This window comes from Tritonibacter mobilis F1926 (assembly GCF_000376545.2).
GTDB lineage: Bacteria > Pseudomonadota > Alphaproteobacteria > Rhodobacterales > Rhodobacteraceae > Epibacterium > Epibacterium mobile.
This window is the reverse complement of the sequence record NZ_CP015230.1, coordinates 57,672-160,000: the sequence shown is the minus strand read 5'-3', so window position 1 is coordinate 160,000 and position 102,329 is coordinate 57,672. Positions and strand designations below refer to the sequence as shown.

General features: G+C 59.6%; 96 protein-coding genes and 1 tRNA gene (2 of these 97 cut by a window edge). 44 read left to right on the top strand and 53 right to left on the bottom strand.

What is annotated here, in order from left to right; all coding sequences use genetic code 11:
* From msrQ to clpB, 4 genes are all read right to left on the bottom strand, one after another.
* Positions 1 to 56 carry the 5' portion of a protein-methionine-sulfoxide reductase heme-binding subunit MsrQ gene (gene msrQ / locus K529_RS00740; protein ID WP_005648651.1) on the bottom strand. It extends 544 nt beyond the left edge of the window, so 56 of the gene's 600 nt are visible here — the first part of the coding sequence; its start codon is at positions 54 to 56; its stop codon lies beyond the left edge, outside the window.
* Positions 56 to 964, bottom strand: a complete 909-nt coding sequence (msrP, locus tag K529_RS00735) for a protein-methionine-sulfoxide reductase catalytic subunit MsrP (protein WP_005648650.1) — start codon at positions 962 to 964, stop codon at positions 56 to 58. The genes msrQ and msrP overlap by 1 nt, the downstream gene beginning before the upstream one ends.
* A 71-nt stretch (positions 965 to 1,035) precedes the next feature.
* The gene (locus tag K529_RS00730) at positions 1,036 to 2,526 is read right to left on the bottom strand and encodes an FMN-binding glutamate synthase family protein (RefSeq protein ID WP_005648648.1); all 1,491 of its coding nucleotides are present in this window, start codon (positions 2,524 to 2,526) and stop codon (positions 1,036 to 1,038) included.
* Between the two features lie 176 nt (positions 2,527 to 2,702).
* A complete protein-coding gene (clpB, locus tag K529_RS00725; protein ID WP_005648645.1) occupies positions 2,703 to 5,321 on the bottom strand; it encodes an ATP-dependent chaperone ClpB in 2,619 nt (872 codons plus the stop codon).
* 244 nt (positions 5,322 to 5,565) lie between these two features.
* Here clpB and pyrF point away from each other — a divergent pair, with 244 nt between their 5' ends.
* Complete coding sequence (pyrF, locus tag K529_RS00720) at positions 5,566 to 6,297, top strand: orotidine-5'-phosphate decarboxylase (RefSeq protein ID WP_005648643.1); 732 nt, start codon at positions 5,566 to 5,568, stop codon at positions 6,295 to 6,297.
* 397 nt (positions 6,298 to 6,694) lie between these two features.
* On the opposite strand, the gene K529_RS00715 is transcribed toward pyrF, so the two are convergent.
* Complete coding sequence (locus tag K529_RS00715) at positions 6,695 to 7,114, bottom strand: NUDIX domain-containing protein (protein WP_005648641.1); 420 nt, start codon at positions 7,112 to 7,114, stop codon at positions 6,695 to 6,697.
* Between the two features lie 102 nt (positions 7,115 to 7,216).
* On the opposite strand from K529_RS00715, the gene K529_RS00710 reads away from it, so the two are divergent.
* The gene (locus K529_RS00710; RefSeq protein WP_005648639.1) at positions 7,217 to 8,488 is read left to right on the top strand and encodes a DNA polymerase IV; all 1,272 of its coding nucleotides are present in this window, start codon (positions 7,217 to 7,219) and stop codon (positions 8,486 to 8,488) included.
* Positions 8,489 to 8,497: 9 nt separating this feature from the next.
* On the opposite strand, the gene K529_RS00705 is transcribed toward K529_RS00710, so the two are convergent.
* The gene (locus K529_RS00705; RefSeq protein ID WP_005648637.1) at positions 8,498 to 9,358 is read right to left on the bottom strand and encodes an N-formylglutamate amidohydrolase; all 861 of its coding nucleotides are present in this window, start codon (positions 9,356 to 9,358) and stop codon (positions 8,498 to 8,500) included.
* Between the two features lie 157 nt (positions 9,359 to 9,515).
* Between K529_RS00705 and K529_RS00700 the strand changes: the two genes are divergently transcribed.
* From K529_RS00700 to K529_RS00685, 4 genes are all read left to right on the top strand, one after another.
* Positions 9,516 to 9,590: transfer RNA gene (locus K529_RS00700), tRNA-Val, on the top strand.
* 81 nt (positions 9,591 to 9,671) lie between these two features.
* Positions 9,672 to 9,797 (top strand): type B 50S ribosomal protein L36, encoded by a 126-nt coding sequence (gene ykgO, locus K529_RS00695; protein ID WP_005648635.1) that lies wholly within the window; start codon positions 9,672 to 9,674, stop codon positions 9,795 to 9,797.
* A gap of 294 nt (positions 9,798 to 10,091) precedes the next feature.
* Positions 10,092 to 11,102 (top strand): Fe(3+) ABC transporter substrate-binding protein, encoded by a 1,011-nt coding sequence (locus K529_RS00690; RefSeq protein WP_005648632.1) that lies wholly within the window; start codon positions 10,092 to 10,094, stop codon positions 11,100 to 11,102.
* A gap of 385 nt (positions 11,103 to 11,487) precedes the next feature.
* Complete coding sequence (locus K529_RS00685) at positions 11,488 to 12,351, top strand: CobW family GTP-binding protein (protein ID WP_005648630.1); 864 nt, start codon at positions 11,488 to 11,490, stop codon at positions 12,349 to 12,351.
* 8 nt (positions 12,352 to 12,359) lie between these two features.
* Here the strand turns inward: K529_RS00685 and K529_RS00680 are convergent, their stop codons facing one another.
* The 6 genes from K529_RS00680 to K529_RS00655 all read right to left on the bottom strand — a co-directional run bounded on the left by K529_RS00680 (position 12,360) and on the right by K529_RS00655 (position 19,106).
* On the bottom strand, positions 12,360 to 14,039 hold the full coding sequence (locus K529_RS00680; RefSeq protein ID WP_110590740.1) for an ABC transporter permease: 1,680 nt from the start codon (positions 14,037 to 14,039) through the stop codon (positions 12,360 to 12,362).
* Positions 14,040 to 14,164: 125 nt separating this feature from the next.
* The gene (locus tag K529_RS00675; RefSeq protein ID WP_005625517.1) at positions 14,165 to 15,382 is read right to left on the bottom strand and encodes a phenylacetate--CoA ligase family protein; all 1,218 of its coding nucleotides are present in this window, start codon (positions 15,380 to 15,382) and stop codon (positions 14,165 to 14,167) included.
* A 16-nt stretch (positions 15,383 to 15,398) separates the two neighbouring features.
* Positions 15,399 to 16,235: an ABC transporter ATP-binding protein gene (locus K529_RS00670; RefSeq protein WP_005625520.1), complete on the bottom strand. Its 837-nt coding sequence runs from the start codon at positions 16,233 to 16,235 to the stop codon at positions 15,399 to 15,401.
* A 117-nt stretch (positions 16,236 to 16,352) separates the two neighbouring features.
* The gene (locus K529_RS00665; protein ID WP_005625522.1) at positions 16,353 to 17,636 is read right to left on the bottom strand and encodes an ABC transporter substrate-binding protein; all 1,284 of its coding nucleotides are present in this window, start codon (positions 17,634 to 17,636) and stop codon (positions 16,353 to 16,355) included.
* Positions 17,637 to 17,730: 94 nt separating this feature from the next.
* Positions 17,731 to 18,807, bottom strand: coding sequence for a branched-chain amino acid ABC transporter permease (locus K529_RS00660; protein WP_005625524.1), 1,077 nt, complete (start codon positions 18,805 to 18,807; stop codon positions 17,731 to 17,733).
* A 38-nt stretch (positions 18,808 to 18,845) separates the two neighbouring features.
* Positions 18,846 to 19,106 carry a hypothetical protein gene (locus tag K529_RS00655; RefSeq protein WP_005625525.1) on the bottom strand — a complete coding sequence of 87 codons (261 nt, stop codon included), beginning with the start codon at positions 19,104 to 19,106 and terminating at the stop codon, positions 18,846 to 18,848.
* Positions 19,107 to 19,208: 102 nt separating this feature from the next.
* On the opposite strand from K529_RS00655, the gene K529_RS00650 reads away from it, so the two are divergent.
* Positions 19,209 to 19,631: an SHOCT domain-containing protein gene (locus K529_RS00650; RefSeq protein WP_046002202.1), complete on the top strand. Its 423-nt coding sequence runs from the start codon at positions 19,209 to 19,211 to the stop codon at positions 19,629 to 19,631.
* A 36-nt stretch (positions 19,632 to 19,667) separates the two neighbouring features.
* On the opposite strand, the gene K529_RS00645 is transcribed toward K529_RS00650, so the two are convergent.
* The 3 genes from K529_RS00645 to K529_RS00635 all read right to left on the bottom strand — a co-directional run bounded on the left by K529_RS00645 (position 19,668) and on the right by K529_RS00635 (position 23,536).
* A complete protein-coding gene (locus K529_RS00645) occupies positions 19,668 to 20,654 on the bottom strand; it encodes a branched-chain amino acid ABC transporter permease (RefSeq protein ID WP_009178274.1) in 987 nt (328 codons plus the stop codon).
* A 38-nt stretch (positions 20,655 to 20,692) separates the two neighbouring features.
* Positions 20,693 to 21,511 (bottom strand): ABC transporter ATP-binding protein, encoded by an 819-nt coding sequence (locus K529_RS00640; protein ID WP_005659446.1) that lies wholly within the window; start codon positions 21,509 to 21,511, stop codon positions 20,693 to 20,695.
* An 84-nt stretch (positions 21,512 to 21,595) separates the two neighbouring features.
* Positions 21,596 to 23,536 (bottom strand): AMP-binding protein, encoded by a 1,941-nt coding sequence (locus tag K529_RS00635; protein WP_046002201.1) that lies wholly within the window; start codon positions 23,534 to 23,536, stop codon positions 21,596 to 21,598.
* A 294-nt stretch (positions 23,537 to 23,830) separates the two neighbouring features.
* On the opposite strand from K529_RS00635, the gene K529_RS00630 reads away from it, so the two are divergent.
* From K529_RS00630 to K529_RS00600, 7 genes are all read left to right on the top strand, one after another.
* Positions 23,831 to 25,735 carry a hybrid sensor histidine kinase/response regulator gene (locus K529_RS00630; protein ID WP_005645555.1) on the top strand — a complete coding sequence of 635 codons (1,905 nt, stop codon included), beginning with the start codon at positions 23,831 to 23,833 and terminating at the stop codon, positions 25,733 to 25,735.
* Positions 25,728 to 26,447 (top strand): response regulator transcription factor, encoded by a 720-nt coding sequence (locus tag K529_RS00625; RefSeq protein ID WP_046002200.1) that lies wholly within the window; start codon positions 25,728 to 25,730, stop codon positions 26,445 to 26,447. The genes K529_RS00630 and K529_RS00625 overlap by 8 nt, the downstream gene beginning before the upstream one ends.
* Positions 26,448 to 26,690: 243 nt before the next feature.
* On the top strand, positions 26,691 to 26,918 hold the full coding sequence (locus tag K529_RS00620; RefSeq protein ID WP_005636740.1) for a WGR domain-containing protein: 228 nt from the start codon (positions 26,691 to 26,693) through the stop codon (positions 26,916 to 26,918).
* Between the two features lie 127 nt (positions 26,919 to 27,045).
* Positions 27,046 to 27,702, top strand: coding sequence for a histidine phosphatase family protein (locus tag K529_RS00615; RefSeq protein WP_005636743.1), 657 nt, complete (start codon positions 27,046 to 27,048; stop codon positions 27,700 to 27,702).
* Positions 27,703 to 27,724: 22 nt separating this feature from the next.
* On the top strand, positions 27,725 to 28,339 hold the full coding sequence (locus K529_RS00610; protein WP_005636745.1) for a glutathione S-transferase family protein: 615 nt from the start codon (positions 27,725 to 27,727) through the stop codon (positions 28,337 to 28,339).
* Between the two features lie 11 nt (positions 28,340 to 28,350).
* On the top strand, positions 28,351 to 29,403 hold the full coding sequence (locus tag K529_RS00605; protein WP_005636747.1) for a saccharopine dehydrogenase: 1,053 nt from the start codon (positions 28,351 to 28,353) through the stop codon (positions 29,401 to 29,403).
* A gap of 29 nt (positions 29,404 to 29,432) precedes the next feature.
* The gene (locus K529_RS00600; RefSeq protein WP_005636749.1) at positions 29,433 to 30,575 is read left to right on the top strand and encodes a saccharopine dehydrogenase family protein; all 1,143 of its coding nucleotides are present in this window, start codon (positions 29,433 to 29,435) and stop codon (positions 30,573 to 30,575) included.
* Positions 30,576 to 30,633: 58 nt separating this feature from the next.
* Here the strand turns inward: K529_RS00600 and K529_RS00595 are convergent, their stop codons facing one another.
* The 8 genes from K529_RS00595 to K529_RS00560 form a co-directional block, all read right to left on the bottom strand.
* Positions 30,634 to 30,957 carry a DUF3775 domain-containing protein gene (locus tag K529_RS00595; RefSeq protein ID WP_005636750.1) on the bottom strand — a complete coding sequence of 108 codons (324 nt, stop codon included), beginning with the start codon at positions 30,955 to 30,957 and terminating at the stop codon, positions 30,634 to 30,636.
* 80 nt (positions 30,958 to 31,037) lie between these two features.
* On the bottom strand, positions 31,038 to 32,354 hold the full coding sequence (locus K529_RS00590; protein WP_005636751.1) for an adenylate/guanylate cyclase domain-containing protein: 1,317 nt from the start codon (positions 32,352 to 32,354) through the stop codon (positions 31,038 to 31,040).
* Positions 32,351 to 33,586, bottom strand: a complete 1,236-nt coding sequence (locus K529_RS00585; protein ID WP_005636752.1) for a DNA recombination protein RmuC — start codon at positions 33,584 to 33,586, stop codon at positions 32,351 to 32,353. Before K529_RS00585 ends, K529_RS00590 begins: the two co-directional genes overlap by 4 nt.
* Before the next feature lie 11 nt (positions 33,587 to 33,597).
* Entirely contained in the window at positions 33,598 to 35,529 is a 1,932-nt protein-coding gene (mutL, locus tag K529_RS00580; protein ID WP_046002199.1) for a DNA mismatch repair endonuclease MutL, read from the bottom strand.
* Between the two features lie 90 nt (positions 35,530 to 35,619).
* Positions 35,620 to 36,546, bottom strand: a complete 927-nt coding sequence (locus tag K529_RS00575) for a metal ABC transporter permease (protein WP_005649057.1) — start codon at positions 36,544 to 36,546, stop codon at positions 35,620 to 35,622.
* Positions 36,547 to 37,749, bottom strand: a complete 1,203-nt coding sequence (locus tag K529_RS00570; protein WP_005649054.1) for a metal ABC transporter permease — start codon at positions 37,747 to 37,749, stop codon at positions 36,547 to 36,549.
* A gap of 37 nt (positions 37,750 to 37,786) precedes the next feature.
* On the bottom strand, positions 37,787 to 38,590 hold the full coding sequence (locus tag K529_RS00565; RefSeq protein ID WP_005649051.1) for a metal ABC transporter ATP-binding protein: 804 nt from the start codon (positions 38,588 to 38,590) through the stop codon (positions 37,787 to 37,789).
* A 1-nt stretch (position 38,591) separates the two neighbouring features.
* Positions 38,592 to 39,554: a metal ABC transporter solute-binding protein, Zn/Mn family gene (locus K529_RS00560; protein ID WP_005649048.1), complete on the bottom strand. Its 963-nt coding sequence runs from the start codon at positions 39,552 to 39,554 to the stop codon at positions 38,592 to 38,594.
* 212 nt (positions 39,555 to 39,766) lie between these two features.
* Here K529_RS00560 and deoC point away from each other — a divergent pair, with 212 nt between their 5' ends.
* Entirely contained in the window at positions 39,767 to 40,831 is a 1,065-nt protein-coding gene (gene deoC, locus K529_RS00555; RefSeq protein WP_227512281.1) for a deoxyribose-phosphate aldolase, read from the top strand.
* A 10-nt stretch (positions 40,832 to 40,841) separates the two neighbouring features.
* A complete protein-coding gene (locus tag K529_RS00550) occupies positions 40,842 to 43,184 on the top strand; it encodes an aldehyde dehydrogenase family protein (protein ID WP_005657453.1) in 2,343 nt (780 codons plus the stop codon).
* Between the two features lie 83 nt (positions 43,185 to 43,267).
* Here K529_RS00550 and K529_RS00545 read toward each other — a convergent pair whose 3' ends face one another.
* The 7 genes from K529_RS00545 to K529_RS00515 form a co-directional block, all read right to left on the bottom strand.
* Positions 43,268 to 44,641: a M16 family metallopeptidase gene (locus tag K529_RS00545; RefSeq protein WP_005657456.1), complete on the bottom strand. Its 1,374-nt coding sequence runs from the start codon at positions 44,639 to 44,641 to the stop codon at positions 43,268 to 43,270.
* Complete coding sequence (locus K529_RS00540; RefSeq protein WP_005657459.1) at positions 44,638 to 46,071, bottom strand: M16 family metallopeptidase; 1,434 nt, start codon at positions 46,069 to 46,071, stop codon at positions 44,638 to 44,640. Before K529_RS00540 ends, K529_RS00545 begins: the two co-directional genes overlap by 4 nt.
* 134 nt (positions 46,072 to 46,205) lie before the next feature.
* On the bottom strand, positions 46,206 to 46,712 hold the full coding sequence (locus K529_RS00535) for a DUF3035 domain-containing protein (protein WP_046002198.1): 507 nt from the start codon (positions 46,710 to 46,712) through the stop codon (positions 46,206 to 46,208).
* Positions 46,713 to 46,859: 147 nt separating this feature from the next.
* The gene (gene lspA, locus K529_RS00530; RefSeq protein ID WP_005646029.1) at positions 46,860 to 47,342 is read right to left on the bottom strand and encodes a signal peptidase II; all 483 of its coding nucleotides are present in this window, start codon (positions 47,340 to 47,342) and stop codon (positions 46,860 to 46,862) included.
* A gap of 17 nt (positions 47,343 to 47,359) precedes the next feature.
* Entirely contained in the window at positions 47,360 to 48,949 is a 1,590-nt protein-coding gene (gene purH, locus K529_RS00525) for a bifunctional phosphoribosylaminoimidazolecarboxamide formyltransferase/IMP cyclohydrolase (protein ID WP_005646027.1), read from the bottom strand.
* Positions 48,950 to 48,973: 24 nt separating this feature from the next.
* Entirely contained in the window at positions 48,974 to 50,719 is a 1,746-nt protein-coding gene (locus K529_RS00520) for a heparinase II/III family protein (protein WP_046002197.1), read from the bottom strand.
* Between the two features lie 195 nt (positions 50,720 to 50,914).
* A complete protein-coding gene (locus tag K529_RS00515) occupies positions 50,915 to 52,189 on the bottom strand; it encodes an RsmB/NOP family class I SAM-dependent RNA methyltransferase (RefSeq protein WP_005636738.1) in 1,275 nt (424 codons plus the stop codon).
* Between the two features lie 98 nt (positions 52,190 to 52,287).
* Between K529_RS00515 and K529_RS00510 the strand changes: the two genes are divergently transcribed.
* Positions 52,288 to 52,482 carry a DUF1674 domain-containing protein gene (locus tag K529_RS00510; protein ID WP_005636735.1) on the top strand — a complete coding sequence of 65 codons (195 nt, stop codon included), beginning with the start codon at positions 52,288 to 52,290 and terminating at the stop codon, positions 52,480 to 52,482.
* Between the two features lie 142 nt (positions 52,483 to 52,624).
* Here K529_RS00510 and dapB read toward each other — a convergent pair whose 3' ends face one another.
* Positions 52,625 to 53,434: a 4-hydroxy-tetrahydrodipicolinate reductase gene (dapB, locus tag K529_RS00505; protein ID WP_005636732.1), complete on the bottom strand. Its 810-nt coding sequence runs from the start codon at positions 53,432 to 53,434 to the stop codon at positions 52,625 to 52,627.
* Positions 53,435 to 53,527: 93 nt separating this feature from the next.
* On the opposite strand from dapB, the gene rbfA reads away from it, so the two are divergent.
* From rbfA to K529_RS00480, 5 genes are all read left to right on the top strand, one after another.
* Positions 53,528 to 53,923: a 30S ribosome-binding factor RbfA gene (gene rbfA / locus K529_RS00500; protein WP_005636729.1), complete on the top strand. Its 396-nt coding sequence runs from the start codon at positions 53,528 to 53,530 to the stop codon at positions 53,921 to 53,923.
* A 4-nt stretch (positions 53,924 to 53,927) separates the two neighbouring features.
* On the top strand, positions 53,928 to 54,701 hold the full coding sequence (locus K529_RS00495; RefSeq protein ID WP_005636726.1) for a phosphodiester glycosidase family protein: 774 nt from the start codon (positions 53,928 to 53,930) through the stop codon (positions 54,699 to 54,701).
* A gap of 56 nt (positions 54,702 to 54,757) precedes the next feature.
* Positions 54,758 to 55,666: a tRNA pseudouridine(55) synthase TruB gene (truB, locus tag K529_RS00490; protein WP_005636723.1), complete on the top strand. Its 909-nt coding sequence runs from the start codon at positions 54,758 to 54,760 to the stop codon at positions 55,664 to 55,666.
* A 202-nt stretch (positions 55,667 to 55,868) separates the two neighbouring features.
* Positions 55,869 to 56,390: a DUF1643 domain-containing protein gene (locus K529_RS00485; RefSeq protein WP_046002204.1), complete on the top strand. Its 522-nt coding sequence runs from the start codon at positions 55,869 to 55,871 to the stop codon at positions 56,388 to 56,390.
* A 103-nt stretch (positions 56,391 to 56,493) separates the two neighbouring features.
* Entirely contained in the window at positions 56,494 to 57,570 is a 1,077-nt protein-coding gene (locus K529_RS00480) for a calcium-binding protein (RefSeq protein ID WP_005636717.1), read from the top strand.
* A gap of 278 nt (positions 57,571 to 57,848) precedes the next feature.
* On the opposite strand, the gene K529_RS00475 is transcribed toward K529_RS00480, so the two are convergent.
* Positions 57,849 to 58,703: an alpha/beta fold hydrolase gene (locus K529_RS00475; RefSeq protein ID WP_005607198.1), complete on the bottom strand. Its 855-nt coding sequence runs from the start codon at positions 58,701 to 58,703 to the stop codon at positions 57,849 to 57,851.
* A gap of 357 nt (positions 58,704 to 59,060) precedes the next feature.
* On the opposite strand from K529_RS00475, the gene rpsO reads away from it, so the two are divergent.
* The 6 genes from rpsO (at position 59,061) to K529_RS00445 (ending at position 66,435) form a co-directional block, all read left to right on the top strand.
* Positions 59,061 to 59,330, top strand: a complete 270-nt coding sequence (gene rpsO / locus K529_RS00470; RefSeq protein ID WP_005607207.1) for a 30S ribosomal protein S15 — start codon at positions 59,061 to 59,063, stop codon at positions 59,328 to 59,330.
* Positions 59,331 to 59,571: 241 nt separating this feature from the next.
* Positions 59,572 to 61,530 carry a TonB-dependent receptor gene (locus K529_RS00465; RefSeq protein WP_005607208.1) on the top strand — a complete coding sequence of 653 codons (1,959 nt, stop codon included), beginning with the start codon at positions 59,572 to 59,574 and terminating at the stop codon, positions 61,528 to 61,530.
* A 129-nt stretch (positions 61,531 to 61,659) separates the two neighbouring features.
* Positions 61,660 to 62,874: a zinc metallochaperone GTPase ZigA gene (zigA, locus tag K529_RS00460; RefSeq protein ID WP_005607211.1), complete on the top strand. Its 1,215-nt coding sequence runs from the start codon at positions 61,660 to 61,662 to the stop codon at positions 62,872 to 62,874.
* Positions 62,875 to 62,876: 2 nt separating this feature from the next.
* Positions 62,877 to 63,137: a DUF6525 family protein gene (locus tag K529_RS00455; protein WP_219174932.1), complete on the top strand. Its 261-nt coding sequence runs from the start codon at positions 62,877 to 62,879 to the stop codon at positions 63,135 to 63,137.
* Positions 63,138 to 63,330: 193 nt separating this feature from the next.
* A complete protein-coding gene (pnp, locus tag K529_RS00450) occupies positions 63,331 to 65,469 on the top strand; it encodes a polyribonucleotide nucleotidyltransferase (RefSeq protein WP_005616858.1) in 2,139 nt (712 codons plus the stop codon).
* Between the two features lie 99 nt (positions 65,470 to 65,568).
* A complete protein-coding gene (locus tag K529_RS00445; protein WP_005616856.1) occupies positions 65,569 to 66,435 on the top strand; it encodes a glycosyltransferase family 2 protein in 867 nt (288 codons plus the stop codon).
* 89 nt (positions 66,436 to 66,524) lie between these two features.
* Here K529_RS00445 and K529_RS00440 read toward each other — a convergent pair whose 3' ends face one another.
* Positions 66,525 to 67,175, bottom strand: a complete 651-nt coding sequence (locus K529_RS00440; protein WP_005616853.1) for a peroxiredoxin — start codon at positions 67,173 to 67,175, stop codon at positions 66,525 to 66,527.
* Positions 67,176 to 67,421: 246 nt separating this feature from the next.
* Between K529_RS00440 and K529_RS00435 the strand changes: the two genes are divergently transcribed.
* The gene (locus K529_RS00435) at positions 67,422 to 68,864 is read left to right on the top strand and encodes an aldehyde dehydrogenase family protein (RefSeq protein ID WP_005616852.1); all 1,443 of its coding nucleotides are present in this window, start codon (positions 67,422 to 67,424) and stop codon (positions 68,862 to 68,864) included.
* Between the two features lie 186 nt (positions 68,865 to 69,050).
* Positions 69,051 to 69,764: a helix-turn-helix transcriptional regulator gene (locus K529_RS00430; protein WP_005616849.1), complete on the top strand. Its 714-nt coding sequence runs from the start codon at positions 69,051 to 69,053 to the stop codon at positions 69,762 to 69,764.
* On the opposite strand, the gene K529_RS00425 is transcribed toward K529_RS00430, so the two are convergent.
* Entirely contained in the window at positions 69,748 to 70,401 is a 654-nt protein-coding gene (locus K529_RS00425; protein ID WP_005616847.1) for an RluA family pseudouridine synthase, read from the bottom strand. The two genes, K529_RS00430 and K529_RS00425, sit on opposite strands and share 17 nt — an antisense overlap.
* 189 nt (positions 70,402 to 70,590) lie before the next feature.
* On the opposite strand from K529_RS00425, the gene K529_RS00420 reads away from it, so the two are divergent.
* Positions 70,591 to 70,947 (top strand): MliC family protein, encoded by a 357-nt coding sequence (locus K529_RS00420; RefSeq protein ID WP_005616844.1) that lies wholly within the window; start codon positions 70,591 to 70,593, stop codon positions 70,945 to 70,947.
* A gap of 9 nt (positions 70,948 to 70,956) precedes the next feature.
* Here K529_RS00420 and rarD read toward each other — a convergent pair whose 3' ends face one another.
* The 6 genes from rarD to K529_RS00390 form a co-directional block, all read right to left on the bottom strand.
* A complete protein-coding gene (gene rarD, locus K529_RS00415; protein WP_005616841.1) occupies positions 70,957 to 71,892 on the bottom strand; it encodes an EamA family transporter RarD in 936 nt (311 codons plus the stop codon).
* A gap of 163 nt (positions 71,893 to 72,055) precedes the next feature.
* Complete coding sequence (locus K529_RS00410; RefSeq protein ID WP_040641937.1) at positions 72,056 to 72,427, bottom strand: GFA family protein; 372 nt, start codon at positions 72,425 to 72,427, stop codon at positions 72,056 to 72,058.
* 104 nt (positions 72,428 to 72,531) lie between these two features.
* Positions 72,532 to 73,161 carry a LysE family translocator gene (locus tag K529_RS00405; RefSeq protein ID WP_005616836.1) on the bottom strand — a complete coding sequence of 210 codons (630 nt, stop codon included), beginning with the start codon at positions 73,159 to 73,161 and terminating at the stop codon, positions 72,532 to 72,534.
* Entirely contained in the window at positions 73,158 to 73,364 is a 207-nt protein-coding gene (locus tag K529_RS23780) for a hypothetical protein (protein WP_005616834.1), read from the bottom strand. The genes K529_RS00405 and K529_RS23780 overlap by 4 nt, the downstream gene beginning before the upstream one ends.
* 342 nt (positions 73,365 to 73,706) lie before the next feature.
* The gene (locus K529_RS00395; protein ID WP_005616832.1) at positions 73,707 to 74,171 is read right to left on the bottom strand and encodes a GAF domain-containing protein; all 465 of its coding nucleotides are present in this window, start codon (positions 74,169 to 74,171) and stop codon (positions 73,707 to 73,709) included.
* A 97-nt stretch (positions 74,172 to 74,268) separates the two neighbouring features.
* Complete coding sequence (locus tag K529_RS00390) at positions 74,269 to 75,441, bottom strand: thiolase family protein (RefSeq protein WP_005616830.1); 1,173 nt, start codon at positions 75,439 to 75,441, stop codon at positions 74,269 to 74,271.
* 97 nt (positions 75,442 to 75,538) lie between these two features.
* Here K529_RS00390 and K529_RS00385 point away from each other — a divergent pair, with 97 nt between their 5' ends.
* From K529_RS00385 to K529_RS00375, 3 genes are all read left to right on the top strand, one after another.
* Positions 75,539 to 75,883 carry an STAS domain-containing protein gene (locus tag K529_RS00385; protein WP_005616829.1) on the top strand — a complete coding sequence of 115 codons (345 nt, stop codon included), beginning with the start codon at positions 75,539 to 75,541 and terminating at the stop codon, positions 75,881 to 75,883.
* Between the two features lie 33 nt (positions 75,884 to 75,916).
* Positions 75,917 to 76,357: an ATP-binding protein gene (locus tag K529_RS00380; protein ID WP_005616828.1), complete on the top strand. Its 441-nt coding sequence runs from the start codon at positions 75,917 to 75,919 to the stop codon at positions 76,355 to 76,357.
* Between the two features lie 304 nt (positions 76,358 to 76,661).
* Complete coding sequence (locus tag K529_RS00375; RefSeq protein ID WP_005616825.1) at positions 76,662 to 78,239, top strand: gamma-glutamyltransferase family protein; 1,578 nt, start codon at positions 76,662 to 76,664, stop codon at positions 78,237 to 78,239.
* 36 nt (positions 78,240 to 78,275) lie between these two features.
* On the opposite strand, the gene hspQ is transcribed toward K529_RS00375, so the two are convergent.
* Entirely contained in the window at positions 78,276 to 78,602 is a 327-nt protein-coding gene (hspQ, locus tag K529_RS00370; protein ID WP_005616823.1) for a heat shock protein HspQ, read from the bottom strand.
* A gap of 230 nt (positions 78,603 to 78,832) precedes the next feature.
* Here hspQ and K529_RS00365 point away from each other — a divergent pair, with 230 nt between their 5' ends.
* Positions 78,833 to 79,420, top strand: coding sequence for a transglycosylase SLT domain-containing protein (locus K529_RS00365; protein WP_005616820.1), 588 nt, complete (start codon positions 78,833 to 78,835; stop codon positions 79,418 to 79,420).
* 59 nt (positions 79,421 to 79,479) lie between these two features.
* On the opposite strand, the gene K529_RS00360 is transcribed toward K529_RS00365, so the two are convergent.
* The 4 genes from K529_RS00360 to K529_RS00345 form a co-directional block, all read right to left on the bottom strand.
* Positions 79,480 to 80,076 (bottom strand): LolA family protein, encoded by a 597-nt coding sequence (locus tag K529_RS00360; RefSeq protein ID WP_005616817.1) that lies wholly within the window; start codon positions 80,074 to 80,076, stop codon positions 79,480 to 79,482.
* Positions 80,077 to 80,143: 67 nt separating this feature from the next.
* Complete coding sequence (locus tag K529_RS00355) at positions 80,144 to 83,173, bottom strand: DNA translocase FtsK (protein WP_046002196.1); 3,030 nt, start codon at positions 83,171 to 83,173, stop codon at positions 80,144 to 80,146.
* A gap of 119 nt (positions 83,174 to 83,292) precedes the next feature.
* Positions 83,293 to 84,471 (bottom strand): aminotransferase class I/II-fold pyridoxal phosphate-dependent enzyme, encoded by a 1,179-nt coding sequence (locus tag K529_RS00350; protein WP_005650658.1) that lies wholly within the window; start codon positions 84,469 to 84,471, stop codon positions 83,293 to 83,295.
* 107 nt (positions 84,472 to 84,578) lie between these two features.
* Positions 84,579 to 85,910 (bottom strand): amidase, encoded by a 1,332-nt coding sequence (locus K529_RS00345; RefSeq protein WP_005650661.1) that lies wholly within the window; start codon positions 85,908 to 85,910, stop codon positions 84,579 to 84,581.
* A gap of 178 nt (positions 85,911 to 86,088) precedes the next feature.
* Here K529_RS00345 and K529_RS00340 point away from each other — a divergent pair, with 178 nt between their 5' ends.
* Positions 86,089 to 87,315, top strand: coding sequence for a UbiH/UbiF/VisC/COQ6 family ubiquinone biosynthesis hydroxylase (locus K529_RS00340; protein ID WP_046002195.1), 1,227 nt, complete (start codon positions 86,089 to 86,091; stop codon positions 87,313 to 87,315).
* 19 nt (positions 87,316 to 87,334) lie between these two features.
* On the opposite strand, the gene K529_RS00335 is transcribed toward K529_RS00340, so the two are convergent.
* The 4 genes from K529_RS00335 to K529_RS00320 all read right to left on the bottom strand — a co-directional run bounded on the left by K529_RS00335 (position 87,335) and on the right by K529_RS00320 (position 90,111).
* A complete protein-coding gene (locus K529_RS00335) occupies positions 87,335 to 87,520 on the bottom strand; it encodes a Trm112 family protein (protein WP_005617162.1) in 186 nt (61 codons plus the stop codon).
* Positions 87,517 to 88,161, bottom strand: a complete 645-nt coding sequence (locus tag K529_RS00330; RefSeq protein WP_005617161.1) for an LON peptidase substrate-binding domain-containing protein — start codon at positions 88,159 to 88,161, stop codon at positions 87,517 to 87,519. Before K529_RS00330 ends, K529_RS00335 begins: the two co-directional genes overlap by 4 nt.
* 27 nt (positions 88,162 to 88,188) lie before the next feature.
* Entirely contained in the window at positions 88,189 to 89,124 is a 936-nt protein-coding gene (locus K529_RS00325) for a thioredoxin family protein (protein ID WP_005617160.1), read from the bottom strand.
* A gap of 198 nt (positions 89,125 to 89,322) precedes the next feature.
* The gene (locus tag K529_RS00320) at positions 89,323 to 90,111 is read right to left on the bottom strand and encodes an exodeoxyribonuclease III (RefSeq protein WP_005617148.1); all 789 of its coding nucleotides are present in this window, start codon (positions 90,109 to 90,111) and stop codon (positions 89,323 to 89,325) included.
* 314 nt (positions 90,112 to 90,425) lie between these two features.
* Between K529_RS00320 and K529_RS00315 the strand changes: the two genes are divergently transcribed.
* Positions 90,426 to 91,544 (top strand): TauD/TfdA family dioxygenase, encoded by a 1,119-nt coding sequence (locus K529_RS00315; RefSeq protein WP_005617146.1) that lies wholly within the window; start codon positions 90,426 to 90,428, stop codon positions 91,542 to 91,544.
* A gap of 159 nt (positions 91,545 to 91,703) precedes the next feature.
* Here the strand turns inward: K529_RS00315 and K529_RS00310 are convergent, their stop codons facing one another.
* Positions 91,704 to 92,390, bottom strand: a complete 687-nt coding sequence (locus tag K529_RS00310; RefSeq protein WP_005617145.1) for a response regulator transcription factor — start codon at positions 92,388 to 92,390, stop codon at positions 91,704 to 91,706.
* A gap of 170 nt (positions 92,391 to 92,560) precedes the next feature.
* Here K529_RS00310 and ribA point away from each other — a divergent pair, with 170 nt between their 5' ends.
* Together ribA and K529_RS00300 are read left to right on the top strand one after the other, a co-directional pair.
* Positions 92,561 to 93,649 carry a GTP cyclohydrolase II gene (ribA, locus tag K529_RS00305; protein ID WP_005617143.1) on the top strand — a complete coding sequence of 363 codons (1,089 nt, stop codon included), beginning with the start codon at positions 92,561 to 92,563 and terminating at the stop codon, positions 93,647 to 93,649.
* Positions 93,646 to 94,146: a L,D-transpeptidase family protein gene (locus K529_RS00300; protein WP_005617141.1), complete on the top strand. Its 501-nt coding sequence runs from the start codon at positions 93,646 to 93,648 to the stop codon at positions 94,144 to 94,146. Before ribA ends, K529_RS00300 begins: the two co-directional genes overlap by 4 nt.
* Here the strand turns inward: K529_RS00300 and K529_RS00295 are convergent.
* Both K529_RS00295 and K529_RS00290 read right to left on the bottom strand, forming a co-directional pair.
* The gene (locus tag K529_RS00295; RefSeq protein ID WP_005617138.1) at positions 94,138 to 94,794 is read right to left on the bottom strand and encodes a YggS family pyridoxal phosphate-dependent enzyme; all 657 of its coding nucleotides are present in this window, start codon (positions 94,792 to 94,794) and stop codon (positions 94,138 to 94,140) included. The genes K529_RS00300 and K529_RS00295 overlap by 9 nt on opposite strands.
* A 116-nt stretch (positions 94,795 to 94,910) precedes the next feature.
* Positions 94,911 to 95,882: a porin gene (locus K529_RS00290; protein WP_005617120.1), complete on the bottom strand. Its 972-nt coding sequence runs from the start codon at positions 95,880 to 95,882 to the stop codon at positions 94,911 to 94,913.
* A gap of 282 nt (positions 95,883 to 96,164) precedes the next feature.
* On the opposite strand from K529_RS00290, the gene K529_RS00285 reads away from it, so the two are divergent.
* The 5 genes from K529_RS00285 to K529_RS00265 all read left to right on the top strand — a co-directional run bounded on the left by K529_RS00285 (position 96,165) and on the right by K529_RS00265 (position 101,538).
* On the top strand, positions 96,165 to 96,653 hold the full coding sequence (locus K529_RS00285; RefSeq protein ID WP_005617119.1) for a DUF3576 domain-containing protein: 489 nt from the start codon (positions 96,165 to 96,167) through the stop codon (positions 96,651 to 96,653).
* Between the two features lie 88 nt (positions 96,654 to 96,741).
* Positions 96,742 to 99,315 (top strand): leucine--tRNA ligase, encoded by a 2,574-nt coding sequence (leuS, locus tag K529_RS00280; RefSeq protein WP_005617117.1) that lies wholly within the window; start codon positions 96,742 to 96,744, stop codon positions 99,313 to 99,315.
* Complete coding sequence (gene lptE, locus K529_RS00275; RefSeq protein WP_005617116.1) at positions 99,302 to 99,835, top strand: LPS assembly lipoprotein LptE; 534 nt, start codon at positions 99,302 to 99,304, stop codon at positions 99,833 to 99,835. Before leuS ends, lptE begins: the two co-directional genes overlap by 14 nt.
* Positions 99,832 to 100,860, top strand: a complete 1,029-nt coding sequence (gene holA, locus K529_RS00270; protein WP_005617114.1) for a DNA polymerase III subunit delta — start codon at positions 99,832 to 99,834, stop codon at positions 100,858 to 100,860. The genes lptE and holA overlap by 4 nt, the downstream gene beginning before the upstream one ends.
* An 87-nt stretch (positions 100,861 to 100,947) precedes the next feature.
* The gene (locus K529_RS00265) at positions 100,948 to 101,538 is read left to right on the top strand and encodes a glutathione S-transferase family protein (protein ID WP_005617109.1); all 591 of its coding nucleotides are present in this window, start codon (positions 100,948 to 100,950) and stop codon (positions 101,536 to 101,538) included.
* Here K529_RS00265 and K529_RS00260 read toward each other — a convergent pair.
* Positions 101,511 to 102,329, bottom strand: partial view of a TIGR03862 family flavoprotein gene (locus tag K529_RS00260; RefSeq protein ID WP_046002194.1) — the 3' portion only. 378 nt of this gene lie beyond the right edge of the window; only the last 819 of its 1,197 coding nucleotides appear in the window; its start codon lies beyond the right edge, outside the window; the stop codon is at positions 101,511 to 101,513. The two genes, K529_RS00265 and K529_RS00260, sit on opposite strands and share 28 nt — an antisense overlap.

Genomic DNA, 102,329 nt, shown 5'->3' with positions numbered 1-102,329 from the left:
TATATGAGCCACGACGGCACCCGGCGCAGAGCGGAATTCAGTGTCGTAAGATCCATCAGAAGTTCTTTGTCAGATCCAGACCTTCATAGAGGGAGGCAACCTCCTTGTCGTAGCCGTTGAACATCAGGGTCGGCTGACGGCGCGAGAACAACCCGCCACCGATGCGACGCTCTGTGGCCTGGCTCCAACGCGGATGATCCACCTCCGGATTCACATTGCTGTAAAAGCCGTATTCGCGTGCATTGGCCATATTCCAACTGGTGGGCGGCTCTTGATCCGTGAGGGTGATCTTCACCACCGATTTGATCGACTTGAAGCCATACTTCCACGGCACCACCAGACGAAGCGGGGCGCCGTTCTGGTTCGGCAGTGGCTTTCCGAAGATCCCCGTCGCCATCAGGGTCAGCGGATGCATCGCCTCGTCCAGCCGCAGGCCCTCGCGATAAGGCCAATCCAGAACCGGGTAACGGGTGCCCGGCATTTCATCTGGACGCAGGAGCGTTTCAAAGGCGACGTATTTCGCGCCCTCCTGCACACCGGCCACATTCAAGAGGTCGGCCAGCTCAAACCCCTGCCATGGGATCACCATCGACCATGCCTCAACACAGCGGAACCGGTAGATCCGTTCCTCGAGCGTCATTTCCGACAGGATCTGCTCAAACCCATAGGTGCCGGGGTTATCGACCATACCGTCGATCTCGACCTCCCAAGGGGACGTCGTCATCTGGCCTGCATATGTAGCGGGATCGGTCTTGCCGGTGCCGAACTCATAGAAGTTGCAGTAAGACGTGACCTCTTCCCATGTGTTGGGATCAAGGCCCTCCGTCTCGGCCTGTGCAAGCCCTGCCCCAATACTACCAAGTCCAACGCCGCCAAGCCCGGCGAGGATCTTGCGCCGGTTCCAGAACAGGGGTTCGGGCGTGATGTCGCTATGGGTCAGGTCGTTCTGCCAGCGGTGGGCCATATGTGCGCTCCTTCAAGTCGGGTTGCCCCATGAGGTAACGCTCCAAGGCCTCAGAGCAAAAACATATCCTCTCACATCTCCGCGACAGCACTGTAACTTGGCAGGATCTCATTCATCGGCCGCGAGGAGCCATCCTCCTGCACGATGCGCATGTGACGGCGGCGCATCTTGCGCGGCTCATCCACACCGACCGAATGGGCGATGGTCTCAACCTCGTGAATCACCTCGCGGGCATAGCGGGCGATTTTCAGGTATTTATCCTCAACCACAAGCCCCTGCTGAAAGCGCGGGTCGTGGGTGGTGATGCCGGTCGGGCAGGTGTTGCGATTGCATTTGAGCGCCTGAATGCAGCCCAAAGAGAACATGAAGCCCCGCGCGGAGGTCACAAAATCCGCGCCCGCCGCCAGCGCCCAGGCCACATCGCCCGGATTGACCAGCTTGCCGCTGGAGATGAGGCGAATGCGGTCCTTAAAGCCATACTCGTCGCGCAGATTGCACACCATCGGCAGCGCCTCACGCACGGACATGCCCACAAGATCAATCAGCGGCATGGGCGCCGCCCCGGTGCCACCTTCGCCACCGTCGATGGTGATGAAATCCGGCACATCATCGGGACGTGCGGCGAAGTTCAGGAACATCTCGCGCAGGGCGACTTCGGAGCCTGCGACAGTTTTAATGCCAACGGGTTTGCCCGTGATCTCACGGACCCGCGCAACCATATCCAAGAGTTCGTCATAATTTGCGATATCAAGGTGACGATTGGGGGAAATGCTCGCTTCACCCTCAGTAATGCCACGAATTTCGGCGATTTCGGCATTGACCTTGGCCGCAGGCAGGATGCCCCCCTTGCCGGGCTTTGCGCCCTGCGCGAGCTTCAGTTCGAACATCCTCACCTGCGGGATCTCGGAGATTTCCTTCAGGCGCGCATCGCTGAGATTGCCCGCCGCATCGCGAACCCCGTATTTGGCAGTGCCGATCTGAAAAACGATGTCGCAGCCCCCATCAAGGTGAAACGGGCTGAGCCCCCCCTCGCCCGTATTGAGCCAGACACCTGCCTCGCGCGCGCCACGACTGAGGGCCGTCACAGCGGGGCGCGACAAGGCCCCGTAGCTCATGCCCGAGATATTGAAGAACGATGGTGCATTATAAGGGACGCGCGCGGTGGGGCCGATCAACATCGGCTCGGTCGAGGCGGATTGATCGTCCAGCGGCGGAAACGGCGCGTTCACAAAGATCGGCGTGCCCGGCACGGATGTGTTGCGGGTGGAACCGAAGGCAACCGTATTTGTCACCCCGGCACAGGCGCGCGCAATCCATTCCCGCTGCGCCCGGTTGAAGGGCAACTCCTCACGGTCCATCGCAAAGAAGTACTGACGGAAGAATTCTCCCAAAGTGCTGAACAGATGGCGAAAGCGCCCAAGGACCGGATAGTTGCGCCGAATGGCATCCTGCGTCTGCGTTCGATCAGAAATGAACATCACAAACCCGACGAGGCCAAACACGCCGATCAAGCAGATAAACACCACCGCGAGGATCGACACCGCATTCATCGCAAAACCCATCACACTTCCTTTCCGTACTCAAAATTGCGCGGCCCGTTTGGACCTGGCTGCACTCAGCTATAACATGTTGATCCATGACAGACGGATGACGTTTACCGCACCGCCGATCACGAGAACTCATATTTGCAAAAAAGGGCCGCCCCGCAGGGCGACCCATGTTCATTCTATCAGGGCGATCAATGCACCACGGCATCATCCGGTCTCGGCCGGTCAGAGCTGCCGACACGATCCCCGATCACCAGACCCTCAGCGCCCGCGGAAACAGGAACGGTCTCACCATCCTTGATGTCTCCGGCCAACAAGGCCTCGGCCAGCGGGTTCTGCAAGGCACGCTGAATCACGCGTTTGAGCGGACGCGCACCGAACACAGGGTCATAGCCCTCATCCGCGAGCCATGTCTTGGCACCGTCATCGAGCTCAAGCGTAATCTTGCGCTGCGCCAGACGTTTGGCCAGTCGCCGCAACTGGATTTCGACGATACCGTCCATGTCCTGCCGCGCGAGGCGATCAAAGATAACAGTCTCATCGAGACGGTTCAGGAATTCGGGCCGGAAATGCGCCCGTACCGCGTCCATCACGTCGCGCTTGGCATCCGCCGCATCCGCACCATCCGGCAACTGGCTCAACGCCTGTGCACCGAGGTTCGACGTCAGGATAATCAGCGTCTGCTTGAAATCCACGGTCCGACCCTGACCATCCGTCAGCATCCCATCGTCAAGCACCTGCAAGAGCACGTTGAACACATCTGGATGCGCTTTTTCGACCTCGTCGAACAGCACCACCTGATAGGGTCTGCGCCGCACGGCCTCCGTCAGCACGCCGCCTTCGTCGTAACCGACATAGCCCGGAGGGGCGCCGATCAGACGCGCGACCGCGTGTTTCTCCATGAACTCCGACATATCGATGCGCACCATGGCGCTGTCATCATCAAAGAGGAACTCGGCCACAGCCTTGGTGAGCTCGGTTTTCCCCACGCCGGTCGGCCCGAGGAACAGGAACGACCCCAGCGGACGGTTCTCATCATTGAGCCCCGCGCGCGCCCGGCGCACCGCGTTTGCCACAGCCGTCACGGCAGCATTCTGGCCGATGACGCGCTTGTGCAGACCATCTTCCATCCGCAAGAGCTTCTCACGTTCGCCCTCCAACATCTTGGAGGTCGGAATACCGGTCCAGCGCTCAACCACGGCTGCGATCTGTTCTGGCCGCACCGCTTCCTCGACCATCAGGCCCTGCTCTTCTTTCTGTTCCGCTTCCGAGAGCTGCTTTTCCAATCCCGGAATGACGCCATAAGAGAGCTCACCCGCCTTGGCGAGGTTGCCTTCGCGTTTCGCGATGTCCAGTTCCGCACGAGCGCGATCCAACTGCTCTTTCAGATCACGCGCCGAGGCGAGCTTGTCGCGTTCGGCCTGCCATTGCGCCGTCATCTCGCTGGAGCGCTCCTGAAGATCCGCCAGTTCCTTCTGGAGATGGTCCAGACGGTCCTTCGACGCCGCATCATCCTCCAGCTTCAGCGCCTCTTCCTCGATCTGCATTTGCAGGATCTGACGGTCGAGCGCGTCCAGTTCTTCGGGCTTGGAGTCCACCTCCATGCGCAGACGCGATGCTGCCTCATCCATAAGATCGATCGCCTTATCAGGCAGGAATCGGTCAGTGATGTAGCGGTTTGACAGTGTCGCCGCAGATACCAGTGCCGCATCAGCGATGCGCACACCGTGGTGCAGCTCATATTTTTCCTTGATGCCACGCAGGATAGAGATCGTGTCCTCCACCGTCGGTTCGGTCACCATTACGGGTTGGAAGCGGCGCGCAAGGGCTGCGTCCTTTTCCACGTACTTGCGGTATTCATCGAGCGTGGTCGCACCGATACAGTGCAATTCTCCCCGCGCCAGCGCCGGCTTGATGAGGTTTGCCGCATCCATTGCGCCATCGGATTTACCCGCGCCCACAAGCGTGTGCATCTCGTCGATGAACAGGATGATTTCACCCGCCGCATCGGTGACTTCGTTGAGAATCCCCTTGAGGCGCTCCTCAAACTCGCCGCGATACTTCGCACCCGCAATGAGCGCGCCCATATCGAGCGCCAGCAGGCGTTTGTCCTTGAGGCTCTCGGGCACGTCGCCGTTTACGATGCGCAGGGCCATGCCTTCGGCAATCGCGGTTTTACCCACGCCCGGCTCACCGATCATGACGGGGTTGTTCTTGGTCCGACGCGACAGCACCTGCATGGCGCGGCGGATTTCGTCGTCGCGGCCAATAATCGGGTCGATCTTGCCTTCGCGTGCGCGCTCCGTCAGGTCGAGCGTGTATTTCTTCAGCGCCTCATAGGTATCTTCGGCCGTCGCAGTGTCTGCGGTACGGCCTTTACGCACGTCGTTGATCGCCTCATTCAGCTTTTGCGCAGACACACCACCTGCATCCAATGCCTCTTTGGCCTTGGATTTCACCAGTGCCAGTGCTGTCAGCAGACGTTCGACCGGGATAAAACTGTCGCCCGCTTTTTCGGCGACCTTGCCAGCTTCATCCAGAACCCTGGCGGTCTGCCCATCCAGATAAATCTGGCTTGCATCACCAGAGACCTTTGGCAACTTGCCAATGGCCGTTTCCACGGCCTCGCTGACGCGCGCCATATTGCCACCTGCATGGGTAATCAGGTTGGCGGCCATGCCTTGGTCGTCGTCCAGCAGTGCCTTGAGAATATGTTCCGGCGTCAGCCGTTGGTGACCTTCACGCAATGCAATGGTCTGGGCAGCCTGCACAAAACCACGCGCCCGTTCAGTGAACTTGTTCAAGTCCATCTTCTTCTCCTCTTCATAAGCGCCCCTCGCATGACCCCGCCCGCTTAGCAGCACAGGATCGGTGTGGGCCTCGGATAAAGATGTGGGCATTTGCGCCCCATCTTCAAGTCCCTCAGTACCATATCAGAAGTTGACGAACCTTGACCCTAATCAAGCCTCGCAAAAAGCCGCCATGCACCCTTTTCGAGACAGGCCGGAGGCAGTAGGAAGGCGCGACCCAGCGCAGCAAACCGGAGTATCCAAAATGACCAGCCCCCTCGCCGATGACCGCCTGATCGTTGCCATGGATGTTCCAAATGCCATTGCTGGCTTAAAGCTGGCTGAGCAACTCGGCGATGCTGTCTCATTCTATAAGATCGGGTTGGGCATGTTGACCGGTGGCGGCCTCGCGCTGGCCAATGAGTTAAAACAGGAACTCGGCAAGAAGATCTTCCTCGACATGAAGCTCTTTGACATTGGTGCCACCGTGGAAAACGCCGTGCGGGGCATTGCCCAGTTCGAGCTCGACTTCCTCACGGTGCATGGGGATCCTTACGTGGTCAGCGCCGCCAAAGAGGGTGCCGCGGCCAAAGACCTGAAGATCCTCGCCGTGACCATCCTCACCTCGCTGGATCGCGAGGACCTTGACGGGGCGTTGATCAAATCCGGCGCGATCAAGGATCTGGTGCAGGAACGCGCAGGCAATGCCTTGGCCGCCGGTGCGGATGGCGTGATCGCGAGCCCGCAAGAGGCCGCCTTGATCCGTGCTTTGCCCGAAGCCGAGGGCAAACTGATCGTGACACCGGGTGTGCGCCCGGTTGGGGCCGATCTGGGCGATCAAAAACGTGTCACGACACCTGCGCAAGCGCTGGCATCCGGCGTCGACCACATCGTGGTTGGCCGACCGATCTGGCAGGCCGAAGCACCGCGCCTTGCAGCCGAAGCCATCATCAAAGAAATGAACAGCCCGCAAGCACAGACCCCAAATCAGGGCTGACGGGCATTGGCCACCCTCAATCCGTGGGCGTGCCTAAAAAACAAGCGCAAATGAAACGCACGGGTGTGTCTCGGTCTCTAGCGTAAACCGAACGTGTTATCTTGCTGCAACCCGTAGCGATCAAAGAACAAATCGAGCCCATATGTGGCTCGATTTGAAATATTGAATGCATGCTCCGTGACATTGAAAGCACAGGGCACACCGTTAAATCCCCCCGCACATGCCCTCAACCTTTGCGAAACTGGCCCAAATGGTCGATTCTGGGGTTGAGACACTCCCCTGACGTTTACCTCTTCCTGAGAAACGTCACCTTCCCCCGCCAATTGTGCGGGGGCTTTCTTTTGAAAACGCTGAATTTAGCAGCCAATCCTCTTTGAGGAAGCTGCCTTTCCTCCCATCAATCTCTGGGGCCACCACGGCAACTTTGCAGGTAATCTTGCAACCGTACCTTGAATCGCGGAATGCCCAGAGGGTGCGCCGCGTATTCATCCGGGCTCATCAAATCCCAGCGCTGGCCCTCATCGCCAAAGCGGATGTCATCGACGCTGCGCGCTGAGATCTCGGCGGCAAAGAACCATGTAGCGCCATCAGGTCGCGGGTAACGGCGGCTGTAGTGAATGGCGGCTTCGGGCACGATCAGCCCCACTTCTTCGCGGGTTTCGCGCAACGCACAGGCCTGCGCTGTCTCGTCGCCTTCGCGCCCGCCGCCGGGGAAATCCCAGTAGCCGGGAAAGGGGATATCCGCCTTCTGGTCTCGCAGAATCACCAACAGCCGTGGCCCGAGAAACAGCAGCAGTTTCGCTCCCTTAAAGCTCATGATACAATCCAACTCTGCGCCGATGCGCCTGTTTGCAATGCCTGCACGCTAACGGGAATGACATCGGTGCACACCCCCGTTTTTGCCTTGCCCGAGCACATCATGCCTGCCCTTTGTCGCGACTGCCTGTATTGTTTCAATCCCGGCACGCAGCCACGCGGTCCGCAACGCTGCCCATCGTGTCGCAGCCCTCGCATCAAGCAGCATGACGAACTTTTCACACTCTCTATCGCGCATATGGATTGTGATGCGTTTTATGCAAGTGTTGAAAAACGCGACAACCCTGAGTTGGCCGACAAACCAGTGATCATTGGCGGTGGCCATCGCGGCGTTGTGTCTACCGCGTGCTACGTGGCGCGTATTCGTGGCGTGCGTTCGGCGATGCCGATGTTTCAGGCGCTCAAACTCTGTCCCGATGCGGTGGTGATTAAACCGCGTATGGAGGCGTATGCAGAAACCAGCCGCGCCATTCGCGCAATGATGGATGAACTCACCCCCGAAGTGGAGCCACTCTCGCTAGATGAGGCATTTATGGATCTCTCCGGCACCCAGCGCCTGCATGGTGCTCCGCCCGCAGTAATGCTGGCACGCCTTGTAAAGCGCATGAAAGACGAACTGGGCGTCACAGGCTCTATTGGCCTCAGCCACAACAAATTCCTCGCCAAAGTCGCGTCTGACTTAGATAAGCCGCGCGGTTTCTCAGTGATAGGCGAAGCTGAAACAGCCGAATTTCTGCATGACAAACCTGTGCGCCTGATCTGGGGCATTGGCCCTGCCGCACAGGCCTCCCTTGAAAAAGCGGGCATTCGCGCGTTCTCCGACCTCTTGCGCTGGGATCGGCGCGACTTGCACGACAGATTCGGCAGCATGGGTGATCGCCTGTGGCATTTGGCGCGCGGAGAGGACCGCCGCAAGGTGTCTGCCCGCAATCCTGTCAAATCGATCTCGAAAGAGACGACCTTCTTTTCGGACACCATGCATATTGATGTCTTGGACGGGCATCTGTGGCGATTGGCCGAGCAAGTCTCAGACCGGGCTAAGGCAAAAGGGCTGGCAGGACGGGTGGTGACGCTCAAGCTGAAGCGCGCGAACCATTCCACCCTCACACGGCGGCAATCGCTTCACAGCCCGACACAATTTGCCGACCAGATCTACCGCACCGCGCGGCATTTGCTGGACCAGACCGTGAGTCAGGGGCCGTTTCGTCTGCTGGGGTGTGGCATCAGTGAACTGGTCCCCGAGACCGAAGCCGATACCACAGGCGATCTCTTGGACCCCAATGCCGCCAAACGGGCCAGCGCAGAACGCGCCGCCGATGAGATTCGCAAACGCTTTGGCAAAGAGGCGATTCTGAAAGGGCGCGCCCTTCGCTAAGGCCTGAGCCTACTCGGCCGCCATCGGCTTTTGATCCTTGCGCAAACCAGATATCCGCTGCAACGCCTGCGTGAGACGCGCACGGATCGCCTCAAACTCGGCGTTAGGCGCGATATTGGCCTCATCCATATAAAGAGAGCGGTCGATCTCGACCTGAATCGCATGCTGTTGCCGAAATGGGCGACCATAGGTTTGGGTGATATAGGCCCCCGCAAAGGGGCTGTTGCGCGCGACGCGAAACCCAGCCTCGGCAAACGCAGCTTCAATCTCATCGACGATGGAACCATCCGCCGCTGCGCCAAAGCGATCTCCCAGCACAATCTCGGGTCGCTTTTCACGCTGGGGCGAACAATTTACGATCGCCTCATGGGGCATTGAGTGACAATCGATCAAAATCGCCTCGCCAAATCGGGTATGGGCTGCATCCAACAACCGCTGCAAGGCCGTATGGTACGGGAACCAATAGTCATCGATTCGCATACGCGCCTCCTGCATGGTGATTTTGCCGCTATAAATCGCACGTCCGTTCGACACTACGCGAGGAATCACACCCAATCCGGAGGCCACACGGGGATTCTGTCCGCGCCTGCGTGCACCTTCAATCAGGGCAGGATCGAGCTCTTCTGAGGAGCGGTTGAGGTCCACATAGGCCCGCGGCATTTTTGCAGCCAGCAATGGCATGCCCAAACGGGGCGCTGCCGCGAACAGTAGATCGACAAAGGCATCCTCACTGCTGCGCAGCCGTTTTGCATCCAGAATCGACTGAGAAACAAAGGTTTTTGGGTAATTTGATCCGCTATGAGGAGACGCAATCACCACTGGTGACTGCCACCCTTGCGGCATCTCAATAGAATATGCCTGACCTGACATGCCAGCTCCGCCTTCCCGCCTGAGATTCCCAGCATAGAGTTTATATTTCTGTGGCAAAAGCTCTTGCGCCCACAATCGACTCCTTTTATAGACCCCTTCACCGACGCGAAGCGATGCGCCACTCGGCGCAGCTAAATTCGTTTTGAGTTGGTATCATGGGCGGTTAGCTCAGCGGTAGAGCACTTCGTTGACATCGAAGGGGTCACAAGTTCGATCCTTGTACCGCCCACCATGATTTCGCTGTTTTGAACTTCGGTTCAGGACGCCCCGCTAACCCAGGCGCTGGTTCGCGCCGCAGAAAAGGAGAGAGACCATGAAGGTCAAGAACTCGCTCCGCTCGCTGAAGAACCGGCACCGTGACTGCCGGGTTGTGCGTCGCAAGGGCCGCGTTTACGTCATCAATAAGACGCAGCGCAAGTTCAAAGCACGCCAAGGCTGAGCACTTAGCATCAGACGCCTCTTTGAGGCTCCGAAAAACCGCATCTCTGGATGCGGTTTTTTGTTTTTTGAGCCTAGCGCATTCAAAGCGCATTCAACATGTGCCACTGCCCCTCGAAACCACCGATGTCATCGGCTGTGTCGGCATGTCGCGGGTGTCGAATAACTTTTCTGACAGAATTAATCGGTTACCCCTTACATTTGGTCTTCAATATAGTAATTGACTAAACAACTTGGGAATAGGCCGACGAGGCATGACCCAGGGACTAGCGACATTCACGAGGATGGAAATCACATGAAAACCAAAGTCTTCACTACTGTAATCGCCGCGAGCCTTGCCACCACTGCCGTTGCTGACGGTGTGGTCAACCTATACTCGTCCCGCCACTACGACACTGATGAGCGCCTCTACTCTGATTTTGAGGAAGCCACAGGTATCACCATCAATCGCATCGAAGGTAAAGCGGACGAACTGATCGCCCGTATCCAGGCCGAAGGCGCAAACTCCCCTGCAGACGTGCTGATCACCGTCGACACCTCCCGCCTTGAGCGTGCGAAGGATGCAGGTGTTCTGCAGTCCATCGACAGCAATGTTCTCGAAGAGCGCATCCCCGCCAACCTGCAAGACAGCGACAACCAGTGGTTCGGCTTCTCGCAGCGCGCGCGCATCGTGTTTTATGACAAAGCAGACGTGACCAACCCGCCCGCAACCTACATGGATCTGGCGAAGCCCGAATACAAAGGTATGGTCTGCCACCGTTCGTCCTCCAACGTCTATTCGCAGACGCTGCTGTCCGCGATCATCGAGAACCACGGTGAAGAAGAAGCCCGTAAATGGGCAGAAGGCATCGTCGCGAACTTTGCCCGTGACCCACAGGGTGGTGACACCGACCAGCTGCGCGGCCTGATCTCCGGCGAATGCGATGTGTCGATCGCCAACACCTACTATTTCGCCCGTGCCCTGCGCAAAGATGTCAAAGGTCTCTCCGCTGACATCGAAAAAATCGGCGTGGTCTTCCCGGCACAGGACGCGGAAGGCGCGCATATGAACCTTTCGGGCGCGGGTGTCGCAGCAAACGCCCCGAACCGTGAAAATGCAATCAAGTTCCTCGAGTATCTCGCGTCCGATCAGGCACAGCAGTACTTCTCCGGCGGTAATGATGAATTCCCGGCCGTTCCGGGCGTCAGCAAGTCTGAAAGCGTGGCAAAGCTCGGCGAGTTCAAAGCGGATGAAGTCGACCTGTCCAAAGTGGCCAAAAACGTCCCAACCGCACAGAAGATCTTTAACGAGGTTGGCTGGGAGTAATTCTCTCCGGCACTCGACCAGAGGGGCGCAGTCTTGGCTGCGCCCTTTTTCTTTGCGCTCAATCCCTTGGCAGGGGGCTGACCAACCTTCGAATCCACCGGAGATTCGCCACGGTTTCACGGATTTTCCAAACTGGAGCCGCCAAAACATGCGCAAAACAGCATAACAAAAAATTGAACCGTCGCACAATTTTCGTGCAAAATCAGAGGCCAAGCCTCGCATGGGTATACCTGACAGGTATCCCGCCCAAGGTTTGTCTGGACCGGTCACTTCCCACGACCTATAGAGTTGCGCCAAGCAAGACGAAGAGTTTGCAATCTCACACAATGGGGAGCTCGGCTGACATGCCGTTTGCGTTGCATTTTATGCGCGAGGGCACGGCCTGATGCGCATTCCGGTTACAATCATCAGCGGATATCTCGGCGCGGGAAAAACCACGCTGATCAACTCCCTTCTTGGCGAGGACCACGGGCTGCGCCTGTCGGTCCTGATCAACGACTTCGGCAGTATCAACATCGACGCCGCGCTGATCGCGGATGAAAGCGTCGATAGCGTCGCTCTCACCAATGGATGCGTCTGCTGTTCGCTCGGGGATGATCTAGCCGTGAGCGTCAATGACGTGCTGTCCCGCACACCGCAGCCAGATCACATCCTGATAGAGGCAAGCGGCATCGCTGAACCCGTGACCATTGCCAATGCGCTGTTGAGTGACAGCCGCCTGAGCTATGCTGGCATCGTGACGGTTGTGGACGGGTCAAACTTCGCCGCACTGATGGATGACCCGCTGCTCAAGCCGCAAGTGTCGCAACAAATCCGGGCGGCTGATCTGGTCTTGATCAGCAAGCAGGATGAGGCCCCAAACGATGCTTTGGTTGCTGAACTGAGCGCGCTGGGTGCCCGCACACCAACCCGCACCGCTGACATTGAACTGTCACGCCTGCTGTTTGACATCACCCCGCTGCCGCGCGGCAAAAGCCTTGTTTCGCATCCGGGATATGTAAGCTGGCAGCACCGCAGCACCGAAATCATCGACCGTCGCGCATTGGGCGACAAACTCGCCGAACGGCCTGAGGGGCTCTATCGGATGAAGGGGTTTGTGCTGACCTCTGGCGGCGCCTATGAGCTTCATATCGTGGGCCGCCATGTCGAAGCCCGCCGCTGCGATGCGGAGGAGACGGTGCTCGTTGCGCTTGGACCAGCGCAACGGGTCAGCCACGCCCAAATCGAGGCTTGGTGGGCCGGTAGCTGAGGCTCCGCTCAGCTGCGGCGCCGAACCTGACGGCAAACCAAGACCACCGGCAACAGACCGACAGCCATAATCACGAGGGACGGCACTGCGGCCCCCTCCAGCCGTTCATCCGCGGCCAGTCGATGCGCCTGCACCGCAAGGGTGTCGAAATTGAACGGGCGCATAATCAAGGTTGCTGGCAGTTCTTTCATCACATCGACAAAAACAATCAACAACGCCGTCAGCAGGCTTGGTGTCAGGATCGGCAGGTGAACGCGGCGCAGCATGCCCAGCGGGCTTTGCCCGAGCGAGCGCGCGGCGGCGTCCATATTGGCATGTACCGTGGCCTGCCCGCCCTCATACGCACCAAGCGCCGCCGCCATAAACCGCACCATATACGCGACCACCAAGAGCCAGATTGACCCTGTCACCAGCAACCCGGTGCGCAGACCAAAATTGGCTTGCATCCATGCATCCAGAGCATTGTCGAATGCGGCGAAGGGCACCATCAGACCAACCGCAATCACGCCACCCGGCACGGCATAGCCAAGGCGAGAGATATTGGCCGCTGTGCTCGACACCCGCCCCGGCTGCAAACGCTGATAGAACCCAAGGCTCACAGCCGCGAGCAACGTCACAAGCGCGGCCGTGCTGGCAAGCGTCAGAGAGTTGGTGATAAACGCAATATAGCGACGGCTCAGAAGGTTCTGCTCAGAGTTCAGCCCCATCAATGTGAGGCTCACCAGCGGTACAAGAAACCCAAACACAACCGGCAATGCACAGAGGATTATCGCCCCGGTGGCCTTCGTGCCCGATAGTGTCGCAGGTGGCAGCGCAGCCTGCTGCTTGCCCGCGTGATGATAGCGCGCACGCCCCCGGCTAAGTCGCTCTGCCACCGCAAGCAACAATGCAAAACCGAGAAGGCACAGCGCCAGTTGCGCAGCCCCCGCACGATCCGCGAGAGAAAACCAGCTTGTGTAGATACCGGTGGCAAAGGTCTGCACCCCGAAATAGGCGACCGTGCCGTAATCTGCGATGGTTTCCATCACCGTGAGCAAAACGCCCGATGCCACAGCAGGCCGCGCCATCGGCAGGCTGACACGCCAAAACGCGCGCCACGAACTGTCCCCCAATGCGCGCGCTGCCAAGAACGCAGAAGAGCTTTGTTGCAGGAATGCGGCGCGCGCCAGCAAATAGACGTAAGGGTAAAGGACCAGAACCAACATCAGCGCAGCCCCGCCAAGCGACCGGATTTCCGGGAACCAATAGTCACGCGGTCCCCAGCCTGTCACCTCGCGCAATGTTGTCTGCACAACGCCGGGATGATCCAGCAAAAAGGTATAGCCATAAGCCAGAACATAAGCTGGAAACGCCAGCGGCAGCACCAAGGCCACCTCAAAGAACCGCCCCCCCGGAAAGCGGGTCATCGTCACCAGCCATGCGGCCCCTACCCCGATGGAGAATGTGCCCAGCGACACCAGCAACACCAGATAGATCGTCGTGCGCGCATATCGCGGTAGCACAGTTTGCCCGAGATGAGTGATGGTATCCACGCCACCTGTCATCGCAGCGATCGCAACGGCGGCCATCGGCAGCAAACAGGCAAGAGCGACACACCACGCCACCACCTGAAACCTGCGCGCGCCTTTGACGCGGGCAGAGGGTCTGCGACGGGTCACTGGCACTTGGGTTTGGCTTGCTTGCGTCATTCATCCTGCCTTCAAACAGAGTCGGCCCTGTTTCAAGCATTTTTGTCGGAAATTCCAGCGCGAAACCGCCGCTGCGACGGCATGTCGGCAACGGCGGCTCCTATCGCTGTACCGGAGAAACCTCGTCAGTCGTAGCTGCGCTGGTCCTCGATCACCAAGCCATCTTTGGGCAGCGTACCCGGTGCCACAATGTCCACGCTGCCCTTCAGCTTCAGCACATCCACAACGGATCGGGCAAAGGTGATCTCATCGCCACCATTGGCCTCGATGCGAACGGTCATTACATCCATCTCGCCACTGCGCGATGCGACCACGCGGGCTTTGACGATCTCGTCGTGTTTGTCGACCAGTGCGGCCACCTGCTCGGGGCGCACAAACATGCCCTTGATCTTGGTGGTCTGGTCCGCGCGACCCATCCAGCCCTTGATGCGCATATTGGTGCGGCCACAGGGACTCTGACCTGGCATGACCGCGCTCATATCGCCGGTGGCAAAACGGATCAGTGGATAGTCCCGGTTCAGCGTCGTGACCACAACTTCGCCCACCTCGCCCGGTGCAACCGGGGTGCCGGTGCCGGGGGTGACGATTTCGACGATGACCTGCTCATCTACAATCATGCCCTCCATGGCGGCGCTCTCATAGGCGATATTGCCCAGATCCGCCGTAGCATAGCATTGCAGGCAGGAAATGCCGCGATCCGCATAGTCCTGACGCAGGCTTGGGAACAATGCGCCCCCCCCAACCGCCGCCTTCTTGAAGCCCAGCTCGACGCCCATGGCCTCTGCCTTATCCAGGATCACCTTGAGATAATCCGGCGTTCCGGCATAGGTCGTCGCCCCAACATCGCGCGCCGCCGTGACCTGCAATTCCGTCTGACCCGTACCAGCAGGCAGAACAGAAGCCCCCACCGTGCGGGCACCATTTTCAAAGATCATCCCAGCCGGGGTCAGGTGATAGCCAAAGCAGTTTTGCACCACATCGCCCGGCCCCACGCCCGCCGCATGCAAAAAACGCCCCATGCGCCACCAGTCATGATCGACGCCACCGGGTTCGTAAATCGGCCCCGGAGATTGGAAGATATGGGCAAAACCATGTGCGGGTTTTACGGTAAACCCACCAAAGGGCGGCTGTGCGGCCTGCGCCGCGCTCAAATCCGCTTTGCGCAGAACAGGCAATGATGCCAGCGCCTCCACTGAGGTGATCTTTGCCGGGTCTACATCCGCGAGCAGGGCGGCAAAACCACGAGCGGATTTGGCCCGTGCGATCTGTTCCGGCAAAAGCGTCGCCAGATCTGCGGCGCGTTCTTCGGCACTGCGGGTTTCCAGTTTATCAAAAAAGGTCATCTCGTCCCTCCCCGCCTTAGCTCAACCACCTTTTGCGACGGCGATAGGAACGCACATCGCGGAAACTTTTGCGGCCTTCTTCGGACATACCAAGGTAAAATTCTTTTACATCAGGGTTTTCACGCAAATCTGCTGCAGGGCCGTCCATCACCACGCGCCCGGATTCCAGAATGTAACCATAGTGAGCATAGCGTAATGCCACGTTGGTATTCTGCTCAGCCAGCAGGAAGGTCACGCCTTCGTTTTCATTGATGGATTTCACAATCTCAAAGATCTGTTCCACCAACTGTGGTGCCAGACCCATGGAGGGCTCATCCAGCAGGATCGTTTCCGGACGGCTCATCAGGGCGCGCCCCATGGCCACCATCTGCTGCTCCCCACCGGAGGTGTAGCCAGCCTGACTTTTGCGACGTTCCTTCAGGCGCGGAAAGTAGGTGTAGACCATCTCAAGATCTTCTTGGATCTTGGCGTTGCTATCGCCGCGTGTATAGGCACCCGTCAGGAGGTTCTCCTCGACTGTCAGATGCTCAAAGCAATGGCGGCCTTCCATCACCTGAATAACGCCGGTCTTTACCAGCTCTGCAGGATCCTGCTCGTGGACATCCTTACCACGATAGCGCACGGAGCCTTTGGTCACCTCGCCGCGTTCGGAATGAAGCAGGTTGGAAATCGCCTTTAGTGTCGTGGTCTTGCCCGCCCCATTGCCACCGAGCAACGCGGTGATGCCGCCTTTGGGCACATTCAGGCTGACACCTTTCAGCACAAGAATCACGTGATTGTAGATCACCTCGATATTGTTGACCTCAAGCAGTGTTTCCGCCTGCACGTCTGTGGAGTTGGCCGTATCCAGCATCTCGACAGCTATCCTTTCGCCAGCGTCCGCTCGGGACGGATCAGATGTGGTCGATTCCGCCACATCGGGTAAATCTCTTGATCCGCGCCGGAGCCGAAGCCCCGGCGCGAGGGGCGCTTAGTTGCAGCGCTCTTCGATGTTGTTCTCAGCCGCGTAGGATGCAGAATCCTCTGCCACCAACGTTCCGATCACCTCGCGGTCCGTCGGGTTAAAGCCCGAGATCAGAGACCACGTCTGCGTGTCGGCGTCCCACTGGGTCACACCCACCAGACCGGGGCCACCGTGGTTTTCACAGCTGACGTTGAAGGCCGGGCCAAAGTTCGCCATGCCAAGGGCGTCCATCTTCTCGGCTGTGATGGAGAGCGCTTCCATCCCGTCGCGCATCATGGACGCGTCGATCTCGGCGGTGCCGTGGATTTCCTGCGCGGTTTTGGCAGCTTCGACCGCCAGCATCGCTGCATACATACCGCGGTTATAGGCAACCTTGCCAACCTGATCGCCGGCACCTGCCGCGAGACCTTTGTCGACGACATATTTGCGCATGTCATCAAACACCGGGAAGTCATCGCCCACGTTGTGGAAGGTCACGGCCTTGTAGCCATCCGCCTTGGCCCCTGCGGGGATCACATCGTGATCCGAACCAGACCACCAGACGCCGATGAAGTTTTCCATCGGGAAGCGGATGTTGGCGGCTTCTTGAATAGCCACCTGGTTCATCACACCCCAACCCCACATCACGACGTAATCGGGGCGATCACGGCGGATCTGCAACCACTGCGATTTCTGCTCTTGGCCTGGATGGTCAACCGGCAGCAGGCTCAACTCAAAACCATGCTTTTTGCCCAGCTCTTCCAGCGTGCGGATCGGTTCCTTGCCATAAGCAGAGTTGTGATAGACCAGCGCAATTTTCTTGCCGTTGAGGTCGCCTGCGTTTTCTTCCAGCAGGTGATTGATCACACCGGACGCGCCGTCCCAATAGTTGGCCGGATAGTTGAAGACGTTGGAGAACACCTTGCCGTTGGCGGCTGAGGTGCGACCGTAGCCCATGGTGTGAAGCGGGATGCCATCTGCGGTCACTTTAGGGATCAACTGGTAAGTAATCCCTGTGGAGAGCGGCTGATAAATCAGTGCCCCTTCACCCTTGGTGGATTCATAGCATTCCACCCCCTTTTCGGTGTTGTAGCCAGTTTCACATTCGATCACGCGCGCCTTGACGCCCCCGATGCCACCGTCGCGCTCATTCACAAGGGTGAAATAGTCGTTATAGCCATCAGAGAACGGAATGCCGCCCGCTGCATAGGGGCCGGTGCGGTAGCTCAGGTCCGGGAATACCAGATCGGCCATTGCGGGGCTTGCTGCAATCAGCGCACTCAGCGCCACGCTCGTCAGTTTCAGTTTCATCGGGTGTCATCCTCCCTGAATTTTTCCGATGTTTTTGTAGTTCGGGGCCGACCTCCTCTTGCCGCCCCCGGCGAATGTCTTGTGGTCCTGCTCGCTAGTGCGGGAACGGCCAGAGACGCAGTTTTTCTTTGGCAACGCGCCACAGTTGCGCAAGGCCATGCGGCTCAAGGATCAGGAACGTGATGATCAGCGCGCCAACAATCACCAGCTGGAAATGCGCCACGATATCTGTGGGCCAGCCCAGCCAGTCGACGCCCACGACCTTGAGGATCACCGGCAGCAGCACCAGGAATGCAGCCCCCGCAAAAGAGCCAAAGATCGACCCCAATCCGCCGATGATGACCATGAACAGCACGAGGAACGATTTGTTGATGCCAAAGGCCTCACCGACCTCGACCGCCCCGAGATAGACCGAGAAGAACAGCGCCCCGGAGATGCCGACAAAGAAGCCCGAGACCGCAAAGGCTGTCATTTTTGCCTTCAGAGGGTTCACGCCGATGATTTCAGCCGCAATGTCCATGTCGCGAATTGCCATCCACGTGCGCCCTTGGGTGCCCCGTGTCAGATTGCGAGCCATAATGGCGCAGAACGTCAGGAAAATCAGACAGAACATATAGGTCGCCCAAGCCGGTGCATTGGGGCCGGTAATGATGATGCCAAACACGTCCCGTTCCGGTGCGTTGATCTGACCAGAGGCCGAGTAGTTGTAGAACCACGGCACCCGGTTGAAGAGCCAGACCAGAAAGAACTGAGCCGCCAAGGTTGCCACCGCAAGGTAAAAGCCCTTGATGCGCAAGCTGGGCAACCCAAACAGCACGCAGACCAATCCGGTGATTCCCCCCGCCAGCAACACGTGGATGAACATGGACACCTCGGGAAAGGCCGTCATCAGCTTATAGCAAGCGTAAGCGCCCACCGCCATGAAGCCCCCGGTGCCCAGCGAGACCTGCCCGCAGTAACCAACAAGGATGTTCAGCCCGATCGCCGCAATCGCGTAGATCAGGAAGGGCAACAGGATCGCATTGACCCAGTAGTCATTGACCAGAAACGGCACCACACCAAAGGCCACGGCCAGCACCGCATAATAGCGGTAGCGGTCGAATTTGATCGGAAAGGTCTGGCTGTCCTCGACATAGGAGAGTTTGAAATCCCCGGCTTCACGGTAGAACATGGCTCAGAGGCTCCCTTCTTTGAATTTATCGTTCTGCATCAGACCTCTCCCCAGTTGGACTGTGCCTCATCCCGCTGACCGCGGGTCATGCGGTTAGAGGGTTTCGCGTAGCCTTTGCGCTCTGAAATCCGCACAAGTTTCAGATAGGCGAAGAGCCCACCAAACAAACCCAGAGCCGCCAACAGAGTCGCGACGGTGATCTGCCCGGTGGAGTACCCCTCACCCGTCAGCGCGAGGTAGCCAAAGGCCCAGAACCCGGACCAAGCGATGACGTTCAGCACAGCGATCAGCTTGCTCATGACAGGGCCTCCGCGTTAACCATTTCGTCAGGTTTCCGCGTTTCGCCACATTTTGCCCCAATCTCACCAGCACGTTGCGCGTGGGAAAAGTGAGTGGGTAATATGACCGTAATGCTGGAGAGACTCCGGCAGCTGGATGCTGCACGGAAACGAGGTGACCTGACCGATGCGCAATATGCCGATGCCCGGTCAAAGCTATTGTCGATGGTCGAAGATGCCGAGGTAGAACCCGCCGGACCGCGTGCGCGCGGCCCTGCTGCCGTGAAAGCGGCGCGTCCAAGGCCACGCCCGGCCGCAACCTCCTCCGCGCGCCGCGCTGCACCGATGGTGGCTCCGCAGTCGGATCCTGCCGAGAGCCATGACATGTCGTTCTTCTGGGGGCTCATTCTCGTGGGGCTCTGCGCCGCAGGCTTGATGACCTTCCTCATCGGACGGCTGATTGGGGATATCACCATTGCATTGACGCTCGCGGTCACGGTTTTTGCCGCCGTGGTCATCGCCGCCTTCCAGCGGATGCAGAACTGAGTCTGCACACCGCCGGAGGAGGGGAGGATATGCGCCTCAAACCCGTTCAATGATCTTCTCGCCAAAGAGGCCCTGTGGGCGGAACACGAGGAAAATCAGCGCCAGCACATAGGCAAACCAGTTCTCGGTGGCACCGCCCACCATCGGGCCGATGAGGAACTCAAAGAGTTTCTCGCCCACGCCGATGATCAGCCCGCCCACAATGGCCCCGGGGATCGAGGTGAAACCACCCAGCATCAGCACTGGCAGGGCCTTGAGCGCGATCAGCGACAGCGAGAACTGCACGCCAGATTTTGTGCCCCACATGATGCCGGCAACCAGCGCGACAAATCCCGCAACCGACCAGACCAGCACCCAGATAAAGTTCAGCGAAATCCCCACCGACAGAGCCGCCTGGTGATCATCCGCCACCGCTCGCATGGCCCGGCCTTGCTTGGTGTACTGGCTGAACAACACGAGGCCCGTGACCAGAAGCGCTGCAATGACCGTCGCCACGATATCGAGATTGTCGATAAAGAAACCGTAGCCGAAGATCCCAAAGGTCGTCTCGTCAATCCAGAGGTTGATCCCTTGTGGCAGGCCCACGTCAAGCGTCTTGATCTCGGACCCCCACATCAGATCCGCCACACCTTCGAGGAAATAGGCAAGCCCGATGGTGGCCATAAAGAGGATGATCGGCTCTTGGCCCACGAGGTGTTTCATCACGAGGACCTGCACCAGCCACGCCAACAGAACCATCACCGCAACGGTCATCAGGATTGCCACGAATGAGGGAACCGTCCAGCCAAAATGGGTGATATGGCCGCCAAAGACCGCGTTGATCACATGCGAAAACGGCACCTGCCCCTGCATGATCCCCACAAGCGTCATGGCCGCAAACAGCGCCATCACGCCTTGGGCGTAGTTGAAGATGCCAGAGGCCTTGTAGATCAGGACGAAGCCCAGCGCGACCAGCGCATAGAGCACCCCGGCCATCAGCCCGTTCAGCGTCACTTCCATGGCAAAGATCAGTTGATCAGGCATGGTCCGCCTCCTTGTTCATTGCAATTGTGCAGGCGATATCAGTCATGAGACACCCCCAGATAGGCGTCGATGACGTCCTGGTTGTTGCGCACTTCATCCGGTGTGCCATCGCCAATCTTCTTGCCGTAATCCATCACCACCACCCGATCAGACAGGTCCATGACCACGCCCATATCGTGCTCAATCAGGGCAATGGTGGTGCCAAACTCGTCGTTCACATCGAGAATAAAGCGGGACATGTCCTCTTTTTCCTCGACATTCATGCCGGCCATCGGCTCGTCCAGCAGCAACAGCTTCGGCTCGGCCGCCAAGGCGCGGGCCAGTTCGACGCGTTTCTTCAGACCGTAGGGGAGACGCGCGACGGGCGTTTTGCGGATCGCCTGAATTTCAAGAAAGTCGATGATCTTTTCCACGACTTCGCGGTTCTCGACCTCTTCTTTCTCGGCGCGGCCCTTCCAGAAGGCCTGCTGGAACATGCCCGCCTTCATGTAGTTCAACCGCCCCGTCATCACGTTGTCGAGCACGCTCATACCATCAAACAGCGCGATATTCTGGAACGTGCGGGCAATCCCCTGCCGGGCCACCTCATAAGGCTTCATCGGCGGGCGTTTGGCGCCGTGAAACCAGACCTCACCCTCTTGCGGCACGTAAAAACCCGAAATCACGTTCAGCATCGAAGATTTCCCGGCACCGTTCGGGCCAATGATCGCGCGGATTTCCCCTTCGCGGATGTCAAAGGAGATATCCTTGATCGCCACCACACCGCCAAACCGCAGGGTGATGTTCTTCATCTCCATGACCACGCCGCCAATGGTGCGGCCATCTTCGGTCACATAGCTTTCGGCAGCATCAAGCATGGGCCACTCCTTTGGAATTTCGCGCCAGACGGGACGGCGGGCGGGGCGATGTGCAGCTTGCCTGCACGAGCGTCGTCAAAGCCGTCATTCCGCTGCCACCTGCTGCATCATGGGTGATTGCACCTTCGCATCCACACAGGTCAGCGTCGCACTGATCGCGCCTTTGCGACCGTCTTCATAGGTGACCTCGGTCCGGGTCGAGATCTGCTCGGAGCCATCATAAAGCGCGGCAATAATGTCGGCGAACTTCTCCTCGACGATGCGACGGCGCACTTTGCGGGTCCGCGTCATCTCACCGTCATCTGCATCCAGTTCCTTGTGCAGCACCACAAAGCGATGCACCTGACAGCCTGACAGCATCTCATCCTGCGCCACCGAGGCATTCACCGCCTCCACATGGTTCCGGATCGTCTCCAGCACGCGCGGATGACCGGCCAGCTCCTGATAGGAGGCATAGGCGATGTTGTTGCGCTCTGCCCAGTTGCCCACCGCCGTGAGGTCGATGTTGATGAAGGCTACACAGCGGTCGCGACCATTGCCAAACAGCACTGCCTCGAGAATATCCGGATAGAACTTCAGCTTGTTCTCGACGTATTTCGGCGCAAACATCGCGCCGCTGGCCATTTTGCCAACGTCCTTGGCCCGGTCGATGATCCGCAGATGGCCGGAACTTTCCTCGATAAAGCCCGCATCGCCCGTGGCGACCCACCCCTCGGCGTCCTTGGTCGAGGCGGTGGATTCCGCGTTCTTGTAGTATTCGACAAACGTACCCGGCGAGCGGTAGTGGATCTCGCCCTTGTCGTCGATCTTGATCTCCACATCCGGCGCAGGCACGCCGACGGTATCGGCACGCACTTCGCCATCGGGCTGCACGGTAATGAACACCGTGGCCTCTGTCTGACCATAAAGCTGTTTGAGGTTGATCCCCAGCGAGCGGTAGAAATCAAAAATCTCCGGCCCGATCGCCTCCCCCGCCGTGTAGCCGACACGGATACGGCCATAGCCAAGCGTATCTTTCAAGGGACCGTAGACCAAGAGATCGCCAAGGCGATACTTCAGCCGGTCCATCATGCCGACGGGTTTGCCATCCAGGATCAGACCGCCGACTTTCTTGGCATGGGCCAGGAAGTGATGAAACATCTTCTGCTTCAGCTTGCCCGCATCTTCCATGCGGATCATCACATTGGTGAGCTGACCCTCAAACACCCGCGGCGGCGCAAAGAAATAGGTGGGACCGATCTCGCGCAGATCGGTCATCATGGTGTCTTCGCTCTCGGGGCAATTGACGCAGAACCCGCACCAGTAGGACTGTCCCAGCGAAAAGATGAAATCCCCCACCCATGCCATCGGCAGATAGGACAGGATGTCTTCTTTCTCGGTGAGCTTGTCGAACATGCTCACGTTCTTGGCGCTCTCGACAACATTGCGATTGGAGAGCACCACGCCCTTGGGCCGCCCGGTGGTGCCCGACGTATAGAGCATCACGCAGATGGAATCATAAGTGAGCTTGGCTTTGCGCGCCGCCAGATCATCGCTGAACTCATCGCGCGCGGCACGTCCTTGTTCCTGCACGTGGCTATATTGATGCAACTGGTGATGATCGTATTTGCGCAGGCCCTTCGGGTCCACGTAGATCATATGTTTGAGGTTGGTCAGCTGGTCCTTGACCTCGATGACCTTGTCGACCTGCTCCTGATCGCCGGCGATCACATAGGCCGCACCACAGTGATCCAGCACATAGGCCATCTCTTCCGCGCTGGAGTCCTGATAGACAGGCACCGGCACCGCGCCAACACTTTGCGCCGCAACCATCGACCAATAGAGCGAAGGCCGGTTACGCCCGATAATGGCGATAAAATCCCCCTCAGCCACGCCGAGGTTCAACAGACCCAGTGCAAGCGCCTCGATTTCCTCGGCGGTTTGCTTCCAGGTCCAGCTTTGCCAGATGCCAAACTCCTTTTCCCGGTAGGCCGGGCGGTTGGCATGAACAGTTGCGTTTCTCTCCAGCAGGGCCGGAACAGACATAAGCTGCCCGGCGCCAGACGATGTCTGCGCAGCGGTCTGAGACACGTATTTACTCCTCCCATATCCGGTCCTCCCCGACCGGATTGATCGCTTCTCCCACAGGTGCGGCGTGCGATCCTTATGTCCGCATTAGGACTGTACCTTTGTAACAAAGCAAGTTTTTCGCGATGATTTCTGAAACCTATCGAATTGTAACAAGGTCGCGAAAATGCGACGCTGGGGCCGAGCCAACCGGCGCAAGAAGCCGCTTTGCCAATGCGGCGCAAGCTGCTAGCCCATACGTGGGGAGCTTAAATGAAACAAACCACCGCACAGCGAATGGCGATGATTGACGCCGGACTCAACCTGATTGCGCAGGCGATGTCGATCTATGACAGTGATTTGCGTCTCGCGGCCTGCAACCATCGTTTTCAGGAAATGTTCTCTCTGCCCCCCGAATTGATCAAGGTCGGTGCCACCTTCAGGGACACCATCCGCTTCATTGCGGAGCAGGGCGATTACGGCCCTATTGATGACATCGAGTCCTTCGTGCAACTGCGTGTCGATCAGGCCCGCGCCTTTGTGCCCCATTATGTCGAACGCCAGCGCGCCAATGGGCATGTGATTTCGATCGAGGGCGCGCCACTGCCGCAGGGCGGCTGGGTCACCGTTTACACTGACATCACCCGCACCAAACGGGTCGAGGAATTGCTGCGCGCCCGGTCCGAAGAACTCTCGGATCAGGTGATGAGCTACACCGAAGAGCTTTCGGCCACCAACCGCAAGCTGGCCGCGACTATCACCACGCTGGAGGAAACCAAGCGTCAGCTCACCCAGACTGAGGCCCGCACGCGCCTGACCACCGAAATGATGCCCGCGCATATCGCCCATGTGGACCCGGAGGGATATTACACTTTCACCAACGGACGTCTGAACAAGGTGTTTCCCGGGCGCCCCTCCGATATTCTTGGCGAACATATTGCCGACGCCCTGGGGCCAGCCGCATATGGCCGCATCGCCCCGCATCTGGACGCCGCCTATCAGGGCGAAAGCCCGGTGTTTGAGTTCACGGAGGATCACGACAGCCGCCGCCTGCGGGTGGCCTTTACGCCCGACAATGAGGGCGGTGTCTTTATCTTGTCGATGGACGTGACCGAGGAAACCCAGACCCGTGTCGCACTGCAACAGGCCCGCAAACGCGAGATTGCAGCACAGATGACCAGCGGTCTGGCGCATGATTTCTCCAATCTGCTGACCATTATCCTCGGTATGCAGACCCGTCTGGCCCGCATTTCCCTGCCCGAAGGTGCAGGCGAGCTGGTTGAGGCCACGCTATCGGCTGCGCGGCGTGGGGGGCGTCTGCTGGACCGAATGGCGGAGATGACAAGTCACCGGGGATTGCGCCCGCAAGCCACTGATTTGCACGCGCTTCTGGAGGAGATGAAAATCCTCGCCACGCCCTCACTGCCACAGGGCATTGGCCTCAGCGTGCTGGACAATACCGGCGAAGGGCGGTTCCTTCTGGATCCGGGCCGGTTGCAGGATGCGCTTTTGAACCTGATCCTGAATGCCCGTGACGCCTGCGGCACCAGTGGACAAATCACTGTTGCCGCTCATTTGGTCGGGCAGACATGGATTGAGTTTTCCGTCAGCGACACCGGCCCGGGGTTTTCCACGCAAGCCTTGGAAAACGCGCTCAATCCGTTTTTCACCACCAAAGGTCAGGAAGGCTCGGGCCTCGGGCTGTCGATGGTCTATGACATGGTGAAATCCGCCGGGGGTGACATTCGCATCAGCAACACAGTGTCAGGTGCCATGGTCACCTTGCGCCTGCCGCACCGCCCAGCGCCCATGGCAGCGGGCGGCATTGCCCTGTTGGTGGAGGACAGCGACGCGCTCCGGGCGACCTACCGGCAAGTGTTGATGGACCTTGGATATTCGGTGATTGAGGCCACCAGCGTGGACGAGGCGGTCGCGCTACTGGCCGATGTGGAGGGGATCGCGCTGATCCTGTCGGACATTAAACTTGAGGGCGAGGCCACTGGTGTCGATCTCTGTGCGCGGCTCGGGCCAGACGCGCCGCCCGTCGTGTTGATGACCTCCCTGCCCCACACGGACCCGCTTTACCGTGCGGCATTGGCCTCTGCGCCGCTGTTGCCCAAACCCTTTGAAAGCTCCCATCTGATGGCGCTCCTGCAACAGAAGGCCGACCATGCGTGATGCCAATCAATCCCCGCTCGTGACGATCCTCGATGATGAGCCCGAGATCCGCCAACTGCTGACCGAGACACTGGAAGATGCGGGCTATCGCACGCAAAGCTTTTCTCGCGCTCGCGATTTCGAGGCGGCGCTCAAACGGGTGACGCCGGATGTCTGTCTGGTGGATCTGTCACTGCCCGACACCGACGGGCTGGCTTTGGTTCATCGGCTGGCGCTGGAACAGGGCGCCAGCGTCATCATCATATCGGGCCGGGCGCAGGTGCAGGATCGGGTGACAGGGCTGGAGCTGGGGGCGGATGATTACATCACCAAGCCATTTGACCCCGCCGAGGTCGTCGCGCGCATTCGGGTGCGCCTGCGCGACACGCCGCGTGGTGGTCAAACGCCATCCGGGGATCGCGCACAGTTCTCAGGCTGGACTGCACATTTCGACCGCTACGCGCTTGAGGATGAGAACGGGGGCGAGACCGCCTTTTCCCACGCTGAAGGCGAGGTGCTCAGGCTGTTTCTGGAAAGCCCAAAGCGGCTGATCTCGCGCGCACAGATGATGGAACGCTTGGGCGGAGGCGCGGGCGACAGTTTCGACCGCGCCATGGATGTGCGGGTCTCGCGCCTGCGCACAAAATTGCGCGAGGACCCCAAAAACCCGCGCCTCATCAAAACCATCTATGGCGCAGGCTATATTTTTCTGGGCGATGTCAGCTGGAGCTGATCACTTATTGGGGAGACGGATACCCTGATCGCGAGGGGACGCTCCCGCCCCTGCAGGTGCCTTGCCTGCGGCAAAACCCCTTGGCAGCGTTGGGCCGACCGCTTGCCCTGCCGGGCAAGCGGTCACGCCGCGCCTTTGGCGCGGCGCCGGGCCCAACGGGAGCGGAGGAGATTTCTCCTCTGGCGACGGGCGGGAGGGGCCCCGCCTCTTGCAGCGGTGATTCGCGTGGCGTAAAAAGACAATATGACCACCTGTCTGCTCTATAACCATGCGCAAACCCGCCCCGCCCGGTTCTACCGGATCGAATTGGCGATGAACCTCTTTGACGAGGTCTCGCTCTTGCGGGAGTGGGGCATCAAAGGGGGCAAGGGGTGCTCAACAATCAACATCTTCGGCAATCTGCGCGAGGCCTCCGTCGCGGCAGACCGCCATCGTCGCCGGATGTTGAAACGCGGCTATGACCGCGCCTGAGCGCCACAGTTTCGATTGCCCGCATCCGGCGCATTGCTCACCGCGCGCTCACACCCAATGCAGTTTGACCCTTTTAACCCGGACGCCCCTCCCCTAGTACTTCTGCAACAGGATCGAAGGGGCGCGCATGTCAGAGATAACGCTGGTCCGCCACGGCCAGGCCAATACCGGAGCACGGGATGAAGCCAGCTACGACAAGCTGAGCGCCCTTGGTCATCAGCAGGCCCAATGGCTGGGTAACTATCTGCGCGACTGCAAGGACAACTACGCCCGCATCTATTGCGGCACCCTGACCCGGCACGAAGAAACCGCCCGCGCCATGGGCTTTGATGCGGGGCAATTGATCCGCGACCCCCGCCTCAACGAGATGGAATATTTCACCCTCGCCCGGAGGATGGAAGCCCAGCACGGCCTGCCGATCCCGCAAGAACGCGAGGGATTTGTCGCCCATCTCCCACAGGTTTTTGCCGCGTGGGAGGCCGACAAGATCGGCGCCCCGCCAGAAAGCTGGCGTGACTTTGAATCCCGGACCAAAGCCGCACTCGCGGAGATCGCAGAAGGTGAAGGCCCCGCATTGGTGGTCACATCAGGCGGGCTGATCTCCATGGTGATGCGCCAGTGTCTGGGGCTCGATACGGCAGCAACCGCGCGTATGGCGCTGGCGATCATGAACACCTCGTTGCACCGTTTGCACAATATCGGTGGAACCTATGCGCCGGTCCTCTTTAATGCGGTGCCGCATCTGGAAGCGCCGGACCGGCAATACGCGCGCACCCACCTCTGAGATCCCCGCACAGGAGACAGCCATGCAACTTTACTACGCGCCCCACACCATCTCCATTGCGGTCGCCATTGCGCTTGAAGAGGCCGGCCTCGCCTATGAGGCCATCAAGATCGATTTTGCCGAAAAACAGCAAACGACCAAAGCCTATCATCAGATCAACCCGAAGGGCCGCGTGCCGGCTTTGGTGGTCGAAGGCGGCATCCTCACAGAGACCGGTGCGCTGTTGGAGTATATTGCCGATCTGGCCCCTGATGCCGGATTGCGCCCCACCGATCCGGTCCGAGTAGCCCGCATGCGCGAGGTGATGTTCTATCTTGCCTCCACCATGCATGTGAACCATGCCCACAAACTGCGCGGCGCGCGATGGGCCTCCAATCCCGCCTCGTTCAAGGACATGACCCGCAAGGTGCCCGAAACGATGGCTGCCTCCTGCGAGTACATCTGCAACCACGGCCTACGCGGCCCGTTTGTTCTGGGTGACTCGCTGAGCCTCGCCGATTGCTACCTCTACGTGATCAGCACCTGGCTGGAAGGCGACGGGGTCAAGCTTGCGGGCTTTCCAAAACTCCAGGCCTTTATGGAGGCAATGGAAGCACGCGACAGCGTCAAAGCTGTGCGCGCCAAAGATATGCTTTGAAGGACAAGACTATGACACATCTCTGGGTCCGGGCCGAACAACGCCCGAACGAGGATCGCGTGGGGCTGACGCCTGCGGGGTCGAAAGCCCTGTTGGACGCAGGCATTCGCGTCACCGTCGAAGATAGCCGCAGCCGCGCCATCCCGCTGCAAGGCTACATCGACGCGGGCTGCGAGATTGCGGCAGAAAACTCCTGGCCCGATGCGCCGCGCGACGCGATCATCTTTGGCCTGAAAGAACTGCCCGAAGATGGCACCCCCCTGCCCCATCGCCACATCATGTTCGGCCATGCCTTCAAGGGCCAGCATTCCGGCAAGGAGCTTTTGCGACGGTTCCGCGAGGGTGGCGGGACGCTGTATGATCTGGAATATCTTGTGGACGAGACCGGACGCCGGGTTGCCGCCTTTGGCTATTGGGCGGGCTATGCGGGGGCTGCCGTGACACTCAAAGCTTGGGCTGCGCAACAACGCGGTGAAGTCTGTGGCCCGGTTGGTGTCTACAAAAACAAGGACGCTCTGCTTTCTGATCTGGGAGAGGAGCTGGATGCATCCGGCGCTGATCGTCCCACAGCCATTGTCATCGGAGCCTTGGGGCGCGTGGGCACTGGCGCGGCGGACCTCTGCGAGGCGATGGGCGTCACAGTCACCAAATGGGATATGAATGAGACCGCCAGCGGCGGGCCGTTTCCCGAGATCCTCAACCACGATCTGTTCCTGAACTGCATTTTCGCCCGCCCCGGCACGCCCGTTTTTGTGCCGCAAGACGCGCTTCAGGCCGACCGCAAACTGACCGCAATTGGTGATGTGGCCTGCGATCCTGACAGCGACTACAATCCGGTTCCGGTCTACTCCCGTGCCACCACATGGGACGCACCTGTGCTGCGTGTTGCCAACGCCCCAGTGCTGGATGTGATGGCCATCGACAACCTGCCCTCGATGCTGCCCGCCGAGAGCTCCGAGGATTATGCAGACCAGCTGCTGGCCAGCCTCTTGACCCTGTCCGATCTGGATGCGGGTGTCTGGGGCCGAGCCAAGGCAGTCTTTGACGAACATGTGGCGGGCTAACCAGCCTGCCCGGACGAAGGAGAACAACTATGACTATTCACTGGTGCGGCACTGGCCTCTCCGCCATCCCCGGCCTGCGTCGCCTGCTCGAAGCGGGTCACGACGTGGCCGTCTGGAACCGCACACCGGAAAAAGCCGCCGAGGCCGTTGGCGACCTCACCACCAACATCCACAAGTTTTCCATCGCGCGCCTGTCGGAACTCCTCAGCCCCGCTGACGTGGTGGTCTCGATGCTGCCCGGCGACTGGCATGTGGAACTGGCAGAGCTCGCCATTAACAATGGCGCGCATTTTGTGTCCTCCTCCTATATCTCGCCAGAGATGCGGGCGCTGGATCAGAAAGCCAAGGACGCAGGCGTCGCGCTGGTCAATGAGGTCGGGCTTGATCCGGGCATTGATCACCTGATGGCACATGCCCTGGTGGCCGAATATGCGGAATCCCCCGCCTTCGACCTCGACAATGAGATCAGCTTTCTGTCTTATTGCGGCGGCATCCCCAAAACACCGAACCCCTTCCGCTACAAGTTCAGCTGGTCGCCTCTGGGCGTGCTCAAGGCACTGCGGTCACCCTCCCGCTCGATCCGCGATTTCGAGGTCCTGGACGTGGCACGCCCTTGGGACGCAATCTCCACCTATGACGCGCCGCTTGCGACGCCCGAAACCTTCGAGGTTTATCCCAACCGCGACAGCCTGCCCTTCATGGCGCAATACCACTTTGACAAGGACTGGAAGGTCAAAACCTTCGTGCGCGGCACGCTGCGTCTGGATGGCTGGACCGAGGCCTGGGCGGATGTCTTCAAAGAGGTCGAGACCCTTGAAGGCCCCGAAGGCGATGCCCGGCTCAAGGAAATGTCCGATCAGTTCTGGGATGAGAACGCCTATGACGAGGGCGAGCCGGACCGCGTGGTGCTCTGCGTGGACCTCAAGGCAGAGAAAGATGGCCAGACCAAATGGCACAAAACCTATGTGATGGACGCATGGGGCGACGAGCGCGGCAGCGCCATGGCGCGTCTGGTGTCCTATCCGGTGTCCTATGCCATCGAGGCCGCGATGAACGGCAAGATCGCCCCCGGCGTCAGCGCCGCGCCGAGTGATCCGGCACTTGTGGACAGCTGGATGGGTCGGATCGGCGCGCTGGCCCAGCACCTTCAGGTGGTGTCACACCGCTCCTGAAATCAGTGAATTCAAAAGAGCCCCGTCAGAGAAATCTGGCGGGGCTTTCTCTTGTTATTTACCGCCCCATGACATCCTCGGCGGTGGCTGTCACATCAACGCCCAGCGCTTCCAATCCCGCCTCAATGTCATAGGCAAGGTTGGGGGTCGCGAGGAGATAATCCTCGGTTGGCGTGGTCTTCTCAGCACGCGCCGTGGCCACCGCCTGACCAAACTCCTCCGCCTCAAAAACACCGCGCCCCACCCAGACCAGAGCCACAAGCTCCGCCTGCTCATCCTCATTCATATCGGCGATGAAGGCGCGCAGCTCAGGTTCCGCACGCTCGATTTCACGCGCCATCAGCGCGACCTGTTCCGCCTTGTTGCTTGCAATCTCGACCATCCTGCGCGTCCTTTCCATGAAGCTATCGGGTACCGCAACAGTGACACCCATGGCAGGCCGTGACCTTGATCTACAGCAAATCAGGCCACACCGGGCTCACGCATGCGCTCCTTGCGTCCAAAGAGAGCAAGCGGCTGGCTGCGCCCGCGCAGGGGCGCAGGTTCCAGCGCAATCCAGTCCTTACGCGCGGGCTCCGCTGCCGCCTCAAGAACCGCGCCCGATACGATGATCTCCATTTCACAGGTCTTGGTCATCTGCTCCAGCCGCGCCGCGATGTTCACCGTGTCGCCAAGGGCGGTGTACTCCAGCCGGTCCTCATCACCAACCACGCCAGAAAACACCTCGCCCCAATGCAGCCCGATCCCCACATGCACGGCGCTACGTCCTTCTCGCTGACGCGCATCAGACCAGTCGTGCATTTCATCCGAGAGACGCCGCGCGCAGTCCAGCGCGCGATGGGGCGCGCCATCTCCGTTAAACAATAACATCGCGCCGTCCCCGATGAACTTGTCCACCATACCACCGGTCTCGCGCGCCGCTTTTTGCACGCGGATACGGTATTCCGTCACAAAGCCCCCCACCTCCGCAGGATCACGCCCTTCGGCCCAAGAGGTGAAGCCGCGAATGTCCACGAACATCACTCCCATGTCCTGCCGCTGCTCCTGACGCATATCGTCCAGGTTTTCCCCCTGCACCCGGTTCGCCAGCCGCGCAGGCAAATAGCGCGTCAGCAGCAAGCGCTTTTCTGTCTCGGTCAGCGCGCGATGCAACAGATCCCGCAGCGCCGCCGCGGCCACCACCAAAACCACGCCCGCCAGCAAAATCATGGTCAGCCGCACAATATTGGGCGGCACCGACACCAGATGCTTCAGGCGATTGGCGATCTCTGGCGACACGGTCACATCGCTGACAAAGCTCAGGTATCCCAAGCCCCCAACGATCAGGGCCACACAATAGGCCTGCAAATATGGGTTAAACCGCAGCACCGCAAAGGCCAGCACCACCGGCACCAGCCATGTAGGTGGCAACAGGAATGTCAGCGCACCGGGCATGGAGACATTCTCCAATCCCACCCAGGCATTCACCAGCATGAACAGGCAATCGAGCGTCACAACCGGCCAGACCATCCAGCGCCGAAACCGCCCGCTGCGGGCCAGCCACAGGCTGAACACCCCCAACAAAAGGTATGACACCATCGACAGGATCGCAAAGATCCACTGTTTGCGCAGAAAGTCGGCAATCTCAGCCGGGGGTTCTCCGACCGCCAGGAAGAAAACCACCATCAACCCCAGCGCCACAAAGATCCGCAGGATAGAGACGACCTTTTCCGCCCTGAGCTCTGCTTCGCGCAACAGCGCCGCATCCGGTGCCATCCGGCGACGCGCCAGCCGGATCATTCGCCCGGGCGCTCCAGCGCCACCACCTGAGCCATGCTATCGGGGCTCAGTTCCTCAAAGTCGAAATTATCAAGCCGCTGCGCCCGTCGTCCGGCCTTGTCGGCGCTGATCTTGATGTCGGCGATATCCTTCTGCGCTTGGCTGAAATGCCGGTCCAGATTGCCAACCCGGTCGCCGAGACGCTCCACATCCTTGTGCAGCAGACCCAACTCCGTGCGGATTGCACCGGCCTGTTCGCGCATGCGCGCATCTTTCAGGATCGCACGCATGGTGTTGAGGGTCGCCATGCAGGTGGTGGGTGACACGATCCAGACCTTGAGCGAAAAGCCTTCGCGCACCACATCGGAAAAATTCGCATGTAACTCCGCATAGACCGCCTCGGACGGCAGAAACATCAGCGCCCCGTCGGCGGTTTCCCCATCAAGGATGTATTTCTCCGAAACGTCGCGGATATGCTTGCGCAACGCCCCCTTCAGGAGCCGCGCCGCCTGCGCACGGGCCTCTTGGGTCTCGGCATTGCGCAGCGCCTCATAGGGTTCCAGCGGGAATTTGCTGTCGATCACGATCGGTCCCGGCGGGTTGGGCAGATGGATCAGGCAATCCGCTCGCTTGCCATTCGAGAGCGTGTATTGAAACGCATAGGCATCGCTGGGAAGCGCCTTTGACACGATGTCATTGAGCTGGATCTCCCCAAAGGCCCCGCGGGTCTGCTTGTTCGACAGGATATCCTGCAACGACAAGACATCGCCTGACAGTTTGGTGATATTGTCCTGCGCCTTGTCGATCACCGCGAGCCGTTCCTGCAACTGCGTGAGCGAGGTGGCGGTGCGCTTGGCGTTGCCGTGCAGGCTCTCGGTCATGCGCTCCTGCATCTCTGTCATGGCTCGCGCTTGCCTCATAGCGTTGTCGGCCAGCCGGTCATTCATCCGTTGCTGCACGTCACCAAGCCGCGCTTCCATGGTTTGCAGAATCTGCAACTGCGCATTGGCTTGGGTGTCAGACACCGTCTGCAGATTGCCCCGCAGCGCCTCCTGCCCGGAGGATAACTGCTGCGCCACCTGCCCCAGCGTGCTCATTTGATGGGTCAGCGGTTCAATCGCACGCGCCGCGCGGGCAGAGTTGCGCATCGACTGGATCAGGAGCGCAAATAGCAGGACGACCCCCACTGCGGCCCCCAGCAGGATCATTCCAAGACTGTCCATATTCGCGATGGCGGTGTCCATGCCTTCCATCCGGGGTTCCTTTAGCTGCGACCAAACAAGCGTTCGATGTCAGCGAGTTTGAGTTCAACATAGGTTGGGCGGCCATGGTTGCATTGGCCAGAGTGAGGCGTCGCCTCCATCTCGCGCAAAAGCGCGTTCATCTCTTCGCCGCGCATTCTCCGCCCGGACCGGATTGAGCCATGGCAGGCCACACGCGACAAGATCGCCTCCAGCCGCGCCTGCACCAGCTGGCTCTCACCCTGATCGGCCAGTTCATCCAGAATGTCGCGGATCATCGCCTCGGCATTGACCTCGCCCAAGATGGCCGGGGTTTCACGTACAGCTACGGCACTGCCGCCAAAGGCTTCGAACCCGAGACCGAATTTCGCTAGGTCATCGGCCACGTCCAGCAGGCGCGCGCAATCGCCATCCGAGAGTTCGACAATCTCGGGGATCAAAAGGCCTTGGGTGGCAACGCCGTTTTCGGCCATCTGGTGTTTGAGTTTTTCATAGACCAATCGTTCGTGCGCGGCGTGTTGGTCGACGATCACCATACCGTCACGGGTCTGGGCAATGATGTAATTCTCATGCACCTGCCCGCGCGCCGCGCCCAAAGGCAGATCCTCTATTGGGTGCGCTTCTGGCTCTACTGCAGCTTCTTCGACCAGACGGCCACTGTAGGCACCTGAAAATTCGGCAAAGCCCGCGGGTTCAGCCGATGGCGGCGCAGGATAGGACGGTGCGGCCGGCTGGCCGGGGGCTTGCGCCGCGTAAGAACTGTTGCGTGCGCCCAAGGATGGCCGATCCATCTGATAGACTCTCGGTGCACCTGTCGCGGTGGGTTGCTCGGGCCGCATTGCGCCCAAGGTCGCCCCCGCCACAGTGCTGGAGGCACGATGCCCAGCCTCCGCCAGCGCATGGCGCAACGAAGAGACAATCAGCCCGCGCGCCAGTCCGGGATCGCGAAACCGCACCTCGGATTTTGCCGGGTGGACGTTCACATCCACCAGCGTCGGATCGCAATCAATAAACAACGCCGCCGCCGGGTGGCGATCACGGCTGAGGAAATCCATATAGGCCGCCCGAAGCGCACCTGTGAGCATCTTGTCCTTCACTGGCCGCGTGTTCACGAACAGGAACTGCGTCACCGCAGCCCCGCGCGAATAGGTCGGCAGCGCCGCATAGCCATAAAGGCGGATGCCCTCGCGCGTCGCGTCGATCTTCAGCGCGTTCTCCGCAAATTCGCGACCAATCACATGCGCAAGCCGCCCGTGCAGCGCATCAAAGAGATCGCCGCTCATGGGGTCAGCGCGGAAAGACACGCGTCCCTCACCTCCACCAGAGACATCGCGCAGGATAAAGCCCACGGCAGGCTCAGCCATCGCAAGTCGCTTCACCGTGTCGGAAATCGCCTGCGTTTCGGCCCGGTCTGTGCGCATGAACTTCAGCCGTGCAGGCGTCGCAAAGAACAGATCGCGCAGTTCCACAATTGTGCCCTGCCGCAGCGCGGCCGGTTTGACCGGCTCCAGATGTCCGCCCGCGACGCGGATCTGAGCTGCATCGCACCCTTCGGCCCGGCTGGTGATGGTGAGCCGCCCGACCGCACCTAAACTGGGCAGGGCCTCGCCGCGAAATCCAAAGGTGTGGATGTTCAGAAGATCCGAGCCGTCGATTTTCGACGTTGCATGGCGTGACAGCGCCAGAGGCAAATCCTCGGGTGTCATACCACAGCCGTTGTCGATCACCCGGATCAGGGTCTTCCCGCCGTCAGCAATCTCTACCGTGATGCGGGTCGCCCCCGCGTCGATGGCGTTCTCCACCAATTCCTTGACGGCAGAGGCCGGGCGCTCAACCACCTCACCCGCCGCAATGCGGTTGATGGCGCTGTCATCAAGCTGGCGAATGACAGGCCGATGAGCCTCGCTCGCCTGTTGCACTGGGTTTTCGCTGATTTGGGGGTCGAGTGTAGCCATGACCCAAGATTTAGCATGAGAGCGCACGATTCTGCCACCCGGAATACGTGCTCCGAACAGTGCCTGTAACGTGCCTCAGACGTTCGGCAACTACACGCCGGACGGTGCTCCGGCACGGGCGCGACAAGGACCAACCAAGGCCGTAATTGCGAGGATCAGACCTGATACGGTTGCGATCATACCCGCAGCACTCACCGCATCACCCATGCCGATCCAGATCGGTCCATACCCTGCACACACATAGCCGATGATCGCCGCCAGAGTGGCAAAGACGACGCTCCACGCGATCTGCACCTCCAACCGATTGGTCATCATTCGCGCCGCTGCGGGTGGGCAGATGAACATGGCGATCACGATGATCGACCCCACCGCATCAAAGGCCGCCACCGCCGCAATCGCGGCCGTGATGACCAGCGCCAGACCCAGCAAATCCGTTCGCATCCCCATCGTGCGGGCGAAGCCTTCGTCAAAGGTTGAAATCTTCAAAGGCCGCCAGAACAGCGCGATAAAGCCAGCAACCACCACCAGCGTCGCTGCCATGCGTGGCATTTCCACCGGCAGATAGGCCAGTGCCTCGGGGTCCAGAAGCGACCCCCAGCCTGTGCCATCAAGCCAGATCAGGCTCTCCAGATTGCCGTAAAGCGCGTGTTCCACATCCAGATGTACCGAGGAGGTGTCGCTCTGCTCCAGGAGCAAAACACCCGCTGCAAAGAGTGTGGTAAAGACAACACCCATCGCCGCTCCGGGCTCGATGCGGCCCAAACGGCGGATACCCTCGATCATCACAACTGCGACCACCGCTGCGCCTGCCGCACCCAGCATCATCGGCCAGGTGGAAATCGCGCCGGTCAAAAGGAACGCCACGACTATGCCCGGCAAAGCCACATGGCTGATCGCGTCGCCAATCAGCGCCTGTTTACGCAAAAGCAAGAAGTTCCCCGGCAGCGCACAAGCCACCGCCGCAAAGATCCCGATCAAAAGCGGCGTAAGAGAGAGGGTGACAAATTCGCTGCCCATCTAACAGGCCTCCTTTGGCGTGCTGATCTTGCGGTCGATCTCGGCGATCTGATCTGGCGTCAGGACGGTTTCAATCTCGCGGAGACCATCATAGAGCGCGGCGGCGGCCTCTTGCGCCTGATCGCGGCGCAGAATGTCCCAGCGATGTTCATCGCGAAGCGCCTTGGCCGCACGCGCCCGGCCTGCTTTTGTGGCCACACCATCTGCCCGCACCAACCCGCGCTTACTCAGCAGCCGCAGCGTGAGGGGTTCATAGATCGTCTGATCTTGTGCAAGCGCCAGAAGACCCTGACGAATATGCACCCGGCGTTGGAATTTTTGATGCCGGAGGACCGCAGCCAACACACCTCGGTTCGGCGCAACCAGCAGTGACAGAGCAAAAAGCGCAAAGCTCATCAATACAATGATCGGCCCTGTCGGCAGGTTCGGGGCGGACGCCGAGATTGCCGCCCCCAGATAGGCGGCCACGGCCCCCAGAACACCGGCAAGAATCACTACCTGATCGGCGCGCTCCGTCCAGAAACGGGCGGTGACTGGCGGGATAATCAGCAGCGCCACGATGAGGATTAGCCCCACCACCTTGAGGCCCACCACGGTCACAGCCATCACCAGACCCATCATCAGCATGTCGACCTTGTCGACCGGCAGACCGCGCGCGGCGGCATATTCGGGATCAAAAGCCACCATCGTCATGGGGCGTCGCGTCAGCAGGATCAGAAACAGCACCGCCGCACCGCCTGCCGCAATCACCAGTGCATCCGAATAAAGCATGCCTGCGGTGGAGCCCAACAAGAACCCCTCAAGCCCGGCCTGGCGTCCGACCCCCAGCGTTTGAATGACCGTCAGCAACACCACGCCAAAACCGAAAAACACCGAGAGCACCGCGCCAATCGCCGCATCTTCGGCCAGCCGCGTGTTGCGTGTCAGCCAGTTCATGCACCAAAGCCCGATGCCAGCCGACACCGCAGAACCGATAAGCAACCCTGCAAGATTGCGGCCATCCCCACCCAGCGCCACGAGGACCAGGAACGCAACGCAGACGCCGGGCAGGGTGGCATGGCTCACGGCATCCGACACCAGCGCGCGCTTGCGCAGGAACAGGAAGGTGCCCGTGATCCCCGAAGCTGCGCCCAACAGCGCTGCTCCGATCGCCACCAATGTGGCGTTATACCCTAATTGCAGGAACAGTGCGTCGATCAGCATGCTCCGCCTTTCTCTTTCTGGATTGGCATCGCACCACTCACGCTGGACGCGCGATCTGTTCGATCTGTGCCGTTGCAAGCCGGCCACCATAGGCCGCTTGCAAACTCTCCGGCGTAAAGGCCTCCGCCACAGCGCCCTCGGCAACTTTGCGGGTATTGATCAGGAAGACATTGTCGAAATAATCCTGCACCGTCGCCAAGTCGTGATGCACCACAACAACCGTTTTGCCTTCGGCCCTCAGGGCCTTAAGCACGCCAATAATGGCCTTTTCCGTTGCCGCATCCACGCCTGCAAACGGTTCATCCAGCAAGTAGAGATCCGCTCCCTGCGCCAGTGCGCGCGCAAGAAACACCCGCTGTTGCTGACCGCCGGAAAGCTGACCAATCTGTCGCTCGGCAAACTCGCTCATCCCGACACGTTCCAGACAGTCTCGCGCGATCTTGTGATGGGTGCCGCGAATGCGCCCCAACAGCCCTAACTCGCGGTATAGCCCCATCATCACTACGTCGATCACCCGCGTCGGGAAGTCCCAATCGACCGAGGCGCGTTGCGGCACATAAGCGATGCGCGCGCGCTGATGATCCAGCGGGCGGCCAAACACCTGCACCCGGCCCGACACCGGCTGCACAATGCCCAGCGCCGCTTTCAGGAGTGTGGATTTACCGGCACCGTTTGGCCCGATGATTGCAGTCATCTGCCCCGGCACCACGGTCATATCAACGGAAAAGACCGCCGGTTTTTCGCCGTAGCTGACGGTAAGGCCGCGGATCGCGAGCGGGCTTTGGTCCAGCCCTTCCTCTCGCGCGGACTGACCGTTCTGGCTGGCAATTGAAAGTTGCATGTTAGTGACCTGCCCCGAGTTTGCCGTCCATACCGCCGGTGGGCACATCCGCGCCCAGCGCACCGGCAATGGTGGTAAAGTTGTGATCGAGCATAGCGACATAGGTGGCCTCATAGGTCCCATCCTGACCCATAGCGTCCGAAAACAGCTCGCCGCCGATCACGACGTCATGCCCTTTGGCCGCCGCCCCTTCGATCAATGCGCGCATGGAGCGATCCGCGACTGAGGTTTCGACAAACACGGCCTTAATTTGGCGCTCTACCAATATGTCGACCAACGCGCCAATCCGGTTCAAACCGGCCTCAGACTGCGTCGAGATGCCCTGAATGCCCAACACCTCAAAGCCGTAGTCGCGGCCAAAATAGCCAAAGGCATCATGCGCGGTGACCAACACACGGTTGCTGTCTGGCACCCCGGCCACAACTTTGCGACCGTATTCGGACAGGCGATCCAATTCCCCCAGATGCCGCGCCAAATTGGCTGCAAACAGATCCGCAGATGCCGGGCGTGCCTCGGTGAGGGCGCGTGCCACTTCGCGCACCACATGCTTCCACAGTTCCGGGCTCATCCAGACGTGCGGGTCGTATTTATCGGCGTAATCATCATGGCCACGCAGCAGGTCCTTTGGCATCGCCTCGGCCACTGCCACGACCTCGCGTTTACGTGCGAGCGAGTGGAAGAAATCCTCCATCTGCGCCTCAAGGTACAAACCGTGCCATAACACCAGATTTGCACGGGTCATCGCAGCAATATCACTGCGGGTCTGGCGATAGGCGTGCGGATCAACACCCGCTCCCATCAAGGCGGTCACCTCGACCTCCGCAGCACCGATTTGACGGGCTGCATCGGCAATCATCCCGGTGGTCGCCACCACCGTCAGTGGTCCGTCAGAGGCTGCAACAGGTGTCGCAGCGAGGGCCACCATGGCCCCCATACCCAGAAGAGTGTGACGTCGGTTCAGCATAAAGGTGCTCCCTGCCCGCAAGATTCTCGTTTTGCTCACCCGCAATATGAGAACGATTCTCAACTTCGTCAATGAAAATGAGAATTATTCTCACAATATCTTTGATTTTTGTCCTCTTGGTAAAAAATGGAACGGGAAAACCTTTGGGAAACCTTGCATCAAAGCGGGGTGGCATGCGATTTTGGGTGGGAAACGTTCGAGGACTCCCACAAATGGACAGCCAAACCGCAGAAGACGGCACGCAGCCGCCGAACACCTCCGCTGCCAACCCGACCAGCAAGGCCACACCGCCTGCCGCGCAATCTGCCGCCCCTCAGGGTGCGACCCACAGCGATCTGCCCCGCAACCCCGGCATCGCACTCGATCTGGATTGGGCTCTGGGCGTTGAGGCAAATACCTCCGCAATCGAGCGCCGCTGTGCCAGCCTGCCCGGTCGTCGCTCGGTCAAGAAGGACTATCAGGCCGCGTGGCTGCTAAAGGCGATCAGCCTGATCGACCTCACGACGCTTTCTGGCGACGACACCGAGGCCCGCGTCCGCCGCCTCTGCGCCAAGGCGCGCCAACCCGTGCGCTCAGACATCCTGTCAGCACTGGGGATGGACAGCCTCACCACGGGTGCGGTCTGCGTCTACCACGACATGATCCCTGCTGCCGTGCGGGCGCTTCATGGCACCCAGATCCCTGTTGCAGCCGTCTCTACCGGGTTTCCGGCAGGTCTTTCGCCTTTTCACCTGCGGGTCGAAGAAATCCGCGAGAGCGTGCGGGCTGGTGCCAAGGAGATCGACATCGTGATTTCGCGCCGCCACGTTCTTTCGGGCAACTGGCAGGCACTCTATGATGAGATGAAAGCCTTCCGCGAGGCGTGTGGGGATGCCCATGTAAAGGCCATCCTCGCCACCGGCGAACTTGGCACTTTGCGCAACGTCGCCCGGGCCTCGATGATCTGCATGATGGCAGGTGCAGACTTCATCAAAACCTCCACCGGCAAGGAAGGGGTAAATGCCACCCTGCCGGTCTCTCTGGTGATGATCCGTGCCATTCGCGACTACTATGAACGCACTGGTTTCCATATCGGCTACAAGCCCGCAGGCGGCATCTCCAAGGCCAAGGATGCCCTAGTGTACCTCAGCCTGATGAAAGAGGAACTGGGCAACCGCTGGCTGCAACCGGACCTCTTCCGCTTTGGCGCATCCAGCCTGCTTGGCGATATCGAACGTCAGCTCGAACACCATGTGACCGGCGCTTACTCCGCTGGCTACCGCCACCCGATGGCGTGAGGACCAATAGATGACAATCAAAGAGATTTTTGACACCATGGACTATGGCCCCGCCCCCGAAAGCGCCGCAGAGGCCCTCGCTTGGCTGGTCGATCAGGGAAGCCAGTTCGGTCACTTTATCAATGGTAGCTTCACCGCTCCGGGCCAAACCTTCGAGAGCAAAAACCCGGCAACCGGCGAGGTGCTGGCAGAGCTGACGCAAGCGACACAGAAAGACGTAGACGCCGCCGTCAAAGCTGCCCGCGCCGCGCAAGGTGCTTGGGCCGCGATGGGTGGCTCTGGTCGTGCGACATATCTCTATGCCATTGCGCGTCTTTTGCAAAAGCACAGCCGCCTCTTTGCGGTGCTCGAAACACTCGACAACGGCAAGCCGATCCGCGAGAGCCGCGACATCGATATTCCGCTGGTGCAGCGTCATTTCTACCATCATGCAGGCCACGCGCAGCTGATGAATGAGGAAATGTCGGGTCGGGAGGCGCTTGGCGTCTGCGGTCAGATCATCCCGTGGAACTTCCCGCTCCTGATGCTGGCATGGAAAGTCGCGCCCGCGCTAGCGATGGGCAACACCGTGGTCCTGAAACCGGCTGAATATACGTCGCTCACCGCGCTGCTGTTTGCTGACATCTGCCGTCAGGCGGGCCTGCCCACGGGCGTTGTGAACATCATTACCGGCGATGGTGCCGTGGGCGAGATGATCGTCAATGCAGACGTGGACAAAATCGCCTTTACCGGATCGACTTCCGTGGGGCGCAAGATCCGCGAAGCGACTGCAGGCACCGGCAAGGCGTTAACCCTGGAGCTGGGCGGCAAGAGCCCCTACATCGTGTTTGACGACGCCGATCTGGACAGCGCCATCGAGGGGCTGGTGGATGCGATCTGGTTCAATCAAGGTCAGGTCTGCTGCGCAGGGTCGCGCCTTTTGGTGCAGGAAGGTGTCGCAGAACGCTTCCACCAGAAACTGCGCGCGCGGATGAAAACCCTGCGTCTGGGTGATCCGCTCGACAAATGCATCGATGTGGGCGCAGTGGTGGATCCGGTTCAACATGCGGAAATCACCCGCATGGTCGCCTCTGCGAAAAACTGCACCGTGCATCAAACCGCAGTTAATATGCCTGCCAAGGGCTGTTTCTTCCCGCCTACCCTCATTGAAGGCCTCTCGCTCGCTGATCCGTTGATGCAGGAAGAGATCTTTGGCCCGGTGCTGGTCTCCACCACCTTCCGCACCCCTGCTGAGGCTGTCGAGCTGGCGAACAACACCCGCTACGGGTTGGCCGCGACGCTCTGGACCGAGAACGTGAACCTCGCCCTTGATATCGCACCTAAACTGGTTGCGGGCGTGGTCTGGGTCAATGGCACCAATATGTTCGACGCCGCGGCCCCCTTTGGCGGCGTGCGCGAAAGCGGCTTTGGTCGCGAAGGTGGCGTCGAGGGCCTGATGGCCTACACCAAACCCACAGGCGCGTTGGACACGCTGAACCCTGTTGTGGCCTTTGAAGGCAACGACAAAGGTGCGGCACCCGCGGGCATTGACCGCACCGCCAAGATGTTCATCGGTGGCAAACAAACCCGCCCCGACAGTGGCTATTCCAAATCCGTCTATGGCCCCAAAGGCGACCTGCTGGGCCACGTCGGCGCTGGCAGCCGCAAGGACGTCCGTAACGCGGTTGAGGCCGCAAATGCCGCCAAAGGCTGGGCCAAGACCACCGGGCACTTGCGGGCGCAGATCCTCTACTATCTGGCCGAGAACCTCGCCGCTCGTGCGGGTGAATTCGCCGCCCGCATTGATGCGATGACAGGCAAAGGCGACGGCACAGCTGAGGTTGAAACCTCGCTGCAACGGCTGTTTTCTGCTGCTGCATGGGCCGATAAATACGACGGGCTGGCGCATGGCGTGCCGATCCGGGGCGTCGCGCTTGGCATGAAAGAACCAGTTGGCACCATTGGCGTTCTCTGCGCCGATGAAGCCCCGCTTCTGGGTCTGGTCTCTGCCATGGCCCCTGCAATTGCGATGGGCAACCGTGTGGTGCTGGCGGCGTCTCAGGCCTTCCCTTTGGCGGCCACCGACCTCTATCAGGTGCTCGAGACATCTGATGTCCCTGCGGGTGTGGTGAATATCCTCACCGGCGCGCACAAGGATCTCGGCGACACTATGGCCAAGCATCTCGATATCGACGCGGTCTGGAGCTTCTCTTCCACCGGTCTGTCGAAGATGATCGAAGCCGAATCTGCTGGCAATCTCAAGCGCACATGGGTCAACAATGGCCGCACCTTTGACTGGTCGCGCGACCAATCCAAACGCTTCTTGCAGGCCGCGACCGAAGTGAAAACCGTGTGGATTCCCTACGGCGAGTAACACCTCGTCCCCAACACAGAAAAAACGGCGCGGCTCCCATTTGGAACCGCGCCGTTTTTGTTTCAGGGATGATTGCCCAGTGTCTAGTTCGTGGACTTCAGCCCTTCGGGTTCTCCAACCACCACGAACCGCAGCCCCTCGGGGTCCAGAATCTCTTTGGCGATCCGGTTCACGTCGTCCAGGGTCACCGCCTCAACCTTTTCGTTTCGGGTGACCACATAGTCGGTGGGCAGGTCATCCATCTGCATCGACACAAGGATCGCAGCGATCTGACTGTTGCCGTTGAAGCGCAAAGGATAGGCCCCGGTCAGATAGGTCTTGGCATCCTTCAACTCCGCTTCGGTCACGCCGCTGTCCACCAAGGCCTGCCACTGGTCGCGTACAACACCGACCGCTTCTGCCATCTTCTCATTGGCAGAGGCAAAAGACCCCATGTAGGTCGAGGCCAGATCACGCGGCACCAGGTAGCTATAGGCCCCATAGGTGAGGCCACGTTTGGTGCGCACTTCCTGCATCAAGCGGGTCTCAAATGATCCACCACCGAGGATCTGGTTCAGCACATAAGCGGCAAAGAAATCCGGATCATTACGGTCGATCCCTTTCTGCCCGAAGAGCGCCACAGACTGCGGCGTGGCAAAGGGCACCACCGTGGTACCACCGGTCAGCAGCACCTCTGCCGGGCCGGGCATCGGCGCCCCCTCGGCGGGCAAATCGCCCAGCAATTCGTCCAGCAGCGTGCCCAGCTCTTCGGGTGTGATATCACCAACCGCGCTTACGTACAGACGGTCACGGGCAAAAACAGCCTCATGGGCGGCAAACATGTCCTGACGGGTCAGCGCCGAGACGCTCTCCACCGTGCCCTTACCATCGGTGCCATAAGGGTGGTCGCCAAACGCCAGCTTACCAAAGGTCTTGCCCGCAATCGCGTTGGGATCGGTCTGATCAGAGCGCAGCCCCACCAGAACCTGTGCCCGCACCCGGTCCAGCGCATCCTGATCGAAACGTGGCTCCTGAATGGTCTGGCGCAAAAGCTCCATCACCTCATCGCGGTTTTCGGTCAGGAAACTGGCGGAGATCGCGACCATGTCCTTGTCGGCGTCATAAGAGAAATTGGCCGCCAAAGCCTCCACTGCGCGGGCGTAATCCTGCGCGCGCAGCTCTCCTGCACCCTCTTCCAACAGGCCGCCCATCAGATGCACGGCCCCGCGTTTGCCGGGCGCGTCCAGTGATGTGCCGCCGCGAAACCGCAGCTCCAACGCAGAGAAGGGAATGCTGTGATCTTCGACCAGCCACGCCTTGATCCCACCGGGAGATGTGACTTCTTTGATGTCGATCTCAGCCCGTGCCATCTGCGCGGCAAAAAGCACTGCAAACCCAACCAACAGCGCCAGAACGGCACGTTTTAGCGGGCGCAGATCAACTGCGCGCACGCGGGCGAATGTTTTGTTCCGGCTCATTGGTCAGCCTCCTGCTGGCTTTGGATCAGGTAACCGGTGACAGATGCCTCAGGCCGCAATACCTCGCGTGCGACGGCAATAATCTCATCCTCCGTGATGGATTGCAGCACGCGCGGCCAGTCCTGCACATCCTCAACCGTCAGCCCCGAGGTGAGCGCGCGGCCATAGCGGTTGGCAATGCGGTCCACGTCATCCCGAGCATAGATTTCCGAGGCGCGCAGCTGCAGCTTGATACGCTCAAGCTTTTGGCTGTCGACACCTGTCGCGAGGAACTGCTGCACGCTGCGATCAAGCGCCGCCTCGGCCTCTTCGAGGGTCACACCATCAGCAGGGACAATCACAAAATCAAAGGTGGTGTCATCCAGCGACACACCAGAATAGAAGGCCGCCGTATAAACCGCCACTTGCTGTTCAAACTGCAGTGCATTGGCCAGATAGGATGTGGTTCCCCCGCCCAAGAGCTGCGAGAGCAGATAGAGCGCGGCGGCCTTTTCCTGACTGCCGCTGTCACGCTCCGGTGCCAGATAGGATCGCTGTACATAGGGTTGCGAGACCCGCGCATCGGCAAAGGTCAGACGCCGCGCTGCGGTTTGCGGTGGCTCCTCGCTGCGCAACCGTTCCGGCAGATCTGGATTGGCCGGGATCACACCATAGTAGGTCTCGGCGAGCTTGCGCACCTCGTCGGGCTTCACATCGCCAGACACCACAAGGATTGCGTTATTGGGCGCGTAATAGGTGCCGTAGTAGGACAGTGCGTCCTCCATCGACAGGGTTTCCATCTCGTGCCGCCAGCCGATCACCGGCTGACTGTACCGATGGTTCAGATATTGCACCGCCCGCATCTGTTCACGAAACAATGCAGTGGGATCATTGTCGGTGCGCTGGTTGCGCTCTTCGAGGATCACCTCACGCTCAGTCACGATATCGGTCTCAGTAAGGCGCAGATTGCGCATCCGATCCGCTTCCATCTGCATCATCAGCTCCAGCCGATCTGCTGCGACACGCTGAAAATAAGCCGTGTAATCATAGCTGGTGAAGGCATTATCGCGACCACCGTTGCGCGCAACTGTCGCCGACAGCTCGCCCGCGTCCAGCGTATCGGTGCCCTTGAACAGAAGGTGTTCGAGGAAATGGGCAACACCGCTTTGGCCCACGGGCTCATCGGCAGAGCCTGCACGATACCAGACCATATGCTGCACCACAGGGGCGCGATGATCTTCGACCACCACCACCATCATCCCGTTCTCAAGCGTGAAGGTGGTGACCATCTCAACGCCGGTTTGCTCGGATTTAGGTGCCGCGTCATTTGCCGGAGACGCCTCCTGCGCGGAAAGCACAGGCGCGCCAAGGCCCGCTGCCATCACAAGGGCACAAAGCGCACCCCGCCAGCTGGCCCGCAGCCCGGACGGAATCGCTGCCTCAGATGTCATATGTTCTATCCTCCAGATCGGTCCCCCGAGCGCGCACAATGGCACGGCCCGGCGCAGAGTCGTTTTGGCCTGCTGCGCATCAAATTACGGTGCCGACCGTCAGCCACAAGACGGTTTGCCGAAATTGTGAAGGATTATTCGCCTTTTGGCGGTGAAGAAGGGGTCGGAACCCCGGCGCGACGGTAGGCTGTGCTAACATCTTGCGGATCGAGCGCTTCTCGCTCGTAGGTTTCGGCGTAACGATCCACGGGGAAGAGCTTGATATTGGCGAGGATACCCGCGCGCTTGCGCCGTTTTGTATCCTCAGCAGTCAGCGTTTCCCGAATATCGCCCTGCACGCCGTGGCGGCTTGCGGCTGTCACCAGTGCGCCGTCAGAGGCCGGAACACCCACGCCGCTGGGTCGCCCGCCCAGCGCCACGATGGCCTCGGCTTGCGGATTGCGATCGGTGCGATTGCTGCCACCGGGGGTCGGTTGCGGCAGTGCGGCATAGCTTTCGGGTTGTTCCAGCGGCTTGTTGGGCAGCACGAGGAACTCGTCCGGCGTGTTGCGACGTGCATCAAGATCATGCAGCGGCTTGTTGGCACAAGCAGCCACCAGCAGAACGGAACTCAAGATGATCGGTGCAGTCACAAAGCGCATGGGGCGCGGTCCTTCTCGTGCATGTCGCGCAACAGTCAGAACCCGTTAAGCGCGCCTCAGACATGCGTTATCAATGAGTTGAAGCGAGATGCCAGGGCCCCGCGCTTCAGACGTTCTCAACACCTCTAGCGCAAATCACGCAGGAGGTCACGCGGGCTTTTTCGCCCGCCCCTCAAACAGGATCAACCCCGCCGCACCGCCAAAAACAAATATATCGGCGACGTTAAACACATAAGGGTTATTGAACCCGCAGCAGGACATATTCAGGAAGTCCAGCACATAGCCGTACAGCACCCGATCCAGTACATTGCCCAGCGCGCCGCCAATCACCAGCCCGGCACTGATGAGCATCATCCGGCTGTTTGAATGGCTGCGGCGCACCCATATGAACACCGCAGCACAGATGACCAGCGAGATGGCGATCAAGATCCAGCGGCTGGCATCGCCACCATCGTTGAACAGTCCAAAGTTGATGCCCCGATTTTCGCCGTAGCGAAAGTTCAGGAGCGGCGGAGCCACCTCAATGCGCAGCAGGTTCACCAGATCAAGGCCGAAGATGACCCCGATCTTGGTGGCCTGATCGACGATCAGCGCAAAGAGGGCCGCAAAATATAGCGCGTAGCTCCGCATATCAAACTGCTCCGGGATCAGTGACGGAAGTGGCGCATGCCGGTGAAGACCATCGCAAGGCCCGCTTCATTCGCGGCCTTGATGACCTCATCATCGCGCATAGACCCACCGGGCTGAATGACGCAAGTTGCGCCATTTGCCGCCGCTTCCATCAGACCATCCGCAAAGGGGAAGAACGCATCGGATGCCACGGCAGAACCTTTGGCAAGGCTTGCCGGCAGTTCCATCGCATCCGCCATCCGCTGCGCCTTGACGCCTGCGATCGTGGCCGAGTCCACGCGGCTCATCTGGCCGGCGCCGACGCCAACGGTCTGGCCGTCTTTCACATAGACAATCGCGTTGGATTTCACATGTTTGGCGACTTTCCACGCAAACAGCAGATCCGCCATTTGCTCATCCGTCGGCGCTTTTTCGGTCACCACCTTGAGGTCATCCATGGCGCGGTGGCCAACGTCCTTGTCCTGCACCAGCATCCCGCCAGAGACCTGACGGGTGGTCAGACCCGCATCCTGCGGGTTGGGCAAGCCATCGGTGATCAGCAGGCGCAGGTTTTTCTTCGCCGCGAAGATCGCCTTGGCCTCATCAGAGGCCCCCGGCGCAATCACCACTTCGGTAAAGATCTGGGTGATCGCCTCGGCGGTTGCCGCGTCAAGCGGCATGTTGAGCGCCACAATGCCGCCAAAGGCAGAGGTGCGGTCGCAATCAAACGCCTTGTTATAGGCGTCCAGCAGGGTTGCGCCGCGCGCCACACCGCAGGGGTTGGCGTGTTTGATGATCGCCACAGCCGGGCCGTCGGCAGGTGCGAACTCACTCACCAACTCAAAGGCTGCATCGGTGTCGTTGATGTTGTTGTAGGAGAGTTCCTTGCCCTGCAACTGCTGGGCTGTCGCCACGCCAACGCGCTCGGTGCCATCGGTGTAAAAGGCCGCGTCCTGATGCGGGTTCTCACCATAACGCAGGGTCTGTGCAATCTGACCGGCAAAAGCGCGGCGGCGCGGTGCCTCAAGACCGATCGCACCGGCCATCCAGTTTGAAACGGCGGCATCATAGGCAGCCGTGCGCGCATAGGCGTTCTGCGCCAGCCACTGACGGAAGGCAAAGGAGGTCTGGCCGTCGTTCTGGTCCAGCTCTTCCAGCAGCACGCCGTAATCCTCAACATCCACCACCACGTTCACAAACGCGTGGTTCTTGGCCGCCGCGCGGATCATCGCCGGGCCGCCGATGTCGATGTTTTCGATCATTTCGTCATAGGCCGCGCCCCGCTTCAGCGCCGTCTCGAACGGGTAAAGGTTCACCACCAACAGGTCGATCTCGCCGATGCCATGTTCGGTCATCGCCGCCACATGGGCGTCATTGTCGCGCAGCGCCAGCAGACCGCCATGCACCATCGGGTGCAGGGTTTTCACACGTCCGTCCATCATTTCCGGAAAGCCGGTCACATCAGAGACATCCCGAACAGCGAGACCCGCATCACGCAGCGCTTTTGCAGTGCCACCGGTCGAGAGCAGTTCAACCCCGCGCTCAGCGAGGGATTTGCCCAGCTCGATCAGCCCGGTTTTGTCAGAGACGGACAGAAGGGCGCGGCGGACGGGGTGGAGGTCGGTCATCGGTGTCAGAATCCTTGTTCAGGTTCACTCTTCGTAAGCCATGGGTTCGTCGCGGGCCAGATCGCGCACGGCCACGGCCGTTTCCTGCGCCTTGCTGAGGGTCCAGCGGATCTGGGTCGCGTATTGAATGGCCCGGCCCGACAGGACAATTTGCAGCGATTGACGCGGCTTCAAGCGGGTTTTTTCCAGGTAAACGCTGGTTTCCAGCTTCAGGTCGCATTGACCGTCGTGACGGAATACCCAGATTTCCCCACTCTTGAGCGCCATGGATACTGCCGCGCCCCCTAAGTCAAGGGCTGCGTCCACATCCGGGTGCAAATGGAACCGTAAATCATAGCCGATGCCCTTCAGGCCGCCTGCATCCAGCGCCTTATCAAAGCGTTTCTTGGCCGCGCCATCCAGCGCCAGCACCATATCTTCGCCAGCAACAGTGCGCCCATCCACCGACAGTTCCAGTGACCGCGCCACCGTCACACCAAAATGTTTGGCATAGCCATCATGGGCACCTTGAAAACGATAGCCGTCATCCAGATCGTCCCGCTCGATCGGCACATCGGTGGGGGGCTCGATCAGGAACTCATGGCCGGTGCCCTTCTGCGGTGCGGCCAGCCGCGCGCTGGAATGCCCCTCGACACAGAGCGCAGAATGCGATGGCGTCGCCCGCCCGGCCCGACGCCACTCCAGCCCGAAGTTCTCGCCCGCACCACAGTTCACGATCAACGGGCGCCGCCCCGAGGTCAGCTCAAACGCCAATGTGGAGGCATGCGCATTATACGATGCCTTGCCAACCGGCGGCACATTGGCATCGACAATGATCGAGGTGCGGCGCGCGGAAAGCCGCGCAAACCCCATTGCCAGCCCCTCATACGCTCTTGCTGGAACATGCGAGGCGGCCAACGCATGATCGAGCCAGCCCTCCTGTCCACGCCCACCGCCATGAAACCGCGCCAATGCGCCATCGCTGTGACGCAGGGCACGCAATGTCGGCGCGATTCGATCCAAGGCTGCGTGATGCTCGCGCGGCACAGATCGCCCCGCCTCATGCAGCGCAGCCGCCGCCCAAGTGAGCAGCGTGAACACATCCAGCAGTTCTTCGGGATTGCGGGTCGGCAGGCCCCCGTCGGCATTGATCAGAACCGCGCAATCCTGAGAGAGCGCTTTGACCGCCGGATCCGCCAGTTCCTCGCAGCCTTTTAGCGCAAGCCCTGCATAAATCAGCCCGGTCAGCGCCTCAAAGCGTGGCAAGCCGGGGGATGCCCCTTTCCAGCGCTGCGCGAGGAACCAGGTTTGCTGGGATAGCGAGCGGTAAAAGGCGTCAGAGGCGGTTTTGTCCTGACCACTCAACAGAAACAGCGCGTGGTTGATCCATCGAATCACCCGCCGCCCGGTCAGGTCCGGCGACCAGCCGGGACCCGCGCCATTGCCGAACTCATCAATCCAGCCCCAGACCCAGTGCTGCGCCTTCTTGCGCGCCCTGAGATCTCCCACGGCAGCCAGATCATCCAGCCATGTGCAGCCCTGCCGCTCTGCCTCAAAGGCAAAATCAGGCGCCTCCACATCCCATAGTCCTGTGGTATCGCTCTCAACCAGATACCCCGCAAACAACAGATTCCCCGCAACGAGCTGCCGCCCACGCGCGAAACTGCCAATGGTGCGCGGCTCCGGCTGGGAAACAAACCCCGTAGCCGCAGGCTGCTTGCGCGCCTTCCAGGCGGTATAACGGTTCAGCAGCCGCGTGCCGCGACTGGCCATTCGATCATATCTGGACATGCACTCTTGCCTCACACGCCTTTGGCGTTTTGGCCAGAGGATAACGCGCCTGCCGCCGGGTGTCATGCGCTCTCTGCCCTCTGTAGGGCATCACGGCAAACTCTCCCGCCCGTCGCCGGATCATGCAGAGATGATCCGCTCCCGTTGGGCCCGGCGCCCTTCGAGCGCAGGCGGTGGCCATTTTGAGCGTTGCGATCAGTGCTCGGCCTTGACGAGTTCCGCCATGTAGAACCCGTCCATGCCGCCGATCTCGGGCCAGTAATCCGGCCGAAGCCGCAGGCCGCCTTCCTCGGTGATCCACGCCGGATCAATGCCTTCGAGTGTCTGAACCCTGTCGCCGATCCGGGCCTCAGGGAACATCTCCAGTGCATCTTCGATCTGGCACTCGCCCTCATCCGGCAACAAAGAACAGGTGCAATAGACCAGCCGCCCGCCGGGCCGCACCAATGTCCACGCATGCGCCAGCATCTGCGCCTGCAACTCGATCAAGGCACCAAAACCTGCGCCATCCTTGGCGTGGGGCAGATCCGGGTGGCGGCGGATGGTGCCCGTCGCGGAACAGGGCGCATCCAGCAGAACCGCATCATATTGCCCCTTCTGCGCAAGCACATCACCCGCGATCACATTCGCCGAAAGCCCTGTGCGGGTCAGGTTCTCTTGCAGACGCGCCAGACGGCCCTCGGAAATATCAACCGCCGTCACATCGGCCCCCGCCGCAGCCATCTGCAACGTCTTGCCCCCCGGTGCCGCACAGAGATCGAGCACCCGTTCACCTGCCTGCGCATGGATCAAACGGGCCGGAAGGGCTGCGGCTGCGTCCTGCACCCACCAATCGCCTTGCTCATAGCCCGGCAATGCCGAGACCTGCCCCGCGTCATCCAATCGCAAACTACCTGTCGGGGTTGGCTTGCCCCCTAACGCCGTTAGATCCGCGCCCGGTTTAAAGCTCAGATCAAACGGCGCGCCCTTTAAATGCGCAGCCTCAATGGCCAGCATTGCATCACTGCCCCAAGCTTGCGCCAACGGGCTACGCAGCCATTTTGGCAATCGTGGCACGCGCAGCTTGGCCCACTCGGTCGGGCCATCTGTTGCCACTTTACGCAGAACCGCGTTGACCAGCCCCTTGAGCTGTGCGTGACGGCGATGACGCGCCACCAGATTGACGATATCGTTCACCACCCCATGCGCGGCCCCACCAGAACACAGTTCGACTGTTCCCAGACGCAATGCGTTTCTCACATGCAGCGCGGGGGGCTTGCGCAGATGTTTCGCCAGCACCCGATCCGCGCGTTCGAGGGATCGCAGCACCTCCAGCGCCAATCGCTGCGCGCGCGCGCGATCCGCAGGCTCCAGCCGCTCCAGCACCTGCGCTTGACACTCTGCGAGCAAAAGCCCCTCGCCCAGAACCTTATCAAGAAGCGTCACAGCCGCACGGCGTGCGTCAGAGGCAGATGTGGGGCGGTCGGTCATGGGTGATGGCTCCTGATCGGGGATCGGCTTGTCCATAGCGGACGCGGGCGTATATCATGGTGTCAGGATAAAGAAACCCACCCTGCGGAGAAGCCCCCATGAGTGACGCCCCCGAATCCCAACGGGCAAAGGATCTGCCCGCAGCGGCCCAACGCGCCCTTGCCGAGGCAGAAGAGCGCCGCAAGGCCCGTGAGGCGCAACACCCTCAGCCAACTGAACTGGGGGGGCGTGATGGTCCCGATCCCGCTCGCTATGGTGATTGGGAGAAAAAAGGCATTGCGATTGATTTTTGAATTTGGCGGCTCAGGGGCGCTGCCCCTCGCGCCCTTTGGGCGCTCACCCCGGGATATTTCAGGTTAGAATAGCGATGAGCGCTTCATCTTTTTTCAAATACCTCCGGCGGAGGCAGCCGCCCCTAAGGGCGGCCTATGATCCTCACAAGCCAAGCACATCGATCATATCATAGGCACCGGCCGCTTTGCCCTGCCCCCAAAGCGCGGCCTTGAGCGCCCCGCGTGCAAATATCGCACGATCAGTCGCCATATGGCGCAGCACGATCCGTTCGCCAGCCGCCGCAAACAGCACATCATGTTCGCCCACAATGTCGCCGCCACGAATGGCGGTGAAGCCGATGTCGCCTTTCTTGCGCGCCCCAGTGATGCCGTCCCGGCCCCGGTCCGCGACATCGGCTAGTTTGACACCTCGGCCCTCGGCCGCTGCTTCACCCAGCATCAAGGCCGTACCGGAGGGCGCATCGACCTTGTGATGGTGGTGCGCCTCAATGACCTCAATATCGAATTCCTCATCAAGGGCCGCCGCGACCTTTTTGGTCAATTGCACCAGAAGGTTCACCCCAAGCGACATATTGCCCGCCCGCACCAGCACGGTGTCGCGGGCGGCAGGGTCCAATGCTGCGATCTGCGCATCACTCATGCCGGTGGTGCCGATCACGTGGACGCAACCTGCCTGTGCGGCCAGCTTGGAAAAGGCAATCGTGGCCTCTGGTGCGGTGAAATCAATCACCGCCTGCGCTTCAGAGAACGCCGCCAGTGCATCGTCGGTGACCGCCACGCCAAGCGCCGCACCGCCCATGGCGATGCCAATGTCCTGACCAACCCAATCGTGACCTTCGCGTTCCACCACGCCTGCAAGCTCGGCCTTGTCGCTTTCCAGCACCGTCTTGATCAACATTTGCCCCATGCGCCCCGAAGCGCCGGTGATCACGATCCCTGGTTTATCCGTCATGGCTTTACTCTCTGATTGGACTATCCGCTGGATTTCTCCTACCCTGACGAGGACCGCTTGGCAAAGGGCGGCTTTCGGCATAGATCGAGTCTCATGGCTAAGAACAAATTTCACGACGGTCCCGGTCCTTCTCAGCGTCAACTTCGTGTGGGCGAGGTTATTCGCCGCACACTCTCCGAGGTGCTGGCCCGTGGCGACATCCACGACCCGGAGCTGAACCGTCTGTCTATCACCGTCGGTGAGGTGCGCACCTCGCCGGATCTCAAAATCGCAACCGCCTATGTGCTGCCCTTGGGTGGCAAAGGGCAGGAGGACGTGCTGCAACTGCTTGCCCGCAACAAGAGCGAGCTGCGTCGGGCGATCGGCAAGAAGACTGGGCTGAAGTTCACCCCGGATCTGCGGTTTCAGATCGACGAGACATTTGACCGGATGGATGACACCCGCCGCCTGTTCAATCAGGACGCGGTGCGTCGCGATCTGGAGGACTGAGGCGATGCGGGCCTCGTTACTGTTGAGCCTGCCTCTGGGGATCACCCTTTGGGCAGGTGAGGCGGAGGCAGTAGAATGCCGCGACGAGAGCTATCAAGGCAATCGCTATTCCCTGTGCGAAGTGGATGCCAGCCGCGAAGAATTACGCCTGTTCCTGCGCGATGACACAGGCGCAGTGATGGGGCATTTCTCCACCATCGAAGAGCGTCTGTCAGCCGAAGGAAAAACACTCTCCTTTGCCACCAACGCGGGGATGTATCACACGGATCGCTCCCCGGTCGGGCTTTATCTTGAGGATGGCAACGAGGAAATGCGGCTGGTCACCAATCCCGGTCCCGGCAATTTCGGTCTCGTGCCCAATGGCGTCTTTTGCCTGCGCGACGGGCGCGCCGATGTGATCGAGACACTCGCCTTTGAGGCCAGCACTACCACCTGCAAGAGCGCCACTCAATCGGGGCCAATGCTGGTCATCGACGGCGCGTTGCACCCGAAATTCCTGCAGGACAGCGATTCTCGCTATATCCGCAACGGGGTCGGCACCAGTGCCGATGGCCGCCGCGTGGTTTTTGCGATCTCGCGCAACACGGTGAATTTCTACGACTTTGCCAGCCTGTTTCGCGATCACCTCGGCCTGCCGCAGGCGCTCTATTTTGATGGCAATATCTCACGTCTGCACGCGCCCGACCTGGATCGCTCCGATGCCGGGTTCATGATGGGGCCTGTGGTTGGCGTGGTTGAGGATATCGCAGGGGACGACGCAGACGCGCTGCAGAATTGACAGCCTGCGCGCGCTGCGCTACCTCGCGCGCCTTACCGACAGATCAGAGGACATTCATGGGACGCAAACGCAAGGGACGCGACATTTCCGGCTGGCTGGTGGTGGACAAACCCGCAGGCCTCACATCTACAGCCGTAGTCAACAAGGTCCGCTGGGCGTTTGACGCCAAAAAGGCCGGTCACGCTGGCACGCTCGACCCCGAAGCCACCGGCGTTCTGGCCGTCGCTCTGGGCGAGGCAACCAAGACCGTTCCCTTTATCACCGACGCCATGAAAGCCTATACGTTCACGGTGACGTTGGGGGCCGCAACCAACACCGACGACGCCGAGGGTGAGGTGATTGCGACCTCTGCCGAGCGTCCCTCGGATGAAGAAATCAAAGAGGCCCTGCTTGGGTTCATTGGCGAAATCCAACAGGTGCCGCCAAAGTTTTCAGCCGTGAAGGTCGACGGCCAGCGCGCCTATAAGCTCGCCCGCGATGGCGAAGAGGTCGAGCTGTCCTCCCGCCCGCTCTGGGTTGAGGAACTGGTGATGCTGGACCGTCCCGACGCGGACCACGTGGTGCTGGAGATGACCTGCGGCAAAGGTGGTTACGTGCGGTCCATTGCCAGAGATCTGGGCGAGAAACTTGGCTGCCTTGGTCACGTGCAGGAGCTACGGCGGATCTGGTCCGGCCCGTTTGATGCCGAGGACGGCGTCACACTGGAACAGATTGACGATCTGGCAAAGTCGCCCGAGATCGACCAGTTCCTGCGGCCGCTCGAAGAAGGGCTTGCGGATCTGACTGAGCTGAAATGCACGCCTGAAGGGGCAACCCGGCTCAGGAACGGTAACCCCGGCATGGTGATCGCATCGGACGTCGAATATGGCGATGAGGCCTGGGCGTCGCTAGAGGGTAAAGCGGTTGCCGTGGGGATCTACAAGGCAGGTGAATTGCATCCATCGCGGGTGTTCAATCAGGAGTGATACGCCATCACGCAGGCTCATCACGTCCGCGGCACATCCGTTAACATCATGTAAATGATAGGGAAAACACGCTGACCCATTGTTTCGCATACGAAACAATGGGTCATATGCGTTGACCTACTCATGCAGCAATTCGACCGCGAGACCAGGCCATTTCCGTAAGGAATTGCGCAGCGCGCAGCGATACGCCAAAACCTTCACCATGATCACCCGCCATCACATCAAGGGCGACGCGCCCTCCACCGCCCTTTATTCGGACTGCGAAACCTATCGCTACAGCCTGACACGCGTCTGGGAGCCTCATGGGCAAAAGGTGATGTTTGTGATGCTCAACCCATCCAAAGCCACCGAAGTTCAAAACGACCCCACCATCGAGCGCTGCGAGAGGCGCGCACGGGCGTTGGGGTTTGGCGGGTTTCAGGCCACCAATATCTTTGCTTATCGCGCCACCGATCCGCGCGACATGCGTGCGGCCTGCGATCCCGAAGGGCCGGAGAATATGTCGGTTCTGCTTGCCGGGGTGGATTGGGCGGACATGGTAATCTGTGCGTGGGGCACCCATGGCGCGCATCGCAATCAAGGCCCCAACGTTGCCGCAAGGCTGCGCGCAACAGGCCGTCCCCTCCATCACTTGGGCCTGAGCAAAGCAGGCCACCCCAAACACCCTCTCTATATCTCTTATGCGCAGAAGCCCTTGCTTTGGCAGCAAGATGTTGACCTATAAGGGTTTCATTAACCGATGTTCCCGTTTTGTTTGGATTTTGACCGCATGGTTGTGGCACTCTTGACCCCGGTTGAGTGTGTTTAAAACGAAGTGGACCAGTTCGGTGTTGTGGTTGGCCAGTATTCTTGGGATCGTCGCAGTGGGCAGCGCGATCATGATCGATTTTGAATCCGACGACGAGGAAACAGAAGACAACGACGTGACCGCAGAGGCAGACACCTCCGGGAGTACGATCGTCTCGCCAGAGGTATTTTTATCCGGCGGTCAGGCAGACGAAGACCCGGTAGAAGACGTGTCCACCACGGTCTCTGGCGACGCTGAAACCGATACGCCCCAGGATGGCGGGATCGAGGATGGCGGCGTTCTGATCGGCTCTGATGAACTTGATCACATGTCGGGCAGCGATGCAGATGACGCGCTGCTTGGTTTGGGGGGCGATGACCAGATCAATGGCTTAGGCGGCGATGATAGCCTCGAAGGGGGGGCAGGCGATGACGACCTCTACGGCGGCGAAGGTCAAGACACGTTAGAGGGCGGCGACGACAACGACACATTGAACGGAGGGACGGGCCAGGATTCGCTTGCGGGAGGCGCAGGCGATGACTCTCTTCTGGGGGGACTGGGCACGGACCGTATTCAAGGGGATGAGGGCGACGACACCCTACATGGCGGCTCGGGCAATGACCATGTCCAAGGGGGCGCGGGCAATGATGCAATCCATGGCAATGATGACGATGATATGGTGTTTGGTGGCACCGGGGAAGACGCGCTCTTTGGGGGGCGCGGCAATGATGTGGTGAGTGGAGCAGACGACGGCGCGGAGAAGGATTTTGTGAACGGCGGCGACGGTGACGACACGCTGATCGCAGGTGCCTCAGACGTCGTGACCGTGGGAGATGGTGCAGATCAAATTCTTCTGGGAGATTGGATCGCAGCGGGCACAGTCGAGTTAATCGATTTCGACACTGCTGAGGACCAGTTGCTGCTGGTTTACGATGGCGATCAGGGCGTGCCGGATCTGGAATTGGAACCGGACCCCGCTGCCCCTGGCGAGACGATTTTGCGTCTGGATGGAGAGATAGCCATGCGCCTCACAGGAGCCGAAGGACTAACGACAGATGATATTTTCTTGGTGGAAGCCGATGATGGCGACGTCGCACATTTACCACTCCCTCAGTAGTCAATCACTCCCATTCGCCTCTGTGGCGAATAGCACCATACCGTCCCAATTGATGGATCATCCGCGTATTCCGCTGTCGTAATTTGAGGTGTTTCGCTTTGGGCTTTGCCCAAAGCGACCCGCGCCGCGCTGGCCTTTCAGGCCAGCGCGGCGCGGGGCCCAACCATGTGATGGGTCCGTAAGGACACGAACATGGGCGGGAGTTCTCCCGGAGTTGAAGTTAAGCGCGTGGGACAGCACTCAGAAACACTAGACTATTTGCCCACGCATCTCAGTACTCACTCCAAATATCTTCGCAAAACATCATCGAACAACTCCGGCTCTTCCAATGGCGGCGTGTGACTGCTGCGTTCAAACAAAGCAAACTCCGGTGCATTGTTCGCGGGCATAAGAGGCAACCACGTCTCTACCGGCGCCACGAGGTAATCATGACGCCCCAGACAGATCAGGGGCGGTTGCTCTAACGCCAGCAGCGCGCCTGCCGCATCAAAGTTGCAAAACGCCTCTCCCCAAAGGGCTTCAAAAACCGGCATGTTGGCCTGCACCCCCTGCCAGAGATCCGTGGCATCAAAACAGGGATTAAACCAACTGCGGGCAGCAAGGCCGAGGCACATCCAAATGAACCTCTGTCCGGGCTCACTTTCGATGCGGTGTTGCATAACCTCCAGATCCTGCATCAGCCGTTGTTTTCGCTCTGGCGCGGCCAGCATCTCCCAGATGCGCTCTCCATACGCCATATGTTCTGGCGCGTGGCTGGGGCCGGTGGCCACGACCACGGTTTTGCGAACCAGATCCGGACGGCAGCGTGCAAACTCCAGCGCCATATACCCGTGACCGGAATGCCCCAACACATCCACGCGCGTCAGATTAAGCGCGCAGCAGACGGCCGAAAGGTCGTCCATGATGGTCTCAAGCGTGCAATCGCGCGACTCGATTGCGCGGTCTGCATGTGCAAACCCACGATGATCGACAAAGATCAACTTGCGCGTGCGGCGCAAATCCTTTGAGAACACGCGCGGATAGAAGACATGACTGCCGATGATCAGCAGCGGGTCGCCTTCCCCTTCGATTTGGTAGCCGAGCGTAAAGCCATCACGGCAGAGATACCCCTGAACGGGTTGAGATTTTTCCATAGGTTTTATCCGCAAGAGACTGTCTCTTGCGCTCCGATTGTAGCAGTTTGAATTCTCGACCGGTCAGATCCGAACGGTCGATGTGGCATTCACTGCAATCTTCGCTAACGGATAAATTTCATGGCTCTCTCGTGTTCAACCTGAGAGCGCACTTAGTCAGCCCGCCGATACCCGTCAAGACGATCTCCGCTAGCACAACACGCCTGTGCTGTGGATTTCCTTTGCAAAACGGAGCCGAATTCCGTAATCACCCGCATCCCGAAGTGGAATCAACGCCGCCTCGGGACTCTCCATGGGCCTGCGCTGGACGACATCCCGGCCTGCGCCATCCACTCTAACCTTACGAAGGAGACCCCGATGTCGATTACTGCAGAAGAAAAAACACGCCTGATGAAAGAATTCGCGACCAAAGAGGGCGACACCGGTTCTCCGGAAGTCCAGGTCGCAATCCTGACCTCGCGCATCAACACGCTCACCGAGCACTTCAAAACCCACAAGAAGGACAACCACGGTCGTCGTGGCCTTCTGAAGATGGTTGCTCAGCGCCGTAAGCTGCTGGACTACCTGAAGGGCAAAGAAGAAGCGCGCTATCAGGACCTGATCAAGAAACTGGGCATCCGTCGCTAAGACGCCGCTCAGGACTTCAGTCAAGAAACGCCCGCCCTCTTGCAGGTGCGGGCGTTTTTCTATGCGCAATCCGCAGTGCGGCAGATGTGTTGCCCAGAGGTCACGGGCGATGATCACAGGCGAAAAATCACAATTGCTGCATTTGTCGCCTTATCATAGATCGAGCGAACTCTAGCCAGGTAGGGTTGATCCTTCGTCCCGTCCCCCGCAATGACACCAATTGTAGAGGGACAGACACAAGATGCAGCGCATCTCCACCAAAAAACTGACAGCCCTGTTGCTGACAACTGCGATGCCTTTTGCCACAACGGCTGGGGCTCAGGACGCCAGTGGCGTTATCGAACTCGAAGAGATCCGGGTCGAGGCTGCAGATGCTCAGACCCTTCTGGGCAATGACGAAATCACCGAAGACGAGATCGAGGCGCGCAACCCCTCCTCCACCAAAGATGTCTTTGTGGGGGAAAGTGCGATCACCACGGGCGGCGGCGCAGCAATCGCGCAAAAGGTCTATGTGAACGGGATCGAAGAAAGCCTTCTGTCCGTCACCATCGACGGCGCGCGGCAGAACAAATCCGCCTTTCACCATACCGGCAATGTGCTGCTTGATCCTGAGCTTCTGAAACGTGTCGAAGTCAGCAAAGGTCTGGCCCCCGCAGACGCAGGTGCAGGCGCTGTGGCAGGCTCAATCGCTTATGAAACCAAGGATGCACGCGACCTGCTGGAAGCGGGCGACACCTTTGGGGGCCGCCTGCGCCTGTCGACCGACAGCAACGCCAACAGCCAAGACGGCTCGCTGACCATCTACGGCACCAACGGCGGTTTTGAATATGTGCTGAGCCACACCCGCCGCAGCAGCGACGACTATGAAGATGGCGACGGCGCGGTCGTCCTCGGCACCCGCGCGGAGCTGACGGATTATGTGGGCAAAGTCGCCTATGAGAGCCTTGAAGGTCACCGGTTCGAATTCGCAGCCTCGCGCACAGAAGACAGCGGCCCGCGCAGCGCGCAGCCGGGACCGGGGGGTGTCTATTTTATCCGTCCCGATTTTGGCGGCCTCACCACCGGTCCGAGCGTTCTTATCGAGGCGCTTTCCCGGCGCACCTCCTACACGCTGGGCTATAGCAACACGCAAGCCAGCGGGATGTGGAACCCCGAGATCCAGCTGAGCTACAACAAGCAGGAAATCGACGCGATTGGCTCTTATGGGGTGAACTCCAGCTTCAGTGCGACGTTCAAGAACCGCTTTGACATTGCTGGCGGCAATCTGACGGCCGGTTTGGACTTCTTCCGCGAGACGGCTGAGGGGCGCACTGGCGGCGCATTTGGCAGTGGCGGCGAAGAGACGCTACGCAATACCGGCGTCTTTGCGCAGGCCCGTCAGGATCTGAACGACACGTTCTCGGTCAGCTACGGCGCGCGGATCGACAGTCAGCAATTTACCGGCGCTGACGGCACCAAATTCTCCGATACCGGCGTCAGCATCAATGGCACGGTGGATGTGCGCCTCTCTGACACCTGGTCACTGAATGCAGGCCTTGCGTCGACATGGGGCGGCTATGAACTGGGTGAAGCAGGTCTGGTGAATTTCTTCACGCCTTGGGATTATACAGGCTTCACGTCCTCTCGTGCGAAATCAGCGCGTCTCGGGGTCCGGTTTGACAATGGCACCTGGAAAGCAAGCGCGGCACTGTTCCAGACGGAGGTTGACGATATCGCAGCCGTTCTGCCCTCGGGTGGTGCGCGCGGTGAGTTGTCTGATCTGAAGAGCCGCGGGATTGATACCTCCCTGCAATACAGCTGGGCCAATGGGTTTGCGCGGGTGAACTGGACCTACGCGGATGTTGAGGTGGATGATGCGACCATCACGTCCACCGCCTATTATCTCGGCCGTCCGCTGGGGCATATCATCGCGCTTGAAACGGGAATGGAGCTGACACCGGAATGGCGCGTTGGTGGATCTGCACAGATCGCACTAAGCAACGACGACACCACACCGGAATTGCCGAGCTATGAGGTTGTGAATCTCTATGCAAGCTACACACCCGCTCGCTACGACAACCTCGAACTGCGACTGGACGTGCGCAACCTGTTTGATAAGACCTATTACAGCCGCAGCGCGGATGGGCTTGATAACAGCCGCGTCGTGCCGCTCAATGAGCCGGGTCGTACCATCGGATTGACCGCGCGCCTGCGGTTCTGATCTGCATCTGACCGTGGACGAACACACCGCGCCCCTTGAATTGGGGGGCGCGGTTTTTCATTTCAGGGGGCTTGCCTCTTTCTGCACTTCGTGATTGTTACATTATAACATCTCACACAGGAGTCGCAGATGTCCGATCCCCGCCTTCCCGTCACCGTCCTCTCTGGCTTTCTCGGAGCGGGCAAAACGACGCTTCTGAACCGTATTCTGAACAACCGCGAAGGCCGCCGGGTGGCGGTGATCGTGAACGATATGAGCGAGGTCAACATTGACGCCGATCTGGTGCGTGAGGGCGGCGCAGACCTGAGCCAGACCGAGGAAACGCTGGTGGAAATGTCAAACGGCTGCATCTGCTGCACCCTGCGCGATGACCTCCTGGCGGAGGTGCGCCGCCTCGCTGCCGAACAGCGGTTTGACTATCTGCTGATTGAATCCACCGGGATCTCGGAACCGCTGCCCGTCGCCGCGACCTTTGATTTCCGCGATGCCGAGGGAGAGAGCCTCTCGGACGTGGCGCGTCTGGACACGATGGTCACGGTGGTCGACGCGGTGAACCTGCTGAACGATTTTGCCAGCCACGACCTGCTGGCAGATCGGGGCGAAACGCTGGGCGAAGAAGACGAGCGCTCCCTGGTGCATCTGCTGACCGATCAGATGGAGTTTGCGGATGTGGTGGTGCTGAACAAGGTGAGCCTTGCCAGCCCCGAACAAGTAGACGCCGCGCGCAAGATCATCCGCAGCCTCAACGCCGATGCCGAGATCATCGAGACCGATTTCAGCGAAGTGCCTGCCGACAAGATCCTCGACACGAAGCTGTTTGATTTTGAAAAGGCGCATGAGCACCCGATGTGGGCCAAGGAACTATACGGCTTTGCCGATCATGTGCCGGAAACCGAAGAATACGGCATCGCGTCCTTTGTCTATCGCGCACGCGCACCTTTTGACCCGAACAAACTACATGCGGTGCTGAACGGCAATCTGCCCGGCGTGATCCGCGCCAAAGGCCATTTCTGGGTTGCCACCCGTCCCGAGTGGGTGGCGGAATTTTCGCTCGCGGGGGCGCTATCAAGCGTGGCGCCCTTGGGAACTTGGTGGGCCTCCGTACCTGCCGAACGCTGGCCGACCCACCAGCAAGCGCGCGACTATATGCAGGCGCATTGGCAGGAGCCCTTTGGCGATCGCCGTCAGGAACTGGTGTTCATCGGCGCAGGCATCGACTGGCCCGCGATCAAATCCACATTGGATGCTTGCCTGGTCCCCGAAGCAACGGCCGAGAATCTGCCGGACTACGCGGATCTGGAAGATCCCTTCCCGCTGTGGCGGCGGGCAGATCAGGCGGCGTAACCATGCGACGTCGGGATAAGAACAGCAACCGGGGGGCAGTCGCACTGCCCACCCGGCGCAGGCGCGAGGACCCAATGGCGGCTTATGATCGTCTGCCCGCACCTTTGCGCGCATGGCTGCAGGAGGCCGCGTTGCCCTGGTCGGCGCAGTCGTGCCAGCGCATCTGGCAGGCCGCGCGCCGTGACGGCCTGTCGCCAGAGGCCGCCCTGGCCCGGCTGGATGCCGCCGAACGTAAGACCCTGAACCGCAGCGCTCGCGTTTAATCCCGCGCGGCGCATCGCAAGCGAACACTTTCTTTCTGCGACGAACTCATGTATGGGCGGAACTATCTGAGACGATGTGCCCAGACCCCGGCACGCGAAAGAAAGATAGCATAAGGGTCGGCGGCAATGGGGCCGCCACGCAATTAGGAGACCCGGGATACGCCTGGGAGCGCTCCGACTTAGGATACGATAGATGTTCAACGTAACGACGAAAACAATGCAGTGGGGCGAAGAAACGCTCACACTGGAAACCGGTAAGGTTGCGCGCCAGGCAGATGGCACCGTGATCGCGACCCTCGGCGAAACCTCGGTCATGGCCAACGTGACCTACGCCCGCGAACAAAAGCCCGGTCAGGATTTCTTTCCGCTGACCGTGCACTACCAAGAAAAATACTACGCCGCCGGTAAGATTCCGGGCGGCTTTTTCAAACGTGAAGCGCGTCCCACTGAAAAAGAGACGCTGACTGCACGTCTGATCGACCGTCCGATCCGCCCGCTGTTCGTTCCCGGCTTCAAAAACGAAGTTCTGGTGATGTGCACCGTGCTGTCCCACGATCTGGTCAATGACCCCGACATCGTCGCGATGATCGCTGCCTCCGCGGCGCTGACCATCTCTGGCGTGCCGTTCATGGGTCCGATCGCGGGTGCGCGCGTCGGTTACGAGGATGGCGAGTACATCCTGAACCCGACCGTCGACGACATGCAGGACCTGCGCCTCAACCCCGAGCAGCGTCTGGACCTTGTTGTTGCAGGCACCAAAGACGCCGTGATGATGGTCGAATCCGAAGCTTACGAGCTGACCGAAGAAGAAATGCTCGGCGCTGTGACCTTTGCACATGAGCAGATCCAGCCGGTCATTGACCTGATCGTCTCGCTCGCGGAAGAAACCGCAAAAGAGCCGTTCGATTTCACCCCGCCGGATTACTCCGAGCTCTATGCTGCCGTTAAAGCAGCCGGTGAAGAGAAGATGCGCGCAGCCTATGCGATCTCTGACAAGCAGGAACGCGTTGCTGCCGTTGGCGCCGCCAAAGAAGAGATCATCGCATCTCTGACAGAAGAGCAGCGGGAAGACAGCAACCTCAGCTCCGCGCTGAAAAAGCTCGAATCCGTTGTTCTGCGGGGCGACGTTGTGAAGAACGGTCGCCGCATCGACGGTCGTGCCCTGGATCAGGTCCGCGCGATTGAGTGCCAGACCGGCCTTCTGCCGCGTACACACGGTTCTGCTCTGTTCACCCGTGGTGAAACGCAGGGTCTCGTGGTGACCACGCTGGGCACTGGCGACGATGAGCAGTTCATTGACGCGCTGCACGGCAACTTCAAATCGAACTTCCTGCTGCACTACAACTTCCCGCCCTACTCGGTTGGTGAAGTAGGCCGCGTGGGCTCGCCCGGTCGTCGTGAAATCGGCCACGGCAAGCTGGCATGGCGCGCGCTGCAGGCGGTTCTGCCGGCTCCGACCGACTTCCCCTACACCATCCGCGTGGTCTCCGAGATCACCGAATCGAACGGCTCCTCCTCCATGGCATCTGTCTGTGGTGGTTCGCTGTCGATGATGGACGCAGGTGTGCCGCTGAAAGCACCGGTTGCCGGTGTGGCCATGGGCCTCGTGCTGGAAGACGACGGTTCTTACGGCATCCTGACCGACATCCTCGGCGACGAGGATCACCTCGGCGACATGGACTTCAAGGTTGCGGGTACCGAAGCAGGCATCACCTCCTTGCAGATGGACATCAAGGTTGCAGGCATCACGCCTGAAATCATGAAAAGCGCGCTGGCTCAGGCCAAAGCGGGTCGTCTGCACATCCTTGGTGAGATGGCAAAATCGCTGACCGAAGCTTCCGAGTTCTCGCAGCACGCGCCGCGCATCGAGACCATGCAGGTTCCGACCGACAAGATCCGTGAAGTCATCGGTTCCGGCGGCAAGGTCATCCGCGAGATCGTTGAAGTCTCCGGTGCCAAGGTCGACATCAACGACGATGGCGTGATCAAGATTGCTTCCGCAAACGGCGAAGCCATTCAGAAGGCCTATGACATGATCTACGCGATCGTGGCAGAGCCGGAAGAGGGCGCAGTCTACACTGGTAAGGTTGTGAAGATCGTCGACTTCGGCGCCTTCGTGAACTTCTTTGGTAAGCGCGATGGTCTGGTGCACGTGTCCCAGATCGAAAACCGCCGCCTGAACCACCCCAGCGATGTGCTGAAGGAAGGTCAGGAAGTGAAAGTGAAGCTCCTGGGCTTTGACGATCGCGGCAAGGTGCGCCTGTCCATGAAAGTTGTGGATCAGGAAACCGGCGAAGAGATCGTCGCCGAGAAGAAAGAAGATGCAGAGTAAGATCTGTCCCACGACAGTTTGATCTGACATAAGGTGCCCGGGAGCGACGTCTCCCGGGCATTTTTTATGGCCTTCCCCCGATGCACTGAAAGGGACGATATGACCCGCGTTACGCTCGTCACTGTTGCCTATAATTCTACTGCGGTTCTGCCAACGCTGCTGGCCTCGGTCCCAGAGAATGTGACCTGCATTGTGGTGGATAATGGTTCCAATGACCCGAGCGCGACGCGCGCATTGACCGAACACTATGGTGCAGAACTGATCATATCGGAACGCAATATCGGGTTTGGACCGGGCTGTAATCTCGGGGCTGCGCAGGCAACGAGCGAGTTTCTCTTTTTCGTCAATCCAGACGCACAGCTCACGCCCGGCGCAGTGGATGCGTTGCTGGCAGCGGCGGATGCACATCCTGAGGCCTGCGCCTTTAACCCGCGTCTGCGAGAGGGCAACGGCAAGATCGCCTTCAAACGGCGCAGTAAATTGCTTGCCAAATCCCAATGGCTGTCACGGTCTGCGGCGCAGACTGACTGCGAGATCCCAGTGTTGCAGGGGTCGGCAATTTTTGTGCGGCGGGAAGCCTTTGAACAGGTGCAGGGGTTCGACCCCAACATTTTTCTCTATCACGAAGATGATGATCTCAGCCTGCGCCTACAAAAAAGCTGTGGCGCATTGCGGTTGGTGACGACGGCAGAAGTTGTCCATCTGTTTGGTGAATCGACTGTAAGGTCGCCTCAGACAGCGGCGCTGAAGGCATGGTACATGGGGCAATCCCGTGTGTATGCCTGCCGCAAACATGGTATGCCCAACGCCTTTGGCACTGCATTGCGCGAAGCCCTTGCACAGTTGCTATCCCCGGTGACACTGCTGTCCCGTCGCAAACGGGCAAAAAACTGGGCTTATCTACGTGGCATCTGGAACGCACGAAATGCACAGGACGCAAAACGTCCGTTTCAACCAACCCCGTAAGGGCGCGCGCTTGTGCCGACCCAGAACCAAAAAGCCATCGCAGCGGTTGCGATGGCTTTTGTCTTTTCTTTAATTCCCGAACGACCGGCTTACTGCGGCGCTTTTGTTTTGCGCAGGTAAGGGAAGATGGTCTCAAACTCGCCAAACTTCGCTTTTGCATCTTCGTTGGAGACCGAAGGCGGGATGATCACATCTTCGCCGGGCACCCAGTTTGCGGGGGTTGCAACGCCCTTGCCGGACATCTGCAGACCGTCCAGCGCCCGCAGAATCTCGGCAAAGTTCCGCCCCACGGTCATCGGGTAGGTCATTGAGAGCTTCAGTTGCTTGTCCGGGCCGATGATGAAGACAGAACGCACGGTAGCGCTGTCGGCAGGCGTGCGGCCATCGGGCAGGTAGGCTTCGGCGGGCAGCATGTCGAATGCTTTTGATACTGCAAGCCCCTCATCCGCGATGATCGGGAAGCCAGCGGTGGCCTTGCCATAGCTCTCGATATCACCCTTCCACTTGCGGTGATCCTCGGCGCTGTCAACGGACACGCCAATGACTTTGGTATTCCGTGCGGCCCACTCCTCAGAGAGCTGCGCCACAGCGGAAAATTCGGTGGTGCAGACCGGAGTGAAATCCTTGGGGTGCGAGAACAGGATCGCCCAGCTGTCACCAATCCAGTCGTGAAAGGTGATGGTTCCCTGATCGGTCTCAGCCGTGAAATTCGGCACTACGTCGTTAATACGCAAACCCATTTGAGTGCTCCTCTTGTCTGAAGTCGCGTGAATCGCTGAGGCAACCCTACTCGCTTTCGCCGGGGGTTAAAGGGCATAGCCCGCCTACCTTTGAATTTGTCGCAGCTTGCCGGCGTGTCGGCAGGAGTATGCGTGATTTCAGAATTTGATCAAAAATCTGACTTGCCGCGCAGCACCGGCGCTGACACAGTGGCGCCAGATGGCCGCCAGTCGGCCAAATTCCAAGCCTCGATCAGGGAGCCTACCATGCTTGAGAAACGCGAATTCTACATCAATGGCCAGTGGGTTCAGCCCTCGGCAGCCAATGACTGTGCCGTTATCGACCCATCCACCGAAGACCCCTGCACGGTGATTTCGCTGGGCAGTCAGGCTGACACGGATGCCGCTGTTGCCGCCGCCAAGGCCGCCCTGCCCGGCTGGATGGCCACCCCACCGTCAGAGCGCATCGCGCTGGTGGAAAAACTGATCGGCATCTACAACAGCCGCGCCGAGGATCTGGCGCAGGCCATGTCCACCGAGATGGGTGCCCCCATCGATCTGTCGCGCTCCAGTCAGGTGGGTGCAGGCACATGGCACCTGAACGGCTTTATCGAGGCCGCGAAGAATTTCCAGTTCGAACGCCCGCTTGGCGATCACGCCCCCAATGACCGCATCATCTATGAGGCTGTCGGCGTCGCGGCGCTGATTACCCCGTGGAACTGGCCGATGAACCAGATCACGCTGAAATTTGGCGCTGCCGCGATTGCGGGTTGTACCATGGTTCTGAAACCGTCTGAGCAAAGCCCGCTCAACGCGATGATCTTTGCCGAGATGGTCCATGAGGCAGGTTTCCCTGCTGGTGTGTTCAACCTTGTGAATGGTGATGGTGCGGGCGTTGGCACCCAGCTGTCCTCGCACCCGGATGTGGATATGGTGTCCTTCACCGGCTCCACCCGCGCGGGCACCGCGATCTCCAAGGCGGCAGCGGACACACTAAAGAAGGTGCATCTGGAACTGGGCGGCAAAGGTGCGAACCTTGTCTTTGACGACGCCGACGAAAAGGCCGTGAAACGTGGCGTGCTGCACATGATGCAGAACACCGGCCAGAGCTGTAACGCGCCCTCCCGCATGCTGGTTCAAAAAGGCATCTACGACCGCGTGGTCGAAGAAGCCGCCACAGTCGCCAACAAAGTCGACGTCGGCCCCGCCTCGCAGGAAGGCCGCCATATTGGCCCCGTCGTCAATGAGCTGCAGTGGACCAAGATCCAGGATCTGATCCAGAAGGGTATCGACGAGGGTGCGCGTCTGGTCGCTGGTGGCACCGGTCGCCCCGACGGGTTGAACAAGGGCTACTATGTGAAGCCCACGATCTTTGCCGATGTGACCAATCAGATGACCATTGCGCGTGAAGAGATCTTTGGCCCGGTTATGACCATCATCCCGTTCGAAACCGAAGAAGAAGCGGTAGAGATCGCCAACGACACGCCTTACGGCCTGACCAACTACGTGCAGACGCAGGACGGTGCGCGCGCCAACCGACTGGCGCGGGTTCTGCGCTCCGGCATGGTGGAGATGAACGGCAAATCCCGCAGCGCCGGTGCTCCCTTTGGCGGCATGAAACAGTCCGGCAATGGCCGCGAAGGTGGCGTCTGGGGGCTTGAGGACTTTATGGAAGTCAAAGCCGTAGGCGGCTGGACGCCAGAAGCCTGACCGTTACATATCGCGATTGGAGCCGCCCTTTGGGGCGGTTCTTTTTTGTTGTCCCGCACAACACATAGATTTGTCTTCAAACATTCACTCAAACTTGCAAGGCTTGCTGCGGCGACCGGAAGGTCGGTGATTTGTTAGATTTGTTTTTAGGAACACAGAAGGCCGGCACGTGCCGGGAGGTACAAAATGGATTTCCGTGCCGCATTGGGGCTCAATGTTGCCAGCGACGCAACGCCCGATGACATCCGAGGGGCTCTGGCGATATCAAAGACAATCGTGGTGCGTACCATCACCTCGATCCCTGACCCCAGCGTGATCTGTGGCAAGTTCCTCCGCCTGCAACGGTATTGCGCCATCGCGACACGGATGCATCTGGAGGGACTGGATGACAACAAGCTCCACCTCAGAGCCGAACCATCCGCAAACCGACAAGATATCGAGGCGCAGCTGATCGTCTTGCATGCGCTGATGGAGCGTGCGGGGCTAGAGGTGCGCACCTCTCGCGAAGGAGAGATCCGCTGGCAAGATGTACCGGCGCTCCCTGCCATTGATACCGGCGAGTCTGAGAGACTCAGCGATCATCTGCACCTGTTGATCGCAAGCGATCCTGCACGGGCATGGCGGCTGGAGGATACGGCCGCAGCGCTTGGCCTCTCAACCCGGAGCTTGCAGCGGTATTTACTGGCTGAGGGGGGCAGTTTTTCGGCCACGTTGCGCCATATGCGTACGGACCTTGCCTCACAGATGCTTCGACGCAGCACCACAAGTCTTGCCGAGATCGGGTTCTGCTGTGGCTACGCAGATCAGGCCCATTTTCAGCGCGAATTTCGTAAAGTCACCGGCCAGACGCCCCGGCATTATCGCACGCAGCCCAAGGCCAAGATTAAAACGGCGCCTTAGCCCGAAACTTCTGCGAAGCTCCGCCCTCGGGGTGTTTGAGGCGTAGCTCTTCGGAATGCAGCATCATGCGCGGATAATCCCGCGCTGTGCCACTGGCGTAGAGAGGATCCCCGAGGATCGGATGGCCAAGCGACTGCATATGAACCCGCAACTGATGGGACCTGCCAGTTTTGGGTTGAAGCCGCACGCGCGTCTCATCCTCGCCGTGGCTTATGACCTTCCAGTCGGTATGAGCAGGCTTGCCGGTTTCCTTGCAGACCTTTTGCAGCGGACGATTGGGCCAATCCACGATCAGCGGCAAATCTACTGTCCCCGAACGCGGCTCCAGCTTGCCAGTCAGACGGGCAACGTAGGTTTTCTTGGTCATGCGTTTTTCAAATTGCAGTCCCAGATGACGCTGGGCATGCGCGGTCATCGCAAAGACCATGACCCCTGACGTGTCGCGGTCGAGCCGATGCACCAAAAGAGCCTCAGGAAAAGCGGCCTGAATACGGCTGATCAAACAGTCTGACAGGTGCTCTCCTTTACCCGGCACAGACAACAGCCCTGCGGGTTTGTTGACCACAAGGATTTGCGCATCGTGATGCAGGATGTCGAGCGGGTCGCTCGGGGGGCAATACTCACTGGATACCGTCATGCCCGCTGCCTAGCGCCGCGCCGACATAAGGGCAAGATGAACTGTACCGCGCATTTCCCGAGAGGCCACATTGGGACGCGATCAGCATGTGCACGCCCTACAAGAAAAGTTGAATTGCCGCTGTCAGTGCCGCCACTTACCTCTGCTGAGGGGTGGGTTTGACCACCAGATATTTAACAGGATTGCACCATGTTTCGTTTTATTCTCGCTGTGCCAGTCGCCGCATTGGCTATGCCTGCCCTCGCTGAGACGGCTGTTCCCGCAGACACCACGCTTTCGACGATGCAGACTGAATACACATGCGAACGCGGAGTGCGCGTGCCGGTGGTGTTTATCAACACTGAGGCAGGCGAGTCGCTGGCCATCGTGCAACTGGATGGGCAGCAAGTGGTGATGACGCAGGTGGTTTCGGGGTCCGGCATGCGGTACCGGTCGCGCGATGAGAACCAACCTTATGAGTTGCACGGCAAGGGCAACGACGCATTGATTGCCTATGGCCCGGAAGAAGATGCCGATCTGATCCTGCGCGATTGCGTCAGCAACTGACCCCGCGCCTTAAGGTTCGCGGGCAGGCGCTGCCTCAGTAAGCGCCTCTCGCCCCTTGCGCCGCATTTCGCGCAGCAAGGACACTGAATAGATCACCAAAGCCGCCCAGATCAGCGGGAAGGCTACCATGCGCGCACCGCCAAAGGGTTCCTTGAACACGAAGACCGCGACCAGAAAGATCATGGTCGGCGCAATATATTGCAGGATCGCAATGGTTGAGAGCTTCAGGAGCTTTGCGCCATTGGCGTAGATGATTAGCGGCACCGCCGTCACCACACCGCAACCCAGCAGCAACAGCGTATCAAACCGCACATTGGCAAAGTGGCTCTGCCCGGTGGCGGTCAGGTAGATAATATAGCCCAGCGCCGGAATGGTGAGGATCAGAACCTCTAGCAAAAACCCCTGATTTGGCCCGATGGGCAGCGACTTTTTGAAGAAGGCGTAAAACCCCCACGAGACAGTCAGCCCCAGCGCCGCAAGCGGCAAACGACCAGTTTCCACCGTCAGAATAATCACCGCCAGTGTCGCAAGCCCCACAGCCACCATCTGGGCGCGGGTCAGCCGCTCTCCCAGCAACAGCGCCCCCAAAGCGATAGAAAACAGCGGGTTGATATAGTAGCCAAGCGCTGCCTCCAGCGCATAGCCAGAGCCGACCGACCAGACGTAAATGCCCCAGTTCACCGATACAAAGGCCGCGGTCACACAGCCCATCAGCAGAACGCGCGGACTGCGCAACGCAGCCTTCAAATCTCCCATACGTCCCAATAGCAGCAACAACACCCCGGCGATCGGCACGGACCAGATCACGCGGTGAGCAACCACCTCTGTCGGCGGAATATGAGCGAGCATCTTCATATAGAGCGGCAGAAAGCCCCACATGACATAGGCTGTCAGCGCAAAAGCAAGACCTTGGGGGGTGTCCACATTCTCGGGCTTCGTGCTCATGGACATTCTCCCTTAACGTCGATTCGTGCTCGGGCAATCTGCCCGCAACTGCTTAACGTATAAAGCAAAATATCACCCTGTCGGGTTACCTGCCCTTCACATTCTCAATATGGAATTCACAGGCGTGGACACCGATGAAGGAATGCCACAAAGGCAATCGGTCTCAATCGCGCTGAGGCAGACCGTCGGCGATTTCATAGTAATCCCCCTTGTCGGCCACAAAGATATGCTTTTCCAGCGTCACTGTTGTGGGGCTGGTGACGGCACCGAGAGCAAAGCTGGTGGTGTTCTCATCATGGGTCTTCCAAAATAGAAAAGACCCGCATTTGGCGCAAAAGCCGCGCTTCGCTTGCGCGCTTGAGGCGTACCAACTGACGTCGCCAGTGATCGTCAACGCATCATCTGCAACGTGGGCTGATGACCAAATACCACCGGACTGACGGCGGCATTGTCCGCAGTGGCACATGGATGGCCCTTCCGGTGTGGCAGCAGTCTCAAACGCGATATTGCCGCACAAGCAGTGCCCTTTAATCATTTTTTCCACCCCTTTAATTTCTTCGCCTTGCAGGCGATTTCGTAATATCTGGACCCTAGCGAAGCCGCCAAGATTGTTAAACAGTCAAGCGCGACTGGGTGGGGTCAGGGCCCGGCTTGGGGGCTGGGGGTGCTGCTGGCCCCGAGAAGTATCCCATAGATGATGAAACAGACCGCCAAGACACGACGTATCCAGACGTTGAAAACGGCCGCCAGTGCTGCGCGCCCCATCACGACACCCAGCAATGTGAACCCCGTATAACTGAGCGCCGTCAGCGTGAGTGCGGTGGGCATGATCACCACCATCTGCGACCAGATCGGCACATCAGGCTGCACAAACTGCGAAAACGCCGCGAGATAGCCTGCAACGCTCTTTGGGTTGATGGTGGCAATGGCGAGCGCGTGTAAATAAACATGCCGCGCCGGGCGCGCGGCAGTGGGCACCGGTTTGCGGGCATTGCGCCAGCCACGAATGCCTAAGAAAATCAGAAACCCCGCCCCCACCAGCTTTGCGATAAAAAACGCGGTCGGTGACGCTGCAATCAAAGCCGTCACGCCCAGTGCTGAGAGAACCAGAAAGGCGCTCGCCTGCGTCAGGATTGCCAGCACCCCCAGCATCGCCTTACCAAAGCCAAGGTTCATCCCGTTGGAAATGCAATTCACCGCATTTGGCCCCGGCGTGGTGACAAAGGCGATCCAGAAGAGAGTAAAAACGATCCAAGCGTCAAAGCTCATTCGTTGGTCTCAGGTCGGGTGCTGTAGGCCTTATGCAATGCACGCACCAAAATCGGGTGCTCGTGGGCGAGAACGTCATACCAAAGCTCACGCGCTCCAAACGGAACCTCTTCTTTGTGGACGCGCACGACGGCGTCAAAGAGAGCTTCTGGCACCTCATACCCAGTGTTGAGTTTACCATATTCCGACTTTTTCTGCCCCATTCAAACGCTTGTTCAAACGCTTCGCGTGCCTGATTCAACTCTCCGGCGCGCCAACTCGCAACCCCGTACCCAATGTAGAGCTCGGCATCGCTCGGCCTCTGAGGTTGCCCAATCTTGCGAAATCCCATTATGCCGCTTCTGCTTATGCGGCATGCGCGATCCGTCCGCTCAGGCTTGCTTAACCCTTTGCGGCACGCGCCAGAGGAAAATGCAGTCATCATCCCCATCCCCCAGAAAATCAAGAATGTGCACACGACCACGAGTGTACCACGACGCTTAATCATAGTCATCTATTGCAATTTGGACTGTTTGGTGGGCCGAACGTGAGCAAGGGTTTCGGGATCAGGTAGTTGATAAGTTCCCAAAAACTGCATCCAACAAGCTCTCAAGCGCCGCCTGATCTTCTTGATCGAACGCGGCGGGCTGGTTGCTGTCGATATCCAGCACACCAATTACCTCGCCCGCCTTGTTGCGCACTGGCAGGACGATTTCCGAACGGGTCGAGGACGAACAGGCGATATGGCCGGGGAAGGCCTCGACATCATCAACCAGTTGCGTCTCGTTCAAACGTGCCGCCGCGCCGCAGACACCGCGCGCAAAAGGGATCACCAAACAGCCGTGGCCGCCCTGATAGGGGCCGATTTTCAGCACCTCGGGCTCTGTCACGCGGTAAAATCCGGTCCAGTCGAACCGGTCATCCGCGTGATGGAGTTCGCACGCCACGGTGGCCATCAGGGCGACTTCATCCGTTTCTCCCTCGGTCAGCGCCGCCACTGTCTTGGACAGATCCTCGTAATTCACCCGCATGGGACATTTGCCTTTTCAAATATTGAGGAAGGGTCGCGCCCTCCCGATAGGTAAAAAGCGGCGCATCTTTTGCGCCGCCCTTATGCGCGTCGTAAGATCAGGCGCGCTCAATCGCGATCGCTGTGCCTTCGCCGCCGCCGATACAGATTGCGGCGATACCGCGCTTGAGGCCACGTTTTTCCAAGGCGTTCAAAAGCGTCACCATGATGCGCGCGCCAGACGCGCCAATGGGGTGGCCCAACGCACAGGCGCCGCCATTTACGTTCACCTTCTCACGTGGGATTCCCATCTCGCGCATGAATGCCATCGGCACCACGGCAAAGGCTTCGTTCACCTCCCAAATGTCTACATCCTCGACGTCCCAACCGATCTGCGCCATCAGCTTTCGCGCCGCTGGAACGGGGGCGGTGGTGAACCAGCCCGGTGCCTGCGCGTAGCTGGCGTGACCCAAAATATGGCCGCGCACCTGCAGTCCACGGGCTGCTGCGGCCTCCTCAGACGCCAACACGAGTGCTGCAGCACCATCCGAAATCGACGAGGAATTGGCCGCAGTTACCGTGCCACCCTCACGGAAGGCAGGTTTCAGCGTCGGGATCTTATCAGGGCGGGCAGATTTGGGCTGTTCATCGGCGTCGGTCACGACCGCGCCTTTGCGGGTTTTCACTGTAACCTCAGTCAGTTCGCCCTCAAACGCACCGCTTTCTTGTGCCGCCAACGCATTTGACAGCGACCCCAGTGCAAATTCATCCTGCTCTTCGCGGGTGAACTGGTAATGCTCGGCGCAATCTTCGGCAAATGTGCCCATCAAACGGCCCTTATCATAGGCGTCTTCAAGACCGTCGAGGAACATGTGATCGATGACCTGACCATGCCCAATCCGCGCACCACCGCGCATCTTGGGCAGCAGGTAAGGCGCGTTGGTCATGCTCTCCATTCCACCCGCAACCATCACATCCGTATGGCCAAGTGCGATCTGATCGTAGGCTATCATCGCGGCTTTCATCCCCGAGCCGCACATCTTGTTGAGAGTGGTGGCCGGGACGTCCTCGCCAAGGCCTGCGGCAAATCCCGCTTGCCGTGCCGGAGCCTGCCCCTGCCCGGCGGGCAAGACGCAGCCCATCAGAACCTCATCCACAGTTGTGGCACCGGACCGTTCCAGCGCAGCCTTGATCGCCGCTCCGCCGAGATCTGCCGCGCTCACATTCTCATACATCCCCTGAAATCCGCCCATCGGCGTCCGGGCTGCCCCCGCGATCACGATCTTGGTCATTCTCTTAACTCCTCCAATTGTCGGCACTATCCATACTGAATGATAACATTTAAGGTCTAGGGTGAGTTCCAAGTATGACGAGCCGAGGAACACTCTCATGAGCCTTACGAGCACGGAAGCAGGTGGTGCACAAGTCGTGACCGTGAATGCCCAGCGCATTGACGCAGCGATGGCGATTCAATTCAAGGAAGACATGCGTACAGAGACCGAAGCCGGTCCAGAGCGCGTGATTCTTGACCTGTCTCATGTGGATTTTATTGACTCCAGCGGGTTGGGCGCAATCGTCGCCGCGATGAAGCAACTCGGCAAAGAGCGTAAACTGGATCTCGCTGGCCTGACGCCAATGGTCGACAAGGTGTTCCGCCTGACACGCATGGACACTGTCTTTAACCTTTATGACACACTTCAGGACGCGCTCGATCCAGAGCACGCCGCGAATTGATACTGCCGGGATCGTCTTTGAGGACCAAAATTCATGGTTGAGACTTTCGCCTGCTCCTTCAAGGCGACCGAGATAGACGCCAGACGCGGCGTTGTCTCGGTGGTTCAACGGTTGAAGGACATGGGTATCGCAGATACCCGGGTTGACGAGGTGCAGATCGCCCTCGCCGAGGCAGTGAATAATGTCGTCGAGCACGCGTATGCCGAAAGCGCGACGGGCGATGTTTTGATCCGCTGCAATCTACACCCAGACCGTTTGTGGGTGGAAATTCGCGATGCAGGCGCACCATTTCCAGATGCAAAACTGCCCGAGGGTAAACCTGCACATGTAGATCCCAACATGCCGCTCGACGATCTGCCCGAAGGAGGCTTTGGCTGGTTTTTGATCCGCGAACTTGCAAGCGACATCCAGTACCAGCGCAATACTGACAACAACCAGTTGTCGCTGTGTTTCGAGATCCAGCTGACACAGTAGGGCCTTCCCATCAGATGCGGCCGGTAGGATTTTAGAAACTTCACGACACCAACAGATCGCCCACCGCATTTCTGCCACATTGGCGGCAAATGAAGGCCCCAATGCTGCGCGAAACATCAACACAGAGCTGGACTATTTAGCTTGCCCCGGCGTCGTGTAATTTGCCCCCACCAAGCGCGTGGCGTCGGGGCTATAGTCCCCAAACCTATCCCTCTTTTGCATGCCAACTTCACGCAGCATTTGCGTTTTGCCATTGCCTCGATCCGCAGGACCTCTACGCTCGCCGCAAAAGAGGAGGACAGGAATGCGTGATTTCCAGACACCGGGCCGCTCTGCGGTCTTCGCGCAAAACGGCATCTGCGCCACATCACATCCGCTGGCCGCACAGGTCGCCATCGATATTCTAAAGCGCGGCGGCAACGCCATGGATGCTGCGATCGCTGGGGCTGTTTTGCTCGGTATCTGCGAACCACAGATGACCGGGATCGGCGGCGATTGTTTTGTTCTTTACAATCGCGCGGGCGAAAACACGGTACGGGCGCTGAACGGCTCTGGACGCGCGCCCAAGGCGGCAGAGGCGTCGGCATTGCGTGCGCGCGGCCTGCAAACAGTGCCCCTGAATACAGCCGATGCTGTCACGATCCCCGGCGCGATCGACGCCTTTTGTCACCTGTCTGAAACCGAAGGTAAGATCGGCCTCGATGCCGTGTTGGCCCCAGCCATTCACTACGCCGAAGAAGGCGTGCCCGTCGCGCCGCGTGTGGCCTTTGACTGGGGGAATGACGCCGGCACCCTTCAGGGCAGCGCCCGCGACACATATCTGGTCAATGGACGCCTGCCGCGCGTGGGCGAAATCTTCCGCGCACCGGGTCAGGCCGAAGTGCTGCGCCGCATCGCCCGCGAGGGCCGCGATGCCTTTTACAGCGGCGAGATTGCGGAGGACATGATCGCAGCTCTCACCCAACAGGGTGGCGTTCACACTGCCGAGGATTTCGCAGCAACCCAAGCCACCGCCACCGATCCGGTTTCGGGCCATTATAAAGGCGTCAACCTGTTGGAGCACCCGCCCAACGGTCAGGGTGCGACCGCTATCCTGATGCTCAATATCCTGAAGCATTTCGACATCGCAGCGATGGATCCCTTTGGCGCGGAGCGTGCCCATATTGAAGCCGAGGCCGCAAAGCTCGCCTATGACGCGCGCAACCGCTTTATCGCTGACCCTGAGCATATGTCTCGACTGGATCACATGCTGGCACCGGAAACGGCTGCGCGCCTCGCCGCATTGATCGACCCGAAACGCGCCATGGCCGCCCCACGTGAGGTGAGCGAAGCGGTCCACAAGGACACCATTTACATCACAGTGGTTGATAAGGACCGCATGGCCGTGTCCCTGATTTACTCAATCTTTCATGGGTTTGGCTCCGGCATTGCCTCCGAAAAGTTCGGTATCCTGCTACAAAACCGAGGTGCGGGATTCTGCCTTGAGCCCGGACATGCAAATGAGCTGGCTGGTGGCAAACGCCCAATGCACACGATCATTCCCGCGATGCTGGCCGAGAACGGTCGTGTGACCATGCCGTTTGGTGTCATGGGCGGCGCCTATCAGCCAAACGGCCATGCGCGGTTTGTGTCAAACCTGCGCGACTTCGGCATGGAGCCGCAAACCGCGATGGATGCACCGCGCGCGTTTTCCGATGGTGGCACGTTCAAGGTCGAACGTGGCTACAGCGATGCCGTGCGTGCCGAGCTATCTGAGATGGGGCACAAGGTCGAGGTGCCCGAAACCGCGATTGGCGGCTCGCAGGCAATCCATATTCACGACACCGGTGTTCTGGAAGGCGCAAGCGATCCGCGCAAAGATGGCTGCGCGCTCGGCTACTAAGTTTTGAGGGATGCCAGGTTATCCCGGCGTCCCGCTTCAGTTCAGCTGATATTGCAGTTGATAGTTGCCGTCATCAAAGCCGGTGAACATTTCATGCAAATCCGGATGGCTCACAGGTTCGCCGGAGTAGTCCGCCACCAGATTTTGCTCTGAGACATAGGCAACGTAATAGGTCTGATCGTTTTCAGCGAGCAGGTGGTAATAGGGCTGTTCCTTGGCGGGGCGGCTTTCTTCGGGAATCGCTTCATACCATTCTTCGGTATTTGCAAACTCGGGATCCACATCGAAGACAACGCCGCGAAACGGGTGCTTGCGATGACGGACGACCTGGCCAAGATTATATTTTGCGCGCGTTTTCAGCATGTTTGTCGGCCCTCTTCTTTCCCTGTACTAGCGTTTTTCGGCATTGAATGTCCAACCTTGGCGCGGAAATTTTGCAGAAACAGTCTGTCCGGCTGCGTTTTACAGTTCGGCAAGCCGATAATTTCAAACATATTTTCTGCAATCCGCGCGAAATGTTACCGCATTCCAAAAGGGATTTTCTCTCTTGGCGTGATTGGTTAAGCTGCCAAAAAAATCAAAAGGCAGAGGCAATGAGCAGAATCATAAGTGCCCTGGCGCTCTTGTTGGCATTGGCCGCCTGCGGTGGAGGCTACAATTCTCCCCCTCGGGATTTGGACAATGCCTGCAGCATTGTGACGGAGCGCCCGAAATACCTGCGTGCGTTCCAAGACACTGAACGCCGCTGGGGTGTGCCCATCCATGTGCAGATGGCCACCATCCACCAAGAAAGCCGCTTTATCGGCAACGCCCGCACCCCGCAGAAATACACTTTGGGCGTCATTCCTATGGGCCGCGTATCAAGCGCTTACGGATACGGTCAGGCGCTGGATGGCACGTGGGAAGACTATAAGAAAGACACCGGTCGCCGCAGAGCGCGGCGCGACAAGATCGAAGACGCGACCGATTTTATGGGTTGGTACATGACGCGCAGCTTCCAGCGCAACGGCATCCCGCTCACGGATGCTCGCAACCAGTATCTGGCCTATCATGAGGGGCACGCTGGCTATGCCCGTGGCACCTTCAGCAGAAAAACATGGCTGTTGAATGTCGCCAACAAGGTCGAGGCACGCTCAAACGCCTATCAGGTTCAGTTGAGCAATTGTCGCAAGCTGCGCTAAAGCACCGAATATTCTGATTTTACTGCCCCGCGCCCAATAGGTTCGGGGCAGTTTTCGTTTCAGCGGTCACGTTTGGGGCGCGAAATGCTGAACAAGCTAGAGGGGAAGGACATCCCTGTCTTCATGTCGCCGAGGATCACAGTGGTCTCCTCACCAGAGCCACCATGAATAACCCATTTGCGCAACTGCACTGGATTATCCGTGAACATCATCTCGATACTGCCATTCTCTGGCGCTTTGGGATCATGCGCGCGCACAATGGTCGACACACCGTCAAACCCATGCCCCACCACCATATTCGCCCGGCCCAAGTTCACATTGCGGGCCAAAATAATCGAAAGCGGCGTACGGCTCAGCGGATAGGTTTCAGGTGGCTGGTTGGATTTGGGATCCATGATCGCCACTGTCCCAGCCTCTGCTAGCACCAGCCCGCCGTTGTTTGCATACTCAAACCGTACTTTGCCCGGTCTGCGCAGGTACAGCTGGCCCGTCGACAGGCTGCCGTCGTCATTCACCTGCGTGAAGTCTGCCTGCGCGGTGGCAAAGCTGTTCAGATAGGCCGAAATCTCATTCAGACTCAGCTTCTCCGCCGCAGTTGCAACGGTAGAGGCCAGAGTGGTTGCGCCGAGCGCAAGAGCAAAGACAAACTGTTTCATGACTTAGAAGATATGCGTGTGTGATCCAAAGTGAAGAGGCCGGGCAGAGCGCCCGGCCTTTTGTCGCCTATTGCTCGGGAACGAGAATTTCCCTTTTGCCAACGTGGTTTGCGGCAGATACGAGACCTTCTTCCTCCATCTGCTCCACCAACCTCGCGGCCTTGTTATATCCGATACCGAGCTTTCGCTGGATGTAAGAGGTCGAACATTTGCGATCTTTGATGACGATTCCGACCGCCTGATCGTAGAGCGCATCCTCGCCATTGGTGTTGCCGCCCGTATTGAGGCCCAGCACCGCGTCGATGTTTTCCGCTTTTTCATCGTCAGGGCCATCCAGCACGCCACCGACATAATCGGGGGGACCGAATTGTTTCAGGTGGTTCACCACCTCTTCGACCTCTTCATCGGACACAAACGGGCCGTGGCACCGGGTGATCTTGGCCCCGCCTGCCATATAAAGCATATCGCCCATCCCGAGGAGCTGCTCGGCCCCCATCTCACCAAGGATAGTACGGCTGTCGACCTTGGAGGTCACCTGAAAGGAGATCCGCGTCGGGAAGTTTGCCTTGATGGTGCCTGTGATGACGTCCACGGAGGGGCGTTGCGTGGCCATGATGAGGTGAATACCCGAGGCGCGCGCCATCTGCGCCAGACGCTGGATGCAGGCCTCGATTTCCTTGCCCGCAACCATCATCAGGTCGGCCATCTCGTCGACGATGACGACAATATAGGGCAGTTTCTTGGGCTCGAACTCTTCGGTCTCAAACACGGGCTCGCCGGTGTCGTCGTCAAACCCGGTCTGCACGGTACGGCTGAACATCTCGCCTTTGGCCAGCGCCTCAGAGACGCGGCCATTGTAGCCCGCGATATTGCGCACGCCCATTTTGGACATCTTGCGATAGCGGTCTTCCATCTCACCCACGACCCATTTCAGCGCCACAACCGCCTTTTTCGGGTCGGTCACAACGGGCGAGAGCAGATGCGGAATGCCGTCATAGACCGACAGTTCCAGCATCTTCGGGTCGATCATGATCAGGCGGCATTCCTCTGGCGTGAGCTTATAGAGAAGCGACAGGATCATGGTGTTGATCGCCACCGACTTACCGGAACCCGTGGTCCCCGCGATCAGCAGGTGAGGCATCTTGGCGAGGTTGGCGACCATGCTGTCACCGCCAATATCCTTGCCCAAGGCCAGCGGCAGGTTTTGGTTACCATCGCCAAAGTCACGGCTGGCGAGGATTTCGCGCAGCACCACTTTTTCGCGGTTCTCGTTCGGCAACTCGATCCCGATCACCGTCCGGCCGGGCACGGTCGAAACCCGCGCCGACAAGGCCGACATAGACCGCGCGATGTCATCGGCCAGACCGATCACACGAGAGGCTTTGAGGCCCGGTGCTGGCTCCAACTCATACATGGTGACGACGGGGCCGGGGCGCACCGAGACGATTTCACCTTTGACGCCATAATCATCCAGTACCGTCTCCAACATGCGAGCGTTTTCTTCCAGAGCCTCATCGCTCAGGTGATGACGTTCGATTGCTGTCGGGTTGGTCAGCAGCGACAGTGGCGGCAATTCAAAATCGCTGTTATCCTCTTTGAAGAGGTTCGGTTGCGCTTCGGCCTTGGCGCGGGTCGAAGGTTGAACCGGCTTGCGCTGGGGCTGTTCGACCACGGCCTTGCGCGGCTCTGCCACCGGAATGTTCATTGCAGCACGTTCAACGGGTGCATGCTCTGCCGGGGCAGGGTCAGCACGCGGTGTAATTTGAACGCGCGGCGCAGCCTCTTCCACAGGTGCGGAGGGCATGGTTGCAACCGGTTCCTCTGGCAGATCCTCAGTCGGCACCTCATCCACAAAGAAGGCATCAGGCGACGAGGTCGCGGTATCCTCAAGAGTTGGAGCCTGTGGGATCACGCTGGTAATCGTCGGCGCGGTTGGAATCTGTTGCGCGGGCGCAGAAATCGGCGGCTCTACTGCCGTTTGAGCAGGCGCGTTAAAGATCAAAGGCTCCGGGCGTTTGCCACGTCCTTTGGTGAGCGGCAGATTAGGATCTGGCTCTGGCGGTGTGGTTTGGGCACGGCGGATACGCACTGCGTTAGCAATCTTCTGTGCAATACGCTCATCACCCGGGGCCTGCTCCACGTCGGCAACAGGTTGTTGTTCGATCAGTTCGGGCTCCGGCATCTCTACCGGTTCTGCACGGCGAATGAGGTTCGTCGCGCGGCTCAGTAATCCACCACGTTCCTCAACGACAGGTGCAACAGCAGGCTGCGGCTGCGGAGCCGGTGCGGGCGCATGCAGGCCAAACTGCGGCTCGGCGCGGGTGAAGCTGCTCGGCTCCATCGGCTCGCTGTAGACCAGAGCATCGTCCTCATAGTCGATGACCTCGGCGCGGCGCTCTGCACGGCGATGTTGCCATGTGCGCGCAGCCTGAAGACCGCCGCTGGCGCTGCGGCCCAGAAGACGTGCAATCATGTCATAGGCCAGCAGCACGCCCAGCAGCAGGAAACGTCCGATACGCTTCAACTCATCCCGCGAGAACCCGAGCACGAAAGCGCCCAGCGCGATCATCGCAACAGCCGTCAGAAACGACAGCGATTTCACCAGAAAGGCCAGCCCAAAGGGCAGAAGCGCCAACAGACCGCCAAGGGCTGTATTGCCGATCATACCGCCAAGGCCAGAATTGTGGAACGCGCGCCATTCCTCGTCCGGAACCAGCGTTTCAAAATGCAGCGCCACCACGATGAGCCAGAACACCAGCATCAACGCAGGCCACAGGATGCGCCCCTCGCCCTTGTGCAGCAAGAAACGTGTTCCCCATGCAAACAGGAACACGGCGATTGCCCAAGATCCCTTGCCAAGGAAGGTGATCAGCAAAAAGGCAATTGTCGCCCCAGTCTGGCCCAGCATATTCTGCACCGGCGCATCGGTGGAGACCATCCAGTTGCTGTCATCCGGCGTATAAGAGCCAATGATCGCAGCCACCAACAGGCCAACGCCAATCAGCAGAAGCCCGATCAGCTCCTTGCCACGCTTTTCAATGGCCGCCTGCATGTTGCTGTCCAGGAGGGGATTCCTGCTGCGGGTTTGAAATGCCATGCCTACCTCGGTTCGCTCGCGTGGGGCATCGGCTGTTTCGCTCTTGGATCAGCCCCACGGGTGTTTCGTCTTGCTTTTGGCCTGCCCCCGCACTGGCGGAAGCAGGCATTTATATCAGTTCAATAAAGACAATCGCGCAGCGACTGCAGCGCCGTGCGTGTCTGTTCCTCGGACGCAACAAGCGCCACGCGGATGTATCCATGTCCGGGGTTTGCCGCGCCTTCGCCTTGCGCCAGAAACGCACCGGGCAACACCCGCACACCGGTTTCCTGCCAGAGTTTCAGTGTTGCCGCCGCGCCATCCTCAACCGGCAGCCACAAAAAGAACCCTGCCTCGGGTGACATGTAACCGTTCAGCCCTGCAAACACCTCGTCCGCGATGCGGTATTTTTCCTGATAAAGCGCGCGGTTCTCAACCACATGCGCCTCATCGGCCCAGACCTTCGCGGCTGCGGCTTGCAAGGGACCGGGCATCGGCGCACCGGAATAGGCGCGCAGCTTCTTCACCTGCACCAGTGTTTCGGGACCACCGGCCAGCAAACCAGAGCGCAGCCCCGGCAAGTTCGAGCGTTTGGAGAGCGAGTTGAACAGAACCACCCGCTCCGGGTCTGCACCCATTTCATCTACGACGGTGAGCGCTCCGACGGGGGCCTCATCGCGATAAATCTCTGAGTAGCACTCATCCGCGAAGATCTTGAAATCGTACTTTTCCGCCAGCGCGATCAACTGCTGCCAGTATGCGCGCGAAGCCACCGCGCCCTGCGGGTTCGCGGGCGAGCAGATATAAGCCACGGCGGTGCGGTTCAGCACATCCTCGGGCAGAGAGGCATAATCCGGCAGGTGGCCGGTCTCTTCGGTTGCGGGCACGAACACCGGCTCCGCCGCCACTGAAATCGCTGCGATCATATAGACCTGATAAAACGGGTTCGGGATCAGAACAACTGGCCGCTGGCCGTTCTTTTCCTCGGGGCAGAGTGCCATGGCCGCATTATAGAGCCCCTCGCGGGTGCCGTTGAGGGCCATGAGCCGGGTCGCCGGATCAAGCGTCACGCCATAGCGCTGCGCCGCCCAGTCCGCCATTGCACCGCGCAGCTCGTCGGTGCCCTCGTTTTGTGGGTAGTTGTTGAACGCAGAGGCATTCTCCACGATCACATCGGTGACCCATGCGGGAAATTCGTGTTTTGGTTCGCCAATAGTCAATTGCACCACGTCGCCACCGGGCGCGTGATGGTCAAGAAGCGCACGCAAACGCGGGAACGCGTAGGGCGGCAGATGGGCAAACCGCTCAGGAAACTTCATGTCTGTGCCTCAATACCGGGATCGTAATCGCCCCGTTTGCCCCGTAAGTTACAGGCCAAACGAGCATGCGTCCACCCGCTGATGGCGCGGGTGCAACAGTGTGTCTTTCAGGCCAGTGCAGCCTCGACGCCTGCGCCAATACGCAACAGCGCCTCTTCGCAATCGGGCTGGCCGATCACCTGCAAACCGCAACTTGGTGTGCCCGTGGGCAGCGAGAGCGCGCACACGCCCATCAGGTTGCCGATGCGGGTGTTCCTGAGCGCCATCAAATTCGAGGTGACGTAGTAGTCATGATCGCTCTGCAGGCGGGCCAGATTCGGTGGCAGGATCGGCGCGGCAGGAGCCAGCACCGCGTCAAAGCCTGCAACGGCCTGATCCCAAACCATGCGCACCTGTTCAAGTTTCGCCCATGCCGCCACGTAATCCGCACCAGAGAACTCCGCCCCCGAACGGAACCGGGCAAGGATTTCCGGGAACATCAGGTCTGGCGCGGCTTCAATCACATCTTTCCACAAGCCATAGGCCTCGGTGGTGAAAAGGATCGCCGAAAGCGCCATGGCATCCGGCAGCTCTGGCACCTCAAGCGGGACGATCTCCGCTCCGCCTTCGCGCAGCTTGTCCAGCGCCGCAACATGTGCGGCGGCAACCTCGGGGGCGAGGTTGTCCTGCGCCACGGTTTGAAGATCTGCAAATCGCTTGCCCTCAACCGTGGCACCGCGCAGATCCGGCGCGGTGGCCGCTCCCTCGATCAGCGCCAGCATCAGTGCCGCGTCTTCGACCGTACGGGCCAATGGACCGATGGTGTCGAATTTCAGGCACAGAGGAACAACGCCCTCAAGACTGACGCGGCCAGAGGTGGTTTTGAGGCCCACAAGATCATTCCACGCCGACGGGATCCGCACCGACCCGCCAGTATCAGACCCAATCGCACCCGCTGCCAGTCCAAAGGCCACCGAAGCTGCGGCACCTGACGACGATCCGCCGGGCACCGCCTCAGGGTCATTGACGCAGGGCGGTGTGGCCTTAATCGGGTTGAGACCAAGACCAGAAAACGCCAGCTCACTCATATGGGTCTTACCAAGGCACACAGACCCCAGCGCGGTTGCGTTCTCCAGAACCAGCGCGTCGTGATCTGGCACCCGCCCCTTCAGAAGGTCAGAGCCAGATTCGGTTTCCACCCCGGCACTGTCGAACAGATCCTTCCAACTGAGCGGAACACCGTCGAGCGGCGAGCGGCGCAAGTCGGATTTTGCGCGTTCTTGCGCGGCCTTAGCCTCGGACAAAGCACGCTCGCGGGTAACTTTCGTGTAGATTCGCGCAGTCTCAGGGTGGCTGTCGATCGCCGCCAGATAAGTCTCTGTCAGCGCCACCGGGTCGATCTCTCCCGCGGCGATACCGCGCCCCAGTTGCGCGGCGCTCATGGTCAGCCAATCCTGCATCGCGTGTGCCTTCTTATGATCCCCGTGACGGGGCAGATTTCCATTTGCCGCCACCGTAACGAGAGCACCGAGGCCGCACAATCCCGTGCAGTCATTCCGTGCTTGATGTGCGGACTGCGGCAGCGTGCCTCTGGACAATGGCATGGACAATTCCACCTTAGGGCGCATATTGCGAGGCATGACTGATATGCGTGATATCCTGATCGTGGGCGGTGGCCTGAACGGCCCCTCGCTCGCCCTTGCGCTGGCGCAGGCCGGACATTCTGTGACGCTGATTGATGCGCTGCCCGCACCGACCCGCGAGGATGCTGGCTTCGATGGCCGTTCCTACGCGCTGGCGCTCGCCTCTGCGCGGCTTTTGCAACAGATCGGAGTGTGGTCGCGCATAGAGGCTCACGCACAGCCGATGAATGAAATCAAAGTCAGCGACGGTATCGCCGGACGTGGCCCCTCACCGCTGTTTTTGCATTTTGAGGAAAGCGATCTGGATGAAGGTCCAATGGGCTATATGGTCGAGGATCGCTACCTGCGCCGCGCCCTGTTGGAGGCGCTGGATGCCGAACCTAAGATCACGCAAATCTCTGGTCAGCGGGTGATCGCGCAGACCGTCAGCACAGATGCGGTCACCGTGACGCTTGAGGATGGCTCGCAGCTTTCTGGCGCGCTTTTGGTGGGCGCGGACGGTCGCCAAAGCGGCACCGCAGAACGCGCAGGTATCAAGCGCACGGGCTGGGATTATGGCCAGACCGCGCTGGTCTGCGCCATCTCGCACGCGCAACCGCACGACGGCATCGCGCATCAGTTCTTCATGCCGCCGGGACCGCTGGCGATCCTGCCCCTGCCCGGAAATCGCAGTTCCATCGTCTGGAGCGAAACCCACGCAGAGGCTGCGCGCATTCAAGAACTCTCGGATGAAGACTACCTCACCGTGCTGCGCCCGCGATTTGGGTCATTTCTCGGCGAGATCGGGCTAGAGGGAAAACGCTTCAGCTATCCGCTGAAACTGAGCCTCGCCAATGCGTTTTACGGCGAACGGCTGGCCTTGGTCGGGGATGCCGCACATGGGTTGCATCCGATCGCGGGTCAGGGGCTCAATGCCGGTCTGCGCGACATTGCAAGCCTTGCCGAAGTGCTGACGGATGCCGCACGGCGCGGTGAGGACATCGCAAGCCCGCTGGTGCTGGCGCGCTATCAGCAGTGGCGGCGGTTTGACACGACGTCCCTGGCGCTGGCGACAGATGTTTTCAACAAGCTGTTTTCCAACGATAATCCGATCCTGCGCGCCACCCGTGACCTGGGCCTCGGTCTGACCAACGCGCTGCCCAGCCTGCGCCGGGGTTTTGTGCGCGAAGCCGCGGGGCTCTCGGGGGATCTGCCGCGTCTGTTGCGCGGGCGCCCGCTCTGACCGCGCGCCCGGTGCAAGGTCACTCCAGCGGGCGCGCCTCATCCGTCAGCATCACGGGGATACCGTTGCGGATCGGAAAAGCAAGGTTTGCAGGCCGCGAAATCAGCTCCTGCGCCTCGGCGTCATATTCCAGCACCGTCTGCGTGACCGGGCATACAAGCGCCTCCAGCATGTGCCGGTCAAAAGCAGGTGTTGTGTCATTCATTGCAGTTTTTCCTCAAGCGAGCCGCCGCGTAGGGCAAACTCCATCAATGTGACCAGCGTTTCACGCCGGGTTGTAAGGCTTGGCGCTTCGAGCAGGGCCTGCTTGTCCTCGGGCTCAAAATCCAGAAGCATGGACAGCGAATTTACCAAAAGCTCATCGCCCGCCTCTTCCAGCACGCCCCAGTCCGTCGACATCCCGCGTGCATCCAGATAGCGCCCCAAGAGCCCCATCAAGGCCGCGCGATCAAACCCTTCGTCGCGCTCAGTCTGGCCAAGGTCCGCATCAAACCCGTTCCAATCGACAGAACAGCGCCGATAGGGGGTGAACCCCTCCACCTCTGCCTTCACACGAAACCGCGAAAGGCCACAAAGCGTGATGAAGTACCGCCCGTCCTCGGTCTCGGAAAACTGGGTCACGCGCCCGGCACAGCCAATAGCGTGCAAGCCCGAGCTGTCCGCATTACGGGAACTACAGGGCTGGATCATCCCGATGACCCGATGCCGAGTTTTGAGCGCATCCTCAAGCATCTGCAAATAACGTGGCTCGAAGATATGCAGAGGTAGCTTTGCCCGAGGCAGCAAGAGTGCTCCGGGCAAAGGGAAGACAGGGATTGTATCCGGCAGGTCTGCGGCTTTTATCATGACTGTGAACCTAGCGCCGCGATCGCGTCAGGCAAATATCATAGAGCTCAGTTTGCGGCGGCCATTCAGCACCACCGGATCATTCGGCTTCAGGGCCTCGAAAATGGTGAAGAGCTGGGCCTTGGCCGCGCCCTCATTCCACTCGCGATCACGCCGGAACAGTTCCAGCAGTTCATTCACTGCGTCCTCAGCCTCACCTGCTGCGTGCAGCGCCTGTGCCAGATCGAACCGGGCCTGATGGTCGTCTGGGTTGGCGTCAACTGCCGCACGCAGTTCCGCCACGGGACCTGCGTTTTCCGCCTGCCGTGCCAGTTCAATCTGGGCATGCGCGGCTTCAATTTCGGCTGCGGTGGAAATCTCGGCAGGTGCGCCGTTCAGCACCGCTTCGGCCTGATCAAGTTCCCCCAGAGCCAGATGGCAGCGGGCGAGGCCTGCATAGGCCGCGGCGTTCTTGTCGTCTTCGCCAAGGATCGCGGCAAAGACCTGCGCTGCGTCCTGGGCCGCGCCTTCTTCCAGCATCTGCTCAGCGGTCTCGATGGCCTCGCCGAGGCCACCATCGGCAGTGCTGCCTGCGGCCTCTGCGAGCTTTTGCAGGAAGGCATCGATTTCAGATTGCGGCAGCGCACCTTGGAACATGTCCACAGGACGGCCCTGATAGAACCCGACCACCGTCGGAATTGACTGAAGCGGCAGGCCCTGCTGCGCGAGTGCAGCGGCCAAACGCTGATTTTCATCAACGTTGATCTTGGCCATTTTGACCGCGCCTTTGGCCTTGGTCACCGCCGCCTCCAGCATCGGGCCCAGCGTCTTGCAGGGGCCACACCACGGTGCCCAGAAATCCACGATGACCGGAACTTCCATGGAGGCATCGACTACCTCAGCCATGAAGGTCTCTTCGGTCACATCCTTGATGAGATCGCCCGCAGGGGCCACACCGGCTCCACCGCCCAGAATGTCCATCATTGCTCCGCACTCCTTTTCGAGTCTTGCTTGCGCCCTATATGCGATTTCAGCGCCGGAAAACCAAGGGATGAGTTTTGCGTCAAGATCGCGTCCTGTCCCCGCCGCACCGGCAGGTGCGGCGCTCGGCCCAACAAAAATGCGCGCCCCTTGGGGGGCGCGTCTTTTGGCGGGAGCCTCCCCGACCTTTGATCCCGGATCTCAGAGATCAAGCGTGGCAAAGACCGGCGCATGATCGCTTGGCTTTTCCCACCCGCGCGCATTGCGCAGGATGCGGCTGGAGTGCGTGGCGTTGGTGATGTCGGGCGTTGTCCAGACATGATCCAGCCTACGCCCCTTGTCGGCGGCATCCCAGTCCTTGGCCCGATAGCTCCACCAGCTATAAAGCTGCCCTTCGGGAATATCCTTGCGCGTGACATCGGCCCAGCCGCCCGCCTCCATCACCTGCGCCAGATGTTCCACTTCGATCGGCGTGTGGCTCACCACTTTCAACAGTTTCTTGTGGTCCCAGACGTCATCCTCGCGCGGCGCGATATTGAGATCCCCGACCAGCACCGACTTCTCGGGCCGGTCCGCATGGAACCAGTCCCGCATCTCGGTCAGATAGTCGAGCTTCTGGCCGAATTTCACGTTTTTCTCGCGATCCGGCTCGTCACCGCCAGCGGGCACATAGAAATTGTGGATGGTCACACCGTTTTCCAGCCGCCCCGCCACATGGCGGGCATGGCCGAGGCTGGCAAAATCCTTGCCACCCACATCCTCGATCGGCAGCCGTGACAGGATCGCCACGCCATTATAGCCCTTTTGCCCACGTGCAATCATGTGCTGATAGCCCAACTCGCGAAATGCCTCCATCGGGATCTTCTCGACCGGGCTTTTGCATTCTTGCAGGCAGAGCACATCCGGCCCTTCTTCTTGCAGCAGCTTGATGACAATCGGTTCGCGCAGACGCACGGAGTTGATGTTCCATGTGGCAAGGGTAAAGGACATGCGGGCTCTCTATCTCTGGCAAGTGTTTGTGGGGATATTGCCTGCGCTCTGCCCAAGATACCAGTGGGGTGAATGCGGTTTCCTGCGCAATCACCCCGCCGTGAATTTGCTTGCAAAGGGCGGTGCCACATACTTTACATTGGCAAGAGCAACCCACGAACGGACTGGCCGAACCCATGGTACCGGTATTGGGGCAACGCCCCGGGCACCCCTACAAAAAGGCCTATGACTGGTGGCCACCACCGGCACCTGATGCTGCGCCCTGACGGGGCGAATTCACCACATTTAGCATCCCAAACGCCAGGAGGATTCTCATGGCACAGGCCGTTTTGCAGCCCGAGGACGCATGTGTTCTCGTCTCTTTTAGCGATGGCACATCCGCCCGCTACCCCTATATCTGGTTGCGCGACAATGACCCCGCCGGGTTTCACCCCGATACACAGGAACGGGTCACCGATCTCTCCGCGATCCCACCCGACCTCACAGCAGCATCCGTTGCGATCTCAGGCTCGCATCTCATGGTTCACTGGCAGGATGAGGCCCAGAGCAGCAGTCGCTTTGATTTGGCTTGGTTGCGCGCACATGTGCCGGGCACACGCGCTTCCGATCCGGCCCACACAGGGTTTCAATCCTGGCGCAGCGATCTGGGCGCAGACGGCATCCCGCGTGTCGTGGCGCAGGAGGTACTGACCTCGGATCGCATGCTGCGGGACTGGCTGGAGCAAACCCAGATTATCGGCCTGTCGATCGTCGAAGGGCTTGCGGACACAACCGAGGCCGGCATGGAGGTCGCGCGCCGCATCGGCTTTCTGCGGCAGACAAATTTTGGCGTCACGTTTGAGGTGAAATCCAAACCCAATCCCAACAACCTCGCCTACACCCCCATCGCCCTGCCCCTGCACACGGATCTGACCAATCAGGAACTGCCGCCGGGGTTTCAGTTCCTGCACTGTCTCGCCAATGAGGCTGTCGGGGGTGGCTCGCTCTTTTGTGACGGCTACGCCATCTCCGAGGACCTGCGCGACCAAGATCCCGAGAGTTTTGAGCTGCTCTCCACCGTCTCGGTCCCGTTTCGCTTTCACGACCATGAGACCGACATTCGCAACCGCAAGAAGGTCATCAACCTCGACGAAGAGGGCCGCGTGATCGAGATCTGCTTTAACGCGCATCTGGCGGATATCTTCGACCTAGAACCCGCATTGATGCAGCGCTACTACCGAGCCTATCGGCAGTTCATGATTATGACGCGGTCGCCTGAATACCTCGTGACACTCAAACTCAAGGGCGGCGAGATGGTTGTGTTTGACAATCGCCGCATCCTGCACGGGCGTGACGCCTTTGATCCGCAAACAGGCTATCGCCACCTACACGGATGCTACGTGGATCGTGGTGAGTTCGAGAGCCGCCTGCGCGTTTTGCACCGCACAGCCTGACACGGCAAACCCTGACACGACACAAAAAAAGGCCGGGCACGAAGCCCGGCCAGTCCAACAGGGAGGATGCATATCATGACCCGGATATGCGCGGGATCTCTCGTGTGGCTCGGCCGTATAACGTGTGTGGTCGAAACTTGTTCCACACCTGATTGTCGCTTAGGCCACCAACCGGTAACCGCCTGATTCCGTCACAAGAAGTCTCGCATTCGACGGGTCGGGCTCAATCTTCTGGCGTAGACGGTATATATGGGTCTCTAGGGTATGCGTTGTAACCCCTGCGTTGTAACCCCAGACCTCATGCAACAAAACGTCGCGGGGCACCACGCCGTCGTTGGAGCGGTAGAGGAACTTCAGGATGTTGGTTTCCTTCTCCGTCAGACGGATTTTGCGCTCGTCCTCGGTGATCAGGATTTTCATCGCAGGTTTGAACGTATAGGGCCCAAGCACAAAAACCGCGTCCTCGGACTGTTCGTGCTGGCGCAACTGGGCGCGGATACGTGCCAAGAGGACCGGGAACTTGAACGGTTTGGTGACATAATCATTGGCGCCCGCATCGAGACCCAAAATCGTGTCCGCATCACTGTCGTGCCCAGTGAGCATCAGGATCGGAGACTTCACGCCTTGTTTTCGCATCAAGCGGCACAATTCGCGCCCATCAGTGTCCGGAAGGCCCACATCAAGGATGATCAGATCGTAGATCGCTTCCTTGGCGCGTTCCATCGCGCCCTGCCCGTCGCCAGCCTCGAAGACATCGAAATCTTCGGTCATAACAAGCTGTTCGCTCAGCGCCTCGCGCAAATCCTCGTCATCATCAACGAGCAGGATTTTCTTCAACTGGGCCATCGGGTCTCTCCTGGTGTCTTGTTTTCACAGATGTGCGCAAGCTCACGAAAGAACAAGCTTTGCGGTGATCGCTTCACGTCGACGTGTCCTCTGGGGCGGAAATATTTCACTTTTGCAGCAATTGAGCATAGGAGTAGGCTCCTGATGTTACAGCCGGGAACGAAGACCTGATGAGCCTATTGCCGACAATGCTGGAGCGGATTGCCCGTGCCAGAGTGGATCTGAGGATGGGATTACCGGTGATCCTGACCACAGGTGACACCGCTATTCTTGCAATCTCGGTCGAAAGCCTGAGTGCTGCCCGCCTCGCGGATCTGCGCGATTTGGGGCAAGTGTCGCTCGCATTGACCGCGCGGCGTGCCGCCACGTTAAAGGCTCGCGTCTATGACGAGGACATCGCGCGGATCACCGTTCCGACAGATGTGGAGCTTGGCTGGATTGAGGCCATTGCTGACCCGGCAGATGACTTGCAGACGCCGATGAAGGGACCACTGACGAGTGCGCGCAGCGGTGATGCGACGCTCCCCCGCCTTGCCATCGCATTGGTGAAATCCGCGCGCCTCCTGCCTGCGACCGTCTATGTCGCCCTAGAAAATGCAAGAGACTTTGCCCTCAAACACGATTTGACTCTCCTGCCCCAATCCGCTGCTGAGCCACTCCTTTATAAAAGCTCGCCGCTGCATCCGGTTGCAGCGGCGCGCCTGCCGATGGAGGCGTCGCAGGCCGGGCGCTTGCACATCTTCCGTCCCGAGGATGGCGGTGAAGAACATTACGCAATCGAGATCGGGCGCCCGGACCGAAACACGCCGGTTCTGGCTCGGCTTCATTCTGCCTGCTTTACCGGTGACGTGCTTGGTTCACTCAAATGCGACTGCGGGCCGCAACTGCGCGGTGCTCTGGGGCAAATGGGAACGGAGGGCGCAGGCGTTCTGTTGTATCTCAACCAAGAAGGACGCGGCATTGGCCTCGCCAATAAGATGCGCGCTTATTCCCTGCAGGATCAGGGCTTTGACACAGTTGAGGCCAATCACCGGCTTGGATTTGAGGATGACGAACGCGATTTCCGACTCGGAGCTTCGATCCTGCGCGAACTGGGATTTTCATCTGTCCGGCTGATGACAAACAACCCCGGCAAGATTGCAATGATGGAGAAAACCGGCATCACGGTGGTGGAACGGGTGCCGCTGAAGGTTGGTGAAAACGAGTTCAACCGCCATTACCTGGCAACCAAAGCCAGCAAATCGGGCCACATGTTATGACCCCCTCAGATCTGGTTTTAACCCCAATTGGACTGCGTTTCATGGGGCGGAGATTTCCCTGCACTATCGGCAAAGGGGGCATTGCGCCAAACAAACGCGAAGGCGACGGGGCCACACCTGTGGGCACTCACCGCATTGTCGGGATGCTTTATCGCCCGGACCGCATCCCAGCACCGCAGGATTGGGCCACGCCGATTCTCCCCGGTGATCTGTGGTCGGATGATGGCGAAGCGCAGGACTATAATCACATGGTTCGCGCGCCTTACGCTTTCAGTCATGAGACCTTGCGCCGCGCCGATCCGCTCTATGATTTGGTGTTGCTTACGGATTGGAACTGGCCCAACTCCGTCAAAGGGCGGGGCTCGGCGATCTTTCTGCATCAATGGCGCAGGCCCGGCTATCCAACAGAAGGCTGCATTGCCTTTTCACGCCAAAACCTGCGCTGGATTGCCGAGCGCCTGCAACCGGGCGCTCGGGTCATTGTGCATTCACGCTGAATAGGCGCGTTCCCCAAAGATTGCCGAGCCGACCCGCACATGGGTGGCACCAAGCGCAATGGCGCTCTCAAAATCTCCGCTCATCCCCATGGAGAGTCCGCTTAACCCATTACGCTCGGCGATTTTGGCGAGCAGCGCAAAATGCAGGCTTGGCTCTTCATCCACCGGCGGGAGGCACATCAGCCCCTTGATCGGCAGGTCAAGCGCGCGGCATTCCTGAATGAAGCCATCAGAATCCTTGGGCAGGATACCCGCTTTCTGCTCTTCTTCACCGGTATTGACCTGAATAAACAGCTCCGGGCAGTGCCCAAGCTCCTGAGCGAGGCGCGCAAGCGTTGTGGCCAGTTTCGGGCGATCTACGGAATGAATCGCGTTGACCAATTCCATCGCCTGCCGTGCCTTGTTGGTTTGCAGGGGGCCAATGAGGTGTAGGTCCACATCTGAGAATTTTTCACGAAATTCAGGCCATTTGCCCGCCGCTTCCTGTACGCGGTTCTCGCCAAAAACCCTGTGCCCTTCCTCAAGGACAGCTTCAACCCGCTCGTTTGGTTGTACTTTGGACACGGCGATCAGTTCTACTGATCCGGGCGCGCGGCCCGCAGCGGTTTCAGCGGCGGCAATGCGGGATTTGATCTCACTCAGCGACATCTCGGCCTCGTTTAGCTAGGGGTGCTGTTTGACCGGACAAAACACTGTTTACACACAAAAGAAAAGGGCGAGCTCCGAAGAGCCCGCCCCAAGAACCGAATGGTTCCGTTCTCCAATTAGAAGGAGAAGGACACACCGAGGTCTGCTTTGGTGTTGCTCGAAGAGTCGGAGCCGATACCACCTGCGAGGGTCACACCACCGCCGAGGCCGTGGCGGAAGCCGAGACCGTATGCGGTGTCTGCGCCGGTCACACCACCGTCAGCAACCAGTGCGCGGATGGAGGTCGCGGAGGACACTTCGTAGTTGATGGATGCGGACACGGACACGTCCTGCTGGTTGTCGCCGTCGCCAACCATTACGGTGTAGCCAACTGCGCCTGCGGTGCCGTTCAGACCCAGAACCCAGTAGTCGCCTGCGGAGTCGGTGTCAGAGTAAACTGCGCCGATCGCCATGCCGTTTGCCAGGGTGTAACCCAGACCCAGCTGCCATTCTTCGTCAGCTGCAACTGCTGCGGTGTTGGTGATGACAACGGTGTCACCGTTGCTGTCGGTGAGCGTTGTGGTGTCGGCTGCCTGCGCACGGGTCTCTTTGTAGGAGAGCGATGCGGAGAAGTCACCAACATTGTAGCGCACTTTGATGGTGGTGAAGTCTTTGCTGTCAGCACCAAAACCGGTTGCCGGGCCGTTGAAGTTGGAGTTCGCTTCCAGGAAGGAAGTGAAGCCGATGCCATAACCGAAGTAGTCAACCTGGTCGCCGGAGTCCAGAACGTTGGACACGTTACCTACGTCAACACGCAGACCACCATAGGACACTGCGAAACCAGCTGCGCCCGGGCCACGACCGGAGATGTCGTTTGCATGGGAGTCTTCGTTGGCTTCAAGACGGAAGCGTGCTTCCAGCTTCACGCCAGCGTCGGTTTCCGCGATACCGGTGATGTTGACGCGCATACGCTGTTCGATGCGGGTCTCATCAGCTTGGGACTCGTCGTATGCAAGACCAAAGCGAGCGGAGCCGCCGATGGTGATTTCTGCTGCTGCGACGCCTGCGGTCGCGACCAGTGCGGTCGAAGCGAAGAGAATCTTTTTCATGGTTTTCCCTCGGGTTTGAATTTCCAAAGAAGCAATCGGCTGACGCCACTTCGCTCCTCAAGTACGCACATCCTCTCGCTCGTTTTGGGGTCATGAAGCAAGCATGTGCTGAAAGCTGAAAACCATTCATCAACCAAATGATGCATCGAGGCCACAGTCCGTTTCGGAGCAAGCCCAGCGAAAACACAGCAGAAACGAGTCTTTAAAAGAATAGGCTTGTTGGCGCATGCCCGCTTGTCTAGGAGTAGTTCAACTGCAAATTCAGGAGCGGGCCCGGTCAATATGCGTGGTATCAAGACCTTTTTCCTTCTTTCAACGCTGGCTATCACAGCCTCTTGCGGTGCATTCCGTTCGCTCGACACCAGCACAGAAGTCGATAAGTCCGATACGATCGTCCTCGCGGGCGAAGGGCGTGAAGCGCACGACGACAAGACCACAATCTGGGAAGCCTTCGGTCCGCGCAAAAGCGAACAGCGCGTTCAGGTGAATCGCTATCTTTGGGCCGCAAGCCTCGATGTGCTTGATTTCCTACCGGTTCAGTCCGTTGATCCCTTCACTGGCGTTATCATTACAGGTTACGGCACGCCGCCCGGTGGCGGTCGCGCCTATCGCGCAACGATTCACATTAAAGACCCCGCACTTGAGGCGCGCGCCCTCAATGTCGCGCTCCAAAGCCGCGGCGGCGCTGTCAGCTCTGCAACCGCGCGCGCCGTCGAGGATGCGATTCTCTCTCGTGCCCGTCAGCTACGCATGGCCGACAAGAAGATCTGACGCCTCTGCACTGGAACCCAACAAGAATACCACGTATCAGAAGCGCCGGGTCTAAAGCCCGGCGTTTTTAGTCTAAAGGACCGCTCACATGTCGCGTTACGAAGCCTCGGACATCGAAGCCAAATGGCAAAAAGCCTGGGAAGAGGCCGCCATTTTCCAAGCGAACGAAGATCACAGCAAACCCAAGTACTATGTGCTGGAGATGTTCCCGTACCCGTCAGGCAAGCTGCACATGGGCCATGTGCGCAACTACACGATGGGCGACGTGATCGCGCGCTATAAGCTGTCCACCGGCCATAACGTGCTGCACCCGATGGGATTTGACGCTTTTGGCATGCCTGCGGAAAACGCGGCGATGGCCTCGGGCGGGCACCCCAAGGACTGGACCTATTCCAACATCGGCACGATGGTCGAGCAGATGAAGCCGCTGGGCCTCTCGCTCGACTGGTCGCGCATGTTTGCCACCTGCGACCCAGAATACTATGGCCAGCAGCAGGCCTTGTTTCTTGATTTCCTTGAAAAAGGTCTGGTCTACCGCAAGAACGCCGTGGTCAACTGGGACCCCGTTGACATGACCGTTCTGGCCAATGAGCAGGTCGAGGCTGGCCGTGGCTGGCGCTCTGGCGCGCTGGTGGAACGGCGCGAGCTGACACAATGGTTCTTCAAGATCTCTGACTACTCGGATGAGCTGCTGGACGCACTCGACGGGTTGGAGAACTGGCCCGCCAAGGTGCGCCTGATGCAGGAAAACTGGATTGGCAAATCGCGTGGCCTTCAGTTCAGCTTTGAGCGCACCGATGGCGGAGAAGCGATCGAGGTCTATACGACTCGCCCCGACACGCTGATGGGCGCGAGCTTTGTTGGCATCTCGCCGGATCACCCGATTGCGAAGCAGCTTGAAGCCGAATCGCAAGAGGTTGCAGACTTTGTTGCGGAATGCCGCAAGGGCGGCACCACCGAAGAGGCGATCGAAACCGCCGAGAAGCTGGGCTACGACACCGGATTGCGCGTGCGTCACCCGCTCGACCCGAGCTGGGAACTGCCGGTCTGGATCGCCAACTTCATCCTGATGGATTACGGAACCGGCGCGATCTTTGCCTGCCCGGCGCATGACCAGCGCGACTTTGAATTCGCCACCAAATACGACCTGCCGATCATTCCGGTGATGGAACCGGTCTCAGGTGCCGACGCTCTGACCGAGGCCTATGTGCCCACCAAAGCCGAGAAAGTCCGCTACGTGCGCGGCTTTGCAGGCGCCGAAGAACAAACTGGCGAAGAGGGTGTAAACACCGCTGTCGACAAGGCCGAGGCTGAAGGCTGGGGCGAAGGCGTCACCAAATTCCGCCTGCGCGACTGGGGTCTTTCGCGTCAGCGCTACTGGGGCTGCCCTATCCCTGTCGTCCACTGCCCCGATTGCGGCGTGGTGCCGGAGAAAAAAGAAAACCTGCCCATCGCGCTGCCTTATGATGAGGACGGCAAGGCTATTGACTTCTCGGTCCCCGGCAATCCGCTGGACCGTCACCCGAGCTGGCGCAACTGTGCCTGCCCCGCCTGTGGCAAGCCCGCCCAGCGCGAGACCGACACGATGGATACTTTCGTGGACTCCAGCTGGTATTTCGCCCGTTTCACCGCACCGCGCGCAGAAACTCCGACCGATCTGGAGGCGGCCAGCTACTGGATGAACGTCGACCAATACATCGGCGGCATCGAGCATGCGATTCTCCACCTGCTTTATTCGCGGTTCTTTGCCCGCGCGATGCACATCTGCGGCCATCTGCCCGAGAGCGCCAAAGAGCCGTTTGATGCGCTCTTTACGCAGGGCATGGTGACTCACGCGATTTACGAGAATGCCGAGCGCAAGGACGACAACGGCCGCGCGATCTACCACTACCCGAGTGAGGTCGAAGAACGCGACGGCGGTGTCTTCGTCAAGGAGACCGGCGAGCGGGTCAAGGTGATCCCCTCCGCCAAGATGTCCAAGTCCAAGAACAACGTGGTCGACCCGTTGGCGATCATCTCCACTTACGGCGCCGATACCGCCCGTTGGTTTGTTCTGTCCGATTCGCCCCCCGAACGGGACGTGGAATGGACCGCCTCTGGTGCCGAAGCCGCCTATAAGCACCTGAACCGGGTCTGGAACCTCTGTGACCGCATTGGCGAGATGGACCCGGATGCCAAGGGCGAAGGCGACGAGGATCTCCTGCGCGAGATGCACAAGGCGATCCGCGATGTGACGCTGGGGGTCGAGAGCTTTGGCTTCAATGCCGCCATCGCCAAGCTTTATGGCTTCACCAACACGCTGTCGAAATCCAAAGCCAGCGCTGTGGTACAAAAACAAGCCATCAAGACGTTGGCCCAGCTGATGTCGCCGATGACACCGCATCTGTCCGAGGATATCTGGGCGCATCAGGGTGGCGAAGGTCTGATTGCCAATGCCCCCTGGCCGGTTGCGGATGAATCAATGCTGGTCGAGGACACCGTGACCCTGCCTATTCAGGTGAATGGCAAACGACGCGGCGAACTGACCGTTGCCAAGGATCTCGACAAGGCAGAGGTTGAAAAACTGGCGCTGGCGCACGAAGCTGTGCAGCGGGTGTTGGAAGGTGCCGCACCCAAGAAGGTGATCGTTGTACCGGGGCGGATCGTCAATGTCGTTGCCTGACCGACGCAAATTCCTGAAATTCACGCTGGCGCTGCCACTTGGCGCCAGCCTTTCGGCCTGCGGGTTTGAGCCGGTCTATGGCCCCAATGGCGCAGGCACTGCGCTGCGCGGCCAGATCGCGTTTCAAGCCCCAGAGACCATTGGCGCCCCGCGTGATACCGACGCCTATTACTTTGTGCGCAGGCTAGAAACCCGGCTGGGTCGTGCGGGGGCTCCGGCCTATCGTATGGATCTGACCCTTGATACCGAAGAAGTCGGTCAAGCGATCACCGCAGAGGGCAGCATCACGCGCTATTCTCTGACAGGAACCGCAGGCTACAGCCTCGTGCGCCTGTCGGACGGGCAGATCGTCGCCAGCGGCGAGGTCGAGAATTTCTCGGGCTATTCCGCCAGCGGCACCACGGTGCAAACCCTCGCCTCAGAGACTGACGCACACGAACGCCTGATGGTGATTCTCGCCGATCAGATCGTGACCCGGCTTTATGCGGTGCCCGGATTGGGCCGCGCAGAGGGCGCATGAAACTCAGCCCGCGCGAGGCCGAGGGCTATTTCGCCCGTCCCGACCCCGGCAAGACCGGGCTGTTGATCTACGGCGCGGACGCGATGCGTGTTTCGCTCAAACGCCAGCAGATGCTGGCCGCCCTCCTTGGTCCCGGTGCCGAGGAGGAAATGCGCCTCACACGCATGCCCGCAAGTGATCTGCGCAAAGACCCGGCCCAATTGCTGGACGCGGTCAAGGCGGTGGGCTTCTTTCCCGGCATCCGCGCAGTGTTTGTCGAGGATGCCAATGACACCGCAACCCCGGCGATCACCACTGCGCTGCAGGAATGGCAGCCGGGTGACGCGCAGATCGTGGTCACGGCCGGGCAGCTCAAGGCGTCGTCGAAACTGCGCAAAGCCTTTGAAACGCATACCAACGCCTACGCCACGGGTATCTATGACGACCCGCCCTCGCGCTCCGAAATCGAGCGCATCTTGGGCGAAGCAGGCATGCGCGATGTGCCCGGTGACAGCATGTCGGCGCTGACGGATATCGCCAATGAGATCGGCCCCGGCGATTTCTCCCGCATGATCGAAAAGCTGAGCCTCTATAAACATGGCGATAGCACACCGCTGACGTTGGAGGACATTAGCGCAGTCGCACCGCAATCCACCGAGGCCGCATTGGATGATCTGCTGAATGTAGTGGCCGAAGGGCGCAGCACCGATATTGGTCCCGTGTTACGCCGACTTCAGGCACAGGGCACCAATGCGGTGACACTCTGTATCGGGGCGACCCGGCATTTTCGCACGCTTTACACCATCGCCGCCCACCCCGGCGGTCCCGCGCAGGGCATCGGCGGCTTACGCCCGCCACTATATGGCAAGCGGCGCGACCGCATGCTGCGACAGGCGCAGGGCTGGGGCGCGCAAAAGCTGCAAAACGCGCTGACGATTCTGACCGACACCGACCTGCAACTGCGCTCCGCCGGGCAAAGTGCACCGGCACAGGCTCTGACCGAACGTGCAATGATCCGGTTGGCCATGCTGGCTCGGTCACGCTAAACTGCGCGGCGTCAGGACGTGACGCAGCGCTTGACCTTTCTCGCACTCGTAGCAAACCTGCCCGCAAGCGAGCGAGGAGAATTTTCCATGTATAAAGTGATCGGCTTCCCACTGACCCGCACATTTCGAGTGCTCTGGGCGCTGGAAGAACTGGGGCAAGCCTATGAATTGACCCCGGCAAAGCCACAAAGCGATGAAGCACGGGCTGCCAATCCTTCGGGCAAGATCCCGGTTTTGATCGAGGCCGGTGAAAGCATCACCGATTCTATGGCGATCATCACTTATCTGGCGGACAAACATGGGGCTCTGACGGCGCCTGCGGGCACCTTGGCACGCGCCAAGCAGGATTCGATCACCAATATGATAAATGACGAGATGGACGCGACCCTCTGGGCCGCTGCCCGTCACACCTTTGTCCTGCCCGAAGAGCACCGGGTTCCAGAGGTCAAAACCTCGCTGCGGTGGGAATTTTCCAATTCGATAAAACGGGTTGAGTCCCGGCTGACAGATGAGTTTATCGCAGGCGATCAATTCACCATTGCTGATATTCTGCTCACTCATTGTCTCAATTGGGCACGGGGCGCGAATTTCGATGTCGAGAGCGAAGCCCTGCTAGATTATGGCAAACGCATGCGTGCACGTCCTGCCTTTCAGCGTGTTGCAGAACTGGTCAAGTAACGTGCAGCCGCTTGCCCGGCCCAGCGACCTGTGGCAAAGCAGGCAGTCAGCAGATAGCCGCCTGTAGGTGCATCCCAATCCAGCATTTCCCCGGCGCAGAACGTGCCGGGGATCGCTTTTAGCATCAGACCGTCATCGAGCGCATCACGGCGTACACCGCCCGCAGTCGAGATCGCCTCATCTATCGGGCGTAAGCCTGCGTGACGCACTGGCAGATGTTTGATGACACGCGCCAGGTCCTGCGCACCCTGCGGGAGCGGGCGGCCAAACTCCTGCAGCAACGCCATTTTTACGGGAGTGATCTTCAGCACCCGGCGCATATGGTTGGCCCAACTGGCCTTGCCGCGCGGTCGCGCCAGACGTGTTGCAAGGTCATCTTCAGTCAGATCCGGTGCAAGATCTACGAACAAGTCATGCCCTTCGCGCAGCGCAGGTGTCAGCGCGTATAGTCCGCCACCCTCGATGCCGCGCTTTGCAAGCGTCGCCTCGCCGCGTCCCTGCAGATCGCCCGCCTGCCACGCAACGGCCTTGAGCGCCGCTCCGAAATGCGGGGTCATGTGGTCGCTCCACGAGATCGAGAGCGCAGCATTTGAAGGCTGAAACGGAGCCAGCGCCACGCCGCGTGCCGCCAGTGTCGCCGCCCATGCGCCGTCGGACCCAAGCCGCGCCCAGCTTGCTCCGCCCAGCGCAAGTATGGTCGCACGCGCGCGAATAAACTGTGGCCCTGCGGCGGTTTCAAACTTCAATTGCCCGTCCTGCCAGCCGCTCCAACGCCAGCCAAGCTGCCGGAT

Excerpts from the sequence above, each read along its gene's own strand:
- K529_RS00475 (WP_005607198.1), bottom strand. The coding sequence starts at position 58,703 with ATGGAAAAATCTCAACCCGTTCAGGGGTATCTCTGCCGTGATGGCTTT.
- K529_RS00670 (WP_005625520.1), bottom strand. The coding sequence starts at position 16,235 with ATGCTGGATACGGCCAACTCCACAGACGTGCAGGCGGAAACACTGCTT.
- K529_RS00640 (WP_005659446.1), bottom strand. The coding sequence starts at position 21,511 with ATGCTTGATGCTGCCGAAAGCTATGTGACCGAAGATGGCCGCACCATT.
- K529_RS00565 (WP_005649051.1), bottom strand. The coding sequence starts at position 38,590 with ATGCAACTTTCAATTGCCAGCCAGAACGGTCAGTCCGCGCGAGAGGAA.
- K529_RS00290 (WP_005617120.1), bottom strand. The coding sequence starts at position 95,882 with ATGAAAAAGATTCTCTTCGCTTCGACCGCACTGGTCGCGACCGCAGGC.
- K529_RS00310 (WP_005617145.1), bottom strand. The coding sequence starts at position 92,390 with ATGGCCCAGTTGAAGAAAATCCTGCTCGTTGATGATGACGAGGATTTG.
- K529_RS00510 (WP_005636735.1), top strand. The coding sequence starts at position 52,288 with ATGAGTGACGCCCCCGAATCCCAACGGGCAAAGGATCTGCCCGCAGCG.
- K529_RS00300 (WP_005617141.1), top strand. The coding sequence starts at position 93,646 with ATGACCCCCTCAGATCTGGTTTTAACCCCAATTGGACTGCGTTTCATG.
- mutL (WP_046002199.1), bottom strand. The coding sequence starts at position 35,529 with ATGGCTACACTCGACCCCCAAATCAGCGAAAACCCAGTGCAACAGGCG.
- K529_RS00335 (WP_005617162.1), bottom strand. The coding sequence starts at position 87,520 with ATGAATGACACAACACCTGCTTTTGACCGGCACATGCTGGAGGCGCTT.
- K529_RS00635 (WP_046002201.1), bottom strand. The coding sequence starts at position 23,536 with ATGTCTGTTCCGGCCCTGCTGGAGAGAAACGCAACTGTTCATGCCAAC.
- K529_RS00545 (WP_005657456.1), bottom strand. The coding sequence starts at position 44,641 with ATGAGCCGGAACAAAACATTCGCCCGCGTGCGCGCAGTTGATCTGCGC.
- K529_RS00440 (WP_005616853.1), bottom strand. The coding sequence starts at position 67,175 with ATGGGTTTGCGTATTAACGACGTAGTGCCGAATTTCACGGCTGAGACC.
- K529_RS00645 (WP_009178274.1), bottom strand. The coding sequence starts at position 20,654 with ATGCCTGATCAACTGATCTTTGCCATGGAAGTGACGCTGAACGGGCTG.
- K529_RS00390 (WP_005616830.1), bottom strand. The coding sequence starts at position 75,441 with ATGACCAAGATCGTGATCGCGGGGGCAGCCCGGACGCCGATGGGCGGA.
- zigA (WP_005607211.1), top strand. The coding sequence starts at position 61,660 with ATGTCCGATCCCCGCCTTCCCGTCACCGTCCTCTCTGGCTTTCTCGGA.
- K529_RS00705 (WP_005648637.1), bottom strand. The coding sequence starts at position 9,358 with ATGTCAGGTCAGGCATATTCTATTGAGATGCCGCAAGGGTGGCAGTCA.
- K529_RS00540 (WP_005657459.1), bottom strand. The coding sequence starts at position 46,071 with ATGACATCTGAGGCAGCGATTCCGTCCGGGCTGCGGGCCAGCTGGCGG.
- K529_RS00330 (WP_005617161.1), bottom strand. The coding sequence starts at position 88,161 with ATGATAAAAGCCGCAGACCTGCCGGATACAATCCCTGTCTTCCCTTTG.
- K529_RS00535 (WP_046002198.1), bottom strand. The coding sequence starts at position 46,712 with ATGCGCTTTGTGACTGCACCGATCATCTTGAGTTCCGTTCTGCTGGTG.
- K529_RS00495 (WP_005636726.1), top strand. The coding sequence starts at position 53,928 with ATGCGGGCCTCGTTACTGTTGAGCCTGCCTCTGGGGATCACCCTTTGG.
- K529_RS00345 (WP_005650661.1), bottom strand. The coding sequence starts at position 85,910 with ATGCAGGATTGGCTGACCATGAGCGCCGCGCAACTGGGGCGCGGTATC.
- K529_RS00360 (WP_005616817.1), bottom strand. The coding sequence starts at position 80,076 with ATGAAACAGTTTGTCTTTGCTCTTGCGCTCGGCGCAACCACTCTGGCC.
- K529_RS00375 (WP_005616825.1), top strand. The coding sequence starts at position 76,662 with ATGCGTGATTTCCAGACACCGGGCCGCTCTGCGGTCTTCGCGCAAAAC.
- K529_RS00430 (WP_005616849.1), top strand. The coding sequence starts at position 69,051 with ATGGATTTCCGTGCCGCATTGGGGCTCAATGTTGCCAGCGACGCAACG.
- K529_RS00515 (WP_005636738.1), bottom strand. The coding sequence starts at position 52,189 with ATGACCGACCGCCCCACATCTGCCTCTGACGCACGCCGTGCGGCTGTG.
- K529_RS00485 (WP_046002204.1), top strand. The coding sequence starts at position 55,869 with ATGATCACCCGCCATCACATCAAGGGCGACGCGCCCTCCACCGCCCTT.
- K529_RS00425 (WP_005616847.1), bottom strand. The coding sequence starts at position 70,401 with ATGACGGTATCCAGTGAGTATTGCCCCCCGAGCGACCCGCTCGACATC.
- purH (WP_005646027.1), bottom strand. The coding sequence starts at position 48,949 with ATGACCGACCTCCACCCCGTCCGCCGCGCCCTTCTGTCCGTCTCTGAC.
- ykgO (WP_005648635.1), top strand. The coding sequence starts at position 9,672 with ATGAAGGTCAAGAACTCGCTCCGCTCGCTGAAGAACCGGCACCGTGAC.
- hspQ (WP_005616823.1), bottom strand. The coding sequence starts at position 78,602 with ATGCTGAAAACGCGCGCAAAATATAATCTTGGCCAGGTCGTCCGTCAT.
- K529_RS00715 (WP_005648641.1), bottom strand. The coding sequence starts at position 7,114 with ATGAGCTTTAAGGGAGCGAAACTGCTGCTGTTTCTCGGGCCACGGCTG.
- K529_RS00655 (WP_005625525.1), bottom strand. The coding sequence starts at position 19,106 with ATGAGCAAGCTGATCGCTGTGCTGAACGTCATCGCTTGGTCCGGGTTC.
- deoC (WP_227512281.1), top strand. The coding sequence starts at position 39,767 with ATGGACAGCCAAACCGCAGAAGACGGCACGCAGCCGCCGAACACCTCC.
- K529_RS00630 (WP_005645555.1), top strand. The coding sequence starts at position 23,831 with ATGAAACAAACCACCGCACAGCGAATGGCGATGATTGACGCCGGACTC.
- K529_RS00405 (WP_005616836.1), bottom strand. The coding sequence starts at position 73,161 with ATGAGCTTTGACGCTTGGATCGTTTTTACTCTCTTCTGGATCGCCTTT.
- K529_RS00685 (WP_005648630.1), top strand. The coding sequence starts at position 11,488 with ATGCGCATTCCGGTTACAATCATCAGCGGATATCTCGGCGCGGGAAAA.
- K529_RS00665 (WP_005625522.1), bottom strand. The coding sequence starts at position 17,636 with ATGAAACTGAAACTGACGAGCGTGGCGCTGAGTGCGCTGATTGCAGCA.
- K529_RS00465 (WP_005607208.1), top strand. The coding sequence starts at position 59,572 with ATGCAGCGCATCTCCACCAAAAAACTGACAGCCCTGTTGCTGACAACT.
- K529_RS00315 (WP_005617146.1), top strand. The coding sequence starts at position 90,426 with ATGGCACAGGCCGTTTTGCAGCCCGAGGACGCATGTGTTCTCGTCTCT.
- K529_RS00585 (WP_005636752.1), bottom strand. The coding sequence starts at position 33,586 with ATGGAAGGCATGGACACCGCCATCGCGAATATGGACAGTCTTGGAATG.
- K529_RS00340 (WP_046002195.1), top strand. The coding sequence starts at position 86,089 with ATGACTGATATGCGTGATATCCTGATCGTGGGCGGTGGCCTGAACGGC.
- K529_RS00350 (WP_005650658.1), bottom strand. The coding sequence starts at position 84,471 with ATGAAGTTTCCTGAGCGGTTTGCCCATCTGCCGCCCTACGCGTTCCCG.
- rbfA (WP_005636729.1), top strand. The coding sequence starts at position 53,528 with ATGGCTAAGAACAAATTTCACGACGGTCCCGGTCCTTCTCAGCGTCAA.
- K529_RS00365 (WP_005616820.1), top strand. The coding sequence starts at position 78,833 with ATGAGCAGAATCATAAGTGCCCTGGCGCTCTTGTTGGCATTGGCCGCC.
- rarD (WP_005616841.1), bottom strand. The coding sequence starts at position 71,892 with ATGAGCACGAAGCCCGAGAATGTGGACACCCCCCAAGGTCTTGCTTTT.
- K529_RS23780 (WP_005616834.1), bottom strand. The coding sequence starts at position 73,364 with ATGGGGCAGAAAAAGTCGGAATATGGTAAACTCAACACTGGGTATGAG.
- K529_RS00600 (WP_005636749.1), top strand. The coding sequence starts at position 29,433 with ATGACTATTCACTGGTGCGGCACTGGCCTCTCCGCCATCCCCGGCCTG.
- dapB (WP_005636732.1), bottom strand. The coding sequence starts at position 53,434 with ATGACGGATAAACCAGGGATCGTGATCACCGGCGCTTCGGGGCGCATG.
- msrP (WP_005648650.1), bottom strand. The coding sequence starts at position 964 with ATGGCCCACCGCTGGCAGAACGACCTGACCCATAGCGACATCACGCCC.
- K529_RS00575 (WP_005649057.1), bottom strand. The coding sequence starts at position 36,546 with ATGGGCAGCGAATTTGTCACCCTCTCTCTTACGCCGCTTTTGATCGGG.
- K529_RS00295 (WP_005617138.1), bottom strand. The coding sequence starts at position 94,794 with ATGTCGCTGAGTGAGATCAAATCCCGCATTGCCGCCGCTGAAACCGCT.
- K529_RS00320 (WP_005617148.1), bottom strand. The coding sequence starts at position 90,111 with ATGTCCTTTACCCTTGCCACATGGAACATCAACTCCGTGCGTCTGCGC.
- K529_RS00520 (WP_046002197.1), bottom strand. The coding sequence starts at position 50,719 with ATGTCCAGATATGATCGAATGGCCAGTCGCGGCACGCGGCTGCTGAAC.
- K529_RS00560 (WP_005649048.1), bottom strand. The coding sequence starts at position 39,554 with ATGCTGAACCGACGTCACACTCTTCTGGGTATGGGGGCCATGGTGGCC.
- K529_RS00650 (WP_046002202.1), top strand. The coding sequence starts at position 19,209 with ATGACCGTAATGCTGGAGAGACTCCGGCAGCTGGATGCTGCACGGAAA.
- K529_RS00730 (WP_005648648.1), bottom strand. The coding sequence starts at position 2,526 with ATGGGTTTTGCGATGAATGCGGTGTCGATCCTCGCGGTGGTGTTTATC.
- pnp (WP_005616858.1), top strand. The coding sequence starts at position 63,331 with ATGTTCAACGTAACGACGAAAACAATGCAGTGGGGCGAAGAAACGCTC.
- K529_RS00610 (WP_005636745.1), top strand. The coding sequence starts at position 27,725 with ATGCAACTTTACTACGCGCCCCACACCATCTCCATTGCGGTCGCCATT.
- K529_RS00435 (WP_005616852.1), top strand. The coding sequence starts at position 67,422 with ATGCTTGAGAAACGCGAATTCTACATCAATGGCCAGTGGGTTCAGCCC.
- K529_RS00550 (WP_005657453.1), top strand. The coding sequence starts at position 40,842 with ATGACAATCAAAGAGATTTTTGACACCATGGACTATGGCCCCGCCCCC.
- K529_RS00570 (WP_005649054.1), bottom strand. The coding sequence starts at position 37,749 with ATGCTGATCGACGCACTGTTCCTGCAATTAGGGTATAACGCCACATTG.
- holA (WP_005617114.1), top strand. The coding sequence starts at position 99,832 with ATGAAACTCAGCCCGCGCGAGGCCGAGGGCTATTTCGCCCGTCCCGAC.
- K529_RS00265 (WP_005617109.1), top strand. The coding sequence starts at position 100,948 with ATGTATAAAGTGATCGGCTTCCCACTGACCCGCACATTTCGAGTGCTC.
- lspA (WP_005646029.1), bottom strand. The coding sequence starts at position 47,342 with ATGCGGAGCTACGCGCTATATTTTGCGGCCCTCTTTGCGCTGATCGTC.
- rpsO (WP_005607207.1), top strand. The coding sequence starts at position 59,061 with ATGTCGATTACTGCAGAAGAAAAAACACGCCTGATGAAAGAATTCGCG.
- K529_RS00660 (WP_005625524.1), bottom strand. The coding sequence starts at position 18,807 with ATGTTCTACCGTGAAGCCGGGGATTTCAAACTCTCCTATGTCGAGGAC.
- K529_RS00625 (WP_046002200.1), top strand. The coding sequence starts at position 25,728 with ATGCGTGATGCCAATCAATCCCCGCTCGTGACGATCCTCGATGATGAG.
- K529_RS00620 (WP_005636740.1), top strand. The coding sequence starts at position 26,691 with ATGACCACCTGTCTGCTCTATAACCATGCGCAAACCCGCCCCGCCCGG.
- K529_RS00325 (WP_005617160.1), bottom strand. The coding sequence starts at position 89,124 with ATGATGGACATTCTGGGCGGTGGAGCCGGTGTGGCCCCTGCGGGCGAT.
- K529_RS00445 (WP_005616856.1), top strand. The coding sequence starts at position 65,569 with ATGACCCGCGTTACGCTCGTCACTGTTGCCTATAATTCTACTGCGGTT.
- K529_RS00355 (WP_046002196.1), bottom strand. The coding sequence starts at position 83,173 with ATGGCATTTCAAACCCGCAGCAGGAATCCCCTCCTGGACAGCAACATG.
- K529_RS00595 (WP_005636750.1), bottom strand. The coding sequence starts at position 30,957 with ATGGTCGAGATTGCAAGCAACAAGGCGGAACAGGTCGCGCTGATGGCG.
- K529_RS00710 (WP_005648639.1), top strand. The coding sequence starts at position 7,217 with ATGCCTGCCCTTTGTCGCGACTGCCTGTATTGTTTCAATCCCGGCACG.
- ribA (WP_005617143.1), top strand. The coding sequence starts at position 92,561 with ATGAGCCTATTGCCGACAATGCTGGAGCGGATTGCCCGTGCCAGAGTG.
- K529_RS00615 (WP_005636743.1), top strand. The coding sequence starts at position 27,046 with ATGTCAGAGATAACGCTGGTCCGCCACGGCCAGGCCAATACCGGAGCA.
- truB (WP_005636723.1), top strand. The coding sequence starts at position 54,758 with ATGGGACGCAAACGCAAGGGACGCGACATTTCCGGCTGGCTGGTGGTG.
- K529_RS00590 (WP_005636751.1), bottom strand. The coding sequence starts at position 32,354 with ATGATCCGGCTGGCGCGTCGCCGGATGGCACCGGATGCGGCGCTGTTG.
- K529_RS00385 (WP_005616829.1), top strand. The coding sequence starts at position 75,539 with ATGAGCCTTACGAGCACGGAAGCAGGTGGTGCACAAGTCGTGACCGTG.
- K529_RS00285 (WP_005617119.1), top strand. The coding sequence starts at position 96,165 with ATGCGTGGTATCAAGACCTTTTTCCTTCTTTCAACGCTGGCTATCACA.
- clpB (WP_005648645.1), bottom strand. The coding sequence starts at position 5,321 with ATGGACTTGAACAAGTTCACTGAACGGGCGCGTGGTTTTGTGCAGGCT.
- K529_RS00605 (WP_005636747.1), top strand. The coding sequence starts at position 28,351 with ATGACACATCTCTGGGTCCGGGCCGAACAACGCCCGAACGAGGATCGC.
- K529_RS00395 (WP_005616832.1), bottom strand. The coding sequence starts at position 74,171 with ATGCGGGTGAATTACGAGGATCTGTCCAAGACAGTGGCGGCGCTGACC.
- pyrF (WP_005648643.1), top strand. The coding sequence starts at position 5,566 with ATGACCAGCCCCCTCGCCGATGACCGCCTGATCGTTGCCATGGATGTT.
- K529_RS00410 (WP_040641937.1), bottom strand. The coding sequence starts at position 72,427 with ATGATTAAAGGGCACTGCTTGTGCGGCAATATCGCGTTTGAGACTGCT.
- K529_RS00420 (WP_005616844.1), top strand. The coding sequence starts at position 70,591 with ATGTTTCGTTTTATTCTCGCTGTGCCAGTCGCCGCATTGGCTATGCCT.
- lptE (WP_005617116.1), top strand. The coding sequence starts at position 99,302 with ATGTCGTTGCCTGACCGACGCAAATTCCTGAAATTCACGCTGGCGCTG.
- K529_RS00680 (WP_110590740.1), bottom strand. The coding sequence starts at position 14,039 with ATGACGCAAGCAAGCCAAACCCAAGTGCCAGTGACCCGTCGCAGACCC.
- K529_RS00690 (WP_005648632.1), top strand. The coding sequence starts at position 10,092 with ATGAAAACCAAAGTCTTCACTACTGTAATCGCCGCGAGCCTTGCCACC.
- K529_RS00455 (WP_219174932.1), top strand. The coding sequence starts at position 62,877 with ATGCGACGTCGGGATAAGAACAGCAACCGGGGGGCAGTCGCACTGCCC.
- K529_RS00675 (WP_005625517.1), bottom strand. The coding sequence starts at position 15,382 with ATGACCTTTTTTGATAAACTGGAAACCCGCAGTGCCGAAGAACGCGCC.
- K529_RS00380 (WP_005616828.1), top strand. The coding sequence starts at position 75,917 with ATGGTTGAGACTTTCGCCTGCTCCTTCAAGGCGACCGAGATAGACGCC.
- leuS (WP_005617117.1), top strand. The coding sequence starts at position 96,742 with ATGTCGCGTTACGAAGCCTCGGACATCGAAGCCAAATGGCAAAAAGCC.